Annotated in this window: 74 protein-coding genes; 46 read left to right on the plus strand and 28 right to left on the minus strand. The window is 51.8% G+C overall.

What is annotated here, in order from left to right:
- Positions 1-391, plus strand: a 391-nt coding sequence (locus tag WKJ04_RS13520; protein WP_337880891.1) for a site-specific integrase, incomplete at its 5' end; no start/stop codon positions are given.
- A gap of 541 nt (positions 392-932) precedes the next feature.
- Here WKJ04_RS13520 and WKJ04_RS13525 read toward each other — a convergent pair.
- From WKJ04_RS13525 to WKJ04_RS13535, 3 genes are read right to left on the minus strand one after another with little or no spacing between them, the layout of a single operon-like run.
- Complete coding sequence (locus tag WKJ04_RS13525) at positions 933-1,922, minus strand: XcyI family restriction endonuclease (protein ID WP_337880892.1); 990 nt, start codon at positions 1,920-1,922, stop codon at positions 933-935.
- A complete protein-coding gene (locus tag WKJ04_RS13530) occupies positions 1,919-2,824 on the minus strand; it encodes a site-specific DNA-methyltransferase (protein ID WP_337880893.1) in 906 nt (301 codons plus the stop codon). Before WKJ04_RS13530 ends, WKJ04_RS13525 begins: the two co-directional genes overlap by 4 nt.
- Positions 2,825-2,834: 10 nt before the next feature.
- The gene (locus WKJ04_RS13535) at positions 2,835-3,392 is read right to left on the minus strand and encodes a recombinase family protein (RefSeq protein ID WP_337880894.1); all 558 of its coding nucleotides are present in this window, start codon (positions 3,390-3,392) and stop codon (positions 2,835-2,837) included.
- Positions 3,393-4,016: 624 nt separating this feature from the next.
- On the opposite strand from WKJ04_RS13535, the gene WKJ04_RS13540 reads away from it, so the two are divergent.
- Both WKJ04_RS13540 and WKJ04_RS13545 read left to right on the plus strand, forming a co-directional pair.
- Positions 4,017-4,883: a phage integrase N-terminal domain-containing protein gene (locus WKJ04_RS13540; protein WP_337880895.1), complete on the plus strand. Its 867-nt coding sequence runs from the start codon at positions 4,017-4,019 to the stop codon at positions 4,881-4,883.
- A 99-nt stretch (positions 4,884-4,982) separates the two neighbouring features.
- Positions 4,983-5,288, plus strand: coding sequence for a hypothetical protein (locus WKJ04_RS13545; protein ID WP_337880896.1), 306 nt, complete (start codon positions 4,983-4,985; stop codon positions 5,286-5,288).
- 11 nt (positions 5,289-5,299) lie between these two features.
- Here WKJ04_RS13545 and WKJ04_RS13550 read toward each other — a convergent pair whose 3' ends face one another.
- Positions 5,300-5,578, minus strand: coding sequence for a helix-turn-helix transcriptional regulator (locus WKJ04_RS13550; RefSeq protein WP_337880897.1), 279 nt, complete (start codon positions 5,576-5,578; stop codon positions 5,300-5,302).
- Between the two features lie 118 nt (positions 5,579-5,696).
- On the opposite strand from WKJ04_RS13550, the gene WKJ04_RS13555 reads away from it, so the two are divergent.
- From WKJ04_RS13555 to WKJ04_RS13580, 6 genes are all read left to right on the plus strand, one after another.
- Positions 5,697-5,906, plus strand: coding sequence for a hypothetical protein (locus tag WKJ04_RS13555; protein ID WP_337880898.1), 210 nt, complete (start codon positions 5,697-5,699; stop codon positions 5,904-5,906).
- A gap of 36 nt (positions 5,907-5,942) precedes the next feature.
- Positions 5,943-6,320 carry a hypothetical protein gene (locus WKJ04_RS13560; protein ID WP_337880899.1) on the plus strand — a complete coding sequence of 126 codons (378 nt, stop codon included), beginning with the start codon at positions 5,943-5,945 and terminating at the stop codon, positions 6,318-6,320.
- Positions 6,321-6,736: 416 nt separating this feature from the next.
- Positions 6,737-8,419 (plus strand): DUF927 domain-containing protein, encoded by a 1,683-nt coding sequence (locus tag WKJ04_RS13565; RefSeq protein WP_337880900.1) that lies wholly within the window; start codon positions 6,737-6,739, stop codon positions 8,417-8,419.
- 64 nt (positions 8,420-8,483) lie between these two features.
- Positions 8,484-8,801 (plus strand): helix-turn-helix domain-containing protein, encoded by a 318-nt coding sequence (locus WKJ04_RS13570; RefSeq protein ID WP_337880901.1) that lies wholly within the window; start codon positions 8,484-8,486, stop codon positions 8,799-8,801.
- Between the two features lie 95 nt (positions 8,802-8,896).
- A complete protein-coding gene (locus WKJ04_RS13575; protein ID WP_337880902.1) occupies positions 8,897-9,259 on the plus strand; it encodes a helix-turn-helix transcriptional regulator in 363 nt (120 codons plus the stop codon).
- A gap of 5 nt (positions 9,260-9,264) precedes the next feature.
- Positions 9,265-9,804 carry an ImmA/IrrE family metallo-endopeptidase gene (locus tag WKJ04_RS13580; protein ID WP_337880903.1) on the plus strand — a complete coding sequence of 180 codons (540 nt, stop codon included), beginning with the start codon at positions 9,265-9,267 and terminating at the stop codon, positions 9,802-9,804.
- Between the two features lie 472 nt (positions 9,805-10,276).
- Here WKJ04_RS13580 and WKJ04_RS13585 read toward each other — a convergent pair whose 3' ends face one another.
- From WKJ04_RS13585 to WKJ04_RS13595, 3 genes are all read right to left on the minus strand, one after another.
- Complete coding sequence (locus WKJ04_RS13585) at positions 10,277-10,762, minus strand: YbhB/YbcL family Raf kinase inhibitor-like protein (RefSeq protein WP_337880904.1); 486 nt, start codon at positions 10,760-10,762, stop codon at positions 10,277-10,279.
- 26 nt (positions 10,763-10,788) lie between these two features.
- Positions 10,789-11,211, minus strand: a complete 423-nt coding sequence (gene trxC / locus WKJ04_RS13590; protein ID WP_337880905.1) for a thioredoxin TrxC — start codon at positions 11,209-11,211, stop codon at positions 10,789-10,791.
- Between the two features lie 94 nt (positions 11,212-11,305).
- Positions 11,306-13,096 (minus strand): DEAD/DEAH box helicase, encoded by a 1,791-nt coding sequence (locus WKJ04_RS13595; protein ID WP_337880906.1) that lies wholly within the window; start codon positions 13,094-13,096, stop codon positions 11,306-11,308.
- A 163-nt stretch (positions 13,097-13,259) separates the two neighbouring features.
- Here WKJ04_RS13595 and mioC point away from each other — a divergent pair, with 163 nt between their 5' ends.
- From mioC to WKJ04_RS13675, 16 genes are all read left to right on the plus strand, one after another.
- Positions 13,260-13,694 (plus strand): FMN-binding protein MioC, encoded by a 435-nt coding sequence (gene mioC, locus WKJ04_RS13600; RefSeq protein WP_337880907.1) that lies wholly within the window; start codon positions 13,260-13,262, stop codon positions 13,692-13,694.
- Positions 13,695-14,203: 509 nt separating this feature from the next.
- Complete coding sequence (gene mnmG / locus WKJ04_RS13605) at positions 14,204-16,093, plus strand: tRNA uridine-5-carboxymethylaminomethyl(34) synthesis enzyme MnmG (RefSeq protein WP_337880908.1); 1,890 nt, start codon at positions 14,204-14,206, stop codon at positions 16,091-16,093.
- Positions 16,094-16,106: 13 nt separating this feature from the next.
- Complete coding sequence (rsmG, locus tag WKJ04_RS13610) at positions 16,107-16,730, plus strand: 16S rRNA (guanine(527)-N(7))-methyltransferase RsmG (protein WP_337880909.1); 624 nt, start codon at positions 16,107-16,109, stop codon at positions 16,728-16,730.
- A 22-nt stretch (positions 16,731-16,752) separates the two neighbouring features.
- Positions 16,753-17,541 carry a ParA family protein gene (locus WKJ04_RS13615; protein ID WP_337880910.1) on the plus strand — a complete coding sequence of 263 codons (789 nt, stop codon included), beginning with the start codon at positions 16,753-16,755 and terminating at the stop codon, positions 17,539-17,541.
- A gap of 18 nt (positions 17,542-17,559) precedes the next feature.
- Positions 17,560-18,450, plus strand: a complete 891-nt coding sequence (locus WKJ04_RS13620; RefSeq protein WP_337880911.1) for a ParB/RepB/Spo0J family partition protein — start codon at positions 17,560-17,562, stop codon at positions 18,448-18,450.
- A 130-nt stretch (positions 18,451-18,580) separates the two neighbouring features.
- Entirely contained in the window at positions 18,581-18,973 is a 393-nt protein-coding gene (locus WKJ04_RS13625; protein WP_337880912.1) for an ATP synthase subunit I, read from the plus strand.
- A gap of 2 nt (positions 18,974-18,975) precedes the next feature.
- Complete coding sequence (atpB, locus tag WKJ04_RS13630) at positions 18,976-19,770, plus strand: F0F1 ATP synthase subunit A (protein WP_337880957.1); 795 nt, start codon at positions 18,976-18,978, stop codon at positions 19,768-19,770.
- 52 nt (positions 19,771-19,822) lie between these two features.
- Positions 19,823-20,056, plus strand: coding sequence for a F0F1 ATP synthase subunit C (gene atpE / locus WKJ04_RS13635; RefSeq protein ID WP_337841889.1), 234 nt, complete (start codon positions 19,823-19,825; stop codon positions 20,054-20,056).
- A 48-nt stretch (positions 20,057-20,104) separates the two neighbouring features.
- Positions 20,105-20,575, plus strand: coding sequence for a F0F1 ATP synthase subunit B (gene atpF / locus WKJ04_RS13640; RefSeq protein WP_337841888.1), 471 nt, complete (start codon positions 20,105-20,107; stop codon positions 20,573-20,575).
- A gap of 12 nt (positions 20,576-20,587) precedes the next feature.
- Positions 20,588-21,121, plus strand: coding sequence for a F0F1 ATP synthase subunit delta (gene atpH, locus WKJ04_RS13645; RefSeq protein ID WP_337880913.1), 534 nt, complete (start codon positions 20,588-20,590; stop codon positions 21,119-21,121).
- Positions 21,122-21,135: 14 nt separating this feature from the next.
- Positions 21,136-22,677, plus strand: a complete 1,542-nt coding sequence (gene atpA / locus WKJ04_RS13650; RefSeq protein ID WP_337880914.1) for a F0F1 ATP synthase subunit alpha — start codon at positions 21,136-21,138, stop codon at positions 22,675-22,677.
- Between the two features lie 54 nt (positions 22,678-22,731).
- Entirely contained in the window at positions 22,732-23,592 is an 861-nt protein-coding gene (gene atpG, locus WKJ04_RS13655; RefSeq protein ID WP_337880915.1) for a F0F1 ATP synthase subunit gamma, read from the plus strand.
- A gap of 39 nt (positions 23,593-23,631) precedes the next feature.
- The gene (gene atpD / locus WKJ04_RS13660; protein WP_337880916.1) at positions 23,632-25,017 is read left to right on the plus strand and encodes a F0F1 ATP synthase subunit beta; all 1,386 of its coding nucleotides are present in this window, start codon (positions 23,632-23,634) and stop codon (positions 25,015-25,017) included.
- Positions 25,018-25,039: 22 nt separating this feature from the next.
- Positions 25,040-25,456, plus strand: coding sequence for a F0F1 ATP synthase subunit epsilon (locus tag WKJ04_RS13665; protein ID WP_337880917.1), 417 nt, complete (start codon positions 25,040-25,042; stop codon positions 25,454-25,456).
- A gap of 260 nt (positions 25,457-25,716) precedes the next feature.
- Entirely contained in the window at positions 25,717-27,081 is a 1,365-nt protein-coding gene (gene glmU / locus WKJ04_RS13670) for a bifunctional UDP-N-acetylglucosamine diphosphorylase/glucosamine-1-phosphate N-acetyltransferase GlmU (protein ID WP_337880918.1), read from the plus strand.
- A 152-nt stretch (positions 27,082-27,233) separates the two neighbouring features.
- A complete protein-coding gene (locus WKJ04_RS13675; RefSeq protein WP_337880919.1) occupies positions 27,234-28,811 on the plus strand; it encodes a winged helix-turn-helix domain-containing protein in 1,578 nt (525 codons plus the stop codon).
- On the opposite strand, the gene WKJ04_RS13680 is transcribed toward WKJ04_RS13675, so the two are convergent.
- Together WKJ04_RS13680 and WKJ04_RS13685 are read right to left on the minus strand one after the other, a co-directional pair.
- Positions 28,777-29,841, minus strand: a complete 1,065-nt coding sequence (locus WKJ04_RS13680) for a serine hydrolase (protein WP_337880920.1) — start codon at positions 29,839-29,841, stop codon at positions 28,777-28,779. The two genes, WKJ04_RS13675 and WKJ04_RS13680, sit on opposite strands and share 35 nt — an antisense overlap.
- A gap of 138 nt (positions 29,842-29,979) precedes the next feature.
- Positions 29,980-30,165: a hypothetical protein gene (locus tag WKJ04_RS13685; RefSeq protein WP_337841879.1), complete on the minus strand. Its 186-nt coding sequence runs from the start codon at positions 30,163-30,165 to the stop codon at positions 29,980-29,982.
- A gap of 218 nt (positions 30,166-30,383) precedes the next feature.
- Between WKJ04_RS13685 and WKJ04_RS13690 the strand changes: the two genes are divergently transcribed.
- The 8 genes from WKJ04_RS13690 to WKJ04_RS13725 all read left to right on the plus strand — a co-directional run bounded on the left by WKJ04_RS13690 (position 30,384) and on the right by WKJ04_RS13725 (position 40,158).
- Positions 30,384-31,172, plus strand: a complete 789-nt coding sequence (locus tag WKJ04_RS13690; RefSeq protein ID WP_337880921.1) for a DUF4198 domain-containing protein — start codon at positions 30,384-30,386, stop codon at positions 31,170-31,172.
- A gap of 9 nt (positions 31,173-31,181) precedes the next feature.
- Entirely contained in the window at positions 31,182-32,075 is an 894-nt protein-coding gene (locus WKJ04_RS13695) for a hypothetical protein (protein WP_337880922.1), read from the plus strand.
- A complete protein-coding gene (locus WKJ04_RS13700; RefSeq protein ID WP_337880923.1) occupies positions 32,075-33,373 on the plus strand; it encodes a DUF2271 domain-containing protein in 1,299 nt (432 codons plus the stop codon). The genes WKJ04_RS13695 and WKJ04_RS13700 overlap by 1 nt, the downstream gene beginning before the upstream one ends.
- 187 nt (positions 33,374-33,560) lie before the next feature.
- A complete protein-coding gene (locus WKJ04_RS13705; RefSeq protein ID WP_337880924.1) occupies positions 33,561-35,867 on the plus strand; it encodes a TonB-dependent hemoglobin/transferrin/lactoferrin family receptor in 2,307 nt (768 codons plus the stop codon).
- 122 nt (positions 35,868-35,989) lie between these two features.
- On the plus strand, positions 35,990-36,733 hold the full coding sequence (locus WKJ04_RS13710; RefSeq protein ID WP_337880925.1) for a ZIP family metal transporter: 744 nt from the start codon (positions 35,990-35,992) through the stop codon (positions 36,731-36,733).
- Between the two features lie 97 nt (positions 36,734-36,830).
- Positions 36,831-37,601, plus strand: a complete 771-nt coding sequence (locus tag WKJ04_RS13715; protein ID WP_337880926.1) for a DeoR family transcriptional regulator — start codon at positions 36,831-36,833, stop codon at positions 37,599-37,601.
- A gap of 14 nt (positions 37,602-37,615) precedes the next feature.
- Positions 37,616-39,445: a glutamine--fructose-6-phosphate transaminase (isomerizing) gene (glmS, locus tag WKJ04_RS13720; protein WP_337880927.1), complete on the plus strand. Its 1,830-nt coding sequence runs from the start codon at positions 37,616-37,618 to the stop codon at positions 39,443-39,445.
- A 110-nt stretch (positions 39,446-39,555) separates the two neighbouring features.
- The gene (locus WKJ04_RS13725; protein ID WP_337880928.1) at positions 39,556-40,158 is read left to right on the plus strand and encodes a 2Fe-2S iron-sulfur cluster-binding protein; all 603 of its coding nucleotides are present in this window, start codon (positions 39,556-39,558) and stop codon (positions 40,156-40,158) included.
- Here WKJ04_RS13725 and modF read toward each other — a convergent pair.
- From modF to WKJ04_RS13740, 3 genes are all read right to left on the minus strand, one after another.
- The gene (modF, locus tag WKJ04_RS13730) at positions 40,155-41,615 is read right to left on the minus strand and encodes a molybdate ABC transporter ATP-binding protein ModF (RefSeq protein ID WP_337880929.1); all 1,461 of its coding nucleotides are present in this window, start codon (positions 41,613-41,615) and stop codon (positions 40,155-40,157) included. The two genes, WKJ04_RS13725 and modF, sit on opposite strands and share 4 nt — an antisense overlap.
- A gap of 16 nt (positions 41,616-41,631) precedes the next feature.
- Complete coding sequence (locus WKJ04_RS13735) at positions 41,632-42,543, minus strand: dienelactone hydrolase family protein (protein ID WP_337880930.1); 912 nt, start codon at positions 42,541-42,543, stop codon at positions 41,632-41,634.
- A 116-nt stretch (positions 42,544-42,659) separates the two neighbouring features.
- On the minus strand, positions 42,660-43,499 hold the full coding sequence (locus tag WKJ04_RS13740) for a hypothetical protein (RefSeq protein ID WP_337880931.1): 840 nt from the start codon (positions 43,497-43,499) through the stop codon (positions 42,660-42,662).
- Between the two features lie 429 nt (positions 43,500-43,928).
- Between WKJ04_RS13740 and WKJ04_RS13745 the strand changes: the two genes are divergently transcribed.
- The gene (locus WKJ04_RS13745) at positions 43,929-44,357 is read left to right on the plus strand and encodes a DUF1801 domain-containing protein (RefSeq protein WP_337880932.1); all 429 of its coding nucleotides are present in this window, start codon (positions 43,929-43,931) and stop codon (positions 44,355-44,357) included.
- On the opposite strand, the gene WKJ04_RS13750 is transcribed toward WKJ04_RS13745, so the two are convergent.
- Entirely contained in the window at positions 44,345-45,274 is a 930-nt protein-coding gene (locus WKJ04_RS13750; protein WP_337880933.1) for a YafY family protein, read from the minus strand. The two genes, WKJ04_RS13745 and WKJ04_RS13750, sit on opposite strands and share 13 nt — an antisense overlap.
- Complete coding sequence (locus WKJ04_RS13755; RefSeq protein WP_337880934.1) at positions 45,271-45,579, minus strand: nuclear transport factor 2 family protein; 309 nt, start codon at positions 45,577-45,579, stop codon at positions 45,271-45,273. The genes WKJ04_RS13750 and WKJ04_RS13755 overlap by 4 nt, the downstream gene beginning before the upstream one ends.
- A 278-nt stretch (positions 45,580-45,857) precedes the next feature.
- On the opposite strand from WKJ04_RS13755, the gene WKJ04_RS13760 reads away from it, so the two are divergent.
- From WKJ04_RS13760 to WKJ04_RS13770, 3 genes are read left to right on the plus strand one after another with little or no spacing between them, the layout of a single operon-like run.
- Positions 45,858-47,120 carry an efflux RND transporter periplasmic adaptor subunit gene (locus WKJ04_RS13760; RefSeq protein WP_337880935.1) on the plus strand — a complete coding sequence of 421 codons (1,263 nt, stop codon included), beginning with the start codon at positions 45,858-45,860 and terminating at the stop codon, positions 47,118-47,120.
- Between the two features lie 3 nt (positions 47,121-47,123).
- The gene (locus tag WKJ04_RS13765; protein ID WP_337880936.1) at positions 47,124-50,198 is read left to right on the plus strand and encodes a multidrug efflux RND transporter permease subunit; all 3,075 of its coding nucleotides are present in this window, start codon (positions 47,124-47,126) and stop codon (positions 50,196-50,198) included.
- Entirely contained in the window at positions 50,195-53,245 is a 3,051-nt protein-coding gene (locus tag WKJ04_RS13770; RefSeq protein ID WP_337880937.1) for an efflux RND transporter permease subunit, read from the plus strand. The genes WKJ04_RS13765 and WKJ04_RS13770 overlap by 4 nt, the downstream gene beginning before the upstream one ends.
- Before the next feature lie 19 nt (positions 53,246-53,264).
- Here WKJ04_RS13770 and WKJ04_RS13775 read toward each other — a convergent pair whose 3' ends face one another.
- Together WKJ04_RS13775 and WKJ04_RS13780 are read right to left on the minus strand one after the other, a co-directional pair.
- A complete protein-coding gene (locus tag WKJ04_RS13775) occupies positions 53,265-54,482 on the minus strand; it encodes a sugar MFS transporter (RefSeq protein WP_337880938.1) in 1,218 nt (405 codons plus the stop codon).
- Positions 54,483-54,533: 51 nt separating this feature from the next.
- Entirely contained in the window at positions 54,534-57,044 is a 2,511-nt protein-coding gene (locus tag WKJ04_RS13780) for a glycoside hydrolase family 3 N-terminal domain-containing protein (protein WP_337880939.1), read from the minus strand.
- A 449-nt stretch (positions 57,045-57,493) separates the two neighbouring features.
- On the opposite strand from WKJ04_RS13780, the gene WKJ04_RS13785 reads away from it, so the two are divergent.
- From WKJ04_RS13785 to WKJ04_RS13825, 9 genes are all read left to right on the plus strand, one after another.
- Positions 57,494-60,466 carry a TonB-dependent receptor gene (locus WKJ04_RS13785; RefSeq protein ID WP_337880940.1) on the plus strand — a complete coding sequence of 991 codons (2,973 nt, stop codon included), beginning with the start codon at positions 57,494-57,496 and terminating at the stop codon, positions 60,464-60,466.
- Between the two features lie 87 nt (positions 60,467-60,553).
- Positions 60,554-62,119: a tryptophan halogenase family protein gene (locus WKJ04_RS13790; protein WP_337841854.1), complete on the plus strand. Its 1,566-nt coding sequence runs from the start codon at positions 60,554-60,556 to the stop codon at positions 62,117-62,119.
- Positions 62,120-62,152: 33 nt separating this feature from the next.
- Positions 62,153-62,896 carry a SapC family protein gene (locus WKJ04_RS13795; RefSeq protein ID WP_337880941.1) on the plus strand — a complete coding sequence of 248 codons (744 nt, stop codon included), beginning with the start codon at positions 62,153-62,155 and terminating at the stop codon, positions 62,894-62,896.
- On the plus strand, positions 62,893-63,903 hold the full coding sequence (locus tag WKJ04_RS13800) for a cupin-like domain-containing protein (RefSeq protein ID WP_337880942.1): 1,011 nt from the start codon (positions 62,893-62,895) through the stop codon (positions 63,901-63,903). Before WKJ04_RS13795 ends, WKJ04_RS13800 begins: the two co-directional genes overlap by 4 nt.
- Before the next feature lie 19 nt (positions 63,904-63,922).
- Entirely contained in the window at positions 63,923-65,407 is a 1,485-nt protein-coding gene (locus WKJ04_RS13805) for a tryptophan halogenase family protein (RefSeq protein WP_337880943.1), read from the plus strand.
- Positions 65,404-66,126 (plus strand): DUF6445 family protein, encoded by a 723-nt coding sequence (locus WKJ04_RS13810; protein WP_337880944.1) that lies wholly within the window; start codon positions 65,404-65,406, stop codon positions 66,124-66,126. The genes WKJ04_RS13805 and WKJ04_RS13810 overlap by 4 nt, the downstream gene beginning before the upstream one ends.
- Before the next feature lie 110 nt (positions 66,127-66,236).
- Positions 66,237-67,571 carry a GH1 family beta-glucosidase gene (locus WKJ04_RS13815; RefSeq protein WP_337880945.1) on the plus strand — a complete coding sequence of 445 codons (1,335 nt, stop codon included), beginning with the start codon at positions 66,237-66,239 and terminating at the stop codon, positions 67,569-67,571.
- A gap of 70 nt (positions 67,572-67,641) precedes the next feature.
- Positions 67,642-68,988: a glycoside-pentoside-hexuronide (GPH):cation symporter gene (locus WKJ04_RS13820; RefSeq protein WP_337841848.1), complete on the plus strand. Its 1,347-nt coding sequence runs from the start codon at positions 67,642-67,644 to the stop codon at positions 68,986-68,988.
- A 17-nt stretch (positions 68,989-69,005) separates the two neighbouring features.
- Positions 69,006-70,004 (plus strand): LacI family DNA-binding transcriptional regulator, encoded by a 999-nt coding sequence (locus WKJ04_RS13825; protein ID WP_337841847.1) that lies wholly within the window; start codon positions 69,006-69,008, stop codon positions 70,002-70,004.
- Between the two features lie 89 nt (positions 70,005-70,093).
- Here the strand turns inward: WKJ04_RS13825 and WKJ04_RS13830 are convergent, their stop codons facing one another.
- The 12 genes from WKJ04_RS13830 to WKJ04_RS13885 all read right to left on the minus strand — a co-directional run bounded on the left by WKJ04_RS13830 (position 70,094) and on the right by WKJ04_RS13885 (position 81,700).
- Positions 70,094-70,834 carry a DUF695 domain-containing protein gene (locus WKJ04_RS13830; protein ID WP_337880946.1) on the minus strand — a complete coding sequence of 247 codons (741 nt, stop codon included), beginning with the start codon at positions 70,832-70,834 and terminating at the stop codon, positions 70,094-70,096.
- 132 nt (positions 70,835-70,966) lie between these two features.
- On the minus strand, positions 70,967-71,242 hold the full coding sequence (locus WKJ04_RS13835) for a hypothetical protein (RefSeq protein ID WP_337880947.1): 276 nt from the start codon (positions 71,240-71,242) through the stop codon (positions 70,967-70,969).
- Positions 71,243-72,078: 836 nt separating this feature from the next.
- Positions 72,079-72,375 (minus strand): helix-turn-helix domain-containing protein, encoded by a 297-nt coding sequence (locus tag WKJ04_RS13840; RefSeq protein WP_337880948.1) that lies wholly within the window; start codon positions 72,373-72,375, stop codon positions 72,079-72,081.
- Positions 72,372-73,688: a HipA domain-containing protein gene (locus tag WKJ04_RS13845; protein WP_337880949.1), complete on the minus strand. Its 1,317-nt coding sequence runs from the start codon at positions 73,686-73,688 to the stop codon at positions 72,372-72,374. Before WKJ04_RS13845 ends, WKJ04_RS13840 begins: the two co-directional genes overlap by 4 nt.
- 576 nt (positions 73,689-74,264) lie before the next feature.
- Positions 74,265-75,182 (minus strand): RHS repeat-associated core domain-containing protein, encoded by a 918-nt coding sequence (locus tag WKJ04_RS13850; RefSeq protein WP_337880950.1) that lies wholly within the window; start codon positions 75,180-75,182, stop codon positions 74,265-74,267.
- Between the two features lie 117 nt (positions 75,183-75,299).
- Complete coding sequence (locus WKJ04_RS13855; RefSeq protein WP_337880951.1) at positions 75,300-75,725, minus strand: hypothetical protein; 426 nt, start codon at positions 75,723-75,725, stop codon at positions 75,300-75,302.
- Positions 75,726-77,255, minus strand: a complete 1,530-nt coding sequence (locus WKJ04_RS13860; protein WP_337880958.1) for an RHS repeat-associated core domain-containing protein — start codon at positions 77,253-77,255, stop codon at positions 75,726-75,728.
- Between the two features lie 54 nt (positions 77,256-77,309).
- Positions 77,310-78,059, minus strand: coding sequence for a DUF695 domain-containing protein (locus WKJ04_RS13865; RefSeq protein ID WP_337880952.1), 750 nt, complete (start codon positions 78,057-78,059; stop codon positions 77,310-77,312).
- Between the two features lie 21 nt (positions 78,060-78,080).
- Positions 78,081-79,010, minus strand: a complete 930-nt coding sequence (locus tag WKJ04_RS13870; RefSeq protein WP_337880953.1) for a leucine-rich repeat domain-containing protein — start codon at positions 79,008-79,010, stop codon at positions 78,081-78,083.
- Between the two features lie 62 nt (positions 79,011-79,072).
- Entirely contained in the window at positions 79,073-79,990 is a 918-nt protein-coding gene (locus tag WKJ04_RS13875) for an RHS repeat-associated core domain-containing protein (protein ID WP_337880954.1), read from the minus strand.
- A gap of 283 nt (positions 79,991-80,273) precedes the next feature.
- Positions 80,274-80,810, minus strand: coding sequence for a hypothetical protein (locus WKJ04_RS13880; RefSeq protein WP_337880955.1), 537 nt, complete (start codon positions 80,808-80,810; stop codon positions 80,274-80,276).
- Complete coding sequence (locus tag WKJ04_RS13885; protein ID WP_337880956.1) at positions 80,807-81,700, minus strand: RHS repeat-associated core domain-containing protein; 894 nt, start codon at positions 81,698-81,700, stop codon at positions 80,807-80,809. Before WKJ04_RS13885 ends, WKJ04_RS13880 begins: the two co-directional genes overlap by 4 nt.
- Between the last annotated feature and the right edge of the window lie 322 nt (positions 81,701-82,022).

The raw sequence follows: 82,022 nt of genomic DNA on the forward strand, positions 1-82,022 counted from the left end.
GTGTACGCCGGAGAACTCTAATCAGGAATGCACCGATTTTAAGGGATGTTTACACCAATACAATCAGTATCTGGACCTACCGCCAGACTCCGTTACATTGATGGGTGAAAAAGCCGGACTAAGCGAACGGGTATTCAAAGGTCTGAAGTATTCATCCTATAGTAACGTTGCATTGGCTCAGTGGGTGATGCGGGCAGGCATTACCAAACACATTACTTTTCACAGCGCCCGGCACACCTTTGCAGTAAGGATGCTGACCCATGGGGCAGACATATACACTGTATCCAGGCTTTTGGGACACTCAGAGCTGAAAACAACCCAAGTGTATGCGGATATCATTGAGAGTAAGCGCAAAGAAGCGATGATGTCGCTTCCAAGTATTCTGCAGTGAAATGGATAGACTGGGAATATTGGGAAACTGGGAAAGTATATGTATTTCAACAAATTAATACGCCTCCAACTTCCCTTTTTCCCTCCCCCTCTTCCCTGGGCCGGGGCTACCCGGCCGCTACTGTCACACAAAAGCAAGAATTAGCAGACTGATTTACAGACATAAGGCTACCTCTTCTGGTGATCCAGAATTGCAGCCTGCTACCGGAACGAACCAGAAAACATTCATCCTCCCTCGTTACAGCTGATAGAACCAATCTCTCGATAGGTGCTCTGGTGCGTTTAATCTCGCGATACTCAACGATTCTTGCTCTGGCAATAAACTCATTCTTCGTCATGTTAGCCCCTTTTGCTTATGTGGTTGGTGAGTTTTTAGGCGCTCGTCGCCTAAAGGCGCGCCATACCACATGGGCTACATGCACTGCGGAGTTCAAAGCCAGTCAAGCTATAAATCGCCCGAAGGGTTGCGCAGCAAGGGGGCCCCGTATGCGGGGTTCCGATTTATTGCTTGACTGGATTTGGACGGAGTGGTTTAGGGCTAATTAATTTCTTGCAGCAGGTATAGCGGTTAGCGACATGATCCTTCTTTTAAAGTCTTCATACTCATCACCACATCTTAATGATAAATTAGCTATTGAATAAAATCTGTCTGTAGACGGAGATTCACTCTTTGCTTTTTCCATGTCCAATTGATTTACATTCACAACCGTCCAGCACTCTGTAAATCCGTCTTTTCTAGCTTTCTGATGACTCTTTTCAGCCTCACCAATTCGGTTGTGGATATTAGATACATCAGTTCCGCTCTTTACTTCTATAGCAACCACATTCCTATCATGTCCAACAGACATCTCCTCCTTAATAATGATATCTGGGTCGGGGGCAAACTCGATAGCAAACAGTCTACCTGTAGCACTCCTGACCTCCATCGAGTTTTCCCCCAAATTCTCCACAGAGTGCTCAACTATTTCTTTAATTATTTCGAATACCTGAATAATTCCAGCAGCCCCTCGAGCATTGTTTGCCCCTCCCCTAAACTGTGGTCCCACTGTTAACAGCGTGAGATCATCAAGTAATTCTCTCGAAACTCTAAGGGGGCCTACTCCCTTTAACAGAGCCGAAGCTGCGGCACTAAAAGCTAGACATAAATCCTCAATGTCACTTGCTGCCACTTTCCCAATGCGTCCATTCACTTCCATGGATTTGAAATGGCCAACTCCAAATCCTTTATCTCGCCCATAAAACTCTTTCTGACTATAACCAAGCAACAGTCTATAGTATCCAAGTAGATAAGGATTCTCTCTGAGAACAATAGGAACAGGGAAGAGTAATTCCCCTCTCAGGCCAAACTTAGCCAACGTAGATAAATCATCCTTGCAAACATATTCTGCGAGTTGTCTATCTATCTCAGTAACGTCCAAATTTTGAATGGTTTCAAGTAATGCTCCTTGTAAATATACAGACCTAAATTTTTTCAGCTCTAATGCAAATCCAATCTGTAAATCTGGTGACGGAAAATTGAATTTCATACTCATCCAACTGATATCCTTACAACGTTACTCTCTACTCCCTTTAATCTGTCTACAGCGATAGATACGTAATCCGGGTTAAGTTCGATCCCTACATACTGTCTATCTTCGTCTTGACAGACTACCCCAACTGTTCCTGATCCAAAAAAGGGATCTAATACAAAATCTCCAGGTTCGGAGGATGCCAGAATACATGGCCGAATTAAGTCCGCGGGAAAAGTTGCAAAGTGAGCTCCCGCAAATCCTTTTGTTTTAATATTCCAAACTGAACGCCTGTTCCTTAGCCCACCGTTTTCTGTTTGTTCTCTTACAGATTCCCAATCGTAGTAATATTTCTCTGATTTTGTGAACAAAAATAGATATTCGTGAGATCTAGAAGGTCTATCCTTAACACTTTCTGGCATAGCATTTGGCTTGTGCCAAACTATATCACTTCTCAGATACCAGCCATCATCTTGCAGTGCAAAGGCCAACCTCCAGGGAATACCCAGCAGATCTTTTGGCTTCAACCCGTCTGGCGTATCTGGGCGAACACCCATCGCTCTAGCAGGATTTTTCTTATCTGGAGCTCGATAACCTCTATTGCCACTTGTGTAACCATCTCCAATATTGACCCACAAGGAGCCATCTTCAGTTAAGACTCTTTTCACTTCTGAGAAAATGGCCACAAGCCTTTGTATAAACTGCGGCATAGTCTGTTCCAAGCCTATTTGGTCATCAATACCATAATCTCTTAAACCCCAGTATGGCGGCGATGTAACAACACAACGCACAGAATTATTTGGCAACCGCCTCAATACGGTCAGAGCATCACCTTCAAAAATAGTTGAGCCACCAACGGCAAGCGCTCCATCACGTTGAATTTTTTCAACATTAGGTAGCTTTAGCTTTAATGCAACCTTTTCCATTTCTTAGTCCTCACTGGCGACATGGCTGAACCACGCCACAATGTTTATAGATAGTTGTTCTTGAAACCCCATATTGCTCAGCAACTTTACTAACACTCGCGTTAGGGTCTCTTAGTATCTGATTGATTTTTAATATTTCCTTCGGGGATAGCTTAGGTTTTCTCCCTCCATTCCGTCCCCTGGCTCGGGATAACTCAAGCGTTGTCCGTGAACGCTCCTTACTCACCTGCAGTTCAAATTCTGAAAGCACTCCAAACACATCTAATGTGCAGCAATACGATTCTGGACTTACCTTAAAATCTTCAGTAACGCTGTATAATTCCGCACCTATCTGTTGGAGTGAGCACAAGACTTTAACAAGCCCAGAAAGATTCTTAGCAATCCTTTCTAGTCTCCATATAATCAAGACGTCACCGCTACTTAATAGCTTTAAGCACTCGTTAAAGCCTCCCCCCCTATCTTCAAAAACAGACTGGCAACCGGTGCCTTTAAGAACTTCCAGTTGACGCTTCATATCCTTGTCATCAGAGGATGGCTTCGCATAGCCAATCGTTAGATTCATGAACATTTAATGAACATTGATTTATTGACTATATATTAACACCCATGACATATAGAAAATATACTGTATATCTATACAGTTTCAAGTTATGAAGCAACCACAGATCTAAGTTCAGAAACAGAGTGAGTCGTCCCTAGCGTTACGGTAGGGACGACTCGCAGAGTCGCGCTTCAAGGCATATTGCTCATGATGCCTTGGAGCAATTCAGGGAAAAGAGAAGGAAGGGACAGTCAAGGGACGGGTAACATTCTGCTTGCACCAACCGATCAGTTTGGTATCCTGAACTCGCATTAGCCCTCACGGGCAATGAAGAAAACGGGCGCTTCTGCTGCCCTCAACACGTAAATACTGAGGTGGGTACACCCTTGTACCTGTATGAACTTGGTCTGGAAAGCAGACCATATAATTCAACCAAGACCTTAGTAGTCCGTACCATCCTCTACAGACGATGTCCGGCTCAGCTTGTATGCTTGGAGATCAGTTAGCCCCTGCGTTCCGCTGGAATGACATATATCGGTTAAGACCATTTATGTGGCTTTAAAACTCACCTAACTTTCGGCATTTGCCCCCCTGATCTCTGGTTTTGGTTTCTCCTATTGTCCAACAATCAAAATCTATGAGGAAATGGCTATGAGTCAGTTAGGCTACAAGCTAAATCAACTGGTGCATAAAACACACAAAGAAGATGGTTACTCAACACGCGGCAGTCGTGGCGATATTCTGAATCAAATGGCGAAACAGTTGCGGGATGCCGGATTCAACCTTAGAGATCCTAAAGGTCTTAAGGAGAAGCATGTGACTTTTCTGGTAAACCATTGGAAAGAGCAGTCACTAGCTACCAAAACAATAAAAAATAGAATGTCAGCGCTCAGATGGTGGGCCGACAAAGTAGGCAAGCGTAACATCGTTCATAAAACCAATGAGGAATACGGAATTGCGCGGGTTTTTTCGAGTCCTATTGGCAAATCGAAATCCTTGGACCTTGAAAAGCACTCCAAAATTACCGATGACCACCTGAAACTGTCCCTGCGGCTACAGCAGGAATTTGGGTTGAGAAGAGAGGAATGCATCAAGTTCACCCTGTCTTATGCTGACCAGCAGGATCACTTGCGCCTCAAAGGCTCTTGGACAAAGGGCGGAAAGCCTCGACAAATACCAATTAGAACAGACTCTCAGAAGAAGCTTCTCGACGACATCCGGGCATTCAACAAAGGAGCTTCAATGATTCCGGCAGAAAAAAACTATAAGCAACAACTCGACAACTACATATACCAAACCACGAGAGTTGGTCTTAGCAAAAATCACGGACTGAGGCATCATTATGCCAGAGAGCGTTACTATGCCCTGACGGGATGGAAATGCCCCGCTGACGGAGGGCCTAAACGGGCTGAGTTAAGCGGGGAGTTACGCAAGCAAGATGTTGAAGCCAGGATGATAATCAGTAGAGAGTTAGGACATGAGCGCTTTAGTATTACCTACACATATCTTGGCAGCTAAATATATTAGAACCTCAAAAAAGGCACCTCTACTATGCTTACCTGAGACATTATTGATGTAATATTTCCCTGAAAAAACTTAGGTTAGGAGAAATAATGAATGACTATTTACAGTGATCCAGCAGAAGAAGTCTCAACTCGTTATTTCCGTGAAATAAACCGAGTTGCCGGTCCTCTGAGTATCAGTGTGGGAATTGGGGTTCTCACAATGGATGGAAGACCTATCATCGCATGGATTACCTATGTACTAATCATGTTTTGGTGCATGTCTGAAGGGGGGGAGTATAGAAGGATTCTAAAAAACAGGCCAAACTATCCAACGCCTTGGAACAGAATTCTAAGTCAATGCCTGCTACTCAATGCAGGAATGCTGCTTCTTGCTTTGATAGCAGTTGAATTGGTGTAAGAGCATTCAACCTATTCAGCTAAAAATTTGGCAGACCAGTTCAGAATCTCCTCTGCCAACTCGTTTTCAATACAAAAGAGGAAGGCGGTTGGCACTTTGAGAACGTGACTTAGAGCTACAACCGTTTTGAAGTCTGGGGTGTGAACACCGCGTTCATATTGGTTCATACGTGCAGACGCAACAAACTTATCCATCCCCGCCATTATTCCTAATTGTTTTTGGGATAGACCTAATCTTGTTCTTGCCTGCTTTAGCCGTGCTGGAAACGGCGAACCATCATTAGTTTTCAACTGGTGTAAGACATCCGCTATTGAAAACTAAGATTTTCTTAGCTTTAATGAAGCCTAGATACTAAGGAATACTTAGCTTTCAATTTGGCATGCCAAATTGAGCCGGGAGAAAATGACTATGCTTGAGACTCTTGTGTGCGTGTTGGTAGTAGTTATCTACTTGATAGCTAGCGTTTTTAACGCTGATGGCCAGTCAGCAGAGAAAAATGATCAGTTAGACCAGATGGATGATGGTATGGGCAATGTTATTGCTGATGGCGAACATATGACCCGAGCAGAAGCCGAGGATGCCCAGGCCCGAGGTGAGCTATACGATACTTATTACTAAAGTCAATTTGGCATGCCAAATTGGGAAGAGCTTTTTATGACCGAAAACGAACTGATTGCGAACAGAGAGCTATGGCCATTTATACCTGCGCTGGCCGAGATAAAACGTCGCCTCAGCGGAATCGAGAGTGAATGTGAGCCGCTTGGTCTTTCTTTTGATAAAGAAATCAGTACGGAAGAGGAAATGTTGGTCGCTTTAATATCCCAAAAAGCGTTTGCATTCGATATCACGAACGAACATGGCACTATTTGGGATGTAATATTAGAGCCATTTTCAGAATTTAAGGCTCGCAGTACCCGGATATCCTTCCCGTTTACTGGCTATAATCCAGATAAGCAGCAGCAAATCAGCATCTGGATCATCGAGCTATGTAACTGGGAAGGCGGAGTATTGTCCGGCATTACCAGGCACTAAACCCAATAGGAGGTGTGATGTCAGCATATGAATGGTTTCAGATGTGGGTTTTGATGGTTTTAGCGATTCGGGCTACCAGACGTTACAACAGACTCAAGAATGATCTTTTCAACGCTTTAAGAGAAGGGGCCTAATATGGGACCAGTGCTTGTCGGCTGCAGTTTGATACTCGGTATAGTGGCTTTCTTTGCTGTAAGCTTTCATGTTGCCCTCAAGCGAGAGGCAGATCGCTCTAAGTAACCAATGTCCCTGTCATTTCACCTACACAATTTGGCATGCCAAATTGATAACTGTACTTGCATACATACTGTACATAAAAAAGGGGGTTCAAAGTTACCCTAGTTTTTCAAGAACACTCGCGTTAAGACTCCGGTAGTTTCCTGTCTAGCAATGACAAACAAAGGAAACCAACCACTATGTATGAGCTACGTGAGGAAGGTCTGTTCATTACCCACCAAGATGCCGAACCCAAGTTTCTGTGTGGCCCAATCCGGGTATTAGCCATCACTCGGGATGGTGAAAACAAACGTAACTATGGAATGTTAATCGAATGGGTAAACCTGGATGGAGTGAAACTACAGCACGTCTTTCCTCGCCGCCAGATTATCAATGACTATGGCCGCCAGTTGAAAGAGGTTCTGATCGATACAGGATTGTCCGTATCCAATCGCCCAAAAACTTGGGATCAAATCATTACTTATTTGAATCATGCCAATCCTGCCGAACGATACATCAGTGCAACTCAGACTGGTTGGGTTAACAGAAGCTTTGTAACGCCAGATTGGTGTGTTGGCAGAGAAACCGAACAAGTGATCTATGCAGGTGATGTTTCTGACATGCTGATACAAAGCGGTAGCGTCAGCGATTGGCAGCAATCAGTTGCGCCATTATGTATCAATAATCCGATGCTGGTATTCGCGGTATGCGCTGGGATTGCGGCACCCCTTCTGCATTGGCTCAAGTGGCCAAGTTGCGGCATTCACCTATATGGTAAATCTAAGATAGCTAAAACGACGGTACTGAATCTCGCCGCAAGCCTTTATTCTGACTCAAGTTATGCCTATAGCTGGCGTTCTACAGCCAATGGGCTTGAGGTAATAGCGTCTTCTCACAATGATATGCTCCTTTGCCTGGATGAATTGCACCAAGCCCAAGCTGAAGACGTTGACCAAGCCATTTATATGCTTGCCAATGGCATGTCCAAGATCCGCAGTAATCAGGATGGTTCATTGGGTAATAAACGTTCATGGCGCCTACTCTACTTCAGTACAGGAGAGGTAGGACTGGAAGAAAAGCTCTCTGCTATTCAAAAGAGTGTAAAAGCTGGTCAGGAAATCCGCTTTCTGGAAGTACCTGCTTCTCGTCAGTTTGGAATCTTTGATGATCTGCATGGCCATGATTCCATTCAGTCTTTCTCCCGCACTATCTGGCGTGGCATAGACCAAAATCATGGCAGTGTTATGCCTGCCTGGATCCGAATGCTGAGTGAAATAGAAGCGTTGAGTGAGTTCCTGGAAAATGCCATTTCTCGCTACCAGATTCTTTGGAGCTCTACCAATGAAGGCAATCAGGTAAAAGAGGCAATCAAGCGATTTGCTCTGCTTGCTGTTGCCGGAGAACTTGCAATCAAGTCTGGTCTATTACCCTGGCCAACAGGAGAAGCAGAAAAATCGGTCAGAATCGCATTTGAGGCCTGGTTAGAGGCAAGAGGCTCTTCGGCAGACTCTGAGGACGAAAAGTTGGCTAGGCAACTACCTATCGCCCTAAAACGCTGGAGGCTCCAGTTAGTTCAGCCAGGAACCACTCTCTCATCGAGTCATTCTGGATATTGGATAAAAGAAGATAACGAAGTCTCTTGGTTGTTAACGCGCGAGGCCTTTGTCAAAGGGCTGAACCTGCCTTACAAGAACCAGCTATCTCAGTGCGTTCAGTATCTGAAAGAAAGAGGCTGGCTGATACAAAATGAGGATAGGGGAACCTTCAAAAAACAGATAGAGGGTGGCCTGCGTGGTGGCAGATACTTCAAATTGCTGCCGAACAGGATCATTGAGGAGTTGAAACTGGATATCCAGCTTTCCCACACAACTTTCCCAAGTTAACTAACTGTAATACTTGAATTTTCCCAGTTTCCCCTTTTCCCAACGAATTAGAAGAAGTACAGCTATGAGCAAAGATACAAACTACCCCAAAGACCAAAGCCGTCAGGGCTACGACTTAGAAAAGTTACTGTATATGAATTACCTAGTACATAAGTCGGTACTGACCATGGACGAATGCGCAGACTACACCGGCTTATCCAAGCATTATCTCTACAAACTTACCCACAATCGTCTGATTCCACATTTTAAGCCCAATGGAAAGAAAGTTTACTTCCAGAGAGAAGAGTTAGACGCATGGCTCTCATCAAACAGGGTCTGCACCCAACGTGAGGAGGGCCAACTTGCAACAACATTGGCAAACAGACTAAACAGAGCAAAATAATTCCCTAAAACACATTGCATTATTAACCAAATCAGTACATAATTATTTATACGAATGGTGGGAAAACTGTTCGTTTCATGAAATTGGAGAAAAAAATGCTGAGCGAATTTGGTCAAAAAGTCCGAAAGTATCGGATTGATTTGCGTCTAAAGCTTGGTGAAATGGCCCAAGGGTTGTCAGTCACCCCTGCATATCTGTCTGCTGTCGAAAACAATAAGAAAAAGTTGACCAACGAGTTAGTAGAAAAAGTAATCGCTTTTCTTAAATTGCCATCAGATGAGGCAGAACAGTTGAGAGATTGTGCTGCGAGGTCACGCACTGAGCATGTGATCAATACTAAATCACAAACAGGCCTAGCAAATGAAGCCGTAGCTATGTTTGCCAGAAATATTGAATCATCCGCCCTTACAGAAGAAAAGGCGAAACGTATTTTAGAAATTTTAGGTAATAAAGGATGAAGTAAGTGATAAGAAAAAGAGGGCGACGCGTCCCCCCTTCAAGCACACTAAAGATTAGGCTTTTAGCGAACAAGTTCCGCGAAGTTTTTGCGGAACTTGGCGCTCCGAGGTCAGGAAGAGTCGATATAATTGATATTCTTGACTGCGCCCTACCTGGAATCCTCCCCGACTTCGTACTGGATGTAGTCCCTGATAGCGAGCTAGGCGAAGATCACGCTCAAACCTTCCCTGATAGACTACTAATAAAGGTAAAAGAGTCAGTTTACGAGGGAGCCCGTAAAGGGTTAGGAAGAGATATTTTTACCCTCGCTCATGAGCTTGGTCATCTGTTTTTACACAGAAACATATCTTCCTACGCCCGCAGCAACACTTCGACCAATCATAAACTTTTTGAAGATTCTGAATGGCAAGCTGATTGCTTCGCCGCAGAATTTCTCATGCCTTACGAAGAAGTGATGATGTGCAGATCTGTGGAAGAAGTAATGAAGAGATTTGGAGTATCTCACAAAGCAGCGGAGGTCAGATTCGGCAAAATAAAAAAGTAGCAAACCTAAGGCCTGCTACTTCTTTAGAAAGATAAGAATTAAGCTTCATGGGTGGTGGGATGTCCCCATGTTCACCTCACAAAAACTCTATCCTAAGTTTGGCGACTAAAAGTATAGATGTTTTCGTAGGTCTTGGCTACTCATCCCTCAGCAATTATTGTGAGGATTTAGCAATGCTAAGGCATTTCACAAAACGTAAAACCGTGTTTGTTACTCAGTACAAACGCTTTAGGTTTGGGCGTTGGGAAGATGTTTGCAAGCACTTTCGCAGCCCGCCTAGTAAATAACTAAAGGGGGGTTCGCCCCCCCTATATGATTTTTTCTAATCATGAAAAGGCCCATTGTAGGCCCACCATGAAACATATAAACAATTGTTTTTTATACTCTTTTCACATTCTGTATTGGCAAATAAACCGGGGAATAAAAACGGAAGCCCCTCACTCAGGGAGTGGCGGAGCTTCCATGGATTGGTTTATCGGGCATAGGTCGCCGTGATTGTAGCTTTGCCTAAAGCATTGGCATTCAGCATAAAACCTACCACCGCAGCGCTTGCTTCGTCGGGCACAGCCAGAGTTTCTGTGGGGAGTGCCCAGACTGTAAACTGATAGCGGTGCATCCCATGGCCTGGTGGCGGGCAAGCACCGCCAAATTCATATAAACCATAGTCGTTGCGCAAAGTACGGGCCCCCACTGGCAACTCTCCATTGCCGGCCCCTTGCACCAACGCAGTGACTGTCGCCGGAATATCCAACACCAACCAGTGCCAAAACCCTGACCCAGTCGGCGCATCCGGATCAAACACTGTCACCGCAAAACTTTTGGTGCCCGCTGGTGCACCTGACCATACCAAAGCTGGCGATTTATTAGGGCCGTCACAGCCAAAACCATTAAACTCAAAGGTTTTGGCCATAAAATGGCCTTCTTTAATATCCGGGCTGGTTAACTGAAATTGGCTCATAGGTCATTCCTTTTTTAAGTGGACTGTCAGCTATGCTGCTGCAGCCATTGATAAAACATCTGTTTTGGCATGGCTCCCGACTGCTGTGCAACCTGTTTTCCCTGCTTAAATACCATCAAAGTTGGAATAGAGCGGATCTGAAATTGCGCCGCCAGTTGCTGCTGTTGTTCGGTATTGACCTTAGCAAAACGAAAACGCGGCTCCAGTTCAGCGGCGGCCTGGCTGAACACAGGTGCAAAACTCAAACAAGGCCCACACCAGCTGGCCCAAAAGTCGATCACCACAGGAAGCTCGGATTTCTGCACTTGATTCACAAAGTTATCAGCCGTCAGCTCTATGGCTTTGCCCTGAAACAAACTTTGTTTGCAGCGGCCACAGTTGGGTTTATCGGCGATTTTAGCCGGATCAATGCGGTTAAGGGTGGAACAGCTGGGACAAGCAAGGATCATGGACTACCCCTTCAGGCAATTTCCATTCAATATGGGGCTAAAGATCACAAACTCAAGCCGAAAAAAAGCCCGGCATGCCGGGCTTTTTCACTTATTAATCACGTGGTTTACGCGGTGGGCGTGGAGCCGCACCAGGACGAGGCCCTGGTCCGGCCGGACGACGTTCACCTGACGCAGACGCCGGAGCACCGGTATCAACACTGATATTCAGCTTCTGCTTACGCACATACACCTTCTTCAAATGCTGGAAGATTTCATTTGGCATACTGGCTGGCAGTTCTACAGTACTGAAATGGTCGAACAGTTTAATGTTGCCGATAAACTGGCTGTCGATATTGGCTTCATTGGCAATAGCACCAACAATATCGCCAGCGCGAACGCCGTGCTCTTTACCCACTTCGATGCGGTACGTGGTGTAATCCCCTTTCATTTCACGACGTGGCGGGCGCGGACCCCGTTCTGACCGATCACCACTGCGCTCAGGCCTGTCACCACGCTCAAACCGCTCGCGGCGAGGACGTTCAGCACTGTCACGATCACGGCTGTGCGGTTCACGAATTTCAGGGAACTGAGAAGCCACATTTAATGGTTGATCTTTTTGTGCCAGATACAGCAGTGCTGCTGCTAAATCTGCATCCGTGGTTTCCATCGAGTCGCGCCATTCGTTGATCAGATCCTGGAAGAAACTCAGGTTCTGCGTTTCGATGGTTTGTGCCAGGGTCGCACGGAAGGATTCTATCCGACGCTGTTCAATGACCTGGCCAGACGGCAGCGACATTTTTTCAATCGGCTGACGGGTGGCATGTTCAATGGTGCGCAATAAGCGACGCTCGCGTGGCGATACAAACAGAATCGCTTTCCCTTCACGGCCAGCACGACCGGTACGACCTATACGGTGCACATAAGCTTCGCTGTCGTACGGAATATCGTAGTTGACCACCAGGCTGATGCGCTCGACATCCAGACCGCGGGCCGCTACGTCTGTTGCGACAATCACATCCAGCTGATCGGCTTTCAAACGGCGAATGGTCTGCTCACGGTGCGCCTGATTCATATCACCGTTCAGGCATGCCACGGCATAACCACGGGCACCCAGTTTTTCGGAGATTTCTTCAGTGGCGCTTTTGGTACGAACGAAAATAATCGCCGCATCGTACTCTTCGCCTTCCAGTACACGGGTTAATGCATCCAGTTTCTGATTACCATCCAGCATCACATAACGCTGCTGAATACGCTCAACAGTGCTGGTTTTGGATTCAATCTTCACTTCCTGAGCGCCACCCAGATGCTTCTGCGCGATAGCACGGATTTGTGGCGGCATAGTGGCAGAGAACATGGCGACCTGACGGCCTTCAGGCGTCGCATCCATAATGGTCTGCACATCGTCGATAAAACCCATACGCAACATTTCATCGGCTTCATCCAGTACGATAGCGCGAAGCTTATCCAGCACTAAAGTGCCACGATCCAGGTGATCCAGAATACGACCTGGGGTACCGACGATCACCTGAGAGCCGCGTTTTAATGAACGCAGCTGTGTGGAGTAGTTCTGACCGCCGTATAACGGCAGCACGTGAAATTCTGGCATGTAACGGGCATAAGCCTGAAAGGCTTCGGCCACCTGAATTGCCAGCTCGCGGGTGGGTGCCAGAACCAGGATCTGTGGTTCAGATTGCTTTGGATCCAGGCGGGCTAACAGCGGCAACGCAAAAGCCGCAGTTTTACCTGTACCGGTCTGGGCTTGACCTAACAAGTCTTCACCAGCCAGCAATTTAGGGATAGCCGCTTCCTGGATAGGTGACGGATGCTCATAACCTAATTCTGTCACAGCACGCAGAATTGGTTCTGGCAAGGCCAGCTGGGAAAAAGACATGGACTCAGACATAAATTGTAAAAACCTCAATAACACGCAGGCCAAGGGGGTTGTGCTATTGTAGTTTTACTGAGCCTGCACAGCAGTAAAAATACCCAAAAAGAGCAGAAAGCCTTGGCTTTGCTCTTTTTAATTCCAGTAGTATAACCAATCATTTACCTACATGAGTTGCAGTATGATTGAGATCCTTGTTGGCAGCCAAATGGGCGCTGCTGAATACACAGCAGAACAAGTAGCTGAAGCTTTGGAAAAAGCGGGTTATGAAGTCAAGCTTCATCTCACCCCTGAATTGACACAGCTGACCAGAAATTCTGTCTGGTTAGTCGTCACCTCGACGTATGGCGCAGGGGATCTGCCCGATAATATCCAACCCTTTGCGGATCAGTTAGCACAAAACGGCGGCGATCTTACCACAGTTTCGTTTGCCGTGATCACTTTAGGTGATACCAGTTACGATACTTTTTGCATGGCAGGTCGCACGATGGCCGCATTATTAACTCAGAATGGCGCTAATTCACTGCTGCCTAATCTGGAAATTGATGTGCTGCAAGCAGATTTACCTGAGGATCAAGCCTTAAACTGGTTACCACAATTCATTCAAAAGCTGTAGCAGCTACTCGTTCTGAAGAAAGCCGGTTCTGACCGGCTTTCGTGTTATTCGACTCTCTGAATAACAGACAGGATCGGCCTGAGCTGATCTTAACCCCAGCTTAGGATCCTGTTACACATAGATTATCCACATGAATTGAATTTATCATGATCTCATGTGGAAAAGTCTATGGAAAAACAAGGTAAAACCTAAATTTATCCTCTGAATAAAAAAAATCCTTTTCAGTACTGTGGATAAAACACCTAGTTGATCACCGGAAACATCGTGCAGGATCCAAGCTTGATCACATGATCTGATCCAGCCTAAACTGTTGATCTAATTTAATCTATTTGAGTTACCCACACAAAACAGGTCCTATAAGTATAAAAATAATAAAAAGATCTCTTTAAAGATCCTTTCTTATATAAGAGATCCGATACCGATCCTGATCCATCGGAAAACGTTCACACGGCTCTCAGATCCGGTTACAATACGCGCCCTTTTTCAGGCTGAGTAAGATCGAGGCAACTATGCTGTTTCAGGAAAATTTTGACGTGATCATAGTCGGCGGTGGTCATGCTGGCACAGAAGCCGCATTAGCCGCTGCCCGTATGGGCATGCAAACTTTATTACTCAGCCACAACGTAGAAACTTTAGGCCAAATGTCCTGCAACCCTGCCATAGGTGGTATAGGCAAGGGTCATCTGGTCAAAGAAATTGACGCGTTGGGTGGTTTAATGGCCCAGGCTGCAGATAAAGCTGGTATTCAGTTTCGCACACTGAACAGCTCAAAAGGCCCCGCAGTACGTGCAACCCGCGCTCAGGCCGACCGTGCTTTGTACCGTGCAGCTGTTCGCCATGTATTGGAAAACCAGCCCAATCTGAAAATATTCCAGCAAGCCTGTGACGATCTGATTGTTGAAAACGATAAAGTCTGCGGTGTAGTCACTCAAATGGGTCTGAGTTTCCGTGCCAAAGCCGTGGTGTTGACCGTGGGTACTTTCCTTGGTGGTCAGATCCATATTGGTTTGCAAAATTTCAGTGGTGGCCGTGCCGGGGATCCTCCGTCGATCGCATTAGCCCGACGTTTACGTGAATTGCCTTTCCGGGTCGGACGCCTGAAAACAGGCACACCACCCCGTATTGACGCGCGTTCGGTAGATTTTTCAGTGATGCAGCCTCAGCCAGGTGACAACCCGACCCCGGTATTTTCTTTTTTAGGGACTCGTGCCGATCATCCGACACAGATCCCCTGTTACATCACATACACCAACGAACAAACCCATGACATTATTCGCAATGGCCTGGATCGGTCGCCTATGTACACAGGGGTGATTGAGGGGGTTGGGCCACGTTATTGCCCGTCTATTGAAGACAAAATCACCCGCTTTGCTGACAAAGATAAGCACCAGATTTTTATTGAACCTGAAGGTTTAACCACTCACGAGCTGTATCCCAATGGTATTTCTACCAGCCTGCCTTTTGACGTGCAGTTAAACCTGGTGCATTCAATTAAAGGCCTGGAAAACGCCCATATTACCCGGCCTGGTTATGCCATTGAATACGACTTCTTCGATCCCCGGGATCTGAAAACTTCACTGGAAACCAAATTTATCAGTGGGTTATTTTTTGCTGGCCAGATTAACGGCACCACAGGCTACGAAGAGGCCGGTGCTCAGGGGTTGATTGCCGGGATGAATGCTGCGCTGCTGGCGCAAGGCAAAGAATCCTGGACACCAAGTCGTGATCAGGCTTATGTCGGTGTGTTGGTGGACGACTTGACGACCATGGGCACCAAAGAGCCGTACCGTATGTTCACCAGCCGCGCTGAATACCGTCTGATGCTGCGTGAAGACAATGCTGACAGTCGTTTGACAGCCAAAGGCCGTGAGCTGGGGTTAGTCGACGATGAGCGTTGGGCTGCCTTTAACCAGAAAATGGAACAGATCGAGCTGGAACGTCAGCGCCTGAAGCAACAATGGATCCACCCGCAGCACCCAGCGTTGACAGAAGTGAACAGCTTGCTGAAAACGCCACTGAGCCGTGAAGCCAGTCTGGAAGAACTGATCCGTCGCCCTGAAGTAAGCTACGCGGATCTGATGCGGATTGAGCAAGTGGGCCCAGGCTTGGAGCAGGCTGCGGCTGCTGAACAGGTTGAAATCCAAATAAAATACGAAGGTTATATCAACCGTCAGCAGGATGAAATCGCCAAGCAGGAACGCAACGAAACCACCCTGTTACCCCAAGGTTTTGATTACAAAGCGGTGAAGGGGTTGTCCAACGAGGTGGTGCTGAAGCTTAACCAGGCTCAGCCACAAACGGTCGGCCAGGCGTCGCGGATATCCGGTATTACCCCCGCAGCAATATCGCTGTTGCTGGTTTACCTGAAAAAACAAGGTTTGCTACGCAAGTCTGCTTAATCACAGGATCCCCATGCTGGAAATACTGAAAGGGCTGGTTGCACAAACCAGCCTGAACTTATCTGAGCTGCAGCTGCAGCAATTGATCACCTATGTTCAGCTGCTGGACAAATGGAACAGTGCCTACAACCTGACCTCTGTACGCGATCCGAAAGAAATGCTGGTGAAGCACATCATGGACAGTCTGGCGGTTGTTCCCCATGTTCAGGGGAAAAAGATCATCGATGTCGGAACTGGCCCTGGTTTGCCGGGCGTGCCTTTGGCCATTGCTTTGCCGGAGAAAAACTTTGTGTTGCTGGATAGTCTTGGCAAACGTATCCGCTTTCTCAATCAGGTAAAACTGCAACTGAAACTGAGCAACATTGAACCTCTGCAAAGCCGGGTGGAAGATCATGATCCACAAGGGGGTTATGATGCTGTATTGTCACGCGCTTTCGCTTCCATGACCGATATGGTGAATTGGTGTCAGCATCTGCCACACCAAACAGGCCAGTTTTTGGCCATGAAAGGTGCTCTGGTGCAAGAAGAAATTGCAGCTTTGCCGAATTTTGTTAAAGTTGTCGGCAGTTATCCGCTGTCCGTACCAACACTCAACGCTGAGCGTTACCTGGTGGTATTGGAGAAAAATCAAAACTAATCAGACGCTTATTGGGGTTCTTGTGGGAAAAGTCATTGCGATTGCCAACCAGAAAGGGGGCGTGGGTAAGACCACGACTGCGGTCAATCTGGCTGCGTCCATGGCAGCCACCAAACGAAAAGTGTTGCTGATAGATTTGGATCCGCAAGGCAATGCCACTATGGGCAGTGGTGTTGATAAATACGCAGTTCATGCCACGGCTTATGAACTGCTGGTGGAAGAAAAACCCTTAGCTGAAGTGGTCGTCAAGGAGACCGCTGGTGGTTACCACCTGGTGGCATCCAATTCAGATGTCACCGCGGCCGAAGTCCGGTTGCTTGACGTGTTCGCCCGTGAGCTGCGCCTGCGCACCGCTCTGAAAGATGCGCGCAGTCACTACGATTTTATTTTTATTGACTGCCCGCCTTCACTGAACATGCTGACTGTGAATGCTATGGCTGCGGCCGATTCAGTGCTGGTACCTATGCAGTGCGAGTATTACGCACTGGAAGGTCTGACCGCACTGATGGATACCATCAATAAACTGGCAGCAGTCGTGAATGCTGACCTGAAAATCGAAGGTATTCTTCGCACAATGTACGACCCGAGAAACCGCCTGGCCAATGACGTTTCAGAACAGCTGAAGCAACATTTTGGCGACAAAGTTTACCGGGCAGTGATCCCCCGTAACATTCGCCTGGCGGAAGCGCCGAGTTTCGGCACGCCCGTAATGTATTACGATAAAAGCTCCACTGGAGCCAAGGCCTATCTGGCACTGGCCGGCGAAATTTTACGTCGGGCGGACAAAAAAGTGGTCAAAGCCGCTTCCTAAGCAAGGAATGAATTCAAGATGTCGTTAAAGAAACGTGGCCTGGGCCGTGGCCTGGATGCATTACTGACCACTAAGCCAGCATTGGAACAGCAAGCTCAGACTGAGAATTCGCTCAGCGCCAATGAGCTGAAGAAGTTGCCGATCGAATGGCTAAAGCCAGGTAAGTATCAACCACGTAAAGACATGTCGCAGGACGCTTTAGACGATTTAGCCAATTCGATTCGGGCTCAGGGCGTTATTCAGCCCATTGTGGTGCGTCAGTTAGCCACTGAGTCGTATGAAATCATTGCCGGCGAGCGCCGCTGGCGTGCCAGCCAACTGGCTCAGCTGTCTGAAATTCCTTGTATTGTCAAAGACGTACCGGATGAAGCTGCAGTTGCGATTGCGCTGATTGAAAACATTCAGCGGGAAGACCTCAATGCAATGGAAGAAGCGGTGGCGCTGCAGCGTTTATTGGATGAATTTGAACTAACGCATCAGCAAGTGGCTGATGCGGTAGGTAAATCCCGCACCACAGTGACCAACCTGTTACGTCTGAATGCGCTGAATGACGATGTCAAACTGCTGCTGGAACACGGTGACATTGAAATGGGGCATGCGAGGGCCTTGCTGGCGCTGGACGGCCTGATGCAATCAGATGCTGCCCGTACTGTTGCGGCCAAACAAATGACAGTGCGTGATACGGAGAACCTGGTACGTAAACTGTTAGAACCTACTCCACAACCAGAGCCTAAAGCCAAAGACCCGGACGTTGCGTCACTTGAGCAGCGCTTAAGTGAACGTTTTTCCGCGCCAGTGCTCATCAATTACAACAAAAAAGGCAAAGGCAACCTGGTCATTTCCTACACCAGTCTGGATGAGCTGGATGGCATACTGCAGAAATTACAGGCCGGCTCGGCTGAAAGTTAAACTGTAGTTTTTCAATCTCTCAGACAAAAGTTGCAGTAAGGCCGCTTTTTCTTGCAAAAATAAGGCAGATAAGTATACTTGCGCTGGCCTAAAACTATTCAATATTGACGGGTTCAACGAGCGATAAAAAGTGGTTATAACGCATAAAAAAAGCCCTTTATCGCTAATCCTGAAGTTGTTGCTCAGCCAATTTGTGGCTGCTGCTGCGATCACAGCAATAGTTTGGCTGGCAATGGATGGACGATCCGCAAAATCTGCTTTGTTGGGACTGCTGTGTGGCATGCTTCCCCACGCCATCTTTGCCTGGTATGTGTTCCGCTTTCACGGTGCTGATCAGGTGCAAATTATCCTGAAGTCAATCTACCGGGGCGAAGCCATCAAGTTTCTGTTTATTGTGCTGCTGGTGACGGCAGTACTGAAAACTGTAGCAATAGTGCCTTGGATTTTTTTCACTGCATTTTGTGTCGCGCTGCTGCTACAGGTTTTGTTACCGCTTTTGATTAACAACGATAATTGGGAATGAAAATGGCATCAGGTGCTGAGCTTACAAGCAAAGAGTATATTACTCACCACTTGACCAACTGGAGAATTGGCGAGGGCTTCTGGTCCGTACACGTCGACACTCTGGCATGGTCTGTTCTCTTGGGTCTGGTTTTTCTGTTCTCTTTCAGAGCAGTAGCCAAAAAAGCCACTACTGGCGTGCCAACCAAATGGCAATGTGCGGTTGAAATGGTGGTTGAATTTATCGACAGTACTGTCAAAAGTACCTTCCACGGTAAAAGTCCGGTCATCGCGCCATTGGCTCTGACCATTTTTGTCTGGGTTCTGTTGATGAACTTTATGGATTTGATTCCTGTGGATTTCCTGCCGTGGACTGCCCAGCAGATTGGTGCTGCCATGGGATATGATCCGCATCATGTCTATATGAAAGTAGTGCCCACCACAGATCTGAACATGACCATCGCACTGGCGCTGGGTGTGTTTATTCTGATGATTTACTACTCCATCAAAATTAAAGGCGTGGGCGGCTTTATCAAAGAGTTAACCACTCAGCCATTTAACACCCCTTGGTTATACTGGTTCAACTTTATTCTGGAGGTTGTTGCCCTGTTGGCCAAGCCGCTGTCTCTGGCACTGCGTTTGTTCGGTAACATGTACGCTGGCGAGCTGATTTTTATCCTGATCGCTATGGTGGGCATATTCCAGTTACCTATGCATTTCGTCTGGGCTGCATTCCACTTATTGGTTATTCCACTGCAGGCATTTATTTTCACAATCCTGACCGTGGTTTACCTGAGCATGGCGCACGAAAAACACTGATTTCGTTATAAAAATTTCGTTTTAACTTTAACTTAGAAACTTGGAGAAAATCATGGAAATGGTATTAGGTTTAAAACTGATCGCAGTTGCCTTATTAATCGGTTTAGGTGCTCTGGGCACTGCAATCGGCTTCGGTACTCTGGGCGGTAAATTCCTGGAGTCTGCAGCCCGTCAACCAGAACTGGCTGGTTCTTTACAAGGTAAAATGTTCATCGTTGCTGGTCTGATCGACGCCATCGCGATGATCGGTGTTGCTATCGGTCTGTACATGCTGTTCGCAATGTAATTGGACGCGACAACACAACTTTTACTAGCAAATTAAGGAGAAGCGGCCGTGAATATTAACGCCACTCTCATTGGTGAATTAATCGCGTTCCTGGTGTTCGTACTGTTCTGTATGAAGTACGTATGGCCACCAATCATCGGTGCGATTGAAGCCCGCCAGCAGAAAATTGCAGACGGTTTAGCCGCGACAGATCGCGCTGAACAGGACCTGCGTCTGGCGCAAGAGAAAGCGAAACAGCAGTTGACTGAAGCAAAAGCCCAGGCTTCTGCGTTAATCGACCAGGCGAAAAAGCGTGAACAGCAGATTATCGACGAAGCTGCGGTGAAAGCTCAGGCAGAGCGGGACAAAATCCTGGCTCAGGCCAAAGCCGAGGTTGAAGCTGAACGGATCAGAGCGAAAGAAGAACTCCGCAAACAAGTGGCTGCCCTGGCAGTGGCTGGTGCTGAGAAGATTCTGCAGCGTTCTATTGATGAAGCTGCACACAGCGACATCCTGGAAAAGCTGGTCGCAGAACTTTAATGAGGATGAGCCATGTCTGAACTGACTAATTTAGCTCGTCCGTACGCCAAAGCTGCGTTTGAGTTTGCGGTAGAACACAAAGCGCTGGATGCCTGGCAAGGTATGTTGTTTTTCGCTGCGGAAGTAGCGAAAAACGGCTACGTTGCTGAGCAACTGCACAATGGTGCTGCGGCAGAACAACAGGCTGCGTTCTTTATTCAGGTTTGTGGCGAGCAATTAGATGCTCATGGCCAGAACTTTATTAAAGTCATGGCGGAAAATCATCGCCTGCTGGCGCTGCCAGCCGTGTTTGATGCCTATGTTGCATTAAAAGCAGAGTACGAAAAAGAAGCGACCGTCGAGGTGGTTTCTGCGTCTGCGCTCAATGCAGCACAACAGGACAAACTGGCTGCGGCTTTATCGCAACGTTTAGCACGCAAAGTAAAATTGAATTGTAGTGTAGACCCGACCGTCGTTGGCGGCATGTTGATCAAAGCCGGTGATATGGTGATCGACGGCTCGGTTCGTGGCAAGTTAGACCGTTTAGCTACTGCACTGCAGTCATAATTGGGGATTAGAGCATGCAACTGAATTCCACTGAAATCTCTGAACTGATCAAAAAACGTATTGAGCAGTTTGAAGTTGTCAGTGAAGCTCGCAACGAAGGTACTATCGTCGCTGTAACCGACGGTATTATCCGCATCAACGGCCTGGCCGATTGTATGCAAGGCGAAATGATTGAGCTTCCTGGCAACCGCTACGCTATCGCACTGAACTTAGAGCGCAGCTCTGTAGGTGCCGTAGTGATGGGTCCCTATGCGGACCTGCGCGAAGGTACCAAAGTAAAAGCCACTGGCCGTATCCTGGAAGTTCCGGTTGGTCCAGGCCTGTTAGGCCGAGTGGTCAACACTCTGGGTGAACCAATCGATGGTAAAGGTCCAATTGATGCGGCTGGTTTCGCTCCGGTAGAAAAAATTGCTCCGGGCGTAATCGATCGTCGTTCAGTCGACCAACCTCTGCAAACTGGTTACAAATCTGTTGACTCGATGATCCCAATCGGTCGTGGTCAGCGTGAATTGCTGATCGGTGACCGTCAGACCGGTAAAACGGCACTGGCCATCGACGCCATCATCAACCAGAAAGCGTCTGGCGTAAAATGTATCTATGTCGCTATCGGTCAGAAAGCTTCGACCATTGCGAACGTAGTGCGTAAGCTGGAAGAGCACGGCGCTCTGGCCCACACTATTGTTGTGGTTGCATCAGCTTCTGAAGCGGCCGCTCTGCAATTCCTGGCGCCGTACTCTGGCTGTACCATGGGTGAATACTTCCGTGACCGCGGTGAAGATGCACTGATCGTCTACGATGACCTGTCGAAGCAGGCTGTTGCTTACCGTCAAATCTCTCTGCTGTTACGTCGTCCACCAGGCCGTGAAGCCTACCCAGGTGACGTATTCTATTTACACAGCCGTCTGTTAGAGCGTGCATCACGCGTAAACGAGCACTATGTTGAGCGTTTAACTAACGGTGAAGTGAAAGGCAAAACCGGTTCTTTAACTGCGCTGCCAATTATCGAAACTCAGGCTGGTGACGTATCTGCGTTCGTACCAACCAACGTAATTTCGATCACTGACGGTCAGATCTTCCTGGAATCAGGCCTGTTCAACGCCGGTATCCGTCCAGCCGTTAACGCTGGTATTTCGGTATCCCGTGTGGGTGGTGCTGCTCAGACCAAGATCATCAAGAAGCTGGGTGGCGGTATCCGTCTGGCCTTGGCTCAGTACAACGAACTGGCAGCATTCGCTCAGTTCGCTTCAGATCTGGATGACGCGACCCGTGCTCAGTTAGAACACGGTCAGAAAGTGACAGAGCTGATGAAACAGCTGCAATACGCTCCAATGGGCGTCGCTGATATGGGTGTGTCTATTTTCGCGATTGAAAAAGGCTACATGAAAGACATCGAAGTGGCGAAAATCCTGGATTTCGAAGCTGCTCTGATCGCTTACATGCACGCTGAACACGCTCAGTTCATGGCTGATCTGAACAAAACCGGTAACTACAACGACCAGATCGAAGCGACCTTAAAAGGCGCTATTGAGAAGTTTAAAGCGACTCAGACCTGGTAAGCCTGTTGGGTGGGGCTTGCCCTGCCCGACCGTTGAAATATTCGGAGATTAGTCATGGCCGGCGCAAAAGAGATAAAAAGTAAGATCGGGAGTATTAACAATACTCGTAAGATCACCAGCGCTATGGAAAAGGTGGCAGTCAGCAAAATGCGCAAAGCGCAGGAGCGGGTTGCACACTCTCGTCCATATGCGGAAGGTATGCGCAAAGTGATCGGCAATATCGCGAATGGCAACATTGAATACCGTCACCCGTTCTTAACTGAACGTCCGGTAAAAAATGTCGGCTACATCGTGATATCGACAGACCGTGGCCTTTGCGGCGGCTTGAATACCAACGAGTTCAAACGTATTGCCAATGACATGAAAGGCTGGAAAGACCAGGGCGTACAAGCTCAGGTTGCAGTGATCGGTAACAAAGCCACGGCGTTTTTCAAACGTTTCGGCGGCAAAGTGCTGGCACAACAAACCGGCCCGGGTGATAACCCACGTCTGGCTGACGTAATTGGCTCTGTACGCGTGATGTTAACCGCGTACGAAGAAGGCCGTATTGACCGCTTGTTCCTGGTATTTAACCGTTTTGTCAATACCATGAAGCAAGAGCCGGTGATCGAACAACTCTTACCTTTGCCAAAAGCAGACGTAGCGGCGAAAAGCCACAGTTGGGATTACATCTACGAGCCGGATCCAAAAGTGATTTTAGATAAATTACTGGACCGTTACGTAGAGTCTCAGGTGTACCAGGGCGTTGTAGAAAATGCGGCCAGCGAACAAGCGGCCCGTATGGTAGCGATGAAAGCTGCTACCGATAACGCCGGTAACTTAATGGACGACCTGAAACTGGTTTACAACAAAGCTCGTCAGGCAGCTATTACCCAGGAACTCAGCGAAATCGTCGCTGGTGCCGCTGCGGTCTAAGGCTTAGGTATACAGGTTTGAGAAATTAGAGGAATTAACATGAGTCAAGGTAAGGTAGTCCAAATCATTGGCGCCGTTGTGGATATCGACTTTCCACAAGATGCGGTACCTGGTATCTACGCCGCTTTGAACGTCACAAGCGGCGACCTGGCTGGCTTAGTACTTGAAGTACAACAGCAGTTGGGTGGCGGTACTGTGCGTGCTATCGCGTTAGGTTCCACCGACGGTCTGCGTCGTGGTACTGAAGTAGCTAACACAGGCAAGCCAATTGAAGTTCCAGTAGGTAAAGCCACACTGGGTCGTATCATGAACGTGTTGGGTGAGCCAATCGATGAAGCGGGCCCAATTGGTGAAGAAGAGCGTTGGGCCATCCACCGTTCTGCTCCAAGCTACGAAGATCAGGCCGCTTCTAACGCGCTGTTAGAAACAGGCATTAAGGTTATCGACCTGGTATGTCCGTTCGCCAAAGGCGGTAAAGTAGGTCTGTTCGGTGGTGCGGGTGTTGGTAAAACCGTCAACATGATGGAGCTGATCCGTAACATCGCGATCGAGCACAGCGGTTATTCTGTATTCGCCGGTGTAGGTGAGCGTACCCGTGAAGGTAACGACTTCTACCACGAAATGAACGATTCAAACGTTCTGGACAAAGTATCACTGGTGTACGGTCAGATGAACGAACCACCAGGCAACCGTCTGCGCGTTGCTCTGACCGGTTTGACCATGGCTGAGAAGTTCCGTGACGAAGGCCGTGATGTTCTGTTCTTCGTGGACAACATCTACCGTTACACGCTCGCGGGAACCGAGGTATCTGCACTGTTAGGCCGTATGCCTTCAGCCGTAGGTTACCAGCCAACACTGGCGGAAGAGATGGGCGTTCTGCAAGAGCGTATCACTTCAACCAAAACGGGTTCTATCACCTCTATCCAGGCCGTTTACGTTCCTGCGGACGACTTGACTGACCCGTCACCAGCAACCACCTTCTCGCACTTGGATGCGACAGTGGTACTGAGCCGTAACATTGCTGCTCTGGGTATCTACCCAGCCATCGACCCTCTGGATTCAACGTCACGTCAGTTGGACCCACTGGTAATCGGTAAAGAGCACTATGAAGTGGCCCGTGGTGTTCAGTCCGTTCTGCAACGTTACAAAGAACTGAAAGACATCATCGCGATCCTGGGTATGGACGAGCTGTCAGACGCTGACCGCACCACCGTATTCCGCGCTCGTAAGATCCAACGTTTCCTGTCACAGCCATTCTTCGTTGCTGAAGTATTCACTGGCTCACCAGGTAAATACGTTCCGCTGAAAGAAACTATCCGTGGTTTCAAAGGCATCCTGGACGGTGAGTTTGACCACCTGCCAGAGCAAGCCTTCTACATGGTTGGTTCTATCGACGAAGCGATCGAAAAAGCGAAGAAGCTGTAATATACAGCTTTAGGAGAGCGAAATGGCAATGACAGTACAACTGGATGTGGTAAGCGCCGAAGAGCGGATCTTTTCTGGTCTGGTGGAATCCATTCAGGTTACAGGTAGCGAAGGTGAGCTGGGTATTCTGCCTGGTCACATTCCGCTTCTGACTGGCATCAAGCCAGGTATGGTACGTATCGTCAAACAGTTCGGTGAAGAGCAGCTGCTGTATGTAGCTGGCGGAGTGCTGGAAGTTCAGCCTCATACTGTCACTGTGCTGGCGGACGTGGCTGTACGCGCCGAGGACTTAGACGAGCAGGCCGCTTTAGCTGCGCAGAAACGTGCAGAAGAAGCGATGCAACATGCGGGGGCTGACTTCAACTATGCTGAAGCCGCTGCCCAACTGGCCGAAGCTATCGCCCAGTTACGTCTGATCCAGAAAATGCGCAAGAAGTAATTGCTACACCAAGCATTTGAAAAGCCACCTTCGGGTGGCTTTTTTATTCCGGACTTCCTGTCCTCCACCCAAAGGGCCAACCTGCGGTTGTTACAATCCGTTCCCGACGGATTATTATTCCAGGCATCCTGCCTTTCACCCAGAGGCCATCGTCGCTGCGCTTCGATGTTCAACATTGTTCCCGACGGATCATCTATTCACTGAAATTTCAGTTTGAATTCGTTAGAATCCGAACATTACACCCTGCGTAAGGAAAGGTTATGGCTTTAAATGTTGTGATCCTGGCGGCTGGTAAAGGCACCCGGATGAAATCTGCGTTACCCAAGGTGCTGCATAAAGTAGCGGAACGCTCTATGGTGCAGCATGTGATTGATACGGCGCGCTCATTGGGTGCCGGAGCGGTTAATCTGGTGTACGGTTATGGCGCTGAACAGTTGCAGGCTGCTTTGGGTGATCAGCCACTGAACTGGGTGTTGCAGGCTGAGCAGTTAGGCACAGGCCATGCGGTGCAACAGGCGGTGCCTCATATCGCTGACAGCGATGTGGTGCTGGTGCTCTACGGTGATGTACCACTGACCCGTAAAGAAACACTGGAAGCCTTGTTAGCTGCCCGTCCTGCGGAGGGGCTGGCCATTCTGACCGTCAAGCTGACTAACCCGACCGGTTATGGCCGCATTATGCGCGAGAGCGGCCAGGTGGTGGGTATTGTTGAGCAGAAAGACGCCACGCCGGAACAATTACTGATTAATGAAGTGAACAGCGGCATTATGGCCCTGCCAGGTAAACAGTTGAAGCAGTGGTTAGGGAAGCTGCAAAACAACAATGCGCAGGGCGAGTTCTACCTGACGGACATCATCGCGATGGCGCATGCGGATGGTGTGGCTATTGCCACAGCGCATCCGGCCAATCCAATTGAAACCGAAGGCGCGAATAACCGCGTACAGCTGGCGCAGCTGGAGCGGGCTTATCAGGCACGTAAAGCCGAAGAGCTGATGCTGAACGGCGCCAATCTGCGTGACCCGGCCCGCATTGATGTACGTGGTGAGGTGACAGTGGGCAGTGACGTGATGATTGACGTGAATGTGATTTTCGAAGGCAAAGTGGTTCTGGGCAATGGTGTGGTGATTGGTGCCAACAGCATCCTGAAAGACTGCACTATTGGCGATAACACGGAAATCAAACCAAATACCATGGTGGATTCGTCAGTCATTGGTGCCGGCTGTTCTGTTGGTCCTTATGCCCGCATCCGGCCGGATTCTGTGCTGGCCGACGACAGCCATGTCGGTAACTTTGTCGAGCTGAAAAAGGCTCAGTTGGGCCAAGGCTCCAAAGCTAACCATCTGACCTATTTGGGCGATGCCGTGATTGGCAGCAAAGTGAATATTGGCGCCGGTACCATTACCTGTAACTACGATGGCGCCAATAAGTTTGTCACCACCATTGAAGACGGCGTTTTTGTTGGTTCGAACAGTTCGTTGGTGGCGCCAATCACCCTGGGGCAAAACAGTACCGTAGGGGCTGGCTCCGTGGTCACTGCCAGCGTGGCGGCCGATGAACTGGTGGTCGCGCGTTCGAAGCAGCGTCATATCAGTGGCTGGAAGCGCCCGGTCAAACTCAAAAAATAGCACCTGTCATCCGCCCTGTGTGGCCCAGGATCATTGTCTGCAAAAGTCCCCGCTAACACCGGGGATTTTTTGTTGATGGACCTATGTATACTGGGGTACAGGTTTTTGTATCGCAGTGAGGCTGCGAATGCGTAGCCATGCCAAGGACCAAGATGAATTCGATACCGCCCCTGTATTTTCAAACCGCCAACCTGCTGATCGACAGCAGCCGTCACAGTGTTCGCCGTGATGGCCAGGCAATAGCGCTCCCACCTTTGTCCTATAAGTTTTTGCTGGTGCTGGTGGCTGCCCGGGGCCAGGTGGTCAGTACGGATGAACTGGCTGAAAAAGTCTGGCAAAAAAATTATGTCAGCGACGAAACCATCAGCCAGCGCGCCTCGTTGTTACGCAAAGCGCTGGAAGACACAGCTGATCGTTACTTTGAAACGGTGCGGGGGACAGGTTACCGTTGGGTGGCCGATGTTGTTTTGCTGGACAGCCTGGTCAGCAAACCCGGATCGCCGCCTGATGGCCATTGGACGACAACAGCAAAAAAACTGTTGTTGGCAGTGGCTGGAATGGTCGCGTTGCTCGCGACTGCAGTGGTACTGCTACAACCGGCCAGCACTGAAACCAGCGGCAAGCCAAGTCAGCCGCTATCGGATCATGATCTGCTGTTGCAAAAAGCCAAAGCTTACGCCGCTCAGTTTAATGCCGCCGCCAACCCTCATGCCATTCAATTGTTCCGTGATGTGCTGGCGCTGGACCCTGGCTCGGAAAGCGCGAAGTTCGGACTGGCGGTGGCCTTATTACACCAGGTTTCTAAATTTAACGGCGAGCAGTTGTTGCTGCAGGAAACCGATCGGCTGTCGGCCGATCTGCTGGCGGCACAACCGGCCAACGCGAAGCGGCTTTGGTTACGCGCTTTTTATTTTGACGTGCTTGGCCAGATCAACAGTGCGACGGCACTCTATGAACAGGCGCTGGTGCAGGATGCGAATTTAACCGAAGCCAAAGGCGGGCTGGCTTACCTCTACCGGCAAAAAGGCCGGCTGCATGAAGCGTTGCATTTAAACATGGATATTATCGGCAGCGCGCTGCACTACCAGTTTCTGCAGGTGGCCGAGTGTCTGGCACTGGCGGGTTTAACTGACCTGGCCCGGGGATGGCACCAGCGTGCGTATCAACTGGCGCCGGATTCTGCTGTGGTGATTTCTGCGCTGGCCAGGTTTGAACTGACTCAAGGCAATGATGGCAAAGCTGAAGCGCTGCTCACTGCTTTGCATGCCAAAGGTATGGGCTCGGTGCAAAGTTATGAAACTGCCGCTATTCTGGCGCTGCGCAAGCAGCAGCCGGAACACGCGAAGAATTTACTGCAGCAAGCGGCCGGGTTGAGGCCAGCGTCAGATTACACCAGGGCCTGGCTGAGCTGGCTTAATGGCGACGATCAGCGCCTGAACCAGATCCAGGTTACCGTCGAAGATTGGCCTGATTTATGGGTGTACCGCGCCATCGGCCTGTTGGCCAGCCGGCAGCGGCAGGACGCTGTCGAGGCGCTGCAGCAGGCACAGCTCAATGGCTACCTGGACTATCGTTTTATTCAGCAGTTGCCCGTGTTTCATCAGCTTGATGACGACGCGGCCTATCAGAGCACGTTGCAGGCAATGGCGCGTGCTGCCGACAGCGAACGCGCCAAAATAGAAATCTACGTGTTGCCTAAACTGAACGGGCTGATAGTGCCGGCAAAATAACCGTCTGCATCAGCTGGTGAATTTGCCGGTGCATGTAGTGGGTGTTGTAGGCGCTGCTGGTGGTGACCACCGTGGCATTGTAGGCCGGAATGACAAACAGGTAGTTGCCGCCATTGCCAGCTGCCGCATAGGCTTTAATGGTCTTGCCATTGATCGGATAGCTAAATATCCACCAGGTTAAGCCATAATCGGCGTGCATTTCAGACATAGCTTCTGAATACGGCGTAAAACTCTTTTGCAGCCAATCGGCACTGACCAGCGACTTGCCTTGCCATTGGCCTTTATTCAACATCAGCTGGCCGATTTTCAGTAAGTCAGGGGCTTTGATTTTCAGGCCTCCACCGCCCTGAGTCAGCCCTTTGGGGCTATAAGGCCAACTGACTTCGTGAATACCTAAAGGCGTGAACAACTGCTGCTGAGCGTAATCCGACAGCTTCATTTTTGTTTTGCGTTCGATGGCCGCACCGGTCAGAAACACACCGGCAGTGCAGTAAGCAAAATCCCGGCCGTAAGGCTGGTCTGCGGGCGCTTTTTCCCAGGGCGCGTGGCCCCGTTCAGGCAGGTTGAGTACAAAGGACAGCCAGTCGGCCTGCAGATACATACGTTCTTCATTGCCAGCCGAATACTCTGTCCAGTCGTTGCATTCCAATGGGTTGGTCATACTGAGCAGCTGAAAAAAAGTCATGGCTGTTTTGGCTTTAGTGGCAAACAACAATGGCTGGTAATCGGCAAATACCGGCAACACCAGATCCTGTTCTGATGTAAACAGCTGTTGCTGCAGCGCCATACCAAACAGCAGGCTGGTGACAGACTTACTTGCCGAGCGAATGTCATGCAACGCTCTGGCAGAGCTGCCGTTAAAATACTGCTCGTACAGCAGCTGGTTGTGTTGCTGCACTAAAATGCCAGCCATCTTTTGCAGCTTCAGTGCTTCAATGTCCGCCTGAATAGCCAGAGGTTCTGCGGCCTGAAGCCAAGGGCTCAGGCCTAACGTGATGCTGAAGATGAGTTTTTGTAGTAGTGGTTTCATTACCGGGTCTCCTGATATGTGACCCGGTCAGCTTGCGTGAAATGGCGCTGACTCGCCTGAAGTTTTGCTGAAGATGGCTGAAGAATGGCGGAATATAAAGCGAAGGCGGTGTGATCAGGGTTCCCTATGAAACTCTGGTTAAAATAACGCCGTCAGCAGGCTCATCGGGAAAATCAGTTCCGGTACCAGCAAAGCCTGGTGATGCAGACTCAGACTGAGCCACTGCAAGGCAGCATCAAAAGCTGTCATCAACACCACCAGCAAAACGAAAGTTTGGGCCAGTTGTCTGAAGCCTGGTAACTGGAAGGGGTCTTTGGTTTTCATGCGATGCTCTCCTGCTCAGAACTATGGATTAGTCGCGTTGTGGCTAAAAATAGTTGGAACTCACCGCAATTTTTTTTAGACAGTCATAAAACGCAAAAATGCCCGCATGAAATGTAAAGATAGATCAGTAAGATAAGATCTAGTTGCAAATAGTTATCATTTGATCAAGAATGTCGGCCCTAAGATAAATGAGAATAAATCTCAATTAAGGAGCCGTTATGCTGAAACTGAAAACCAGCTGCATGGCCGCACTGCTGCTGGCAAGTGCAGCTGCTGTCGCCCATACCCCTTATCTGGCACCGGAGAGTTTTGAACCAGTGAACAACTGGGTCACCTTGGATGCTGCCTTTGCTGAAAAATTCTTTTTGCCTGAAGTGAAGTTTGATCAGAGCGAATTCAGCGTCACACAACCGGATGGTCAGAAGGTCAAACCCAGCGAACTGTTTGTAGGTAAAACCCGTACCATGCTGGCGCATGAAGTTAAAGCCGAAGGAACCTACCGTTTCAGCACAGGCCAGCGGTATGGCGCTGTATTTCGCAGCTGGCAACAAGATGGCAAAGTGAAAAACAGCCGTGACCCCAATGAAGCTGTGCCCGCAGGTGCCAGGCTGCTGGCGCATTTCCAGTCGGTGACTCTGGCTGAAACCTATGTCAGCAAAGGAGCTCCGGATAAAGCCGCATTAAAACCCAGTGGCCAGGGTCTGGAACTGGAATTTATCAGCCATCCGAATGATTTGTATATCGACACCCCGGTGCGTGCCCGGCTGCTGTTTAATGGCAAAGGTCTGGCTGGCCAGAAAGTAGAGTTGTTTCAGGCGGGTCAGACCGAGCCTGAAAGCAAAGCAGTGCAACAACTGACCAGCAATGCCCAGGGTGATATTGAATTCAGCGTGAAAAACAAAGGCAGCTATCTGCTGCTGAACCGTTACCGCACCGACGCGCCGGATGGCGCCAAAGCGCCGACTTATAGCTACAGCTACACCGCTGTGGTTGAAATCACTGAATAGGACATCCCCATGAAAACAACGAACAAAGCCCTGAGTCTGTTTCTGGCCATCAGCAGCTGCTACCTGATGGCGGCCGAGCCGGCTAAAACCAAAGGCCACCAGCCAACCCCTGAAAGCAAAGCCAGTTTTATCCGTGACTATGATCTGGACAAAGACGGTGTGGTCAGCGCGGAAGAATTTGCCCAGGTCCGCCAGCAGCGTTTCAGCGCTGGGGATGAAAACAAGGATGGCGTGCTGCAACTGGACGAATACGTCAATGAGTACGCCAACCGGCTGGATAAACGCCTGCATGCCGAGCGAGAAGGTCAGGTGAAACAAACCCATACCCGTATTGGTGCGTTGGACAAAGATAAATCCGGCAGCATCAGCCTGGCGGAGTACCAGGGCTCAGGGGATCGCGCTTTTGGTTTTATCGATACCAATAAAGACGGTGTGATTTCCAAAGCAGACCCTGCCCCAAAGCGTGAAAACACACAAAAACCTGAGCCAGTGCGGGCCCGCCCGGCATTGGTGATGCCAACCACCCACAGTGTGGTGGGCATGCTGGCGATGTATGACAAAAATGCCGATGGGCTGGTTACCAAAGAAGAATACCTGGCTGAGCGCACGGCAGCTTTTCAACGTACCGATCTGGATGGCAACGGTGACTTAAGTGCAGAGGAATACCTGAATGAATTTGTTGACCGGTTGGACCGTCAGGTGGCTAAAACCCGTGCGTCACAACTGAAACAAGCCGAAGTGCGTTTTGCTGCGTTGGATAAAGACAACAACCAGCAGATCAGTGGCGCAGAATACAACGCATCGGGCGACCGCATCTTTGCACGCTGGGACACGAACGCTGACAGAGCTGTCAGTATGAAAGAAGCCTTGCCTGCTATTGAACCTTCGCAGCGGGCGGATTGATGCGTGCATTGGTTCTGATGCTGGTGTTGGGTTTTGCCGGGCAATTGCAGGCAGAGCCTTACCGGCAGCCATGGCTGGACGCTGAGTTGTCACTCGAGCTAACCGGCATCGCTGACCGGCAATGGCAGCAGAAGCTGCCAGAGCTGCAGCTCTGGCTGAAAACGCAACAGCAGACCTATGACAAGCCCGGCCTGTCTGTTCAGCAACAGTGGCGGCAACGCTGCGAACAGCTGCGCCAGCAGCTGCATAATGCAGTGAGTTGTCGTTTGGGGGCGGCAACACAGCAGTGGCAACAGGCGGTGCTACAGAAGCAACTGCCAGATCGGGTCGCGTTGCGCCAGCAAAGCAGGCAACTGAATCAATTGTTGGCGTCAGATACTCAGATCCAGTGGGACTTTCAGGGGATGGCCAGAGCGGCAATGGCTCAGCAACTGACAGCAAAGCTGAAACAGCTGTGGCCACAAGCCAGCAGTTACCGTCTGACTCTGGCGGGTCTGTATTGGTACAGCGGCCCGGCGCAACCACTGCAGCTTGGAGAGTCCGCATTACAGCAGCTAAAAGTGACGCAGTTGTCACTGGCGCAGACAGAGCAAAGCCCTGGTTATCAAGTGGCGCACCGGACTTACAGCGCCGTACTGAACCCGGCTGATGGCTGGCCGGTGGAGTATGGACCCACGGCGACAGTGGCCACCGCCGATCTGGTGCTGGCCTGGGCTCTGGCACAAAGCCTGGCGGTACTTGCACCGCAACAAGGTTTACAACTGGCAAACCGACAGCAAAGCGCGGCCTTGCTGCAAACAGAACAAGGTCAGCTGCAGGCGTCAGACCTCTGGTATGCCTTGCTGGCGGATACACGCCAGCAACACAGCCAACATATGCAAATCCGGTATTTGCTGCCCGAATTACCGGGTGACGCCCGGCGGCCTTATCTGTCGCTCTGGCTGGCAGATGAGCAGCAACAACTGGTACGGCAGCTGGAAGTCTCGGGTGCGCAGCAGCGCTGGTGGCAGGAACTGCGGCATTGGTGGCGCAAGCAGGCGCGCCAGGCTCCGGAGCAATTTGACAGCCTGGCCGGTGCCACCCATAAAGCGGGCTGGCAGCAACTCAAGTGGGATGGCCGTGACCAGCTAGGGGCTGTGGTACCGGCCGGGCGCTACTGGTTGCACCTGGAGATCGCCAGAGAACAGGGTGGGCATCAGCATCTGAAATGGCCACTCGACTGGCAGCCGTCATTGGCGCCACAACAACACAAAATCAGCGGAGAACTCAGTGCCATCACATGGCAATTAGCTGATTAAAGCTCTGGTTTCCGTGACCACAAACCTCCGCCTGAGTAAGGCGGAGCATTCCGCATTCCCATGATTAAGTTACTGATTTTATTCAATAAATATTAAATAATTTTGTTGAGAGTAATTCTTATTTGATCTAATCTTGCCGCCAACAAAAACACATTCAGAGTCATTTCTGAACACGAAGGACCTACCTATGCTGACAAAAAAATCTCTGCTGGCGCTGGCCATCAGTACTGCTGTACTGAGCCCTGTGTACGCCGAAACGACCCCGACTGAACTGGAAGCCGTGACAGTTTCTGCTGACGCGCTGGACAGCAAAAAATCCAGCACTGCAGCCACTGTAGTGAAAAAAGCCGACGAGCTTGAAAAAGAACAGGCGCAGCAGCTGCAGGATTTAGTGCGGTATATTCCAGGCGTCAGCCTGACTGACCAGGGCCGTTTTGGCTCCTCAGGTTTTAATATTCGTGGCCTGGAAGGCAATCAGGTTGCCATCACAGTGGATGGTTTGTCGGCGGGCGAAACCTTAAACCCGGCATCTTATGCCTTCTATGACTTTTTCGCGGCGGGCCGTGGTGGCGTCGACCCGGATCTGGTCAAACAAATTGAAGTGGTCAAGGGCGCAGACGCCATTGCCGCCGGCAGTGGCTCTTTGGGGGGGGCTGTGCTTTTTGTGACCAAAGACCCGGCCGATTTCTTAACACCCGAAGGTGATGACGCGGCGCTGAAACTGAAAGCCGCCTACAACGGTGCCAATGACGAGCTGGCCACCACACTGACCGCTGCTGGTCGTGCTGGTGCCTGGGAAGCCCTGCTGGTGGGCACCCTGCGCAATGGGCATGAAATGGAAAACTACGACGATTCAGCAGAGAAGCAAGCCATGACCGGTTCAGGCCGCCCTGTGGCCGACCCGCTGGACAATCAAAGCCACAATATTCTGGCCAAAGTGAAGTACCAGGCTTCAGCCCGTCACGAGCTGGGGTTAACGGTTGAATCTTACAAAGCGGATACGGACACCAATAATCTGTCCTGGTTAAGCCGCAGCTATCTGACCCGCAACAGTGATGACCAGGTGAAGCGCCAGCGTGTAGGTATTAACCACCAGTGGCTGGCTGAAACTGCCTGGTTTGACAGCGCCAGTTCCAGCCTGGATTTTCAGACCACAGAAAACAACGCCTATACCCTGATGCTGGCCCCGGCCAGCACAGCGCGGCTTTGCTCGCCTGGCCCTTGCTACCGCAGTGAAGACCGGGATTATCAGCAGGACTTAACCAAGTTTGCCTTTGCGTTCGACAAAGAGCTGGCTGGCGAAGTGAACCAGCAGTTGTTATATGGCGGCAGCTTTGAGCAACGTTCTGTCGACTTCTCAGCCATCGACACCAGCTATGTCGGGCAAACCGATGAAATTGCCCGCCAGGACATAGACCCGGATTTTGTGCCGGAGACAGACGCCGACTCACTGGCATTTTATCTGCGTGACCATATTCAGTTTGCACAAAGCAAATTCAGCCTGCTGACAGGCGCCCGTTATGACCATGTTAGCTACAGCCCGACAGTGGGTGAAGGTTTTAACGACAGCACGGGTTCAGTGCGCGATTTATCCTTCAGTGCCCTGACCGGCCAGCTGACCGGCCGTTACCAGCTGGATGCAAAGCAGCGGTTTGAAGCGCAGGTCGGCCGTGGTTTCCGTGCACCGAGTACCGAAGAGCTGTATTTCCAGACCGCCAATGTCAGTCGCACTGAGCAGGCCACCGGCGTAGTGGTAGACGGCTTAAACAGTGCGCTGTCGAATCCGGATCTGGAAGCAGAATACAGCACCAATCTGGAACTGAGTTACCTGTGGCAAGGTGAACAAGGCCGGGTTCGTGTGGGGGTATTCCATGATAAGTACGACAACCTGATCACCCAGGTGACCAAAGTGCAAAACCCAGACACAGTGTACGAAAGCTGTTCCAGCTTTGGTTGCACTGTGACACAAGGCAACCCGTACACCATTAACGAAAACGTAGGTGAAGCCACAGTCAAAGGGCTGGAACTGGAAGGCAGCTGGCGGCTGAGCCCGGAGCTGGAACTGCGGCTGGCTTACAGTCACCTGGACGGTGAAGAAGGCAATGGTGACCCGCTGATCACCGCCAGCCCGGACAACCTGGTGCTGGGGGCTCAGTATCAGCTGACCACCTGGTGGCATCTGCACAGCAATTTGTCTTATACCGCCAAAGTGGAGGCCAAAGATGCTTATGAAACGGATGAAGACGGCGAACAGACGCCGCTGGTGACATACCTGCCGGGCAGCTCTGTGGTGCTGGATCTGGTCAGTAACTTCCAAATCGGTGACAGCTGGCAGGCCAGTCTGGGCGTCTATAACCTGCTGGACCGTGAATACTACCGTTGGGAGCGCATTCGCTACGCCGCCAGCAGCCGTAACAATATCAGTGCCGACGGCATCCAGCGGTACAGCGAACCTGGCCGCACCCTGCGCGCCAGCATCAGCTACAGTTTTTAGCCCTCCTTGTCTGGGCCTTTGCTCAACCACCTGCCTGGCAGGTGGTTTTTTTCGTTTAAGCTGCCATCACCCTCAGATCAAAGTTATAATGTCACATCTGTTTTACTGCCGGTTTCCCAGTCATGATTGAGTTGTACAGCCTGTGCGCCGCGGCCCTGGTAATGCTGGTGTCGTTATCCGGTGCTGTGTTGTTTTTATTGCCAGAACGACGCTTGCAGGCCTTTCTGCCACTGATCCTCAGCCTGGCCGTGGGGGTGCTGTTGGCCAACGCCTTTTTGCATTTGTTGCCGGATGCTCTGTCACACCAGCACGAAAGCCGCCCTGTACTGGCCTGGGTGCTGGCCGGGTTATTGGGCTTTTACCTGCTGGAGCGGTTGCTGAAACATAACCACCCTGAACTGCCGGGGCCACAAAGTTATGGCAAGGTGAACCTGGTGGCTGACGGCGTGCATAACTTTATTGATGGCGTGTTGATTGCCGGCAGTTTCCTGGTTGACCCTCTGCTGGGAGTCACCACCACAGTGGCTATTTTGATCCATGAACTGCCGCAGGAAATCTCCGATGTGGCCGTATTGCTGCATGCCGGCTTCAGCCGTAAAAAAGCCTTATTGTTTAATTTGCTGTCGGCCAGTGCCTGCCTGGTGGGCGTGGTGGTCACTCTGCTGATCAGCCATTGGATGACTCCCAACCTGAGTTACTTGCTGGCGGTTACCGCCGGTGCTTTTATCTACCTGGCCAGTGCCGATTTACTGCCCTTGCTGCGGCAACAACAGCAAAATAATAACCTGCTACAACCGCTGTTTATGCTGCTGGGTGTGCTGCTGATGTGGCTGCTGATGGGGCCTGAGCATAGCCACCAACACTGATCTGTTGTTATTTCACCTGCAATTTTAGCTGCCCCCTTTTTATTTAAGTTTCGTTTGTGTAAAATAACTTTCGAAACGAAACTTAAGTGAATGGCAGATGAACAAACGTAATACCCAGCAACGCCGCCGTCTGATCCTCGACCTGTTAAACCAACAGGGCGAAGTCAGTGTGGAGCAGCTGGCTGCCCATTTTGATACCTCTGAAGTCACTATTCGTAAAGACTTAACCGCCATGGAAGACATTGGCCTGTTGCTGCGTCGTTATGGCGGCGCCGTGCTGGTGCCACAAGAACTGATCCATGAAGCGGCGGTCGAACAAGTTTCACAACGAAAGTTACAGCTGGCCAAAGCAGCCGCCGCGCTGATCCGTGACCATAACCGCATTATTCTCGACAGTGGCAGCACTACAGCTGCGCTGTTGCCTGAGTTGTCGCATAAAACCGGCCTGGTGGTGATGACCAACTCGCTGGCCATTGCCAATGCGCTGCGCGAACTGGAAAACGAGCCGACATTGCTGATGACGGGGGGCAGCTGGGACGCGCAGTCCGAATCCTTTCAGGGCCAGCTGGCAGAGCAGATGCTGCGCGCCTATGATTTTGACCAGTTGTTTATTGGTGCCGACGGCATAGATCTGCAGCGTGGCACCACCACGTTTAACGAACTGACCAGCTTAAGCCGGGTGATGGCCGATGTGGCCCGCGAGGTGATAGTGATGGTCGAATCCGACAAAATCGGTCGGAAAATTCATAACCTGGAATTGCCCTGGTCTGTGGTCAGTGTGCTCGTCACCGACGACCAACTCAGCCTCGAGGCGAAACAGGCCATAACAGCGCATGGCGTCAAAGTGATTTGCGCCCCCCTTGTTTAACCGGAGTAGAACAAATGTGTGGAATTGTAGGTGCAGTAGCACAACGTGACGTGGTCGAAATTCTGGTCGAAGGCTTACGCCGCCTGGAATACCGTGGTTATGACTCCGCTGGTGTGGCGGTGTTGGGGGCGGCCGGTGAGCTGCAGCGCGTGCGCCGTTTAGGCAAGGTCAAAGAGCTGTCTGACGCCATTAAAGCGCAGCCCATCCCGGGCGGCACCGGTATTGCGCACACCCGTTGGGCCACCCACGGTGAGCCTTCAGAGCGCAATGCCCACCCTCATGTGTCTGACAACATCTCTGTGGTGCACAACGGCATTATTGAAAACCACGGCCCGCTGCGTGAAATGCTGAAAGCCAAGGGTTATGTGTTTAACTCCGACACCGACACTGAAGTGATCGCCCACCTGGTGGAAGAAGAGCTGAAAAACACCGGTTCTTTATTAAAAGCAGTGCAAACCGCCGTCAAGCAATTCACGGGGGCCTATGGCACTGTGCTGATGGACAAAACCGACCCAAGCCATTTAGTGGTGGCACGTTCAGGCAGCCCGCTGGTGATTGGTTTTGGTATTGGCGAAAACTTTATTGCCTCTGACCAGCTGGCCTTATTGCCTGTGACCCGTCGTTTTATGTTTCTGGAAGAAGGCGACGTGGCCGAAGTCACCCGCCACAGCGTCACTGTGTACGACAAAAACGGCGTTCAGGTAGAGCGTACTGTAACGGAGTCTACCGCCAGCTATGACGCCGGTGACAAAGGCCAGTACCGCCACTTTATGCTGAAAGAAATTTACGAGCAGCCAAGTGCCATTATCAACACGCTGGAAGGCCGTTTAGGCAGCGACTCTGTGTTGGACGAAACCTTTGGTAACGGCGCGGCTGAGCTGTTCAAACAAGTTCGCCATGTGCAAATTGTTGCCTGTGGTACCTCGTACCACTCCGGTATGGTGGCCCGTTACTGGCTGGAGTCTTTAGGCGGTATTTCCTGTAACGTTGAAATTGCCTCTGAATTCCGTTACCGCAAATCTTTTGTCCAGCCGGGCAGCCTGCTGGTCAGTATTTCGCAGTCTGGCGAAACCGCCGACACCCTGGCCGCACTGCGCTTAGCCAAAGAAGCGGGTTATTTAGGCAGCCTGACTATTTGTAACGTCGCGGGTTCATCTTTGGTGCGTGAATCAGACCTGGCCTTTATGACACGTGCTGGTGCGGAAATTGGTGTGGCCTCAACCAAAGCCTTTACCACTCAGTTGGTGGGTTTAGCCATGCTGACGTTGGCCATTGGTAAATACAACGGCCTGACGGCTGCCCAGCAGCAGGACATGGTGCAGGCACTGAAATCACTGCCTGCCAAACTGGAAGAAACCTTAACCCTGGCACCAAAAATTGAAGTGCTGGCCACCGAGTTTGCCGATAAACACCACTCGCTGTTCCTTGGCCGTGGCGACCAGTACCCCATTGCAATGGAAGGCGCGCTGAAGCTCAAAGAAATTTCTTACATTCACGCTGAAGCTTATGCGGCTGGCGAGCTGAAACACGGCCCGCTGGCGCTGATTGACGCCGACATGCCCATTATTGTGGTGGCGCCAAACAACGACCTGCTGGAAAAACTGCAGAGCAACGTGGAAGAAGTGCGGGCCCGTGGTGGTATTTTGTACGTATTCGCCGACGTGGATGCCCACTTTAAATCGGACGCCACTCAGCGGGTACTGAACGTACCTCACGTGCACCCGCTGATCGCGCCTATCGTCTACACCATTCCGCTGCAGTTGCTGAGCTACTACGTCGCCATTATCAAAGGCACAGACGTCGACCAGCCACGCAACCTGGCCAAGTCGGTGACTGTTGAATAAGTTGTTGTTTTGAAAATAAAAAGGCTGGATTTTTCCAGCTTTTTTATTGCTTGTAATTCAGTGCCCGATTGGCCAAGATGGTCATTCCCCGGTTTTTTGAGTGCGCTAAGGTGATAAAAATCTCGACCAGCCAAGGGCTTGAGTTTGTGCAGCAGCATGGGCAAAGCATTCTGGATGCCAGCATTGCGGCGGGTTACCCCATTTTGCATAGCTGCCGCTCTGGCCGTTGCGGTTTATGCAAAGCCAAACTGGTGGCGGGCGACACCCAATGTTACCGGCGCGAGGCGTTGCCTGCAGCTTTGAGTCAGGGCTCTTGGATCCTGACCTGCAGCCGCAGCGCGCTGTCGGATGTTCAGCTTGACTTAGCTTCCGGCCAGCCGATGCGAATGGCCAAAGCGGTGAAACTGCCTTGTGTGATCCGTCAGCTGGCTGACCATGGCCCGGACGGGCTGCTGGTCAGCCTGCAATTGCCTTTGGTGTGCAGAACCCGTTATCAGCCCGGTCAGCGCCTTTGTGTGCTCAGTGCAGCGGGCGTTTCCGGCACTTACCAGGTGGCGGCTGTATTGCCCGAGCAACGCCAAATTCAACTGCGGCTGGCGCGGCACAGTGACAGCGCGTTACAGCACTACTGGTTTACCGAAGCCAAAGTTGACGATGTGCTGAGTGTGCTGGGCCCTCTGGCGGTGCCGGATGATGCCGCTGGTGCGGATTAAGTCTGCGCCTGATAGTGCGCCATATCCAATACCCGCTCTATGCCCGCAATTTTGTCATCCGGGTGATGGTTGACATACAACAAGGTGGTTTCGCCCTGCCGGGTTAAAATGCCCAGCAGCGCCAGCACTTTCAGCCGGTTCAGCGGGTCCAGCCCATTGCAGGGCTCATCCAGAATCAACAGGCTGGGGTGCTTCACCATAGCGCGGGCTATCAGCACCAGCCGCTGATCACCAAAAGACAACTGCTGAAACGACTGCTGCGCCTGATCGGCCAGCGCAATCAATTCCAGCCATTGCTGCGCCAGCTGCGTCTGATGCAGCGTGGGTTGTTCGTACAGGCCGATGCTGTCGTAAAAACCGGAGAGCACCACATGCAGCACCGGGCAACTGACGCGGTATTGCAGTTGCAGGCTGTTGGAGATCAGCCCTATATGTTTTTTAATATCCCAGATGCTTTCGCCCTGACCACGCTGGTAACCCACCACTTCCAGGTCATTGGTGTAACAATGCGGGTTGTCGCCCGTTACCATCGACAACAGGCAGGTTTTGCCGGAGCCATTGGGGCCGACAATCTGCCAGTGTTCGCCACGGTTTACCTGCCAGTTCAGGCCCTGAAATACCACCCGGTCATCGTAGTGCACTTTGCCGTTAAGCAGCCGCACCAGCCGCTGCTGCCCATCCGGTAAAGGCGGTGTAAAACGGTCCTGATCTTTGGCTGGTAGCTGTTTGGGTGGGTTTTGTAAGCGGCTGAGTTTGTTCAGCTCAGCCAGATCGGCCGGGTTCAGGCCATCACTCTGGTTTTGCCACACCAGCTCCCCTTGGTTCAGATACAGCAACTGCCGGGTAAAGGACGGAATTTCACTGTGGCGGTTGGTTACCAGGATCAGGGTGAACTGCTGCTGGTGCTGTGCCAGCCAGTGGCGCAAGGCGCTTTCGCTGGCGGCGTCCAGGCCGTTATAAGGTTCATCCAGAATCAAATAGTCCGGCCGCTGCAACAAAGCACGCAATAACAGCACCTTACGGCTTTCCCCAGTCGACAAGGCTAAAAAGGCGGTGTCGAGCCGAGGGCTGAACTGCAGCACAGCCGCCAGTTGATCCAACTGCTGCTCCAGTTCCCTGGTCCACGGGCTGAATTCGCGTTGGATCAGTTCGCGGGCACTGCTGGGGGTGGGCAGTACGTCCAGAATATCGGCGTCGTCTTTGCGTTTTTCGGCGTCAATCAGCGCTTTTTGTTGCTCAGTGCTGACCCAGGCCACTTTAAGGCTGGCAGCGGCTGGCCGCTGAAACTCGCCGCGCAGGCACTGGCCTTCGCCGGCCAGAATGGCCGCCAGGGCGGATTTGCCACTGCCATTTAGCCCCAGCAGCACTGTGTGCTGGCCGGGGGCGATCGTCAACTGCTGCAGCTGCATCCGGTAGTCTTTACCCAGTAAAAATTCACAGTGCCGCACACTAAACATCGGTGTTCCTGCAACTTCAGCTTAAATGCTGTTTAAAAAAGGCGAGGGTGCGCTGCCAGGCCAGTTCGGCTGCGGCCTGGTGGTAACGAGGTGTGGTGTCGTTATGAAAGCCGTGTTGGGTGTCCGGGTAGGTGTAGCTGACCGCATTTTTGCCGGCCGCTTTCAGCGCTGCATCATAAGCGGCTGCCCCGGCATTCACCCGTTCATCCTGTTCGGCATAGTGAATTAACAAGGGTGCCTGAATGGCGGCGACCTGGTCGGCGTCGGCCTGGCGGCCATAAAAAGGCACTGCGGCTTTCAGTTCTGGCAACTGGGTGGCCAGGTAATTGGCCATACCGCCGCCATAACAAAAGCCGGTTACGCCCAGTTTGCCATTGCCCTGCGGCCAGCTTTGCATCGCCTTGGCCACCGCAATAAAGTCTTGTTTGGTTTTGTCCTGATCCAGCGTGCCAAACATGCCTCTGGCTTTGTCTTCGTCGCCTGGGTACCCCCCCAGTGGAAACAAGGCATCCGGTGCAAAGGCAATAAAACCTTCCAGCGCCAGCCGGCGGGTGACATCTTCAATATGGGGGTTTAAGCCCCGGTTTTCATGCACCACCAGCACCAGCGGGCGTTTTGCGCCATCCTTGTCGGCCGCTTTCGGCTGAGCCAGATAACCGCGCACAGTGCCGTAGCCGGCGGGTGAAGGCAGCTCCAGGTAACGGCAGGACAGCGCCGGGTCGTCCGGACTGATTTGCTGACCAAAGGCATAATCGGGCTGCAGCGCTTCCAGTATGCTCAGCGCTGTAACACCCGCCACTGCATAGCGCGCCACGCCACTGAGAAAATCGCGGCGGCTGATATCGCCATGCACATACTGATCAAAGAGTTTTAACGTCTGAGGTGAAAAATCGGCAGCGGTTTTACGGGTTTTGGGTTGGTCAGCCATGATGTCTTCCTGCTGTGAATGGGTGGCTGTTTTTTATACAGCAAGATGTCATCTGCCGCCTAGTCCGGCATGACGAAACTACAACAGAAGCCGCTCAAGTGCAGTTCATTGTTTGGTTAGTCTGTCTGCGGCATGGCCTGCGAAAATACCTTCAGAAGTTCAGGTTGCAACAGCGCAAAATCGTCCGGGCTGAAAAACTGCCGGTGCAATGCCAGCACATCGGCCTGATACGAGGCGTCGGCCATTTTCTGGTCTATCCACTGAATCATTTGCAGGCCAAGCGCACTTTTATTGCAGGCCAGGTAACCACGCACCAATGGCTGGTCAGTCAATTCATGGGTGTAGAGTTTAGGTGCATCCGGCACGTTCTGCAGGCTACGCAGGGTGATGGCGGCAAATTCCAGGACGGCATCCAGTCGCTTCTTACTGAGCATCAGAGCCAGGCTCTGGGCTGCTTCGTTGCCACTGCGCAGAAAAAACTGTGTGGGGTGCTGAGCAATCAGCCGGTCCAATCCGGCGCCATAACTACGGCCGCTGATCACCCCTATTTTCAGCTCTGGCTGTTGTTGCAGCAATACGGCTAAATCCACCGGAGGCTGACCCAGCTGCCGGGCGCTAATCAGTTGCAGTGGCGGATAAATGGTGGTGGGTAAGCGGGCGAAATACAAAAATTGCTCGCGTTGTGGTGTTCTGATTTTGCTCAGTGCACAGTAATTGCCAGGTTGTTTCAGCATTTGCCAGGTGCGTAAGTCACTGAGCTGCATCGGTTGAATCTGCAGTTCAGGCGCGGCACTCTGGCTCAGCCGCTTCAGTATTAAAGTTTCCACATTGATGCGCTCTGCATCAGACTGCGGCAGATGATTTTCCAGCAATAACATTAATTGCGGCGCTGCTGTGGCCGGCTGGCTACACAACACAAGGATAAACACCAATGGCCAACAACAAAGACGCAGCATAGCTACTCCGGTCTTGAGGCTTCTTTGAGTGTTCTAAAGTAACGTAAAAAAACGGCTGGTGCATCATCAGCCTGAGTTGAAAGCCACCAGTGCAGGATAAAGTGCGACCTGCAGAGTCTTTTTGCCGGGATGGGGTCTGGTTGCGACAATATGTCACATCGCGTCTTGCACACTGGCGGCTTATGCTGAATACGGGTTCACTGCAGGTCTGGCGACAGGCAGTGGTATCCTCTGTATAAATTGCCTTTGGCTGCCTGTTCCGGCAGCCATTTTTTTGTTTTCCAGATTATTCAGCGCCATTAATGCTATGGTAATCAGGGCGTGTTGAACTTCGCTCCCCGTTTCGCGTTCAGAACGCCGCCAGAGCGAACAACATGTAATCTCGAAACGTCAACAAGCCCTAATCACCTGAATAACCATGAGTTATCTATGGCAGAAAATAAAACACAGCCGACCGATGTGGCGGTGGCTGATTACCTGGCCGCTATTGAAAAACCAGCCCGACGTGCCGACTGCGGGCAGCTGGTGCAACTGATGCAGCAGGTTGTTGGCGAAGCCCCGGTCATGTGGGGCCCCAGCATTGTTGGCTTTGGCCGTTACCATTACAAATACGCCTCAGGCCGTGAAGGCGATATGTGTCTGATTGGTTTTGCCAACCGACAGGCCGAAATCAGCCTCTATGTGCTGAGCTGTGGCGAGACAGACCCACAGCAGGAGCTGCTGTTAAGTCAACTCGGCAAGTTTCGCAAAACGGTGGCTTGCATCTACATTAAAAAGCTGGCCGATATAGACCTGGCGGTACTGGAGCAATTAATCCGCTATTCGATGCAGCAGACCCGGCAGCGTTATCCAGAATAAAGCTGTAGCAACTGCTGGCTTTGCTGACGGATTTCGTCGATCAGTTGTTGAGGTTGCTGCACTGTGGCGCTGGTGCCGAACGACAATAACCAGCTGGCAAGGCTGCGCCAGTCGCTGCTGTGCAGTTCCAGCAGCATATGATCGGCCTGCTGGCTTTCCGTACCAAAACCCTGCCACCATTCACGTTTGGCGCGGTCAGCGGCGGCAGGTTCGAACCGGATCAGGGCACACAACTCTGGTGCCGGTACACAGCTTTGCAAAAACTGCTGCGCCGAGAAGTCGGGTCGGGTGGCTATTTTTTCCGGTAACAATTCCAGCTGACCAATCCGGTCTGTGCGAAAATCCCGCCAGTCCTGCCGCAACCTGCACCAGCCAATAAAGTGCCAGCGGCCGAGGTAATAAATCAGTCCGGCCGGTTCTACCTCACGTTCACTCTGTTGCCAGCTGGCATCCTGATACTGCAGCCGTACCAGCTGCTGATGGGTAATGGCCCGTTGCAATAAGGTCAGATCGGCGGCGGCTGGCTGAGTGCTCAGAGGGGCCGCCATGGCACGAACCAGATGCTGCAATCTGTCTTTGCTGTCATTGGGCAATACGGCTTTGATTTTATCCAATGCACTTTGCATCAGCTGGGTGTAGCCCGGGCTGGTCATACGCTGCGCCAGCAGCAAACCTGTGCTCAGTGCCATGGCTTCCTGCTCGGAGAAATTGACCGGCGGCAGCAGATAACCTTTCATCAGCCGGTAGCCGCAGCCAGCTTCGGCCAGCACCGGCACACCAGCTTCGGCCAGCGCCGCCATATCGCGGTAAATGGTGCGCACACTGAGGCCAAAATGCTCCGCCATCAGCTCGGCTGTGGCACTGCGGCGGCTTTGTAAAAACAGGATAAGCGCCAACAGGCGGTCAACACGATTCAAGCGGTGGCTCCTGCTTCGATAATCAACCTGCTGATTTTGCCATCCTGCAGCGCAAACACATAGCGCCACAACTGCTGACCGGCTTTGGCCTGCACCAGGGTCTGGCCGGCCTGCTCTGCTGCGGCAATCAGTTGCAGCTCAAGTGGGTGTTGCAGTTGCCAGCGCTGAATATCGGCACAGCCGACCCAGATTTGGTTCTGATACAACAATACGGCTTCGGGATCAAAACACGACAACAGTGCTTCGGTATCGTGACGGCTGAAGGCTTGCCAGTAATTGGCAATAGTGGGGTTCAGGCTGATCATTGTGCTCTCCTGCATCGTAAATCAGAGGCAGCATAAGGCAGCAGACTGACAACCTTATGTCAGGAGGAAAAGAGTAACAGCTGTTATTTTTCAGTCACTCAGCGCCGGCTTGATGGCCTGCGCTGGCAGGGAGAGCGGCTTTTGGTCGCTACAGAAAAGCGTCTGGCCGAATGTCAGTACATCTTTACTTAATATTGACACTTGCTTCGTTGAGGCTGCCAGCACTCTGCATTAGAGTACGCTCAGAAAAATTTAAGCCGCTTTACAGGAATCAAATTATGTTCAACGGGAAAAAGCCTTTGGTGCTGGCCGTAGTGGTCGCTTTAGCCGCAGGTGCTGCGTATTACTTCTGGCCTGCGGCCGACAACGCGGCGGGAGCTCAGGCCGGACAACGACCAGGCCCTGGCGGCCAACGTCCAGCTGGAGGTCCGCGTGCCGGAGGCCCTGCTGCCGCGATGAATCCCTGGACTATGCCGGTGCCGGTGCGGGTGGTTACAGCACAAAGCAGCGATTTAAAAGTACAACTGAAAGCCATTGGTACGGTGACACCGCTGAACACAGTGCTGGTACAAAGCCGGGTGGCTGGTCCTTTGGCTGAAGTGCTGTTTAGGGAAGGCCAGTTTGTCGAAAAGGGCCAGCTGTTGGCGAAGATTGACCCGGCCGAATACCAGGTGGCATTGGATCAGGCCATAGGCCAGAAAGAACAGAACCTGGCGCAGTTAAAAAGTGCCGAACAGGATTTAGCGCGCTTCGCCAAACTAAAAGAACAAAACACCATAGCCCAGCAGCAATACAACCAGCAGCAGGCGTTGGTGAATCAGTTGAAAGGGGCGTTGAAATCAAACCAGGCCTCTATTGATGCGGCGCGGTTACAGTTGTCGTACACCCACATTCATGCCCCCATCAGTGGCCGTCTGGGTCTGCGCCAGGTGGACGCCGGTAACCTGGTGCAGGCCAACAGCAGCACAGGGCTGGTCAGCATTACCCAGACTTCCCCTATAGCTGTGGTTTTTACCATTCCTGAAACCCAGTTGCAGATGGTGCTGGACGCCGTGCGAGCCGGTGAAATTCTCAGTGTTGAAGCCTGGGACAGAGCTGAACAACTGATGCTGGCCAAAGGCAGCCTGACCACGCTGGACAACCAGATTGATACCAGCACTGGTACCCTGAAACTGAAAGCTGAATTCAGCAACAGTGCCCAGGAGCTGTTCCCGAACCAGTTTGTCAATGTGCGGCTGAATGTGGCTGAACGCAAAGGTGCCGTCACTATCCCGCAGGACGCTGTGCAATACGGTTCTGCAGGCACTTATGTTTATATGATTGAAGAGAACAAAGCGCAGGTGCGCAACCTGGTGCTGGGGGCTGTCGACAATGGCCTGATTGAAATCAGGCAGGGCCTGCAAGCCGGTGAGCAGGTGGTACTGGAAGGTTTAGACCGTTTGCGCCCTGGCCGCGAAGTGGAAGTGCTGGTGCGGGATCAGCAAGCGGTGGAGCCGGAGAACAAAGCACCACAACAGCCCGCGCAACGACCAAAGGCTTAAGCGATGAACCTGTCCAAACCCTTTATTCTGCGCCCTGTCGCCACATCCTTGCTGATGCTGGCGATACTGGTGGCTGGTATTCTGAGCTGGCGTTTGTTGCCGGTGGCTGCTCTGCCGCAGGTGGATTACCCCATTATTCAGGTCTTTACCTTTAACCCCGGTGCCAGTCCGGACATTATGGCCCGCACCGTCACAGCACCGCTGGAACGGCGGCTGGGGCAAATTCCCGGCCTGAAACAAATGTCATCCAACAGTGCGGCCGGCAGCTCGGTGATCACGCTGCAGTTTGCGCTGGTGGTGGACATGGGCGTGGCGGAGCAGGAAGTGCAGGCGGCTATAAATACCGCGTCCTCCCTGTTGCCCAACGACTTACCGACACCGCCCATTTACCGCAAGGTGAACCCGGCCGACGCGCCTATTCTGACCTTGGCCATCAGCTCTGACACCCTGCCACTGCCGACAGTCTATGATCTGGTCGACACCCGTATGGCGCAGAAACTGGCGCAGTTGTCCGGGGTCGGTATGGTCAGCCTGGCCGGCGGTCAAAGGCCCGCCATCCGGGTGAAAGCTAACCCGGCGGCGCTGGCGAATTTAAACCTGAGTATGGAAACCTTACGCAGCGCCATCGCTTCGGCCAACACCAACCAGCCGAAAGGCAGTTTTGACGGCCCCTTCCGTTCCACCATGCTCGATGCCAATGACCAAATCCGTGACATTGCCGAATACCGTGAGCTGATTGTGGCCTACCGCAATGGGGCGCCGGTACGGCTGCAGGATGTGGCAAGCGTGGAAAATGGCGCGGAAGACCGCTTTTTAGCGGCCTGGGCCAATAGCAGCCCGGCTGTGCTGGTGAATATTCAGCGCCAGCCCGGAGCCAATGTGATAGACGTCGCAGACCGGGTTCAGGAACTGTTGCCCCAGCTGACGGCGACCTTGCCAGCCGCCGTGAATGTGCAGGTGCTGACTGACCGTACCCAAAGCATCCGGGCTTCGGTGCGCGATGTGCAGGAAGAGCTGGTGTTTGCAATTGGCCTGGTGGTCTTTGTCACCTTCCTGTTTTTACGCACAGTTCCGGCCACTATTATCCCGAGTTTAGCGGTGCCGCTGTCGCTGGTCGGCACTTTTGCGGTGATGGTGTTTCTCGATTTCTCGGTGAACAACCTGACGTTGATGGCGCTGACCATTGCCACAGGTTTTGTGGTGGACGACGCCATCGTCATGCTGGAAAACATTGCGCGCCACCGGGAAGAAGGGGATTCGGCGCTGGAAGCCGCACTCAAAGGTGCCAAAGAAATTGGTTTTACCCTGGTGTCGCTGACCGTGTCACTGATTGCGGTATTGATCCCGCTGCTGTTTATGGCCGATGTGGTTGGTCGCTTATTCTTTGAGTTTGCCGTGACCCTGGCGGTGGCTATTGCCATCTCGCTGGTGGTGTCTTTGACTCTGACCCCAATGCTTTGTGCCCGCCTGCTGAAAAGCCTGCCCAAACATGAGGAGCAAAATGGCCTGATGGACAAAGTGATCCGCCGCTACGGGGAGTGGCTGCAGTGGGTGCTGCAGCACCAGCGGCTGGCAATGCTGGCGATGCTGGGCACAGTGGCGCTGACGGCGCTGATGTATCTGGCCGTACCCAAAGGCTTTTTCCCGGTGCAGGACAGTGGGGTGATCCAGGTGGTCACCGAAGCGCCGCAGGATATTTCTTTCCAGGCCATGGCAAAACGCCAGCAGCAACTGGCGGACCGTATTCTGCAGCACCCGGATGTGGCCAGCCTGTCGTCATTTATTGGGGTCGACGGCAGCAATAGCAGCATCAACAGCGGCCGTATTCTGGTGAATCTGAAATCGCATGACGAACGCAAGCTGTCGGCGCTGGAGATTATCCGCCAGCTGGAGCAGCAGGTGACGGCGGTGCCGGGCATTAAAGGCTGGTTCCAGCCGGTGCAGGAAATCAGCATTGAAGACCGCGTCAGCCGTACCCAATACCAGTTCAGCCTGACCACACCTGAGCAGGACACTCTGAACAGCTGGTTGCCGGATCTCGTCTCGGCGCTGCAACAGCGGCCAGAGCTGTCGGAAGTGGCGCACGACCTGCAGCAACAGGGGCTGCAGGCCTATATCGACATTGACCGTACCGCGGCGGCGCGCCTGGGTATTGATGTGTCGGATATCAGCGCTGTGCTGCAAAGTGCTTACAGCCAGCGTCAGATCAGCACCTTGTTTACCCAGGCCAACCAGTACCGCATTATTCTGGAAGTAGACCCGGCCCAGGTGCATGGTCTGGACGCCTTTGACAAGCTGTACCTGACGTCCGCATCCGGCGTTTCGGTGCCACTGTCGGCTGTGGCCACAGTGTCGCAGCGGCCAGCCAAACTGCTGATTAACCATCAGGGTCAGTTCCCGTCGGTCACTTTGTCGTTCAACCTGGGCGAAGGCTATTCATTGGGCGAAGCTGTGGCGGCTATTGAAGAAGTGCAGCAACAACTGCAGATGCCAGCCGAAGTGGAACTGACTTTCCAGGGGGCTGCTGAAGCTTTCCGCGCCTCATTGAGCAATACCTTATGGCTGATCCTGGCCGCGGTGCTGACCATGTACATTGTGCTGGGTATTCTGTACGAAAGCCTGATCCACCCTGTGACCATTCTGTCGACTTTGCCTTCAGCCACTGTGGGGGCTTTGGCGGCTTTGCTGCTGACCGGGCAACCGCTGGATTTAATTGCGGTGATAGGCATAGTGCTGCTGATTGGTCTGGTGAAGAAAAACGGCATTATGATGGTCGATTTCGCGCTGGACGCGCAGCGTAATCAGGGCATGAGTCCGCGGGATGCCATTTATCAGGCGGCGCTGCTGCGGTTCCGGCCTATTCTGATGACGACTCTGGCCGCGCTGTTTGGTGCCATTCCATTACTGTTGGCCAGTGGCTCAGGTGCGGAGCTGCGTCAGCCTTTGGGCCTGGTGATGGTGGGTGGTCTGCTGGTCAGCCAGGTGCTGACGTTGTTCACCACCCCTGTGGTTTACCTTTGGTTTGACCGTCATTTCAGCCGCGATGCCAAAGTGCAGCAGAGGACGGCTGAAGCATGAGTCTGGCCGCCCCTTTTATCGAACGCCCGGTCGCCAGCGGCCTGATCGCCACCGCCATTTTACTGCTGGGTTTGCTCTGCTGGCGTTTATTGCCGGTTGCCCCCCTGCCTGCGGTGGATTTCCCGATGATCGTGGTGACCGCCAACCTGCCGGGCGCCAGCCCTGAGAGTATGGCGGCTACTGTGGCGACGCCACTGGAGCGGGCTTTGGGCAGTATTGCCGGGGTGCAGCGCATGGGGTCAAGCAGCAACCAGGGCTCGACGCAGATCCGGCTGGAGTTTGAGCTGGATCGCAATGTGGATGAAGCCGCCCGTGAAGTGCAGGCGGCCATTAACTCGGCGCGCAGCCAGCTGCCCTCGGGCATGACCAGCAACCCGACCTACCGCAAAATGAACCCCTCGTCCGCACCTGTGATGGCGCTGGCATTGAGCTCCAATACGGTGCCTGGCAGTCAGTTATACGACACAGCGTCGACCATACTGGCGCAAAAACTGGCAACTATTCAGGGGGTGGGGGAAGTGGCCGTCTCCGGTTCGTCTTTGCCTGCAGTGCGGGTGCAGCTGAACCCCGGTATGCTGGCGCAGTATGGGGTGGCGCTGGATGAAGTGCGCAGTGCACTGAGCAGTGCCAATGCCAATGTGCCGTTGGGCGTGCTGGAACAAGGCGATCTGCGCTGGCAGATTGCGACCAGCGAAACCATGCGTCGAGCCAAAGATTACACCGACTTAGTGGTGAAGTATGTCAATGACGCACCTATTCGTTTGTCGGATATTGCGCTGGTGACAGATTCCACCGAAAACCGCTACAGCGCAGGCTTTCACAATGACAAAGATGCGGTGATCCTGCTGGTCAGCCGCCGCAGTGGTGCCAATATTGTCGAAACCATCGACCTGATTTACAGCCAGATGCCGCAATTGCAGGCGCTGGTGCCGGATGGCGCCAGCCTGACGGTGGTGATGGACCGCAGCCCTGGCATTCGCGCCACCTTAAATGAAGCCCAGTTCACGCTGTTGATTGCCGTGGGCCTGGTGGTGCTGGTGGTCTGGCTGTTTTTGGGCCAGCTGCGCAGTGCCCTGATCCCCAGCCTGGCCATTCCGGTGTCGTTAATCGGTGCTTTTGCTGTGATGTATTTGTGCGATTTTTCGCTGAATAACCTGTCGGTGATGGCGCTGATTGTGGCCACTGGCCTGGTGGTGGATGACGCCATAGTGGTGGTGGAAAACATCAAGCGCCATATTGAACGTGGTTTGTCGCCACTGGCAGCGGCCCGCCAGGGGGCTGCCGAAGTCAGCGCCACTCTGCTGGCAATGAACCTGGCGCTGGTGGTGATTTTCCTGTCCCTGCTCTTTATGGGCGGCCTGGTCGAACGGCTGTTCCGCGAGTTCTCTATTACGCTGGCCGCCGCTATGGTGATCAGCCTGCTGGTGTCGCTGACCTTAACCCCCAGTTTGTCGGCGCTGATCCTGAAAGCGGACCGGGCAGACCCAGCCCAACCCGGCTTTTTTGACCGGATGCAGCAGCAGTACCAGTCCAGTGTGGCCTGGAGTCTGCAGCATTACCGCTGGGTATTGCTGGTGCTGGCATTGCTGATGGCGGCCACCGGCTGGCTCTACAGCAAAGTGCCGACCGGTTTGTTACCTGAGCAGGACACAGGCCAGCTGAATGGCTTTGTCCGCGGCGATGACGGCATGTCATTCCAGATCATGCAGCCGAAGATTGAAGCCTTCCGTCAGCATATTCTGAAAGACCCGGCCGTGGCCGATGTGACAGGGTCCAGCGGCGGCGATATGGGCATCAGCAACAGCTGGATGCGGGTGCGGCTCAAACCTTTGGCCGAGCGGAAAATTTCGGCTCAGGCTGTGGTGGACCGGCTGCGGATGACCGCCCCCAAGGTACCGGGGGGCATCATGTTTATGGGCGTCGATCAGGATATCCGTTTGTCGTCCCCCTTCAGTCGCAGCGACTATGAAGTGTTGTTGCTGGCCGACGATATCAAGCTGCTGAAAACCTGGAGTAAAAAGGTGGCAGAACGGCTGCAGGAGCTGCCGGAACTGACGGATGTCGACACCCCAAGTGGCGACGACACCCAGCAAATTGAGCTGACCATTGACCGTGAAGCGGCACAGCGGTTGGGGGTCGATATGCGCACTGTGGCCACCTTGCTGAATAACAGTTTTTCGCAGCGCCAGGTGGCCACTATGTATGACGAGCTGAACCAGTACAAAGTGGTGATGGAGCTGACGCCGGGCTATACAGCCCAGCCTGAAGTGTTGCAGCAGCTGCAGCTCATCACCGCTGCCGGGGAACGGGTGCCACTGGCGGCTATTGCCAGTTACCAGTACGGCATGTCGAATGACCGCATCCGCCATGACGGTCAGTTTGCTTCGCAGGGGATAGGCTATGCCCTGGCGCCCGGTGTGTCAGCACAGCAGGCGGATGCGGCTATTGAGCGGGTGCTGGCTGAAGTGATGGTGCCAACCGAAGTGATCACCCAAAACGGTGCCAGTCAGAATAACGCCATGTTCAGCACCGGTAGCCCGGCCTGGCTGATAGTGGCAGTGGTGCTGACGGTATATCTGCTGCTGGGGGTCTTGTATGAAAGCACCATTCAGCCGCTGATCATTCTGTCCACCTTGCCTTGTGCCGGTTTAGGCGCCTTGCTGGCGTTGTACTTCAGCAACACAGACCTCAGCCTGATTGCATTGCTGGGGCTGTTTTTGCTGATTGGTATTGTGGTGAAAAATGCAATATTGCTGGTCGATTTTGCGTTGCAGGCAGAGCGTCAGCAGGGGCTGAGCCCGCAACAGGCGGTGGTTCAGGCGGCAGCCCAGCGCTTAAGGCCTATTCTGATGACCAACTTTGCCGCCATTCTGGGTGCTGTGCCTTTGTTGTTTGGCATGGGCGAAGGCTCAGAGCTGCGCCAGCCGCTGGGTATTACCATAGTGGGGGGCCTGGTGGTCAGTCAGTTACTGACGCTGTACAGCACTCCGGCTGTGTACCTGGCGCTGGCAAGGTTCAGGCCTGCCTCCAGATTGGGGTCAGAGTAGTACTCTGACCCCAATCACATTATTCCACTCTGCTGCCTTTCAGACCAAACCAGGCGATATAGCCGTAGCAGGCGGCCGGTAACAGGAAGGACAAGGTCAGACCAAACTGATCGGCCAGCATCCCCTGAGCCACGGGCACTATGGCACCTCCCACTATGGCCAGACATAACAAACCGGCACCTTGGCTGGTGTGTTGTTTCAGGCCTTGCAAAGCCAGACTGAAAATGGTCGGAAACATAATGGAATTGGCCAGGCCCACCGCCAGAATGGCCCAGAGTGCCAGTTGCCCTGTGCTGCCCATCGCCAGCAAAATCAGCGCTGAGGCAGCGACTGCATGCACAGCCAGCAACAAACCGGCCGAAATACGTTGCATCAGGGCAGCACCGATAAAGCGGCCAAGCATGGCGCCTCCCCAGTACCAGGCCACATAATGGGCGGCATCAGCCTCAGCCAAAGCCAGCACATGTTCGCTGCCAATAAAATTCACCAAAGTGGAGCCGATAGCGACTTCGGCACCCACATACATAAAAATGCCAACCGCCCCCAACCATAAATGCCGGTAGGGTTTCAGCGCTGACAACGACACAGAATCCGCTGCTTTTTCCTGCTGCACCACAGGCAGGTTCAGCCGCGAAAAGACCAACGCCACCACAAAGAGGGCGCCGGTCAGCAGCAAATAAGGCAGTTGCACTGAATGCGCGGTGTCGCTGCTGTCCAGCGTGCCTAAGATCAGTGAAGCGCCAAACAGTGGCGCCAGCGTGGTGCCCAGTGAGTTAAAGGCCTGGGTCATGGTCAGGCGGCTGGACGCCGTACGTTCAGGGCCCAGAATGGTTACGTAAGGGTTGGCGGCCACCTGCAAAATGGTGATACCGGACGCCATCACAAAAAGTGCGGCCAGAAACCAGGGGTAGCTGTGAAACTGTGCGGCCGGAATAAAATTCAGCGTGCCCACACCGGCAATGAGTAAGCCAAGCACTATGCCTTTTTGGTAACCCACTTTGTTAATCAGCGCACCAGCCGGTAACGACACCAGAAAATAGGCGGTAAAAAAACAAAACTGGATCAGCATGGCCTGGGTGTAGTTCAGGTCAAACACCGCTTTTAAATGCGGGATCAAAATATCGTTCAGGCAGGTAATAAAGCCCCAGATAAAAAATAAAAAGGTCAGGCTGGGTAAAGCCCAGCTGCTCAGGTTTGGCTGGCCAGTCTGGCTGGCCGTGGTCGATACTGTGTTCATCCCAATGTACTCAATAAAAGGGGCGGCCAGGCCGCCCGTTCAGGGGTTTAGTTACTTGGCTGTGCAGTCTGTTGCGGCCGCAGGAACCAGGCGGATATTGGCAATTTTGGCTTGCCATGCTCCGCTGCTTTGCAGGCTAAACGGCTGCTCCAGGTGATTCAGCGCGGCACCGGCGTCTGCCAGGCAGGCTAAATTCACTGTGATGCTGTGCCATTCACCGGCCGTTTGACTGCTCAGTTGCGGCACTAAATCCACGGCGCCACCACAGCCACTGCCACAAGAAGCGCCCAGCATCACCGGGGCCGTTGGTGCTGCAGCCCAATTCAAATGAAACTGCAGCTGCTGGTAGCCTGAGGCATCAAAGGGGCGGGCAGCTTGCAACACCAAAGCGGCTTTGGAGCCTTCCGACCAATTGAGTTGCAGCGCATCTTCCTGTTTTTGCCAGTTCACCGCGGCCAGCTTCAGGCTGCCATCGGCACTTTGCACTTTGTTGGCATTGACCAGCACGGACGCGGTGGCATCGGCCAGATGCAGATTCAGGCCATTGGCAGCCCGGCGTTCAAACAGGGCGAAGCTGCCTTGAGCTGACTGCTGACCTGCTGCCTGCTCTGGCAATTCCGGCACCAGCACCTTGTCCAGTACGCTCAGGCCATAACCCAAAGCAAACAAGGGATCATAACCGGCATCACCCTGGTTCAGTGGCTGCGAGTCGGCTGTTTTGGGCCAGGAGAACGACAGTTTACCTTTGAAGTCCTGCTGCACTTTGCCTTCGGCATCCCGCAGTAACAGGTCGGCCATAGCTCCGGCTGAGGTGCCAGGCAGCCAGGCGGCGACAAAGGCATCAGACGCATTCAGTTCCGGGTTTACCCACAGCGGGCGGCCGGACAAAAACACAGTCACCACCGGAATACCGGCGGCTTTCAGTCGTTTCAGCAGCGCTTCGTCGCTGTTTTTACCGGCCTGGTAATCCAGGCTTGGCGTGTCGCCGTCAAACTCGGCATAAGGGTTTTCGCCTATCACCACCACGGCCACGTCCGGCTTGTCTTTAAAGCGGCCGTCGCTACTGTGCTCGACCGAGCCACCAGCGGCCTGCACCTGGGCAGCAATACCGGCATAAATACTCTGGCCTTGTGGGAAGTCGGCATTGCTGGTGCCAGTGCCTTGCCAGGTCACGGTCCAGCCGCCGCTTTGTTTGGCAATAGAATCGGCGCCGTCACCTGTGACCAGAATGCGTTGTTTCGGGTTCAGAGGTAACAGCTGTCCATTATTTTTCAGCAGCACCAGCGACTCCCGCACCGCCTGAGCAGCCAATGCCTGATGCTCAGCGGCTCCGATCACTTCTTGTTTGCCTGCAAATGGGTTGCCAGCCGGGCCCTGATAGTTATCCAGCAGGCCAGCCCGTTGTTTCACCCGCAAGATACGGCGCACTGCATCGTCCAGCCGTTCTGCACTGATGTCACCGGCTTTGGCCTGCGCCAGGGTGTTGTGGTACAAGTCTTTCCAGTGCTCTGGCACCATCAGAATATCGACACCGGCGTTAATGGCGGCGGCACAGCTTTGGTTGGTGCAGCCTGGCACCTGGCCGTGACCGTTCCAGTCGCCCACCACCACACCATCAAAACCCAAACGTTTTTTCAGCACCTCGGTCAGCAGGTAGCCATTGCCATGCATTTTTTCGCCATTCCAGCTGCTGAACGATGCCATCACGGTTTGTACGCCAGCGTCCAGGCTGCTGAAATAACCCTGCGCATGCAGGTCAATCAGTTGTTGTTCGGTGATCTCTGCATTGCCCTGATCCTTACCACCGCTGGTGCCGCCGTCGGCCAGATAATGTTTGGCGGTGGCAATGACACGGCCCGGCGCCAGAAACTCAGGCCCGACAGGCCCCTGCAAACCTTTGACCAGGGCAGCGCCCAGGCTTTTTACAATGGCCGGGTCTTCCGAATAACTTTCATAGCTGCGGCCCCAGCGGTCATCACGGGCAACGGCCACAGTGGGGGCAAACACCCAGTGAATACCGGTGGCGGCCACTTCTTCGGCTGTGGCTTTACCAATAGCTTCGACCAGGGCCGGGTTATTGGCGGCACCCAGACCAATATTGTGCGGAAACACTGTGGCACCGCGCACATTGTTATGGCCATGCACCGCATCCGTCCCCCAGATCGGTGGAATGCTGCTGCCATCCTGGCTGGCATCGACACCAGCTTCATGCAGCTGCTGAGCTAAGGCCAGCCAGTCGGAGGCGCTGGCCGCTTTGTTGTCGTTCGGGTAAGCGCCACCGCCATTCAGGTAAGAACCAAAGCCATAAGTGCGCATATCCTCCAGCGTCATCCAGCGGATATCTGGCTGGATCAGCTGCGCTACCTTTTGCTCTATGGTCATGTTCTGGAGCAACTGACTGAGTTGCTGTTCTTTTTCGGCCACAACGGGCAGAGGGCTTTGCAGTTCTGGCCATAAGGAGCCGGAGCCAGCCGCTGCGGCCTGTTCCGGGCCGCCCTGTGGTGGTGTGCAGGCCGTCAGAGCCAAAGCTACAGCTGCGGCTAAAGGATAAAGTCGGTGCATCTTTTGCTGTCCTGTTGTCCTGATCAGTGGGGAGCTGACCATTGATCTGATCCGCCGGTGAAGGTGCTGTGCCTTCTCTGCCAGCTTTTAGTTTTTGAAAACGCTTTCATAAATAGCTGAAAACTGTCGTTGTGCCAATGATTTTTTCCACAGTCCTGCTGGAGGGGAGAAAATTCTGTCTGGCGGATCTTGTTGGAATCCTCTGCAATACAGGCTGGTTACTACTGGGTGTGTTAATGGTATCTTTATGAAAAACATCAATAATTCAGGAATTTTCCTGATTGTTTTATGTTATTTTTTAATCAATTTATTTTTATTATATTGACGGTTTAGAAAATTTAACCTAATTTCTGAAAGCGCTTTCAGAAGTGCGCTGTTTGCTAATGGTGCAAGCACCTGTGCAAACCCGACAAACAACGAAACTAAGCACAGTCGACAGGGAAACATTCATGAACTCGAAAACCTTTACCAAAACCAGGCTGGCGACCAGCTTGTCTTTGGTGCTCGGTGTTGGGGCATTGGCACCTGCCTATGCAGCTGATGATCAGGCTGCGTCCAAAAAAGATGAAAACGTAGAAGTTATAGCTGTCACGGGGATCCGTGGCAGTCTGATTAAATCTATGGACACCAAACGGTCATCCACAGGCATTGTGGATGCCATTTCGGCCGAAGATATAGGTAAATTTCCGGATACCAACTTAGCGGAATCCTTGCAGCGGATCAGTGGTGTATCGATTGACCGCGTTAACGGCGAAGGCAGTAAAGTGTCGGTCCGCGGTTTTGGGCCGGATTTTAACCTGGTCACCTTAAATGGCCGTCAGATGCCGGTCACCACAGGCTCCCGCTCTTTTGATTTCGCCAATATTGCTTCTGATCTGATCAGCGGCGTGGAAGTGAACAAAACCAGTCAGGCCAAACACGCCACTGGGGGTATTGGTTCAACCATCGATATCCTGACCTTAAAACCTCTGACTGTGGGTTCACAAAAAGCCACAGTCAATGTGGCTATGGTGGATGATCAGTCCACGGAAACAGGCTCAGCCACCCCTGAATTGTCGGGTTTGTATTCCAGCCGTACCGACGATGGCAAATTTGGTGTGCTGATTGCCGCCAGTTACCAGGAACGTGAAAGTGGCAACCAGCAGGCCAATGTGGGTACTGGCTGGCGCAGTTTTGCCGGTACAGCAGACGATGACTGGGCCGGTGGCACCGGTGCCTGGGGGGGCGTGCCTCAGGGCGGTCAGGTCAACCGTCCTGGTCCGGATGATGTGTACTCAGTCCCACAAACCACCATCTACAAATTTGAAGAACAGCAACGTGAACGGACCAACGGCCAGTTGGTGCTGCAATATGCGCCTACCGACAATCTGACCGCCAGCCTGGATTACACCTATATGCGCAATGACATCGATACCCAGTATCACGATGTCTCTGCCTGGTTTACCTTTGTGCCGTCACAGAACATCTGGACGGACGGTCCGGTGTCTTCTCCACTGTTGTACTCTGAAACCTATGCCACACCACAGGATTTATCCATGGGGGCTGGCGACTTCGGTGTACGCAATCAAAGCAACTCAGTGGGCTTTAATCTGGACTGGCAGGCCACGGACAACCTGAATCTGACCTTCGACGCGCACAAATCCAGTGCTGAATTTAAACCCAACCACGAGTTTGGTTCCAACAACACCCTGAGTATGGCCGGTTTCGTCCGTACCAGTGCGGGGACCGACTTTACCGGTGATCTGCCCATTCTGGCGGTGGGTGGTGGTAACTCAGTGCAGCCGTCCGATATGCGCGTCACAGGCAGTGTATTTGGTAACGCCCGCAACAGATCGGAAATTGACCAGTACCAGCTGCGCGGTGAATACGTGCTGGACGATGCTGGCAGTATCGATTTCGGTATAGCGCTGACAGACGTCGATAACCACTCCCAATCCGTCAACGTGCAACGGAATGACTGGGGTGGCGTAGGCGCCGCTGGCGATTTCGAAGATTCCTGGTTCCCGGTTGAAACCATTCACGACAAATTCAAAGCCAATGGTGGCGATTTCTCCATTGCCTCTGGCCGCAGCTTTGAAGTGCTGAACAAAATGTTCTTCTGGGATTTCAACAACGTCCGTAACAGAGCCGAGCAGCTGTACACGCCAGCCGGTTACACAGGTGGCGGTGATTGTGGCACCGATTTCTGCCCGTCCACTGACTATGCCCGTGATACCGACCGCTACACCATGGAAGAGTCACAGGCCTTGTACCTGCAGTACAACTATGAAAACGAGTGGGCAGGCCGTCCTTACGATGTGCATGTCGGTGTGCGTTATGAAAAAACTGATGTGACGTCCACCTCAGCTGTGTCGTCTTACGACGGCGCCAACTGGATTGCCGATACTGAAATTGCACTGGTCGCAACCGGTGAGCGTGAGTTCCAGACCCAAACAGGGGACTACGACTATGTGCTGCCTAACTTCAATTTTAATATTGAAGTGGTGGATGACGTGATGGCGCGTTTCGCTTATAGCGAAACCATAGGCCGTCCGGACTATGTGTCCATTCAGGGGGGGACAGTGGTTGGTACGCTGGCCAACCGTGCCGGTGGTAGCGGCTCTTCAGGCAACCCAAGCCTGTTACCGCTGGAATCGGAAAACATCGATCTGTCGCTGGAATGGTACTACGCACCGTCGAGTTATGCGTCTGTCGGTTATTTCCGCAAAGACACCAAAAACTTTATCAGCAACACAGTGGTGGATTCGACCATTTACAGCATTCCAAACCCTGCGGACGGTAAAAAATACCGTGAAGCCCTGGCTGCGGTAGGCCCGGATGCGGCGGCTATCCGTAACTGGATTTTTGCCAACTATGGCTCAGATCCAAGTGTGGACGTGGCGGGCAAAGTGATCTCCGGTGTGGCCGGTGAAGACGAGCTGATGATCTTCAAAATTAATACACCGTCCAACGGTGCTGATTCTGAAGTAATCGACGGTCTGGAATTTGCGGTTCAGCACGCTTTTGGTGAAACCGGTTTTGGTGTGTTAGCCAACTACACCATGGTGGACAGTGGCCGTACCTATGACAACTACCTGTTGGTTGACCAGCCAGCCCTGATCGGTCTGAGCGACACCGCCAACCTGGTGGTTTTCTATGAAAACTACGGCTTCCAGGCCCGGGTGGCGTACAACTGGCGTGACGAGTTCCTGAACTCGCGTGGTCAGGACACTGGCGCGAACCCACGGTACACTGAGGCTTATTCGCAGATTGACGCTTCTGTCAGCTACGACATTCCTCAGGTGGATGGCTTGACTCTGTATCTGGAAGCTCTGAATATCACGGACGAGTACACCAGGGTGCATGGTCGTGCCAAAGAGCAAGTGCTGAGCCTGGTGGAAACAGGCCCGCGCTACAGCTTTGGTGCCCGCTATACCTTCTAATCACTGAAGGTGGACAGAGGGTGGTAAAAACGCCACCCTCTTATTCATCCTGCCGGGATCCGGTTTTGTTGTTCAACAGGCTCTGCTATGAATACAGCACTACAACAGATTGTCATTGTCGGAGGCGGCGCCGCAGGCTGGCTGACGGCTTCGTTATTGGCAGCTGAGCTGAATTATGATCAGGGCAAACCTTTGGCGCAGGCCAAAGTTCAGATCAGCTTGATTGAATCACCGGACGTGCAAATTATTGGTGTGGGTGAAGGCACCTGGCCTTCAATGCGCCATACCTTAGAAAAAATCGGCCTGTCCGAAACCGAATTTTTAATCGCCTGTGAAGCCAGCTTTAAGCAAGGCTCCGAATTTTATGACTGGCATGGCGCCGGGCAGGGTTATTACCTGCACCCCTTTACCTTGCCAGCCGGCTACCCTGAGATCAATCTGGCGCCTTATTGGCTGCCCTTTGCCAGCGAAGTCAGTTTTGCCGAAGCTGTCTGTCCGCAGCAACAGCTGGTCAGATTGGGGCTGGCGCCCAAACAAATCAGCACGGCCCAATACAGCTTTATCAACAATTACGGCTACCACTTAAATGCCGGCAAATTCACCCAATTGTTGCAACAGCATGCCACCAGCAAGCTGGGTGTGGTGTACAGGCCATTGCATATTGAAGCGGTGGAAAACCACGCCGATGGCCGGATTGCCGCTGTGGTGGGGTCCAACGGCGAGCGTATTGCCGGGGATTTATTTGTCGATTGTTCGGGTCAGCCGTCTTTGTTGCTGGGGCAACATTTGCAGGTGCCCTGGATCAGCCAGCAGCATATTCTGTTTAATGACAGTGCTTTGGCTATTCAGGTGCCTTATGCCCAACCAGACAGCCCAATGGCCAGTTGCACCAAAGCCACAGCCCAGCCAGCGGGCTGGGTGTGGGATATTGCGCTGCCAAGCCGCCGTGGCATCGGCCATGTGTTTTCATCAGCGCACTGCAGCGAAGCTCAGGCGCGGCAGCATTTAAACTCGTATTTGGCGGCACAGCCGGATTTGGCCGCCGCCAACGCAGAGGACGCGCGTTTACTGCGTTTTGAGCCGGGTTACCGCGCCCGTTGTTTTGAGAAAAACTGTGTCGCCATTGGTATGGCCGCCGGTTTTATCGAACCGCTGGAAGCGTCAGCGCTGGCGTTGGTGGAGTGGACAGCCAAAAGCCTGGCGGCCTTGCTGCCGGGGGATATCGGCCTGTTGCCGGTGATGGCGGCGCGGCTGAATGCAGGTTTCAGCCAGCATTGGCAGCAAATTGTCGAATTCCTCAAATTGCACTATGTACTGAGCCGCCGGGCCGACCATGACTACTGGTTGATGCACCGCGAACGCCACAGTATTCCGGACTCGCTGCAACAGCTGCTGCAGCTGTGGAAACACCAGCCGCCTATGCCTGCCGATATCCGTCAGGCTGATCAGCTGTTTCCGGCCGCCAGTTATCAGTATGTGGTGATGGGCATGGGGCTGGACTGCCACTATGCCAATGACAAAATCTCGATGCAGCAAAAGGCGCGGCAGTATTTTCAGGACAATCAGAAAAAAACCGCCGCCATGCGTCAGGCGCTGCCCGGCAACAGAGAACTATTAGAAAAAATTCACAGGTACGGCTTACCAACCCTTTAAGCCAGCCGCAGAGCAGAACAACAGGAGATTTTGATGCCAAATCATGTATTACTGAGCAGTGTCGATCATAAAGACTTAAAAGTGATTAAAGACCGCGGTGCCGCCTATGGCGACAACCAGTGGTTTGCGCTGACTTTCCCGAAAGAATTCCGCACTGTGCAGGGCTATTACCCGATTTTTTTCCATAAAGACCCACACACAGGTCAGTTTTTCCCTGTGGCGTTATTTGGCTTTCAGCACCAGGAAAACCTGTTTTTACAACACAACAACTGGCAGGACAGCTACATTCCGCTCAGTGTGCGTCGCCAGCCCTTTTTAATTGGGCAGCAGAAAGTGACGGAAGAGGGTGTGGAGCAAATTCACCGGGTGCTGCATATCGACCTGGATCATCCGCGCGTCAGCCAGACCGAAGGCGAAGCGCTGTTCCTGCCTTATGGTGGCAATTCGGCTTACCTGGATGAAATGGCCAGCCTGATGGAAACCCTGCATCTGGGCATGGACGACGCCCGCCGTTTTGTTGACCAGCTGCTGGCGCTGCAATTGCTGGAGCCATTTACCATGGAAGTGAAGCTGGACGACGGTCAACCCCGCCAATTGGTCGGCTTCTACACCATTCATGAAGAAAAGCTGGCCGCGCTGAGTGCTGAGCAACTGGCGGCGCTGCAACAGCAGGGGTACCTGCAGGCCATTTACATGGCGCTGGCGTCTCAGACCCAGGTGATGAAGCTGTTAAAGCTGAAAAACCTGCAGCAGAAAAACAACGGGCAGGCCGCATGAGCATCAGGCCGGTCCGGCGCATTGCAGGCGTTTCAGCGGACGAGCTGAGTGCTTTGTTGCAGGACGCCAGCGAACCTCTGGTGCTGGCTGGCTTTTGCGCCCACTGGCCGCTGGTGCAGTTAGGGCTGCAGTCGGCAGAGGCGGCGCTGGGTTTTATTGCAGGCTGCAGCAGTGGTGAGCCAGTGGCGGTGGCGGCGCTGGCCAAAGAAGCGCAGGGCCGGGTGTTTTATAACGCCGACCAGACAGGTTTTAACTACAGCGGTGGCCGGGTTAGTTTTCACGAATTTTGTCAGCAGTTGCTGGCGCTGGCCGCAGCGCCGGATGGCCGCTGCCTCTATATGGGCTCGACCGAAGTCAGCCGCTGGTTTCCGGGCGTGCTGGCACAGCACCAGCTGCCACTGAGCGACTGGCAGCCGCTGACCAGCCTGTGGATTGGCAATCAGGCCCAGATTGCGGCGCATTATGACTTTCCGCATAACCTGGCCTGCAACCTGGTGGGGCAACGCGAGTTTCTGCTGTTTCCGCCGCAGCAGGTGGCGAATTTATACCCTGGCCCTATGGAGTTTGCCCCCGGGGGGCAGGACATCAGCATGGTGGATTTTAACCAGCCCGACTTTGAGCGTTTTCCCAAAGCGCGTGAAGCGCTGCAAGCGGCGCAGCTGGCACGGCTGGAACCGGGCGACCTGTTGTTTATTCCCAGCATGTGGTGGCATCAGGTGACAGGCAAGGCTGATGTTAATGTACTGCTGACCCATTGGTGGCGCGACACGCCGGGCTATTTAGGCCGGCCAAACAATGCGCTGCTGGCGGCCGTACTGGGTATTCGCAGTTTGCCCAAGGCGCAGCGGCAGGCCTGGCAGGCGCTGTTTGAGTATTACGTTTTTGAACACGACGAGGTGGACCAGCAACAGATCAGCCCGCAGGCGCTGGGCATGCTGGAAAAACCCTTACCCGAACTGGAAGCACGCAAACTGCGGGCTGACTTACAGAATAAACTGAAACGCTGAAGCGTTCGGAGAGCAAAGAATGCAACCCAAAGTGCAAAAGGTGGTAATTGCCGGAGGCGGTACCGCAGGCTGGATGGCCGGAGCGGCGCTGGCGAAAATGCTGGGCAAAAACCTGCAAATCACCCTGGTGGAATCCGAAGAAATCGGCACTGTGGGCGTCGGTGAAGCCACTATCCCTACCCTGCATATTTTCCACCGTTTGCTTGGCATTAAAGAGGCCGAATTTATGGCGGCCACCAATGCCACCTTTAAGCTGGGGATTGCCTTTGAGCACTGGCACGACCTCGACAAACACTATATCCATTCTTTTGGTTTTTTAGGCAAAGACTGCTGGGCCTGTGGTTTTCAGCATTTCTGGCGTCGTGGTGTGCAACTGGGCGTGGCCAGTCAGATTGGCGATTATTGTGTGGAACACCTGGCGGCCCGCGAAGGCCGTTTTGCGGTGTTGCCGAACCAGGACTTAAACCATGCTTACCATATGGACGCTGGCTTATACGCCAAATTCCTGCGCCAGCTGGCCGAGCAACATGGCCTGAAACGCATTGAAGGCAAAATTGACCAGGTGCTGCAGCATGACGACGGCCGCATTAAGGCGCTGCAGCTGCAAAACGGCCAGTTGATTGAAGGCGATCTGTTTCTCGACTGCACTGGCTTTCGTGGCCTGCTGATTGAACAGACGCTGCACACCGGCTACGACGACTGGAGCCACTGGCTGCCGTGCGACAGTGCGGTGGCGGTGCAGACCAAAACGGTGTCGGCCCCTGTGGCTTATACCCGCTCTATTGCCCACGACTCGGGCTGGCAATGGCGTATTCCGCTGCAAAGCCGGGTTGGCAATGGCATGGTGTTTTGTTCTAAATACTGGAGCGATGAGTTCGCCAAACAAAAACTGCTGGAAAATTTGCAGGGCGAGCCGCTGATGACGCCCAAAGTGCTGAAGTTCCGTACCGGAACCCGGCGCAAACACTGGAACAAAAACGTGGTGGCCATTGGCCTGTCCAGCGGCTTTTTGGAGCCGTTGGAATCGACCAGTATTCACCTGATCCAGCGCAATATCATCCGTCTGCTGCAGATGTTCCCGTCTTATGGCATTCAACCGGCCGACATTGCCGAGTTTAACCGCCAGGCGCAGCAGGAAATGGAGAATATCCGCGACTTTATTATTCTGCACTACAAACAAACCGAACGCAGTGACAGCCCCTTCTGGCGTTATTGCCAGTCGATGCCGGTGCCGGAATCGCTGCAGCACCGGCTGGACTTATTCGAACAAACAGGCCGGGTGTACAAAATTGGCCTGGAGCTGTTTGGCGAAGCGTCCTGGTTGCAGGTGATGATTGGTCAGGGCCTGATGCCGCAGCAATACCACCCGATAGTGGATGCGATGAGCCAGGAAGAGCTGCGTGATTTTCTCGATAAAATCAAAGCCAATGTGCGCAAAACAGTGTCTGGCTACCCGGACGTGAACGACTTTATCCGGCATTACTGCCAGACGGCGGTGCAATGAGCTCCGTCGCTGCCGCCTCGCCTTATGCACTGAACCCGCAGCTGCAGCCGCAAATTCTGCAACTGGGCGCTGAGCAGTGCCCTGTGCTGGTGCTGGACCAGCTGCTGGCTGACACTTCGGCTTTAGTGCAACAGGCCAGGCAAAGTCAGTTCAGTGATGTGCGCAGTTACCTCTACCCAGGTGTGCGTGCGCCGCTGCCAAAAGCCTATGTGCTGGAATTGCTGCAGGCACTGGCGCCTTTGGTCCGCCAGTTGTACCAGATCCCGCCCGAGTTGAAGGTGCAGGCGGGTGACTGCAGTTTTTCGTTAATTACCAAAGCTCCGGCTGAGTTAAAGCCAATGCAGCGGTTGCCGCATTTTGACACCACAGAGCCTTATGTATTTGCGCTGCTGCATTATCTGGATGGGGGCGAGCATGGCGGCACCGGGTTTTTCCGCCAGCGCAGCACCGGCATAGACAGGGTCAGCGACGCCAACAAAGAGGTGTATTTCAACAGCCTGCAGCAGTTTGTTGACACCAGAGGGCTGACGGAAGGTTATTTCCAGCAAGGCAATGAACATTTCGAGCTGTACCAGGCTTTGGACTACCAGCCCAACCGCCTGCTGCTGTACCCAGGTAATTTGCTGCACAGTGGGCTGGTCAACCCGGCCACAGACATCTCGGCAGCTATTCCCGGTGGTCGGCTGACCGCCAATCTGTTTATCCGCTTCAGTGAATAGATTCAGGAGCCTGGCTACCAGATTTCATAACAGCTGAAGCAAAAATGAAAGCGATTACATTTGGTCAAATAGACCACACTGACAGACAAACAACAGAAAAGTGAACAACGATGAGCATGTACCAACTACCAGAGCATTCACTGCTGCGCAAAAAACAGTTTTTGTACGGCGTGGCCACTGCGTCATTCCAGATTGAAGGGGCGGCTGACTCCCGGCTGCCCTGTATCTGGGATACGTTTTGTGCCACGGCCGGCAAAATTAAAGACGGATCAGACGGCAAAACCGCCTGTGACCATCTGCGGTTATGGCGGGACGATTTAGATCTGATCGAATCCCTGGGCGTAGACGCTTACCGCTTGTCGTTGTCCTGGCCCCGGCTGATCCAGCTGGATGGCGAGCTGAATCCGGCCGGTCTGCAGTTTTACATCGATCTGCTGGACGAGCTGAAGGCGCGCAATATTAAGTCCTTTGTCACTTTGTACCACTGGGATTTACCACAACACCTGGAAGATAAAGGCGGCTGGCTCAACCGCGATACCGCCTACAAGTTTGCCGATTATGTGGAAAAAGTCAGCACCGCTTTGGGTGACCGGGTATACAGTTACGCCACCTTAAACGAGCCATTCTGCAGCTCGTTTTTAGGCTACGAAGCCGGTATTCATGCGCCGGGTTTAACAGGCCGTGGCAACGGCCGTAAATCGGCGCACCATTTATTGCTGGCGCATGGCTTAGGCCTGCAGGTACTGCGCCGCACGGCGCCACACAGCTTAAATGGCCTGGTACTGAACTTTACCCCTTGTTACCCGCACACCGACAGCCCGGCCGACAAAGCCGTGGCCGAGCAGGCCGACCAGTACTACAACCAGTGGTACCTGCAGCCGGTGATGACAGGCCAGTACCCGGAGTATTTCAACAGGTTAACAGACGAGGAAAAGCCGGTGATTGAAGCCGGTGATATGGCGCTGATCAGTCAGCCGCTGGATTTTCTTGGCGTGAATTTCTACACCCGTCATGTCTACACTGCCAATGCCGACCATGAGTTTGCCGTGGTGGAGATAAAAGATGCCGAAAAAACCGATATTGGCTGGGAAATTTACCCGCAGGCTTTTTATGACCTGCTGACCTCTATGCATCAGAAGTACAAATTACCGCCCATCTACATCACCGAAAACGGTGCGGCCGGTGCGGACAAGCTGGAAAACGGCCAGGTGCAGGACGAACAGCGTCAGCGGTACTACCAGCTGCATTTAAATGCGCTGCATCAGGCGGTGGAAGCCGGGGTGAATGTGCAGGGCTACTTTGCCTGGAGCCTGATGGACAACTTTGAATGGGCTGAGGGCTATTCGAAACGCTTCGGAATTGTGTATGTTGACTACAACACACAGCAGCGAACCATCAAACAAAGCGGCCATGCCTACCGCCAGCTGCTGCAAAGCCGGGTTTAACGCGCGCAGCTACCCCGCAGCAGACGGGGTAGCCACAGAATAAAAATCAAAAAACAGGGTAAACAGATTTATGTTAAAGGTGCGGGAAAAAATAGCCTATGGCTTAGGGGACACCGCCAGCAACATCGTGTTTCAGACAGTGATGATGTTTCTGGCGTTCTTTTACACAGATATTTATGGCTTATCACCGGCTTTTGTCGGTTTTATGTTTCTGGCGGTGCGTATTATTGATGCGGTGACCGATCCGCTGATGGGCGCATTTGCCGACAGAACCCACAGCAAACATGGCAAGTTCAGGCCTTTTATTCTGTACGGCGCCCTGCCTTTTGGCGTGATCAGCGTGATGGCGTTTACCACGCCGGATTTCTCTGCCGAAGGCAAAATGATTTACGCCTTTGTCACTTACACCCTGCTGATGCTGGTGTACACCGCCGTGAATATTCCTTATTGCGCCTTGGGTGGCGTACTGACAGCAGACCCGAAAGAGCGGGTGTCGGTGCAGTCCTACCGCTTTGTGTGTGCGTTCATTGGTGGTTTACTGGTGTCCAGCCTGACGCTGCCATTGGTGGATTATTTGGGCGACGGTGACAAAGCCAAAGGCTACCAGCTGACCATTCTGGTGATGAGCATTCTGGGCGTTGGCATGTTTTTACTTTGTTTTGCCGGCACCAAAGAACGGATTCAAACCCAGATTGAAGCCAAACGGCCTTTTAAAGACGACTTTAAAGCGCTTTGGCAAAACGACCAGTGGCGGGTGTTGTCGCTGGCGGCTATTTTCCTGCTGACCGGCAATGTGCTGAAAAACACCATCGCCATTTATTACGTGAAGTATTACCTTGAGCAGCCCGACAGCATTACGCTCTTTATCACCCTGGGTATGCTGAGCAGTATGCTCGGTTGTATGCTGGCGCAGCCACTGGCACAAAAGGTCTGCAAAGTGAAAGCCTATATTGGCCTGCAACTGGCCGCCGCTGCGTTCTGCGCTGTGGCCTACTGGATTGCACCTGATCAGCTGTGGTTGGCCTTTGCCGCCTTTATGGCCTGGAACTTCTGCTTTAATGCGGCCACGCCGCTGTTGTGGGCGAAAATGGCCGACACCGTCGACTACGGTCAGTGGAAAACCGGCGTGCGCACCACCGGCATGGTGTATTCCTCCATTATCTTCTTTATCAAGCTGGGCCTGGCGTTGGGCGGTGCAGCGGCTGGCTGGTTATTGTCTGGTTTTGGTTACCAGGCGGATGTTGATCAAACAGAACAGGCCAAACATGGCATACTGCTGTCCTTCACTCTGCTACCTGCTATAGGCTCTGTGCTGGTGGCGCTGGTGATGAGAAACTACTTGCTCAACAATAAAAAAGTGGCTGAAATACATCAGGATTTACAACAACGTGGTCAGCTTGGCGATAACGCCGGATAAGGAATAACAGCGACTTTATGGCAACCATTTATGACGTCTCACAGCTGGCCGGTGTGTCTTTAGCCACAGTGTCGCGGGTGATGAACAAAAGCGACAGCGTCAGCGACAAAACCCGTAAAAAGGTGCTGGAAGCGATGGACAAACTGGGTTACAAGCCCAACACTTTTGCTCAGTCGCTGGCGTCCAACTGCTCGAACAGTATTGGTGTGCTGGTGTCGCAACTGGATGGTCCTTATTACGGCCCTATGATGGCAGAAATTGAAGAGTCGCTGCGGCTCGACAACAAACACGTCATTATTGCGGTCGGCCACAGCAATGCCGGGCAGGAAATGGACAGTGTGGAGTTTCTGCTTGGCCGCGGTGTGGACGCGCTGATCCTCGACGTGGAAGCGGTGTCAGACGAGTACCTGATTGAACTGAGCCGCGGCCCTACGCCTATAGTGCTGATTAACCGTTATATCGAACCCATTAAAGAGCGCTGTATTTACCTGGAAAACGAATTGGGTGGTTACCTGGCCACCCGGCATTTACTGGAGCTGGGCCACAGGGATATTGCCTATATTTCAGGCCCGGCAAAAAAACACGATGCTCAGGAACGCCTGACAGGGCACCAACGGGCCTTGGCAGAATTCGGCGCCCGCTTTGACCCGGCTCTATGTGTGGTTGGCGATTACAAAGAAGACAGTGGCGTGGCCTGCATGGAGCAATTGTTGCGCAGTGGCAAGGTATTTACTGCAGTGGTGTGCGCCAATGACCAGATGGCGTCCGGTGCTATCTCTGCCTGCCTGGAGCGGGGCATGAAAATACCGCAGGAAATGTCCTTTGTTGGCTACGACAACATTCCGTTTGCCCGTTATGCAGTGCCAAAGCTGACCACCGTCAACAACCCCATTCACGAAATGGGCAAAATGGCGGCGCTCTGGCTGCTCAAGCACCTGTACAAAAAAGAGGTGCAGGTGGATTCCGTCTTTGTGCCGCAACTGGTGGTGCGCAATTCGGCGATTCAGAAAGTCTGATCAGAGACGACGGATAGCACCGGTTTGGGTTCGGTCTGGTTGCCTTACGTCTGATTGGTGGGAGCCAAAGTTCTAATCCCGACTTGTGGTTAGTGGATAAGCTCGCACTCCCAACCATCGTAGCGGCCGCCTTCATTTTTAGCAGCGTGAAACAAGGGTAAGGTAAGGGCATCAATTTCGGAATAATCTGGAATACCCCGAATGCTAACGCGCACTGAAAACGGTTCTTCTGTATCGTCCGTTGCGGCAACCTCTTCTAACTTATAGCCACTACTTTGCGCGAAAGTTGCATAGTTATCCGCTGCATTTTGAGTGCAAAAGTAGGCCCAGTGCATAATGTCCCGCGTAGTGGTGAAGTTGTCTCCCTGTTCAACCAGCGCATCACATACACTGCGGTTTTTCATACGCTCGAGCTGTTCATCTGAAGGCATCAACAACTGGATATAGGCTTCCCACTCCGGGTCTGTATTGACGCCGCCCTGCCAGGCGTAATCGGGAAAATCGTTCAGGCAGTGTTCCAGTGCTGCTTCATTAATCTGTGTATCCCTGCTATAGAAAAACAAGTCCCGGTGGCCATCGGATGTGAGCCGCCCGACATAGAGCATCTGATTGGTGGCCGTGAGAACTTCGACCACTGCGTCTTCCATTTGAGCCAAGGTATCAAATTCCTGCTGACTGGAAAGACCGTCATCCCGAGGCTGGCACATGGGGATGCGAAGGTAAAACAACTCTGGGTAGTCTGCCAGTGGTGCTAGATGCATGAAATCCAAATCAAGCGAGATGGATGCCGGTTTATCATTAACAAGACATTGGTAGAAATCCCAGTTCACTTTGCGCTCCTGCCTGTGAAAGTTGATGGCAACGCCAACATAGCAGCTTATATATGCAGTGTCAGTTTCAATTTCAGGGTAAATAGTGAGTAGATATAGTGTTGTACAAAGCGATACTGATCCTGACCAGCCTCAGTCGGTAATGGTAAACAGCTCCCAGTCTGCTTGTGCATGGATCCGCATGGCGCCGCAGCCATTGCCAAGCGCTGCCAGTTGTTGAAGGCTGGCGTCACGTTCGAGCAAATGGCCTATCCCGACCAAGTGGCATTGCTCATCCTCATGCGGCTCTCCACATAAAAACTGCCAGTCGTCGTCGTGGATCACCAACTGGATTGCACTGGTGTTCGCAAATACATGGGGACAGCAGTACACCCCAAGGGCTGGATTAAATGGTGTTATTTTCTTCATTTACATTATTTTGCCGATAAGTGATTACACCGCCCGCTGGAAGGTCAATCAAACAGGGTGAAATATAAAATGGTCACCGCGTACAGATGCGTTATTGTGCCGAAATACAGCAACAGCCAAAAACGTACTCTGTTATTAAATGACCAGCTTCGTTTTAAAAACATGGCTCGTCGCAAGAAAAATCTCGGTTTGGCGTTTTTTGTCATCAAGCCACAAATAAGCTCTCTGTCCGACTCACTTAATGCTTTGTTTCTGAGAAATTCATCCTCCAGCGAGACGTCGTACCAAAAACAAACACACATGCTGAAAATGCCAGATATATAGAGGTAGTAAATCATGGGTTACGTCCAGTGCTCCTTGGTCTGGTTATTCGCGACGAATACAGCTGTCATTTTGGTAATCCCATGCGCCACCGTTATCCAGGCATGCATCCAGGGTTCCGAACGCAAGGTCGAACAGCAACCCGAGTATGACAATGAACAGTGCCAGACCTGCTAGTCTGGCTAGAAGTTTTCTGAGGCGTGGTGTCATTTGATTGAACTTATACGTGAGACTGCCTGTCGGTTTAACACTGACTGTACCTCAGCACTTTCTTTGATAACAGCGGTATTGCGTTGATAATGTGAAATGGCGGCAGTGTAAGCAATTTAATATTCAGGACTTGATCCCTGAGGTGGCAAAATGGCAGCGCTTTGGCTGCTCAAGCACCTTTAAAAAAAAGAGGTGCAGGTGGATTCCGTCTTTGTGCCGCAACTGGTGGTGCGCAATTCGGCGATTCAGAAAAATTAAGCCCGGGCCGGTGCGGGGCTCCGGCTCCATAGCAGGTTCCGTGGTACTTAACGACCCGCCAATTCGGCCATAGTGGCAACCCTGTTGACCTGCAATCGTGCACTTAGCGTCAGACCTCCAGGGCGTAATAAGGATTCCACAATAGAAATCCGGGGGTCGGTTTTGCCTTTTTCAACTTCCCGCAAGGTCTTTTCCGACACCTGGCATAACCTGGCATAATCCGCCTGTGTCATTTGATACAGGCGAGTGCGTATTTGCTGCACTGCCTGACCGAGGCTCAGGTTGCCTTTGCTCAGTTGGTCCACCAACTGCAGTTGCCACTGCGTTTTTTCTAAAGGAGTCATACTAGTTTCATCTTTTGCAGTTTCTCGGGTAAGTGGGCAAAGCCTATAGCTGGGAACTGTAGTATTTCCTCAGGACAGCCTGCTTCTTCCAGCAACTGTGGTACCTGTATAAGCTGCTGCGCCAAGGTTCGAAGCTCCTGCAGCAGGGTATTTGGGTCAATCAGGTCAGCCAGCCGCTCTGCCACTAAAGCAAAGTTAACCTCTGCGCCTATTTCCGTTCCATGCCCCCATTTAAACAGTCGGGTGACTTGCTCCGGATCGGCTTTCATGGGTGCAAAGTCGTAAATAGGCGCAAAACTCAGGCGACCATTCTGTTTCAGAAAGGATTGATTCCGGCCATGGTTATCTGAATTGCCAAAGACCAGATTCAGTAAATCCCGCATCAGGTATTCAGTGACAAACTGCTGGCAATTTTGCGTCAGTACGCCTTGCAACTTGCGCCACAGAATACGTACTACATCGAAATGGTCCCAGGCACTGCCTGGGCCGGCATTGAGCACTGAATACACACTTTCCATGCCAAGCCGGTGCATCACGCCTTGCTGTTCGACGACGTCAAATCGTGGCAACCATAAACTGACTTGCCCATCTGCTTCATGGGTTTGCATCAGTTGGGTATCCATAGTTTGTATCGAGGTGTGTTCCAGTACCTGGGTCAGTACCTTGTAATAAGCCCCTTCGGCTTTTAGTACCTGATTGTCACGGGGACTGCGGAAATTACGGGCAAACTTTACCAGATAAGGGGTGGCCGTGCGCGGTTTGCCAGCAAAGTCCCCGTCAATAAAGACGCTGTCGCCACTGAGCATCAGCAACAGTTTCGGTGCCACTCCTGTTGCTCCGGTGGCGCCGCCAACAGCCGCGCCCTGACTGTTGGCATGCTCCAGGAAGTCATGTTGCAACTCACATACTTGATGCTGCGAAAATTCCAGTGCTGGCCCGGCTGTCTGCGGGACGGCATCTTTCACTCGCAGATTACCCACAGGGGCCATACAGGTATGCCGCAATAAAGCGCAATCGGCATCGAAGACTGGTAAATGCGTTAGATCCAGTTTAGTCAGCCACCATTGCCTGCTTTTTCCTGCGGGAAGTAGATCATCTAACAAGCCTGGCCAGTTTGGATATTCTGTGGCTACAGCTGACACAGGAGCATTGACGGTCACAGCGTGCTCCGCGCAGGAGTCGTAATGCACGCCTGGTTGTCGCAAATAGTCCATTAAATAATCAATCTGTACAGCAGCATCCTTACCTGGTCCTGTAACGCGTAATGCCGCAGCATCGTGCCAGGTACCATTAAAGTAGAGTTGAAGTATCATCTGTGAGTTTTCCACGCAAAGATTGTTTCGGTAGTTTATTACCGAAAAACTTAATGTAACAGTAGTTTGTTACCGTATAGTTCAGATGGTGAGAGTTTTCCAGTAGTTTGCTACCGTTTTTGTGGCCGAGGTTAAGCGGTTATGGGCGTTGTAGCTGTAAGTCCAGCCGTCATGGCTGCGCAGGTTGCCGTTGGCCTAAGCCTAATGAAATGAAAAGCCCCACTCATTTGGTGGTTGAGTGGGGCTTGGTTTTAGGCGCGGTGCAAGGCTTGCGCTCGCTGGTTTGTCAGTCAAAGACAGTGAAATAAAGTATAGTCACTGCATATATATGGATTACTGTGAAAAAATGAACAACTAGACACCTCCGTACTCGGCTATTTATATTCCAGCAATCTCGCCGGAACATATTTTTCCGCAAAAAGAACTGAGGCTTTGCTCGCTTCATAATCAGGCCATCAATACATAACTTCTCTATATCACTTAAGTTTTTGTTTCTTGCCAGTTCATCCTCAAGAGACCAGTCATACCAAAAGCCAATCAAAAAACTCATAAAAACACTGACGTAAAGATAGTAAATCATTGTCCGCTGGCCTTATATACAGAGTGGTGCATGAGGGTGTGGTTTATTGAAAAACCTCCAACGGGACCAATGGAGACATCAATTTGAGGCTTGCTGCCTTTTGAGTAATCCAATTCAAATCCTCCACTTCCTATGAAATAGGACATGCTCGTCGACCAAGAAACTGAACCATCGATTTTATCTGCATTCATTGGTACAAAGGCTCCGCCCACGCTTGCACCATAACCCCGACCGAATCCGCCAGACATAATGACGGAATCATTCGTCACTGAAATTGCACCGCATGCACCAAGATAAAAGGCTGCACATCCTTCAACCTTAACTGCTTGCCCATCTTCCAATGGAGCCCCTACCGTATCAACCGCCGTATCTACTGCTGATTGTTCTGCATTCCTCATTGCATCCACCGCCCCTTGCCATGCTTGCCCAACAGGGGACTCTGTGAGTACCGTTTTAAAATTAATTGTTTCACATCCAACAGCAGACTCGCCTTTAATTCTGGTTCCACACAGACCGCTTGCATCCACCATATTCATCGGGTCATTGCCGACATAGGCGTACCAGTTGATACCGTCTTTGTAGCCCAATGGGTCGGTTTGTAAGAACCTTCCAAGCTTCGGATGGTACACCCGGGCTTTGTAATGGTACAACTCCGTGCCCGGCAGCAGAATTTGCCCCGTATACCGAAAACGTGACGCACTGCTGTTTATCGGCTCGCCATAAGGGCCGTACTGATGGGGGGTCGTCACTGTGCCTGAGGCATTGGTTTCGGCAATCACACTGCCACGTTCATCGGTTAACAGGTACGAAGGCGAACCGGTGCCTGAACCTTCAAACCACACCAGCGGGTCGTCACTGCCAGCGCCATGTACATAACGGCGTAATAGAGTGCCGCTGCTGTTGTACTCCGCCACCAGCTCATTGCCATCGTAGAGGAAGGTGGTCGCTGTGCTGTTTAAGCTCCCTCAGTCACTGACTGAGGGAGCTTGCGTGTCATTGGTTCGGTTGATTGTTTCGTCTGCAACTTCAGGCTATTTGAGTCGTATAAGTAGCAGTAAATCCTTCAACGCATAAGTAACATAAACCATCACTACGGTAAGGTTAAACCAGCCTGCCACTGTGTTGGCACCCATGGATATGAACTGGTAGAGAGCCAGCACAACTGACATTGCAGCTGTGTATGCAAAAACATCTTTCCTGAAAAACGACAGGAAAATTAGAACTGCATACGCTGCTACATAAGGCCATCTGGTCAGGTAGTGTCTGGGTTCAAGTTGTTGAATTGCACATAAATGCGCATCTTGAGTAGGTGAGAACTTTGCGCAATTGTTATATATTTCCGGTAAATTTATTCCAACAAGTGCATCCAAATGTTCGGAATATGAGGTTCCAAATAGTTCAGAAACAAAAACTGATAGAAAAATGGTTAATATGCAACCGAAGATTAAATATTTCATTTATTCGACTCCTTGTGGGCAGCTATATCCCGCACACACTCTTAAACCTATTTCTTTTAATTGAGTTTCTTTGTTTTTTCCTTCAACCCATTTTAGTTCACCTGTTGGCGTCATCTTTAGGATGCTTTCTTGCGCTGTGTAAGGGTCATCATTTATATAGTCGACGCGGGATTCAATAACATAGCGCTCCACTTCAATTATTTGCTGATAAACGCCATATTCAGTATAAACAGTTGGAAATTTCACTGACTCAACAACAATTTTTTTCAAACCCTCTTTCATTACTTTTCCTATTCCAGCAGTGGCGGTTTCGATAGCCATGTTGATATCATCGCGTGATTCACCTCTAGTATCTACCTTGACCTGCTTCTGATTACCTGTTGGCTTCCATTCAGAGGAAGTTTTGAAATGGGTAACTGTACAATCTGCGGCAGTAACTCCTTTGATTTTTGAGCAAGCTAAGCCGAATGGATCAACCCCATTCATCGGGTCATTGCCGACATAGGCGTACCAGTTAATGCCGTCTTTGTAGCCCAGCGGGTCGGTTTGTAGAAATCGGCCTAACTTTGGATGGTACACCCGGGCTTTGTAATGGTACAGCTCGGTGCCCGGCAGCAGAATTTGCCCTGTATACCGAAAACGCGCTCCGCTACTATTTATCGGCTCGCCATAAGGGCCGTACTGATGGGTGGTCGTCACTGTGCCTGAAGCGTTTGTTTCAGCAATCACACTGCCGCGTTCGTCGGTTAACAGGTACGAAGGCGAGCCTGTTCCAGACCCTTCAAACCACACCAGCGGGTCGTCACTGCCTGCACCGTGCACATAACGGCGTAATACAGTGCCGCTGCTGTTGTACTCCGCCACCAGCTCATTGCCATCGTAGAGGAAGGTGGTGGCGGTGCCGTTTAAGGTGCTGCTGTTGAGGCGCCCGGTGGCGTCGTAACCCAGGCTTAAGGTGCTGCCGGTTTTAACGGCCGAGGTTAAGCGGTTATGGGCGTTGTAGCTGTAAGTCCAGCCGTCATGGGTGCGCAGGTTGCCGTTATTGTCATAGGTCAGGCTGTTGCTGCCAATATAGCTGTATTGGTTCAGCTCGTTGGCGGTGTAGTAGCTGATTTGCGCCTGAGTGGGAATAACCGTTTGCCAGGCACTGTTGTCCACAGTGCGGTGGTTCAGTTGACCTGCCGGGTTGTAGTTAAAAGCCGTGGTGTTGATGCTGGCATGGTTAAGGTTTTCCAACTGGCCTTTAGGGGTATAGCTCAGGCTGGAGCTCCGGCCATTGCCACGGGTGATGCTGCTTAACTGCCCAAATTCGTTGTAGCCATAGCTGACCAGGGTGGAGGAACCATTCAGTTGAATGGCGGTTTGGGCCCCATCCGGGGCGTAGCTGTAGGTGAGATACACCCCATCCGGAAAGGTTAGCCGGGTGCGCTGGTTGGTCAAGGCGTTGTACTGGTAACTCAGGCTGCGGCCATTGGTGGTGCTTTGTGCCACCCGGCCAGCCAGGTCGTACGCTGTGGCTACAGTCTGAATGCCCTAATCTATTTGGCAATCAGCCTATCTATTCATCAGAAAATAAGTTGCTTTCTATTCAACGATTATCTCTGTTTCCCAGCCATCGTAGTTGCCACCATACTCATTGGCTGCTGTAAATACAGGGAGAGTAATAGTGTCTATGTTTTCATGGGACGGAACACCAAGAGCTGACAGCTTCACACAATAATGAGATGTTTCGGCATCAGGCGCTGTAAGGTCCAGTACTTGGTATCCCAAGTTTGCAATATGGCTGGCAAATGCTTGGGCAGCGTCGTTAGTATCAAAATAGGCCCAATGATAGATAGGGCGGACCGCTGTTAGCGCATCACCATGTTCTGCTAACGCATTGCATAGATTGCGGTTTTTAATTTGCTCAAGCTCAAGAGCATTAGGTAGCAGAAATTGCTGATAAGCTTCCCAATCAGGGTCATCGCTTAATTCACCATCCCATTGGTAGGATGGAAATGCTGCCATGGCTTGCTCTAAGCCTGCTTCGTCCAATTCGTCATTTTGTGCATAAAAGAAAAATTCCCTGCGGCCATTGGTGGTGCCTCGGCCGACGTATTTCATATGCCCATTTTTGGTGGCTGCGGCGACGACCAAGTCTTCGAGAGCCATTAAATCATCAAATTCTTCCTGGCTTGATAAGCCTGCGTCAGAGGGGGTTAACAATTCAATACGCATACGAAATAGCACAGGATAATTTTGCAATGGCGCCTGAGCGCGAAGTGCTAAATCAACATAGATGGAAGCGGGGTTGTTGTTGATCTGGCAAGGGTAAAAGTTCCATTGAGTACTCATCTTAATCCTTAGACATGAGATTTACTTTGATGATGGTTTTAATAGCACGTCTGGGTGTTCCAAATCTGCCCATTTCCACTTTTTAACTAGTTTATGGCTGTAATGTTTTTTGGGGCGGAACGATAAAATCGCCAGCTTGGGCAACTGGGTTATGGGAGTCAAGTCGCCATCTGTTATCGTGCTTGAGCGTTCAATAAACAAAACCTTCAGATTTTTTAAGGTGATTAACGGGCTAACGGAGAGCAATTCTCCGTTGCCAGAGATGTTGCATTCCTCTAGTGCTTGGATTGAAGATATGAACGTTAGATCATGCAATTGTTTGCAGCCTTCAATATGAATTTTCCGCAGCTGTTTTAATTGGGATATCGGAGTAAAGTCTGACAAATTCCGGCAATTAAATAAATAAAGCTCCTTCAGCTGAGGTAAGTGGGTCAGCCAGTCCAAGGAAGGTATAGGGCTGTTTGCAATAGTTAACTGCTCTAACTGCTGCAGTTGCCCCAAAGGGGAGTAATCGTTTAGTTTTAATTTATCAAAATAAGCTGACGTTACCCAATAACATTGAAAGATGCTTGCTGCGCCTGGCCACCAATACAGATAAAAGTCCCGAAGTTTGGTGAGTTGGGTAAAATCTATTATCTCTTTGGTCTGCGCCGTCAGGTTTAGTTCTTCCAATGATGCCATCTGTTCCAGGGCAGATAGGCCTGATATATCCGACGTGATAATACTCAGGTTTTTCACACCCGGCAGTTGTGCCAGAAATGAAACATCTTCGCGCTGCCAACCCAAGGCGCAATTTAAAGTGACTGCCTCAACACCTTGTTCGTTAATCGTGTTCACTATTTGCTCAACGGGCTCGTCACGCACGATGGCGACCCGCCCCCCGATAGGAAATGTGAAGCCGGGAAATGGTATCGGTTGAATATCTAAAGATTCAGCTGATTCGTTATGCATAGTCTATTTCTCTGGAAGCTCTCTGGCGGGTCTTATCAACCTGCCAGAGAACTGGTTAGTCTTTAACAACTGGAGCGTTTGATGCGACTGCCAATACAGGTCACTCCCTTACTGGCCCATTTGCTTTCAGCTATTTCATTGCGCTTATTATCCAGGTTTTTTACTCCACCACGCTTATTCATCTGATTTTGTTCACTAACGCGCGCGCCATCGGTATCCCCTTTTTTATAAAGGCCGATGATGTCAGCGCCATCGCGGTCTCGGCCATCTTTGGCGTTTAATGCCCGCTCGCCCAAATTGTCTGCCCGGCCTATGTAATCCTTGCCTGAATCTAATTTACTACCGGCAATTTTGTAGATAACACCAAGATCATCACCAAACCCAGTCAGTATGTCGATAGCAGCAAATACATCATCAGCTGTGAATTTGCCATCCGCCAGCGTCATTGTGTTATCGACAAAGTCGGCAATTTCTTGTTTGCCTGCTTGTTTAAAGTTCCAGCCGTTAGAGGACGCGCGTTTCACAATTTTATATGCAGATAAGATCAGCTTGGTTTCACCAGTTGGATCTACCCCATTCATCGGGTCATTGCCGACATAGGCGTACCAGTTAATGCCGTCTTTGTAGCCCAGCGGGTCGGTTTGTAGAAATCGGCCTAACTTTGGATGGTACACCCGGGCTTTGTAATGGTACAGCTCGGTGCCCGGCAGCAGAATTTGCCCCGTATACCGAAAACGCGCTCCACTACTGTTTATCGGTTCGCCATAAGGGCCGTACTGATGGGTGGTAGTTACTGCGCCAGCGCTGTTGGTTTCGGCAATCACACTGCCGCGTTCATCGGCCAGTAAATAGCTGGGCGAACCAGTGCCTGAACCTTCAAACCACACCAGCGGGTCGTCACTGCCTGCGCCATGCACATAACGGCGTAATAGAGTGCCGCTGCTGTTGTACTCCGCCACCAGTTCGTTGCCATCGTACAAAAAGGTGGTCGCCGTGCCATTGAGTGTGCTGCTGTTTAAACGCCCGCTGGCGTCATAGCCCAGGTTTAAGGTTGAGCCGGTTTTAACGGCCGAGGTTAAGCGGTTATGGGCGTTGTAGCTGTAAGTCCAGCCGTCATGGGTGCGCAGGTTGCCGTTGGTGGTGACTTAATAAATTCAGAAGAAAAAGCCCCACTTGGGTGAGGCTTTTGGGTTGCTGCTCTAAAACCATTTCCTAAGGAGGTAGATTTTTACTAATCGAGGCTAATACCCCAAGCTATTTGGTTCAATTAATCTTTCTGGTGCGAACAATTAATATTATACCAATGAGTAAAAAGAATCCTCCAATATAGTTGTAGTATGAGCTAATTAGGCTTTGCTGATCGTAGGCATCTTCATAACTCAATAGAGTTTCTTCTAATTTTTTAACTTCATAAACATTGTAAAAATATTGGAAGTTCTCTTTGTTCTTTGTTGAGGCCGTCTTTTTAGGAGAGTATGAAAAGTTGATAATCTCACCAATTGCCCCTTCTAATTTTGGTCCTAAATCACCCGGTTTGACTATTGTTGAGTTGACTAAATATCCATGCTCGTCACCTTTAATTTTAAATATCACAGAATTGTTATCATAAAAAGACCAGGTGACATTGCCGTTGCTTTTTTTGAGTAAGCTATACTCTGGGATTGGTTCATATAATCGAATTTCGCCCAATATAATTGCTAGTGACATGCTGATGAAAATATACGGAACAATAATACGAGCAATTTTTCTAAATTGTTCAATATACCTTTCTATCGTCGAGTCATCCCTTGATTTGGTCATTTCTTTTTCTCCTGCAGATTAGGGTCAATGCTCGAGACGGCCTCAGATACACCGACTCCAGCTGCTTCAGCCACTACCTGTGTAGCTTTTGCTACATTGCCTAATGTTGAGGCAGGTAAAATCGTTCCTGCCAGACCTGCAGCAGCGCCTTGCAAACCTTTGTCTAAAGCGGTTGAGCTTTCTGCACTTCCTTTGGTCACTACGTCTGCGGTGGCTTGAGTCGCCGCTCCGGTAACCCCGCCAGATATAGTTCCAACTGCCACTGTTGCAACCGTCTTTGCAGTTACATTCTTAACCGCGTTTACTGCTAAAGTCCCTACTTTTCCAGGGACAAGTCCGAGTAAGCCACCACCAAGCCCAGCGACCACTTTTTCACTGGTTGTTGCACCTTCGACTTCATTTGCTGCTTGATAAGCTGTATTGAATCCTATTGCAAAGTTAATTACAGGTAGTACCCATGCAAACTCGCCTGTTGGGTCTGCTTTATTCATCGGATCATTGCCGACATAGGCGTACCAGTTGATGCCGTCTTTGTAACCCAATGGGTCGGTTTGTAAGAACCTTCCGAGTTTAGGATGGTACACCCGTGCTTTGTAATGGTACAACTCCGTGCCCGGCAGCAGAATCTGCCCCGTATACCGAAAACGCGACGCACTGCTGTTTATCGGTTCGCCATAAGGGCCGTACTGATGGGTGGTAGTTACTGCGCCAGCGCTGTTGGTTTCGGCAATCACACTGCCGCGTTCATCGGCCAGTAAATAGCTGGGCGAACCAGTGCCTGAACCTTCAAACCACACCAGCGGGTCGTCACTGCCTGCGCCATGCACATAACGGCGTAATAGAGTGCCGCTGCTGTTGTACTCCGCCACCAGTTCGTTGCCATCGTACAAAAAGGTGGTCGCCGTGCCATTGAGTGTGCTGCTGTTTAAACGCCCGCTGGCGTCATAGCCCAGGTTTAAGGTGCTGCCGGTTTTAACGGCCGAGGTTAAGCGGTTATGCGCGTTGTAGCTGTAGGTCCAGCCGTCATGGGTACGCAGGTTGCCGTTGGTGGTAACTTAATAAATTCAGAAGAAAAAGCCCCACTCATTTGGTGGTTGAGTGAGGCTTGGGTTTAGGGGCTCGGTGACTTGAACCTATAAGTCCCGTTAGTCGTTATTCGAGAGTGTAAAAAAATCTGTGTAAGTGGCATTCTACCTATGTATTTGAAAGGAC

This window comes from Rheinheimera sp., assembly GCF_037442345.1.
GTDB lineage: Bacteria > Pseudomonadota > Gammaproteobacteria > Enterobacterales > Alteromonadaceae > Pararheinheimera.

Excerpts from the sequence above, each read along its gene's own strand:
- WKJ04_RS13685 (WP_337841879.1), bottom strand. The coding sequence starts at position 30,165 with ATGAAAACCAAAGACCCCTTCCAGTTACCAGGCTTCAGACAACTGGCC.
- WKJ04_RS13835 (WP_337880947.1), bottom strand. The coding sequence starts at position 71,242 with ATGAAGAAAATAACACCATTTAATCCAGCCCTTGGGGTGTACTGCTGT.
- WKJ04_RS13735 (WP_337880930.1), bottom strand. The coding sequence starts at position 42,543 with ATGGCTGACCAACCCAAAACCCGTAAAACCGCTGCCGATTTTTCACCT.
- atpE (WP_337841889.1), top strand. The coding sequence starts at position 19,823 with ATGGAAATGGTATTAGGTTTAAAACTGATCGCAGTTGCCTTATTAATC.
- WKJ04_RS13675 (WP_337880919.1), top strand. The coding sequence starts at position 27,234 with ATGAATTCGATACCGCCCCTGTATTTTCAAACCGCCAACCTGCTGATC.
- atpB (WP_337880957.1), top strand. The coding sequence starts at position 18,976 with ATGGCATCAGGTGCTGAGCTTACAAGCAAAGAGTATATTACTCACCAC.
- WKJ04_RS13865 (WP_337880952.1), bottom strand. The coding sequence starts at position 78,059 with ATGAGTACTCAATGGAACTTTTACCCTTGCCAGATCAACAACAACCCC.
- glmS (WP_337880927.1), top strand. The coding sequence starts at position 37,616 with ATGTGTGGAATTGTAGGTGCAGTAGCACAACGTGACGTGGTCGAAATT.
- atpG (WP_337880915.1), top strand. The coding sequence starts at position 22,732 with ATGGCCGGCGCAAAAGAGATAAAAAGTAAGATCGGGAGTATTAACAAT.
- WKJ04_RS13840 (WP_337880948.1), bottom strand. The coding sequence starts at position 72,375 with ATGACTCCTTTAGAAAAAACGCAGTGGCAACTGCAGTTGGTGGACCAA.
- WKJ04_RS13525 (WP_337880892.1), bottom strand. The coding sequence starts at position 1,922 with ATGAGTATGAAATTCAATTTTCCGTCACCAGATTTACAGATTGGATTT.
- WKJ04_RS13745 (WP_337880932.1), top strand. The coding sequence starts at position 43,929 with ATGGCAGAAAATAAAACACAGCCGACCGATGTGGCGGTGGCTGATTAC.
- WKJ04_RS13820 (WP_337841848.1), top strand. The coding sequence starts at position 67,642 with ATGTTAAAGGTGCGGGAAAAAATAGCCTATGGCTTAGGGGACACCGCC.
- mioC (WP_337880907.1), top strand. The coding sequence starts at position 13,260 with ATGATTGAGATCCTTGTTGGCAGCCAAATGGGCGCTGCTGAATACACA.
- WKJ04_RS13530 (WP_337880893.1), bottom strand. The coding sequence starts at position 2,824 with ATGGAAAAGGTTGCATTAAAGCTAAAGCTACCTAATGTTGAAAAAATT.
- WKJ04_RS13620 (WP_337880911.1), top strand. The coding sequence starts at position 17,560 with ATGTCGTTAAAGAAACGTGGCCTGGGCCGTGGCCTGGATGCATTACTG.
- WKJ04_RS13790 (WP_337841854.1), top strand. The coding sequence starts at position 60,554 with ATGAATACAGCACTACAACAGATTGTCATTGTCGGAGGCGGCGCCGCA.
- WKJ04_RS13555 (WP_337880898.1), top strand. The coding sequence starts at position 5,697 with ATGCTTGAGACTCTTGTGTGCGTGTTGGTAGTAGTTATCTACTTGATA.
- WKJ04_RS13545 (WP_337880896.1), top strand. The coding sequence starts at position 4,983 with ATGACTATTTACAGTGATCCAGCAGAAGAAGTCTCAACTCGTTATTTC.
- modF (WP_337880929.1), bottom strand. The coding sequence starts at position 41,615 with ATGTTTAGTGTGCGGCACTGTGAATTTTTACTGGGTAAAGACTACCGG.
- WKJ04_RS13845 (WP_337880949.1), bottom strand. The coding sequence starts at position 73,688 with ATGATACTTCAACTCTACTTTAATGGTACCTGGCACGATGCTGCGGCA.
- WKJ04_RS13855 (WP_337880951.1), bottom strand. The coding sequence starts at position 75,725 with ATGAAATATTTAATCTTCGGTTGCATATTAACCATTTTTCTATCAGTT.
- WKJ04_RS13540 (WP_337880895.1), top strand. The coding sequence starts at position 4,017 with ATGAGTCAGTTAGGCTACAAGCTAAATCAACTGGTGCATAAAACACAC.
- WKJ04_RS13795 (WP_337880941.1), top strand. The coding sequence starts at position 62,153 with ATGCCAAATCATGTATTACTGAGCAGTGTCGATCATAAAGACTTAAAA.
- WKJ04_RS13710 (WP_337880925.1), top strand. The coding sequence starts at position 35,990 with ATGATTGAGTTGTACAGCCTGTGCGCCGCGGCCCTGGTAATGCTGGTG.
- WKJ04_RS13535 (WP_337880894.1), bottom strand. The coding sequence starts at position 3,392 with ATGTTCATGAATCTAACGATTGGCTATGCGAAGCCATCCTCTGATGAC.
- WKJ04_RS13690 (WP_337880921.1), top strand. The coding sequence starts at position 30,384 with ATGCTGAAACTGAAAACCAGCTGCATGGCCGCACTGCTGCTGGCAAGT.
- WKJ04_RS13785 (WP_337880940.1), top strand. The coding sequence starts at position 57,494 with ATGAACTCGAAAACCTTTACCAAAACCAGGCTGGCGACCAGCTTGTCT.
- WKJ04_RS13800 (WP_337880942.1), top strand. The coding sequence starts at position 62,893 with ATGAGCATCAGGCCGGTCCGGCGCATTGCAGGCGTTTCAGCGGACGAG.
- WKJ04_RS13700 (WP_337880923.1), top strand. The coding sequence starts at position 32,075 with ATGCGTGCATTGGTTCTGATGCTGGTGTTGGGTTTTGCCGGGCAATTG.
- WKJ04_RS13595 (WP_337880906.1), bottom strand. The coding sequence starts at position 13,096 with ATGTCTGAGTCCATGTCTTTTTCCCAGCTGGCCTTGCCAGAACCAATT.
- WKJ04_RS13810 (WP_337880944.1), top strand. The coding sequence starts at position 65,404 with ATGAGCTCCGTCGCTGCCGCCTCGCCTTATGCACTGAACCCGCAGCTG.
- atpD (WP_337880916.1), top strand. The coding sequence starts at position 23,632 with ATGAGTCAAGGTAAGGTAGTCCAAATCATTGGCGCCGTTGTGGATATC.
- atpH (WP_337880913.1), top strand. The coding sequence starts at position 20,588 with ATGTCTGAACTGACTAATTTAGCTCGTCCGTACGCCAAAGCTGCGTTT.
- rsmG (WP_337880909.1), top strand. The coding sequence starts at position 16,107 with ATGCTGGAAATACTGAAAGGGCTGGTTGCACAAACCAGCCTGAACTTA.
- WKJ04_RS13575 (WP_337880902.1), top strand. The coding sequence starts at position 8,897 with ATGCTGAGCGAATTTGGTCAAAAAGTCCGAAAGTATCGGATTGATTTG.
- glmU (WP_337880918.1), top strand. The coding sequence starts at position 25,717 with ATGGCTTTAAATGTTGTGATCCTGGCGGCTGGTAAAGGCACCCGGATG.
- WKJ04_RS13705 (WP_337880924.1), top strand. The coding sequence starts at position 33,561 with ATGCTGACAAAAAAATCTCTGCTGGCGCTGGCCATCAGTACTGCTGTA.
- WKJ04_RS13760 (WP_337880935.1), top strand. The coding sequence starts at position 45,858 with ATGTTCAACGGGAAAAAGCCTTTGGTGCTGGCCGTAGTGGTCGCTTTA.
- WKJ04_RS13740 (WP_337880931.1), bottom strand. The coding sequence starts at position 43,499 with ATGCTGCGTCTTTGTTGTTGGCCATTGGTGTTTATCCTTGTGTTGTGT.
- WKJ04_RS13825 (WP_337841847.1), top strand. The coding sequence starts at position 69,006 with ATGGCAACCATTTATGACGTCTCACAGCTGGCCGGTGTGTCTTTAGCC.
- WKJ04_RS13755 (WP_337880934.1), bottom strand. The coding sequence starts at position 45,579 with ATGATCAGCCTGAACCCCACTATTGCCAATTACTGGCAAGCCTTCAGC.
- WKJ04_RS13565 (WP_337880900.1), top strand. The coding sequence starts at position 6,737 with ATGTATGAGCTACGTGAGGAAGGTCTGTTCATTACCCACCAAGATGCC.
- WKJ04_RS13770 (WP_337880937.1), top strand. The coding sequence starts at position 50,195 with ATGAGTCTGGCCGCCCCTTTTATCGAACGCCCGGTCGCCAGCGGCCTG.
- WKJ04_RS13715 (WP_337880926.1), top strand. The coding sequence starts at position 36,831 with ATGAACAAACGTAATACCCAGCAACGCCGCCGTCTGATCCTCGACCTG.
- WKJ04_RS13870 (WP_337880953.1), bottom strand. The coding sequence starts at position 79,010 with ATGCATAACGAATCAGCTGAATCTTTAGATATTCAACCGATACCATTT.
- atpA (WP_337880914.1), top strand. The coding sequence starts at position 21,136 with ATGCAACTGAATTCCACTGAAATCTCTGAACTGATCAAAAAACGTATT.
- WKJ04_RS13880 (WP_337880955.1), bottom strand. The coding sequence starts at position 80,810 with ATGACCAAATCAAGGGATGACTCGACGATAGAAAGGTATATTGAACAA.
- WKJ04_RS13560 (WP_337880899.1), top strand. The coding sequence starts at position 5,943 with ATGACCGAAAACGAACTGATTGCGAACAGAGAGCTATGGCCATTTATA.
- WKJ04_RS13765 (WP_337880936.1), top strand. The coding sequence starts at position 47,124 with ATGAACCTGTCCAAACCCTTTATTCTGCGCCCTGTCGCCACATCCTTG.
- WKJ04_RS13695 (WP_337880922.1), top strand. The coding sequence starts at position 31,182 with ATGAAAACAACGAACAAAGCCCTGAGTCTGTTTCTGGCCATCAGCAGC.
- WKJ04_RS13570 (WP_337880901.1), top strand. The coding sequence starts at position 8,484 with ATGAGCAAAGATACAAACTACCCCAAAGACCAAAGCCGTCAGGGCTAC.
- WKJ04_RS13780 (WP_337880939.1), bottom strand. The coding sequence starts at position 57,044 with ATGCACCGACTTTATCCTTTAGCCGCAGCTGTAGCTTTGGCTCTGACG.
- trxC (WP_337880905.1), bottom strand. The coding sequence starts at position 11,211 with ATGATCCTTGCTTGTCCCAGCTGTTCCACCCTTAACCGCATTGATCCG.
- WKJ04_RS13680 (WP_337880920.1), bottom strand. The coding sequence starts at position 29,841 with ATGAAACCACTACTACAAAAACTCATCTTCAGCATCACGTTAGGCCTG.
- mnmG (WP_337880908.1), top strand. The coding sequence starts at position 14,204 with ATGCTGTTTCAGGAAAATTTTGACGTGATCATAGTCGGCGGTGGTCAT.
- WKJ04_RS13805 (WP_337880943.1), top strand. The coding sequence starts at position 63,923 with ATGCAACCCAAAGTGCAAAAGGTGGTAATTGCCGGAGGCGGTACCGCA.
- WKJ04_RS13775 (WP_337880938.1), bottom strand. The coding sequence starts at position 54,482 with ATGAACACAGTATCGACCACGGCCAGCCAGACTGGCCAGCCAAACCTG.
- WKJ04_RS13665 (WP_337880917.1), top strand. The coding sequence starts at position 25,040 with ATGGCAATGACAGTACAACTGGATGTGGTAAGCGCCGAAGAGCGGATC.
- WKJ04_RS13815 (WP_337880945.1), top strand. The coding sequence starts at position 66,237 with ATGAGCATGTACCAACTACCAGAGCATTCACTGCTGCGCAAAAAACAG.
- WKJ04_RS13585 (WP_337880904.1), bottom strand. The coding sequence starts at position 10,762 with ATGAGCCAATTTCAGTTAACCAGCCCGGATATTAAAGAAGGCCATTTT.